This is a genomic window from Trichocoleus sp. FACHB-90, assembly GCF_014695505.1.
Lineage (GTDB): Bacteria > Cyanobacteriota > Cyanobacteriia > Cyanobacteriales > FACHB-T130 > Funiculus > Funiculus sociatus.
Map to the genome: position 1 here is coordinate 1 of NZ_JACJOK010000026.1, position 115,343 is coordinate 115,343.

General features: G+C 46.2%; 88 protein-coding genes, 1 tRNA gene and 1 other RNA gene (1 of these 90 running past the window's edge). 53 read left to right on the forward strand and 37 right to left on the reverse strand.

Going from position 1 to position 115,343, the window contains the following annotated elements; all coding sequences use genetic code 11:
* Positions 1 to 232 precede the first annotated feature (232 nt).
* The 3 genes from H6F74_RS07620 to H6F74_RS07630 all read left to right on the forward strand — a co-directional run bounded on the left by H6F74_RS07620 (position 233) and on the right by H6F74_RS07630 (position 8,909).
* A complete protein-coding gene (locus H6F74_RS07620; protein ID WP_347269489.1) occupies positions 233 to 3,472 on the forward strand; it encodes an NB-ARC domain-containing protein in 3,240 nt (1,079 codons plus the stop codon).
* 1,408 nt (positions 3,473 to 4,880) lie between these two features.
* Positions 4,881 to 8,063, forward strand: coding sequence for a DEAD/DEAH box helicase (locus H6F74_RS07625; protein WP_190438567.1), 3,183 nt, complete (start codon positions 4,881 to 4,883; stop codon positions 8,061 to 8,063).
* Positions 8,064 to 8,069: 6 nt separating this feature from the next.
* Positions 8,070 to 8,909: an SWIM zinc finger family protein gene (locus H6F74_RS07630; RefSeq protein WP_190438570.1), complete on the forward strand. Its 840-nt coding sequence runs from the start codon at positions 8,070 to 8,072 to the stop codon at positions 8,907 to 8,909.
* Positions 8,910 to 8,965: 56 nt separating this feature from the next.
* On the opposite strand, the gene aroF is transcribed toward H6F74_RS07630, so the two are convergent.
* A complete protein-coding gene (gene aroF, locus H6F74_RS07635) occupies positions 8,966 to 9,856 on the reverse strand; it encodes a 3-deoxy-7-phosphoheptulonate synthase (protein WP_190438571.1) in 891 nt (296 codons plus the stop codon).
* A 542-nt stretch (positions 9,857 to 10,398) separates the two neighbouring features.
* Between aroF and psb28 (H6F74_RS07640) the strand changes: the two genes are divergently transcribed.
* Both psb28 (H6F74_RS07640) and H6F74_RS07645 read left to right on the forward strand, forming a co-directional pair.
* Positions 10,399 to 10,734, forward strand: a complete 336-nt coding sequence (gene psb28 / locus H6F74_RS07640) for a photosystem II reaction center protein Psb28 (protein WP_190438574.1) — start codon at positions 10,399 to 10,401, stop codon at positions 10,732 to 10,734.
* 64 nt (positions 10,735 to 10,798) lie between these two features.
* Positions 10,799 to 11,302 (forward strand): MogA/MoaB family molybdenum cofactor biosynthesis protein, encoded by a 504-nt coding sequence (locus H6F74_RS07645; protein WP_190438577.1) that lies wholly within the window; start codon positions 10,799 to 10,801, stop codon positions 11,300 to 11,302.
* Between the two features lie 80 nt (positions 11,303 to 11,382).
* On the opposite strand, the gene ctpB is transcribed toward H6F74_RS07645, so the two are convergent.
* Positions 11,383 to 12,687: a carboxyl-terminal processing protease CtpB gene (gene ctpB, locus H6F74_RS07650; RefSeq protein ID WP_190438588.1), complete on the reverse strand. Its 1,305-nt coding sequence runs from the start codon at positions 12,685 to 12,687 to the stop codon at positions 11,383 to 11,385.
* 298 nt (positions 12,688 to 12,985) lie between these two features.
* On the opposite strand from ctpB, the gene H6F74_RS07655 reads away from it, so the two are divergent.
* A complete protein-coding gene (locus H6F74_RS07655) occupies positions 12,986 to 13,696 on the forward strand; it encodes a YdcF family protein (RefSeq protein WP_199300969.1) in 711 nt (236 codons plus the stop codon).
* Positions 13,697 to 13,793: 97 nt separating this feature from the next.
* Positions 13,794 to 15,215 (forward strand): DnaJ domain-containing protein, encoded by a 1,422-nt coding sequence (locus tag H6F74_RS07660; protein WP_190438604.1) that lies wholly within the window; start codon positions 13,794 to 13,796, stop codon positions 15,213 to 15,215.
* 133 nt (positions 15,216 to 15,348) lie between these two features.
* Here the strand turns inward: H6F74_RS07660 and gndA are convergent, their stop codons facing one another.
* On the reverse strand, positions 15,349 to 16,851 hold the full coding sequence (gene gndA, locus H6F74_RS07665; protein ID WP_190438607.1) for an NADP-dependent phosphogluconate dehydrogenase: 1,503 nt from the start codon (positions 16,849 to 16,851) through the stop codon (positions 15,349 to 15,351).
* A 230-nt stretch (positions 16,852 to 17,081) separates the two neighbouring features.
* Between gndA and H6F74_RS29240 the strand changes: the two genes are divergently transcribed.
* The 10 genes from H6F74_RS29240 (at position 17,082) to H6F74_RS07715 (ending at position 42,533) form a co-directional block, all read left to right on the forward strand.
* Complete coding sequence (locus tag H6F74_RS29240; protein WP_199300970.1) at positions 17,082 to 18,020, forward strand: Ycf66 family protein; 939 nt, start codon at positions 17,082 to 17,084, stop codon at positions 18,018 to 18,020.
* Positions 18,021 to 18,354: 334 nt separating this feature from the next.
* A complete protein-coding gene (gene ileS, locus H6F74_RS07675; RefSeq protein WP_190438611.1) occupies positions 18,355 to 21,240 on the forward strand; it encodes an isoleucine--tRNA ligase in 2,886 nt (961 codons plus the stop codon).
* 1,019 nt (positions 21,241 to 22,259) lie between these two features.
* Positions 22,260 to 23,177 carry a DUF11 domain-containing protein gene (locus H6F74_RS07680; protein ID WP_190438614.1) on the forward strand — a complete coding sequence of 306 codons (918 nt, stop codon included), beginning with the start codon at positions 22,260 to 22,262 and terminating at the stop codon, positions 23,175 to 23,177.
* Entirely contained in the window at positions 23,174 to 27,295 is a 4,122-nt protein-coding gene (locus tag H6F74_RS07685) for a hypothetical protein (RefSeq protein ID WP_190438617.1), read from the forward strand. The genes H6F74_RS07680 and H6F74_RS07685 overlap by 4 nt, the downstream gene beginning before the upstream one ends.
* A gap of 8 nt (positions 27,296 to 27,303) precedes the next feature.
* Positions 27,304 to 29,397, forward strand: coding sequence for an OmpA family protein (locus tag H6F74_RS07690; protein ID WP_190438619.1), 2,094 nt, complete (start codon positions 27,304 to 27,306; stop codon positions 29,395 to 29,397).
* A gap of 114 nt (positions 29,398 to 29,511) precedes the next feature.
* Entirely contained in the window at positions 29,512 to 32,556 is a 3,045-nt protein-coding gene (locus tag H6F74_RS07695) for a DUF11 domain-containing protein (RefSeq protein ID WP_190438623.1), read from the forward strand.
* A gap of 392 nt (positions 32,557 to 32,948) precedes the next feature.
* Positions 32,949 to 37,622 carry an isopeptide-forming domain-containing fimbrial protein gene (locus H6F74_RS07700; RefSeq protein ID WP_190438626.1) on the forward strand — a complete coding sequence of 1,558 codons (4,674 nt, stop codon included), beginning with the start codon at positions 32,949 to 32,951 and terminating at the stop codon, positions 37,620 to 37,622.
* Positions 37,623 to 37,843: 221 nt separating this feature from the next.
* Positions 37,844 to 38,458, forward strand: coding sequence for an rRNA large subunit pseudouridine synthase E (locus tag H6F74_RS07705; RefSeq protein WP_190438628.1), 615 nt, complete (start codon positions 37,844 to 37,846; stop codon positions 38,456 to 38,458).
* A 442-nt stretch (positions 38,459 to 38,900) separates the two neighbouring features.
* Positions 38,901 to 41,108 (forward strand): serine/threonine phosphatase, encoded by a 2,208-nt coding sequence (locus H6F74_RS07710; RefSeq protein WP_190438631.1) that lies wholly within the window; start codon positions 38,901 to 38,903, stop codon positions 41,106 to 41,108.
* Positions 41,109 to 41,213: 105 nt separating this feature from the next.
* Positions 41,214 to 42,533 carry an FHA domain-containing serine/threonine-protein kinase gene (locus H6F74_RS07715; RefSeq protein ID WP_190438910.1) on the forward strand — a complete coding sequence of 440 codons (1,320 nt, stop codon included), beginning with the start codon at positions 41,214 to 41,216 and terminating at the stop codon, positions 42,531 to 42,533.
* On the opposite strand, the gene H6F74_RS07720 is transcribed toward H6F74_RS07715, so the two are convergent.
* Positions 42,530 to 42,751: a DUF4327 family protein gene (locus H6F74_RS07720; protein WP_190438633.1), complete on the reverse strand. Its 222-nt coding sequence runs from the start codon at positions 42,749 to 42,751 to the stop codon at positions 42,530 to 42,532. The genes H6F74_RS07715 and H6F74_RS07720 overlap by 4 nt on opposite strands.
* Positions 42,752 to 43,160: 409 nt before the next feature.
* Here H6F74_RS07720 and H6F74_RS07725 point away from each other — a divergent pair, with 409 nt between their 5' ends.
* Positions 43,161 to 44,048: a lipid kinase gene (locus H6F74_RS07725; RefSeq protein WP_190438636.1), complete on the forward strand. Its 888-nt coding sequence runs from the start codon at positions 43,161 to 43,163 to the stop codon at positions 44,046 to 44,048.
* On the opposite strand, the gene H6F74_RS07730 is transcribed toward H6F74_RS07725, so the two are convergent.
* Together H6F74_RS07730 and H6F74_RS07735 are read right to left on the reverse strand one after the other, a co-directional pair.
* Positions 44,045 to 44,806, reverse strand: coding sequence for a Uma2 family endonuclease (locus H6F74_RS07730; RefSeq protein ID WP_190438639.1), 762 nt, complete (start codon positions 44,804 to 44,806; stop codon positions 44,045 to 44,047). The two genes, H6F74_RS07725 and H6F74_RS07730, sit on opposite strands and share 4 nt — an antisense overlap.
* Positions 44,807 to 44,848: 42 nt before the next feature.
* A complete protein-coding gene (locus H6F74_RS07735; protein ID WP_190438951.1) occupies positions 44,849 to 45,064 on the reverse strand; it encodes a hypothetical protein in 216 nt (71 codons plus the stop codon).
* A gap of 73 nt (positions 45,065 to 45,137) precedes the next feature.
* On the opposite strand from H6F74_RS07735, the gene H6F74_RS07740 reads away from it, so the two are divergent.
* Positions 45,138 to 45,386: a helix-turn-helix transcriptional regulator gene (locus tag H6F74_RS07740; RefSeq protein ID WP_190438642.1), complete on the forward strand. Its 249-nt coding sequence runs from the start codon at positions 45,138 to 45,140 to the stop codon at positions 45,384 to 45,386.
* 56 nt (positions 45,387 to 45,442) lie between these two features.
* Here H6F74_RS07740 and cimA read toward each other — a convergent pair whose 3' ends face one another.
* A complete protein-coding gene (gene cimA, locus H6F74_RS07745; RefSeq protein WP_190438646.1) occupies positions 45,443 to 47,086 on the reverse strand; it encodes a citramalate synthase in 1,644 nt (547 codons plus the stop codon).
* A gap of 102 nt (positions 47,087 to 47,188) precedes the next feature.
* Between cimA and H6F74_RS07750 the strand changes: the two genes are divergently transcribed.
* The 3 genes from H6F74_RS07750 (at position 47,189) to H6F74_RS07760 (ending at position 49,042) form a co-directional block, all read left to right on the forward strand.
* The gene (locus H6F74_RS07750; protein ID WP_190438649.1) at positions 47,189 to 47,518 is read left to right on the forward strand and encodes a 2Fe-2S iron-sulfur cluster-binding protein; all 330 of its coding nucleotides are present in this window, start codon (positions 47,189 to 47,191) and stop codon (positions 47,516 to 47,518) included.
* A 161-nt stretch (positions 47,519 to 47,679) separates the two neighbouring features.
* Positions 47,680 to 48,186, forward strand: a complete 507-nt coding sequence (locus H6F74_RS07755; RefSeq protein ID WP_199300981.1) for a hypothetical protein — start codon at positions 47,680 to 47,682, stop codon at positions 48,184 to 48,186.
* A 94-nt stretch (positions 48,187 to 48,280) separates the two neighbouring features.
* Complete coding sequence (locus H6F74_RS07760; RefSeq protein ID WP_190438668.1) at positions 48,281 to 49,042, forward strand: ATP-binding cassette domain-containing protein; 762 nt, start codon at positions 48,281 to 48,283, stop codon at positions 49,040 to 49,042.
* Here the strand turns inward: H6F74_RS07760 and H6F74_RS07765 are convergent.
* Positions 49,039 to 49,806, reverse strand: a complete 768-nt coding sequence (locus H6F74_RS07765) for a winged helix-turn-helix domain-containing protein (RefSeq protein ID WP_190438670.1) — start codon at positions 49,804 to 49,806, stop codon at positions 49,039 to 49,041. The genes H6F74_RS07760 and H6F74_RS07765 overlap by 4 nt on opposite strands.
* Positions 49,807 to 50,146: 340 nt before the next feature.
* Between H6F74_RS07765 and H6F74_RS07770 the strand changes: the two genes are divergently transcribed.
* Both H6F74_RS07770 and H6F74_RS07775 read left to right on the forward strand, forming a co-directional pair.
* Positions 50,147 to 50,503 carry a hypothetical protein gene (locus H6F74_RS07770; RefSeq protein WP_190438673.1) on the forward strand — a complete coding sequence of 119 codons (357 nt, stop codon included), beginning with the start codon at positions 50,147 to 50,149 and terminating at the stop codon, positions 50,501 to 50,503.
* A gap of 154 nt (positions 50,504 to 50,657) precedes the next feature.
* A complete protein-coding gene (locus H6F74_RS07775) occupies positions 50,658 to 50,912 on the forward strand; it encodes a DUF6761 family protein (protein WP_190422140.1) in 255 nt (84 codons plus the stop codon).
* Positions 50,913 to 51,386: 474 nt separating this feature from the next.
* Here the strand turns inward: H6F74_RS07775 and grxD are convergent, their stop codons facing one another.
* The 3 genes from grxD to H6F74_RS07790 form a co-directional block, all read right to left on the reverse strand.
* Complete coding sequence (gene grxD / locus H6F74_RS07780) at positions 51,387 to 51,710, reverse strand: Grx4 family monothiol glutaredoxin (RefSeq protein WP_190421978.1); 324 nt, start codon at positions 51,708 to 51,710, stop codon at positions 51,387 to 51,389.
* A 72-nt stretch (positions 51,711 to 51,782) separates the two neighbouring features.
* The gene (locus H6F74_RS07785; protein ID WP_190421980.1) at positions 51,783 to 52,040 is read right to left on the reverse strand and encodes a BolA family transcriptional regulator; all 258 of its coding nucleotides are present in this window, start codon (positions 52,038 to 52,040) and stop codon (positions 51,783 to 51,785) included.
* A gap of 44 nt (positions 52,041 to 52,084) precedes the next feature.
* Complete coding sequence (locus H6F74_RS07790; protein ID WP_190438914.1) at positions 52,085 to 52,717, reverse strand: hypothetical protein; 633 nt, start codon at positions 52,715 to 52,717, stop codon at positions 52,085 to 52,087.
* Between the two features lie 481 nt (positions 52,718 to 53,198).
* On the opposite strand from H6F74_RS07790, the gene H6F74_RS07795 reads away from it, so the two are divergent.
* From H6F74_RS07795 to H6F74_RS07805, 3 genes are all read left to right on the forward strand, one after another.
* Positions 53,199 to 55,838: a response regulator gene (locus tag H6F74_RS07795; protein ID WP_190438675.1), complete on the forward strand. Its 2,640-nt coding sequence runs from the start codon at positions 53,199 to 53,201 to the stop codon at positions 55,836 to 55,838.
* Complete coding sequence (locus H6F74_RS07800; protein WP_190438693.1) at positions 55,817 to 58,183, forward strand: GAF domain-containing protein; 2,367 nt, start codon at positions 55,817 to 55,819, stop codon at positions 58,181 to 58,183. Before H6F74_RS07795 ends, H6F74_RS07800 begins: the two co-directional genes overlap by 22 nt.
* 71 nt (positions 58,184 to 58,254) lie before the next feature.
* Positions 58,255 to 60,333 carry a S8 family serine peptidase gene (locus tag H6F74_RS07805; RefSeq protein WP_190438696.1) on the forward strand — a complete coding sequence of 693 codons (2,079 nt, stop codon included), beginning with the start codon at positions 58,255 to 58,257 and terminating at the stop codon, positions 60,331 to 60,333.
* A 45-nt stretch (positions 60,334 to 60,378) separates the two neighbouring features.
* Here H6F74_RS07805 and H6F74_RS07810 read toward each other — a convergent pair whose 3' ends face one another.
* The 4 genes from H6F74_RS07810 to H6F74_RS07825 all read right to left on the reverse strand — a co-directional run bounded on the left by H6F74_RS07810 (position 60,379) and on the right by H6F74_RS07825 (position 64,919).
* Positions 60,379 to 61,158, reverse strand: coding sequence for a lysophospholipid acyltransferase family protein (locus H6F74_RS07810; protein WP_190438698.1), 780 nt, complete (start codon positions 61,156 to 61,158; stop codon positions 60,379 to 60,381).
* Positions 61,159 to 61,322: 164 nt separating this feature from the next.
* Positions 61,323 to 61,811, reverse strand: a complete 489-nt coding sequence (gene tadA / locus H6F74_RS07815; RefSeq protein WP_190438701.1) for a tRNA adenosine(34) deaminase TadA — start codon at positions 61,809 to 61,811, stop codon at positions 61,323 to 61,325.
* Between the two features lie 87 nt (positions 61,812 to 61,898).
* Positions 61,899 to 62,213: a glutaredoxin 3 gene (gene grxC / locus H6F74_RS07820; protein WP_190438704.1), complete on the reverse strand. Its 315-nt coding sequence runs from the start codon at positions 62,211 to 62,213 to the stop codon at positions 61,899 to 61,901.
* Between the two features lie 42 nt (positions 62,214 to 62,255).
* Positions 62,256 to 64,919: an EAL domain-containing protein gene (locus tag H6F74_RS07825; RefSeq protein WP_199300971.1), complete on the reverse strand. Its 2,664-nt coding sequence runs from the start codon at positions 64,917 to 64,919 to the stop codon at positions 62,256 to 62,258.
* 200 nt (positions 64,920 to 65,119) lie between these two features.
* On the opposite strand from H6F74_RS07825, the gene H6F74_RS07830 reads away from it, so the two are divergent.
* The 5 genes from H6F74_RS07830 to H6F74_RS07850 all read left to right on the forward strand — a co-directional run bounded on the left by H6F74_RS07830 (position 65,120) and on the right by H6F74_RS07850 (position 69,852).
* A complete protein-coding gene (locus tag H6F74_RS07830; protein ID WP_190438707.1) occupies positions 65,120 to 66,412 on the forward strand; it encodes an FAD-binding oxidoreductase in 1,293 nt (430 codons plus the stop codon).
* Between the two features lie 65 nt (positions 66,413 to 66,477).
* Positions 66,478 to 67,803, forward strand: a complete 1,326-nt coding sequence (locus H6F74_RS07835) for a (Fe-S)-binding protein (RefSeq protein WP_190438710.1) — start codon at positions 66,478 to 66,480, stop codon at positions 67,801 to 67,803.
* A 52-nt stretch (positions 67,804 to 67,855) separates the two neighbouring features.
* Positions 67,856 to 68,422, forward strand: a complete 567-nt coding sequence (locus H6F74_RS07840) for a Uma2 family endonuclease (RefSeq protein ID WP_190438713.1) — start codon at positions 67,856 to 67,858, stop codon at positions 68,420 to 68,422.
* Positions 68,423 to 68,563: 141 nt separating this feature from the next.
* A complete protein-coding gene (gene psb28 / locus H6F74_RS07845) occupies positions 68,564 to 68,953 on the forward strand; it encodes a photosystem II reaction center protein Psb28 (protein ID WP_190438716.1) in 390 nt (129 codons plus the stop codon).
* The gene (locus tag H6F74_RS07850; RefSeq protein ID WP_190438719.1) at positions 68,950 to 69,852 is read left to right on the forward strand and encodes a TIGR01777 family oxidoreductase; all 903 of its coding nucleotides are present in this window, start codon (positions 68,950 to 68,952) and stop codon (positions 69,850 to 69,852) included. Before psb28 (H6F74_RS07845) ends, H6F74_RS07850 begins: the two co-directional genes overlap by 4 nt.
* 83 nt (positions 69,853 to 69,935) lie before the next feature.
* On the opposite strand, the gene murA is transcribed toward H6F74_RS07850, so the two are convergent.
* Positions 69,936 to 71,306 carry a UDP-N-acetylglucosamine 1-carboxyvinyltransferase gene (gene murA, locus H6F74_RS07855; protein ID WP_199300972.1) on the reverse strand — a complete coding sequence of 457 codons (1,371 nt, stop codon included), beginning with the start codon at positions 71,304 to 71,306 and terminating at the stop codon, positions 69,936 to 69,938.
* A 211-nt stretch (positions 71,307 to 71,517) separates the two neighbouring features.
* On the opposite strand from murA, the gene H6F74_RS07860 reads away from it, so the two are divergent.
* Positions 71,518 to 71,601 (forward strand) — tRNA-Leu (locus tag H6F74_RS07860).
* 101 nt (positions 71,602 to 71,702) lie between these two features.
* Positions 71,703 to 72,488, forward strand: a complete 786-nt coding sequence (locus H6F74_RS07865; protein WP_190438722.1) for an RNA methyltransferase — start codon at positions 71,703 to 71,705, stop codon at positions 72,486 to 72,488.
* Between the two features lie 68 nt (positions 72,489 to 72,556).
* Here the strand turns inward: H6F74_RS07865 and H6F74_RS07870 are convergent, their stop codons facing one another.
* A complete protein-coding gene (locus H6F74_RS07870; protein WP_190438725.1) occupies positions 72,557 to 72,781 on the reverse strand; it encodes a hypothetical protein in 225 nt (74 codons plus the stop codon).
* 222 nt (positions 72,782 to 73,003) lie between these two features.
* On the opposite strand from H6F74_RS07870, the gene lpdA reads away from it, so the two are divergent.
* Positions 73,004 to 74,437: a dihydrolipoyl dehydrogenase gene (gene lpdA / locus H6F74_RS07875; RefSeq protein WP_190438728.1), complete on the forward strand. Its 1,434-nt coding sequence runs from the start codon at positions 73,004 to 73,006 to the stop codon at positions 74,435 to 74,437.
* Between the two features lie 117 nt (positions 74,438 to 74,554).
* Positions 74,555 to 75,439 carry an indole-3-glycerol phosphate synthase TrpC gene (trpC, locus tag H6F74_RS07880; RefSeq protein WP_190438731.1) on the forward strand — a complete coding sequence of 295 codons (885 nt, stop codon included), beginning with the start codon at positions 74,555 to 74,557 and terminating at the stop codon, positions 75,437 to 75,439.
* 260 nt (positions 75,440 to 75,699) lie between these two features.
* Here trpC and H6F74_RS30440 read toward each other — a convergent pair whose 3' ends face one another.
* The gene (locus tag H6F74_RS30440) at positions 75,700 to 75,834 is read right to left on the reverse strand and encodes a hypothetical protein (protein WP_277875776.1); all 135 of its coding nucleotides are present in this window, start codon (positions 75,832 to 75,834) and stop codon (positions 75,700 to 75,702) included.
* Here H6F74_RS30440 and H6F74_RS07885 point away from each other — a divergent pair.
* From H6F74_RS07885 to H6F74_RS07895, 3 genes are all read left to right on the forward strand, one after another.
* Positions 75,833 to 76,114: a DUF5340 domain-containing protein gene (locus H6F74_RS07885; protein ID WP_190438733.1), complete on the forward strand. Its 282-nt coding sequence runs from the start codon at positions 75,833 to 75,835 to the stop codon at positions 76,112 to 76,114. The genes H6F74_RS30440 and H6F74_RS07885 overlap by 2 nt on opposite strands.
* Before the next feature lie 112 nt (positions 76,115 to 76,226).
* A complete protein-coding gene (locus H6F74_RS07890; RefSeq protein ID WP_190438734.1) occupies positions 76,227 to 77,549 on the forward strand; it encodes a hypothetical protein in 1,323 nt (440 codons plus the stop codon).
* A gap of 226 nt (positions 77,550 to 77,775) precedes the next feature.
* Entirely contained in the window at positions 77,776 to 78,930 is a 1,155-nt protein-coding gene (locus tag H6F74_RS07895; protein ID WP_190438735.1) for an alanine--glyoxylate aminotransferase family protein, read from the forward strand.
* A gap of 435 nt (positions 78,931 to 79,365) precedes the next feature.
* Here H6F74_RS07895 and H6F74_RS07900 read toward each other — a convergent pair whose 3' ends face one another.
* From H6F74_RS07900 to H6F74_RS07925, 5 genes are all read right to left on the reverse strand, one after another.
* The gene (locus tag H6F74_RS07900; protein ID WP_190438736.1) at positions 79,366 to 79,557 is read right to left on the reverse strand and encodes a DUF2949 domain-containing protein; all 192 of its coding nucleotides are present in this window, start codon (positions 79,555 to 79,557) and stop codon (positions 79,366 to 79,368) included.
* 612 nt (positions 79,558 to 80,169) lie between these two features.
* Complete coding sequence (locus H6F74_RS07905; protein ID WP_347269488.1) at positions 80,170 to 80,781, reverse strand: DUF192 domain-containing protein; 612 nt, start codon at positions 80,779 to 80,781, stop codon at positions 80,170 to 80,172.
* A gap of 24 nt (positions 80,782 to 80,805) precedes the next feature.
* Positions 80,806 to 81,501 carry a response regulator transcription factor NblR gene (gene nblR / locus H6F74_RS07910; protein WP_190438739.1) on the reverse strand — a complete coding sequence of 232 codons (696 nt, stop codon included), beginning with the start codon at positions 81,499 to 81,501 and terminating at the stop codon, positions 80,806 to 80,808.
* A gap of 243 nt (positions 81,502 to 81,744) precedes the next feature.
* The gene (locus H6F74_RS07915; RefSeq protein WP_190438742.1) at positions 81,745 to 82,443 is read right to left on the reverse strand and encodes a pirin family protein; all 699 of its coding nucleotides are present in this window, start codon (positions 82,441 to 82,443) and stop codon (positions 81,745 to 81,747) included.
* Positions 82,444 to 82,973: 530 nt separating this feature from the next.
* On the reverse strand, positions 82,974 to 83,636 hold the full coding sequence (locus H6F74_RS07925; protein ID WP_190438745.1) for a Uma2 family endonuclease: 663 nt from the start codon (positions 83,634 to 83,636) through the stop codon (positions 82,974 to 82,976).
* A 98-nt stretch (positions 83,637 to 83,734) separates the two neighbouring features.
* Between H6F74_RS07925 and metH the strand changes: the two genes are divergently transcribed.
* On the forward strand, positions 83,735 to 87,319 hold the full coding sequence (metH, locus tag H6F74_RS07930; RefSeq protein ID WP_190438746.1) for a methionine synthase: 3,585 nt from the start codon (positions 83,735 to 83,737) through the stop codon (positions 87,317 to 87,319).
* A gap of 208 nt (positions 87,320 to 87,527) precedes the next feature.
* On the opposite strand, the gene H6F74_RS07935 is transcribed toward metH, so the two are convergent.
* The 5 genes from H6F74_RS07935 to H6F74_RS07960 all read right to left on the reverse strand — a co-directional run bounded on the left by H6F74_RS07935 (position 87,528) and on the right by H6F74_RS07960 (position 91,977).
* Positions 87,528 to 87,767: a hypothetical protein gene (locus H6F74_RS07935; protein ID WP_190438749.1), complete on the reverse strand. Its 240-nt coding sequence runs from the start codon at positions 87,765 to 87,767 to the stop codon at positions 87,528 to 87,530.
* A gap of 452 nt (positions 87,768 to 88,219) precedes the next feature.
* Positions 88,220 to 89,107, reverse strand: coding sequence for a restriction endonuclease (locus H6F74_RS07945; protein WP_190438765.1), 888 nt, complete (start codon positions 89,105 to 89,107; stop codon positions 88,220 to 88,222).
* A 3-nt stretch (positions 89,108 to 89,110) separates the two neighbouring features.
* A complete protein-coding gene (locus H6F74_RS07950) occupies positions 89,111 to 90,217 on the reverse strand; it encodes a ParB N-terminal domain-containing protein (protein ID WP_190438767.1) in 1,107 nt (368 codons plus the stop codon).
* A gap of 153 nt (positions 90,218 to 90,370) precedes the next feature.
* The gene (locus tag H6F74_RS07955) at positions 90,371 to 90,523 is read right to left on the reverse strand and encodes a hypothetical protein (RefSeq protein ID WP_190438770.1); all 153 of its coding nucleotides are present in this window, start codon (positions 90,521 to 90,523) and stop codon (positions 90,371 to 90,373) included.
* A 56-nt stretch (positions 90,524 to 90,579) separates the two neighbouring features.
* On the reverse strand, positions 90,580 to 91,977 hold the full coding sequence (locus H6F74_RS07960) for a carotenoid oxygenase family protein (RefSeq protein ID WP_190438772.1): 1,398 nt from the start codon (positions 91,975 to 91,977) through the stop codon (positions 90,580 to 90,582).
* A gap of 101 nt (positions 91,978 to 92,078) precedes the next feature.
* Here H6F74_RS07960 and H6F74_RS30445 point away from each other — a divergent pair, with 101 nt between their 5' ends.
* The 3 genes from H6F74_RS30445 to H6F74_RS07970 all read left to right on the forward strand — a co-directional run bounded on the left by H6F74_RS30445 (position 92,079) and on the right by H6F74_RS07970 (position 94,954).
* Positions 92,079 to 92,210 (forward strand): hypothetical protein, encoded by a 132-nt coding sequence (locus H6F74_RS30445; protein WP_277875777.1) that lies wholly within the window; start codon positions 92,079 to 92,081, stop codon positions 92,208 to 92,210.
* A 230-nt stretch (positions 92,211 to 92,440) separates the two neighbouring features.
* Positions 92,441 to 94,195 (forward strand): DUF262 domain-containing protein, encoded by a 1,755-nt coding sequence (locus tag H6F74_RS07965; protein WP_190438776.1) that lies wholly within the window; start codon positions 92,441 to 92,443, stop codon positions 94,193 to 94,195.
* 300 nt (positions 94,196 to 94,495) lie between these two features.
* Complete coding sequence (locus H6F74_RS07970) at positions 94,496 to 94,954, forward strand: YbhB/YbcL family Raf kinase inhibitor-like protein (RefSeq protein WP_190438780.1); 459 nt, start codon at positions 94,496 to 94,498, stop codon at positions 94,952 to 94,954.
* 194 nt (positions 94,955 to 95,148) lie between these two features.
* Here the strand turns inward: H6F74_RS07970 and H6F74_RS07975 are convergent, their stop codons facing one another.
* Positions 95,149 to 95,778: a hypothetical protein gene (locus H6F74_RS07975; RefSeq protein WP_190438783.1), complete on the reverse strand. Its 630-nt coding sequence runs from the start codon at positions 95,776 to 95,778 to the stop codon at positions 95,149 to 95,151.
* 712 nt (positions 95,779 to 96,490) lie between these two features.
* Between H6F74_RS07975 and H6F74_RS07980 the strand changes: the two genes are divergently transcribed.
* The gene (locus tag H6F74_RS07980) at positions 96,491 to 97,597 is read left to right on the forward strand and encodes a tetratricopeptide repeat protein (protein ID WP_199300973.1); all 1,107 of its coding nucleotides are present in this window, start codon (positions 96,491 to 96,493) and stop codon (positions 97,595 to 97,597) included.
* Between the two features lie 224 nt (positions 97,598 to 97,821).
* On the opposite strand, the gene mnmH is transcribed toward H6F74_RS07980, so the two are convergent.
* Both mnmH and H6F74_RS07990 read right to left on the reverse strand, forming a co-directional pair.
* Complete coding sequence (gene mnmH / locus H6F74_RS07985) at positions 97,822 to 98,964, reverse strand: tRNA 2-selenouridine(34) synthase MnmH (RefSeq protein WP_190438943.1); 1,143 nt, start codon at positions 98,962 to 98,964, stop codon at positions 97,822 to 97,824.
* Between the two features lie 69 nt (positions 98,965 to 99,033).
* A complete protein-coding gene (locus H6F74_RS07990; protein WP_190438946.1) occupies positions 99,034 to 100,215 on the reverse strand; it encodes an aldo/keto reductase in 1,182 nt (393 codons plus the stop codon).
* A 143-nt stretch (positions 100,216 to 100,358) separates the two neighbouring features.
* Between H6F74_RS07990 and H6F74_RS07995 the strand changes: the two genes are divergently transcribed.
* The gene (locus H6F74_RS07995) at positions 100,359 to 100,556 is read left to right on the forward strand and encodes a hypothetical protein (RefSeq protein ID WP_190438790.1); all 198 of its coding nucleotides are present in this window, start codon (positions 100,359 to 100,361) and stop codon (positions 100,554 to 100,556) included.
* Positions 100,557 to 100,632: 76 nt separating this feature from the next.
* On the opposite strand, the gene rpiA is transcribed toward H6F74_RS07995, so the two are convergent.
* Positions 100,633 to 101,343, reverse strand: a complete 711-nt coding sequence (gene rpiA / locus H6F74_RS08000; protein ID WP_190438793.1) for a ribose-5-phosphate isomerase RpiA — start codon at positions 101,341 to 101,343, stop codon at positions 100,633 to 100,635.
* 297 nt (positions 101,344 to 101,640) lie between these two features.
* Between rpiA and H6F74_RS08005 the strand changes: the two genes are divergently transcribed.
* Positions 101,641 to 102,744 carry an EAL domain-containing protein gene (locus H6F74_RS08005; protein ID WP_190438795.1) on the forward strand — a complete coding sequence of 368 codons (1,104 nt, stop codon included), beginning with the start codon at positions 101,641 to 101,643 and terminating at the stop codon, positions 102,742 to 102,744.
* Positions 102,745 to 102,890: 146 nt separating this feature from the next.
* Positions 102,891 to 103,283, forward strand: a complete 393-nt coding sequence (locus H6F74_RS08010) for a hypothetical protein (protein ID WP_190438797.1) — start codon at positions 102,891 to 102,893, stop codon at positions 103,281 to 103,283.
* Positions 103,284 to 103,376: 93 nt separating this feature from the next.
* Here the strand turns inward: H6F74_RS08010 and H6F74_RS08015 are convergent, their stop codons facing one another.
* Together H6F74_RS08015 and H6F74_RS08020 are read right to left on the reverse strand one after the other, a co-directional pair.
* Positions 103,377 to 103,922, reverse strand: coding sequence for an RNA-binding protein (locus tag H6F74_RS08015; RefSeq protein ID WP_190438800.1), 546 nt, complete (start codon positions 103,920 to 103,922; stop codon positions 103,377 to 103,379).
* Positions 103,923 to 103,948: 26 nt separating this feature from the next.
* Positions 103,949 to 105,193: a helix-turn-helix domain-containing protein gene (locus tag H6F74_RS08020; protein ID WP_190438803.1), complete on the reverse strand. Its 1,245-nt coding sequence runs from the start codon at positions 105,191 to 105,193 to the stop codon at positions 103,949 to 103,951.
* Positions 105,194 to 105,557: 364 nt separating this feature from the next.
* Here H6F74_RS08020 and H6F74_RS08025 point away from each other — a divergent pair, with 364 nt between their 5' ends.
* Both H6F74_RS08025 and H6F74_RS08030 read left to right on the forward strand, forming a co-directional pair.
* Positions 105,558 to 106,049, forward strand: coding sequence for a thioesterase family protein (locus tag H6F74_RS08025; protein WP_190438807.1), 492 nt, complete (start codon positions 105,558 to 105,560; stop codon positions 106,047 to 106,049).
* A gap of 250 nt (positions 106,050 to 106,299) precedes the next feature.
* The gene (locus H6F74_RS08030; RefSeq protein ID WP_190438810.1) at positions 106,300 to 107,025 is read left to right on the forward strand and encodes a 2-phosphosulfolactate phosphatase family protein; all 726 of its coding nucleotides are present in this window, start codon (positions 106,300 to 106,302) and stop codon (positions 107,023 to 107,025) included.
* A 196-nt stretch (positions 107,026 to 107,221) separates the two neighbouring features.
* Here H6F74_RS08030 and H6F74_RS08035 read toward each other — a convergent pair whose 3' ends face one another.
* Entirely contained in the window at positions 107,222 to 107,629 is a 408-nt protein-coding gene (locus H6F74_RS08035; protein ID WP_190438811.1) for a hypothetical protein, read from the reverse strand.
* A gap of 222 nt (positions 107,630 to 107,851) precedes the next feature.
* A complete protein-coding gene (locus H6F74_RS08040; RefSeq protein WP_190438814.1) occupies positions 107,852 to 109,141 on the reverse strand; it encodes a lipid-A-disaccharide synthase-related protein in 1,290 nt (429 codons plus the stop codon).
* A gap of 282 nt (positions 109,142 to 109,423) precedes the next feature.
* Here H6F74_RS08040 and H6F74_RS08045 point away from each other — a divergent pair, with 282 nt between their 5' ends.
* The 4 genes from H6F74_RS08045 to H6F74_RS08060 all read left to right on the forward strand — a co-directional run bounded on the left by H6F74_RS08045 (position 109,424) and on the right by H6F74_RS08060 (position 114,995).
* Complete coding sequence (locus H6F74_RS08045) at positions 109,424 to 111,646, forward strand: BamA/TamA family outer membrane protein (protein WP_190438817.1); 2,223 nt, start codon at positions 109,424 to 109,426, stop codon at positions 111,644 to 111,646.
* A 119-nt stretch (positions 111,647 to 111,765) separates the two neighbouring features.
* Positions 111,766 to 113,469 (forward strand): serine/threonine protein kinase, encoded by a 1,704-nt coding sequence (locus tag H6F74_RS08050; protein WP_190438820.1) that lies wholly within the window; start codon positions 111,766 to 111,768, stop codon positions 113,467 to 113,469.
* Between the two features lie 120 nt (positions 113,470 to 113,589).
* Positions 113,590 to 113,982, forward strand: a transfer-messenger RNA (tmRNA) gene (ssrA, locus tag H6F74_RS08055).
* A 467-nt stretch (positions 113,983 to 114,449) separates the two neighbouring features.
* Positions 114,450 to 114,995 (forward strand): hypothetical protein, encoded by a 546-nt coding sequence (locus tag H6F74_RS08060; protein WP_190438822.1) that lies wholly within the window; start codon positions 114,450 to 114,452, stop codon positions 114,993 to 114,995.
* 100 nt (positions 114,996 to 115,095) lie between these two features.
* Here the strand turns inward: H6F74_RS08060 and H6F74_RS08065 are convergent, their stop codons facing one another.
* On the reverse strand, positions 115,096 to 115,343 hold the final stretch of the coding sequence (locus H6F74_RS08065; protein WP_190438826.1) for a serine/threonine protein kinase. It continues 1,570 nt past the right edge of the window; only the last 248 of its 1,818 coding nucleotides appear in the window; its start codon lies beyond the right edge, outside the window — the gene reads right to left on this strand; it ends in the stop codon at positions 115,096 to 115,098.

Genomic DNA, 115,343 nt, shown 5'->3' on the forward strand with positions numbered 1-115,343 from the left:
ATTTACGCCAACATCAACTCAATCGCATTGAACAACAACGATTTCGTCGAAATCCTGAAGTTTTCTTAGCAAATCTTGAGAAACTACTTCTCTAGCAAACTTTGCGGTTCTAGTTTTTTTTCGAGCCTTTAATCTGGCGCTAGATAAATGTGATTATTGCCGACCTAAACCAGATATTGAAGAATCAACGTCCAAAAATCTCCCTAAAACTCGCTCTTGTTGGGGAGAAGCGATTGATGTCTCGGTTTTTTACGGACGCGAGGATGAACTTGCAAAACTAGAATACTGGATTTTGAGCCAGCACTGCCGACTTGTCACCATCCTGGGAATGGGGGGAGTTGGTAAAACTGCGGTTTCGGTGAAATTAGCCGAACAAATTCAGGATAGTTTCGAGTATGTCATTTGGCGATCGCTTCGTAATGCTCCACCCCTCAAAGAAATTCTTTCCCACCTGATTGAGTTTTTCTCCAACCATCAAGAAACCCATTTACCAGAAAATATTAGCGCTTTAATTTCTCGCCTAATTGATGATTTACGTTCTTCACGTTGCTTGTTAGTTCTAGATAATGTGGAATCTCTTTTATGCAGCGGTAATTGTGCTGGATACTATCGAGAAGGATATGAAGATTACGGTGAATTATTCCGACGAGTAGGTGAAGCCGCTCATCAGAGTTGTTTAATTCTTACCAGCCGGGAAAAACCTAGAGAAGTTGCCGCCCTAGAAGGAGGATTATCCGTTCGCTCTTTGCAATTACCCGGTTTAAATGAAGTTGCCGGACGAGATATATTCAAAGCTAATAATTTCTTTATCGGCTCAGAATCTGAATGGCAAGAACTTATTAACCGCTACGCAGGCAATCCCTTAGCTTTAAAAATTATTGCCACCACAGTCCAAGAATTATTTAATAGCAATATATCACAATTTCTCGCTCAAGGCACAACCGTTTTTGGCGATATTCGAGATTTATTAGACCAACAGATTAACCGCCTGTCTGATTTAGAAAAGCAAATAATGTACTGGCTGGCAATCAATCGCGAACCCGTTTCACTTGCCGAGTTACGAGAGGATATTGTTGCGCCTTTATCCCCAGCAAAGTTACTAGAAGCGTTAGAATCGCTTTTCAGGCGATCGCTTGTCGAGAAAAGCAACTCCCTCTTCACTCTGCAACCAGTGGTAATGGAGTATCTGACTGAGCAATTCATCGAACAAGTTGTTGAGGAAATTGTTACTCAGGAACTTTTATTTTTTCAAACCCATGCTCTCATCAGAGCTACAGCAAAAGACTATGTAAGGGATACTCAAGTTCGCCTTATTCTGAAACCGATTAGCGATAAATTGCTTTATCTCATCGGCAGCAGCAACAATATTAAAAATCAACTCGTTAAAGTTTTATCAAACCTGCGCGGAAAATCTCCAAGAGAAACAGGCTATGCCGGAGGTAATGCCCTAAATTTAATGATTCAAATGCAGATTGATCTAAGCCAACTTGATTTTTCTCATCTAACAGTTTGGCAAGCTTATCTTACCAAAGTCAATTTGCATCAAGTCAATTTTGCCCACTGCGAATTATCCAAATCTGTTTTTGCTGAAACCTTAGATAGCATCATGTCGGTAGCATTTAGTTTGGATGGAATTTTGGCTACTGGGGATGCAAATGGTGATATTCGCCTGTGGCAAGTTGCGGATGGTCAACAACTTTTAGCTTGTCATGGGCATACTGGTTCTGTACAATCAGTTGCCTTCAGTCCTCATAAGATACTAGCCAGTGGCAGTCACGACCATACTGTAAGGTTATGGGATGTCGCTAGAGGTCAATGCCTGAAGGTTTTAGAGGGACATACCAGTTGGGTTTGGACAGTTGCTTTTAGTCCAGATGGGCAGATTTTAGCTAGTGCCAGTGTAGACAAAACAGTGAAACTTTGGGATGTCACCACAGGTTTAGAGTTAAGAACTTTGCAGGAAGATAGTGACGCGGTATTGTCAGTTGCTTTCAGTCCGGATGGCAAAATTTTGGCGAGTGGCAGCATAGACAAAAAGGTGCGTTGCTGGGATGTGGAAACAGGTCGCTGCGTCAGAATTTTGCAGGGACATACCTGGTGGATATGGTCAGTTGCTTTTAGTTCGGATGGTTGCACCTTAGCTAGTGGCAGTGAAGACTGTACAGTACGTTTGTGGGATGTTGCCACAGGTCGAGAGTTAAGAACTTTGGCAGGTCATGGGAACCGAGTATGGTCAGTTGCCTTTAGTCCATCTGATGCCACAGGGAAAATGCCTGTGTTAGTGGCTAGTGGCAGTTGCGATCGCACAGTGAAGTTCTGGGATATTAACACTGGCGAGTGTGTCCGAACTTTACAGGGACACACCAGTTGGGTATGGTCAGTCGCCTTTTCTCCACATGGTTACACCCTTGCCAGTGGTGGTTTAGACCAAACTGTAAAACTGTGGGATGTCTCCACAGGTCGCTGCATCAAAACTTTGCAAGGACGTATTAGTTGGATAAAGTCAATTAGCTTCAGTCGGGATGGTCAAATTTTGGCTAGTGGCGGTTATGACCAAAAGGTACGTCTTTGGGATGTCGCCACAGGTCGCTGCATCAAAACTTTGCTGGGACACAGTAATGGAATTTTGGCAGTTAGTTTCAGCCCTGATGGTCAAATTGTGGTCAGCGCTAGTTATGACCAAACGGTACGTTTCTGGGATGTAGCCACAGGTCGCTGCATCAGAGTTTCCCAAGGGCATATTGATGGAGTATGGTCTGTTGCTTTCAGTCCAGATGGAAAAACTTTGGCTGTTAGTTCGTACCGCGAGGTGAAGCTTTGGGATGTTGCGACAGGTGCCGAGTTAAAAACTTTGCAGGGGCATTCTGATGTAGTCTATGCAGTTAGCTTTAGCCCGGACGGTTCTATACTTGCCAGTGGTTCTCAAGATTTTACGGTAAGGCTATGGGATGTGAAAACAGGCAAATGTCTGCACGTATGCCAACAACATATCAGTTGGGTACACTCAGTTGCTTTCAGCCCGGATGGTAAGATTCTGGCTAGTAGCAGCAGTGACGAAACTATCAAGCTATGGGATGCGGTGACAGGTAGCTGCTTAAAAACTTTGCCAGAAGGTAGTCATGGAATATGGTCGCTGGCTTTCAGCCCTGATGGTGTTCTAGCCTGTGGTAGCACTGACCCCAAGGTGAAACTCTGGGATGTGGCAACAGGTAAGTGTGTCAAATCTTTGCCGGGACATAGTTTGGCGGTATATTCAGTTGCTTTCAGTCCCAATGGGCAGATTTTAGCCAGCGGCAGCAAAGATGAGACGATTAAGCTTTGGGATATGCAGACTGGTGAGTGTTTGCAGACGCTAAGAAGCGATCGCCCTTATGAAAAAATGAATATTACTGGTGTTAGGGGTTTAACTGAGGCGACTATTGCCACTTTGAAAGCTTTAGGGGCGGTTGAGTCTCCTGTATCCCCAGAATAATATTTCAATCCCTAATAGGAATTAAGACCTACGTCTCACCTATATCCTATAGGTAAGTGTAAACGTTACTCAGTCCAGCCCTAAATAAATGCCGGGGCTGGATTCAATTTGTTTGCTTGGAGAAAAAGGTCATAAATTATCGCTTTCTTACCTAAATTTGTTCTGATTTGGCAAGGAAAATCTCCTTGTGCTGGTTACAACCCACATTAGAAGCAAAAGCTGGAGTTGCCACGGTGAGAAGAGCAAACACACAACCAGACTAACAATCGCTGCTGATGCAGCAAGTTTGGCGATTTCGTCATGGGAGTTTTCCAAAACTAGGTAGGCTAAACCTAGCGAGATCACCAAGGGGATCAGAAAAAGTAAGGACATTACCTGTCACCTCTTGAACTAGAAGATACACGCTACTCCGTTTAAAAAGTACGCTTTTTTAGAGTCATTACTGACGGTTATTACTCATTTTTCTCTAGCCGCCTCCTGTTGTCATCACCCGATTGGATAAGGTTTATCAGTTAATGACTTAGATACACTGAGGAATCAGTATAGATCAGATTTTAAAATTATGCTTGATAGTGCTTGGCGAATAGGAATAGGCGTGAATGAGAACGATAATGACTGACCTGAACAGAAACAGAAAAAACTTCAGCCAAAGAATTAAACGCTCTTATAACGCAAAGATAGTAGTAGAGTTTGATTTTTTTTGCTTCTATCTAGCGTTTAAAAGCGATCGCGTTATCAGCGGAAATTTAGATAAAGGATGGTTTCCCTAGCCGCTAGATACCACAATGCCTATAGCGTTGCTATACCAGACGGAAATCTTACCATCGGCAGCCACTATCTGCGATATATTAAGTTTTGTTACAAATATAGTGGGGTGGGGGGTCACACCCCTCAGAGAGGTTATAGTTAATTTAGTAGATGCACCCTGATGATCGACGCCCTCAAGTTCTTGTTGGGCGTTTTTATTTTTGGGGGTACGCCACCTGGACTAGAGTGGCGAACAGATTTATATTTATAAGCAAGTTCAGCGAGGGAGGGGATAAGCGATCGCTATCCCCTCCCTCGCCTACACCTTAATTTTTGCCTTTTGCTGCCCCAACTCCCCGCCAGTGGCGGACAAATCGGGAAAAACTTTTATTGCTGCGGACATGAGGGGATTTTAAAGACAACTAGCCGCTAAAGCCTACCAGTATGACTGCTAAAGCACCTATCACCGCCAAGATAGTCAGTACAAATCCGGCATTTGGGCTACCTTTCCAAGAATAATCTTTGTCTTTCATTAGAACTCAGCTTTTTTAAACGACTTTTGCTTTAATTGTTACATTTTTTAATGATTAGAATAGCAATCTCGCTAGGAATTGCTCTGTTAACCCGCTAAAATTCCATCAAACTCACCCCGCATCTACCTATGAAAATCCTCCACGGCACATGGATTCCCAAGGCAGAAGCTAGCTTCATCCAAACTGGTGCATTTTACCTGTGGGTAGAAACTCCCGTTGTCACAAAACGTCGCAACGCCAAACACCCAATTCATCCCTATCATCTTCGCGAATCCGACTTGGAAGCCTTCCTCAGTAATGAACTAGGCATCACAGCAGCATCCAGACATAAGATTAGCGAAAATATTTCTCCCCAATATTTTGCCTTTCCCACCGCCAATAACCAACCTTTACCATCTCCTGAATTAACGAAATATTTAGAAGCTGACGTTGAAGAAGACTATGAAGGCTTTCTCTATTGGGAAGTTGATGCTTATGAAGTGAATACCATATTGAAAAATGGCACTTCTAGCTATGATAGGGTAAGTAATGTTATCAAAATAATAAATGATATTCACTTTTTAGCTTTACATAATTCTTCAGAAATCATTATCGGATCAGACCTGTTATTTTGGTATCACTACACCCAATCATTTAAAGAAATTATCCTCAAAGACCAATATATTCCCGCACTTAAATATCGTGAGCTGCCTGCCGCAACCAAAGGAAAGCGGAAACAAGCAAATACTTTTGAAATTTATTCAGGTTGGGAAATTATATCGGAAAAATACGAGTTATTAATCCAAAAATTTGTAGACTATATGCCTTTGGTCTGCGCTGCTGGTTCTGCCACCTTCAGCACAACAGTTGAATTTTATTCAAAAGAAACTTTCCTCCGCAACTTTTCCGAATGTCTGCTAAATGAAATTGTCACCCATACACCCTCCACTGCCAAATTCGATCAACAGATTACAGACACCATCCTCTACGGTTGCGTTTATCCAGACAGAAAAAACCCGCAAACTACCGACCAAGCACTAGAAGAATACAAACAATGGTACGCTTGGAAAGACAAATTAACCCGCAGCCAAAACCCAGGTAATTTTTACCTCTGCTTCCAGTTAAAAGAAGCCACTGCTGATAATGTAGATAACTGGCAAATTGAATTTTTGGCTACAGCTAAACAAGACCCCTCCTTAAAACTTTCCTTAGCTGAATATTGGCAACTGGGTCAGAAACAAAAAAAAGACCTACAAAAATATTTTGGCAAGGATTTTGAAAATAACCTGTTGTTGAATCTGGGATATGCAGCGCGGATGTATCCCAAACTTTGGCAGGGATTGGAAACTGACCAACCTATAGGTTTACCACTAAATTTAGTAGAAGCCTTTGAATTTCTCAAAGAAAGCGCCTGGGTATTAGAAGATTCCGGTTACAAAGTCATCGTTCCCGCTTGGTGGACACCAGAAGGCCGTCGCAAAGCTAAAATTCGCCTGAAAGCTTCCTCTCGTCCCAAAGGTCAAACTAAAGCTGCTAGTAAAGGATACTTCAGTTTAGACTCGATTGTGCAATATCAATACGAACTAGCAATCGGCGGTCAAACTGTTACAGAAAAAGAATGGCAGCAACTTGTAAACGCCAAAAGTCCCCTGGTGCAATTTCGCGGTCAGTGGATAGAGTTAGACCAAGAAAAAATGCAGCAAATGCTGGAATTCTGGCAAAATAATGCCAAAGATCAGCCAGAAATGACGCTGACAGATTTGATGAAACTAGCCGCAGAATCAGAAAATGAATTAGAAGTAGAACATGACCAGACTTTGGCGGAAATGATGGCAAAGTTGCAGGATAAAAGCAAACTGGAACCAATTGAAAATCCGCCGCAGTTGCAGGGAAATTTACGGGAATATCAAAAGCGAGGCGTGTCCTGGTTGCAATATCTGGAAAACCTGGGTTTAAATGGTTGTCTTGCAGATGATATGGGACTGGGAAAGTCGGTTCAGGTGATTGCTAGATTGGTGAATGAAAAAGAATCGACACCATCAATTTTACCAACTTTATTAATTGCGCCTACGTCAGTTGTCGGAAACTGGCAAAAAGAAATTGAAAAGTTTGCTCCGCATCTTCAAGCAATGGTGCATCATGGTAGTAGCCGTATTCAGCAAGTAGCGGAGTTTAAAGCCGCTTCTTTGAAGCACGATGTTGTCATAACTTCCTTTACTTTGGCTCGCAAAGATGAAAAACTTCTGGAAAGTGTGAAGTGGCATCGATTGGTGTTGGATGAGGCGCAAAATATTAAAAATCCTAAAGCTGCTCAAACTAAGGCAATTTTAAAGTTGCCAGCTACACATCGATTAGCTTTGACGGGAACGCCAGTAGAAAACCGATTGCTAGATTTGTGGTCGATTTTTAACTTTCTTAATCCTGGTTATTTGGGTAAAGAAGCACAGTTTCGCAAGTCTTTTGAAATTCCAATTCAAAAAGATAATAATAAGGTGAAGTCTACGACCTTGAAGAAGTTAGTAGAACCTTTTATTTTACGCCGGGTGAAGACTGACCAATCAATTATTAACGATTTGCCGGACAAAGTTGAACAAAAACTGTATTGCAATTTGACTAAAGAACAAGCTTCGCTGTACGAGGCGGTCGTTAAAGATGTAAGCGAAAAAATTAATGATTCTGAAGGAATTCAGCGCAAAGGGTTAATTTTGTCAACCTTACTGAGGCTGAAACAAATATGCAATCATCCGGCGCAATTTTTACAGGATGGAAGCGAGTTTTCAGTTGAGCGATCGCATAAACTCGGTCGTCTGGCAGAAATGGTCGAAGAAGCCATTTCTGAAGGCGAAAGTATGTTAATCTTTAGCCAATTTAAAGAAGTTTGCGACTCCTTAGAGAAATATCTGAAAAACACTTGTCACTACAACACCTATTACATTCATGGAGGAACAAACCGCAACAAGCGGGAGCAAATGATAGCTGAGTTTCAAAACCCAGAAACTGAACCTTCGGTATTTATTCTCTCCTTAAAAGCTGGTGGCGTTGGTATTACCCTCACCAAAGCTAATCACGTTTTTCATTTTGACCGTTGGTGGAACCCCGCAGTCGAAGACCAAGCCACAGATCGAGCTTTCCGTATTGGTCAAAAGAAAAATGTGTTTGTTCACAAATTCGTTGCTATCGGCACCTTAGAAGAACGCATCGACAAAATGATAGAAGATAAGAAAAAGTTGTCATCTGCTGTCGTTGGTGCTGATGAAGCTTGGCTTACAGAACTTGATAATGAAGCTTTTAAACAACTGATTTCACTCAATAAAGCCGCAATTTTGGAGTAAACTATCATGGCGCAATTTAGCCGTACCTGGTGGGGTAAACGCTTTATTCTAGCCTTAGAATCTTTCAGCGATTCAGCTAGATTAGGACGCGGACGTTCCTATGCGAGTAATGGAAAAGTTCTCAAATACAACATTGACCAAAACGAAATAACTGCTACTGTCAGAGGTTCAGTTAATCCCTATTTTGGAGTATATAAAGAGCCAAAATATAGCATTAATATCGAAATTAAACCAATTGATAAAACTAACTGGTCGAAAGCAATTAAATATATTTCATCAAAAGCCAGCTTTGTTTCTAAGCTGCTGATGAATGAGGTTCCTGATAATATTGAAGAGGCATTTGCTGATTTGGGGTTGAATCTCTTACCCCACAGCCAAAAAGACTTTAAAACCAGTTGTTCGTGTCCAGATTACGCCAATCCTTGTAAACACATTGCTGGGGTTTACTACGTGGTAGCGTCCCAATTAGACTACAATCCGTTTCTATTATTTGAACTCAGGGGTTTATCTAAAGAAGCCTTGCAAGCAGAACTGGCAAAATCTCCTTTAGGACAAGTTTTATCCACCGAACTTACGGCAAAAGAAATTCCTTTAGAATCCACAGCGTCTTACTATACTCCCCTAGAAAAAGTACAAATTACTGAAAAGATAAATCCCAGAGAGTTTTGGCTAGGAAGTAAGAGATTGCCGCAAACTGTTGAAGCAGTATCGCCAGCAAGTTTGCCAGCTATTTTGATTAAAAAACAGGGAGATTTCCCGCCTTTTTGGAAGAAAGATAGTTCTTTTATTGAAACGATGGAAGAGTTATATCAGCGAGTAAGAACCAAAAATAAGGAAGTTATGTAATCATCTCTAGCCTCGTTCCCAGGCTCAGTTTGGGAACAAGGCTAGAGATTATAATATTAAGCGATCGCTTCACAAGTCTTGACAGAAAAATGAACAGGGGCAGATTTTAAACCCGCCCCTATTTCAGATATATTACGCCCGACAGCCGCTGCTACAGGTCTTAAGCTGTGAACCAGACTCACCATATCTTCTAAGGAAAGCGCCTGACGGGCATCGGAAACCGATTTTTCGGGTTCTGGGTGACATTCAATAATTAACCCATCTGCACCACAGGCGATCGCAGCCTTCGCCAAAGGTGCCACCAATTCCCGCTTACCTACCGCATGAGAAGGATCTACAATTACTGGCAAGTGCGTTATCTGCTTCAAAGCCACTACTGCGCCTAAATCCAGCACATTGCGCGTATAGTTATCGAAACTGCGGATACCCCGTTCGCACAGCACTACATCCGGATTGCCGTGGCTTAAAATATATTCTGCCGCCATGACAAATTCTTCAATAGTAGAAGCTAACCCACGCTTGAGTAGTATTGGTTTACCAGCTTCTCCCAAAGCTTTCAGCAAATCGAAGTTTTGCATATTGCGACTACCAATTTGCAGCATATCAGCATGGGTTGCAACAGCTTCTATTTGCCCAATTGACATGACTTCTGTGACGACGGGGATCGAGTAACGCGATCGCACCGAAGCCAGAATCTGCAATCCTTCCACTCCCATTCCTTGAAAAGCATAGGGAGAGGTGCGGGGTTTGTAAACACCGCCACGCAAAGCCTGAACGGGTGCGGCGGCGAGATGACTAGCAACAGTTTCCATCTGATCCAAGCTTTCCACTGTACAGGGGCCGCCGATGATAACCACGTCTTCTCCACCAAAGCTGACTTTTTCGGAAAGTCTGACAATGGTTTGGTGATTAGAGTGAGATTGTGAGGCAAGTTTAGCGTTGATCATGGTTCGATTCTCCTTACAAAAAAATGTGACGTTGACAAAACAAAAAGCCCGGAACCTGATTGCAAGTTCCGGGCGCTGGACGATTTATCGACATGACGCTATTTACCCGGAATTTGCTCTGGGCCAAAAGTAAAAGCCATAAAACCAGCTACTGAAATAGGTCATCACGATTAAAATCCAATCCTTGAAAAAAACAAAAAAACCGCAGAGTTTGCTCTGCGGTTCACCAGGCGGTTCCAATGGGGACATTGGATTCACTCCCGGTGAACCGCCTTAAACCAATAAAAGTAAAAACTGCTGCTGAACATTTGTAAGAGCTATAAATCTGAAAATTTATTACATACCTTCAACCATTGACGTTAGCAGAGGGATCGGGCGGTGTCAAGAGGTTATGAGAGTAGGTTAGGTTTGCCCGATCCCACATTGACCCTACAACTACTTTTTGGAATCAGCCCAAGCCAGTAGAAGCTAGACAGTGCAGTTCTCTTCTAAATGATGAGATGATATTAAATTGACCATTATAAAAATTTAGTCGTACCATTATGGCGGAAATTCAGTTTGCCAGAGGACTCAAAGAAGAAGTCATACCGGATGTAAAGCTAACTCGTTCGCGGGATGGCAATCAAGGTACTGCCACGTTTTATTTTCAAACTCCCAACGCTTTCAACAGTGAAAACGCGGAAGAAATCACCGGGATGTACATGATTGACGAAGAAGGCGAAATAGTGACCAGAGAAGTCAAGGGCATATTTGTCAATGGTCAAGCTAAAGATTTACAAGCGGTTTACCTGATGAAGTCAGAAGATGAATGGAATCGCTTTATGCGCTTCATGCAGCGGTATGCCGAAGAGAATGGTTTAGAATTTAGCAAATCCTAAATAGATTTTGAGTTTTGAGTTAGGGTTAGAAATTAAAAACTCATAACTTAAAACTCTTGCTTGTATGACTAACCTGCCTCACCCTGATATAAAGGGGATGACAGTAACTTGCGCTGTCATTACCGTTAGCGATACGCGATCGCCCGAAACAGATACTAGCGGTCAGTTAATTAGGCAGTTACTCCAAAATGCAGGTCACGCGATTGGGGAGTACGCCATTCTCAAAGACGAACCTACGCAAATTCGGGCGCTGCTAGCAACGCTAGGTCAACGCCCTGATCTGGATGCTTTAATTTTCAATGGCGGCACTGGGATCGCACCGAGAGACACCACCTACGATGCTCTAGAGAAGGAACTCTCAAAAACTTTGCCTGGTTTTGGCGAGTTGTTTCGCTTTCTGAGTTATCAAGAAATTGGTTCGCGGGCGATCGCATCTCGCGCTGTTGCTGGCGTTTATAAAAGCAAGCTGGTCTTCTCTGTTCCCGGTTCCAGCAACGCCGTTAAACTTGCAATTGAGAAGCTTATTATACCAGAACTTGTCCATTTGGTCAAGCAAATTAAAAGCTAAAAAGCAAAATGTAGAGAGATTAAATTTAACCTCTCTACATTTTGCCTTTTAACATTTTGCCTTTTAGATGATTGCCTAATTTACCGGATGCTGAGCGATCGCGGTAATTGCGGTTTACCCGGCTGGGCGAGTTTAGTATTTTCCAACTCAGCGATCGCGCGGGCATATTGCGGATCTTCCTGAGTTCCAAGTAACGTCGGATTACTGCCAAGACGCTTGCGCTGGTCGTCGTTCAAGTCAATCTTGACATCAGGAGTAACCCCCTTCTGGCTGATATCCGTTCCCTTTGGCGTGTAGTAGTGAGCAATCGTCACAGCTAAACCAGAACCATCACTCAGAGAATGCACCGACTGAACTAGCGCCTTCCCAAAAGTTTGAGAGCCGATAATCTTCGCACGACCATTATCCTTCAGCGCCCCAGAGAGAATTTCGCTAGCCGATGCCGAATTGCCATCTACTAGCACCGCAAGAGGCAACTGAGTCAACGACTTGCCATTTGTCTTAAATTCTTCATTTGCTCCCTTGCGGTCTACTGTCCGGACGATGGCACCTTTATCCATCCACATCTGGGCAATTTCTACGCTGGAGTGCAATAACCCACCCGGATTACCCCGCAAATCCAATACAAAAGCATCCACCTTGTCGTTATTGAGAGTCTTAATCGAGCGACGCATTTGGTCTGCGGCGTGGGCGCTAAACTCATTCAAGCGGATATAGCCGACGCGGATTTTACCTTCCTGCTTGACCGAAGAACGGACAGCAGCCAGTTCAATCTGCGCCCTAGTCAATGCCACATCCTTATCCCTGCCTTCGCTGGATATCTTGAGGGTGACTTTCGTCCCAACTTCGCCCCGGATCAAGTTAGCGGCAGCTTCCACACTCATCCCCTTTGTGGTTTTGCCATTAATTGCCAAAATCTTATCTCCCGGCTTGATACCCGCTTTGAGAGCTGGGGAATTCTCAATCGGTTCCACAACGGTCAGATCCTTGGTTTTTTCGTCCAGTTCCAGCTTCAAACCTACGCCAGACAGTTCTCCGGAAGTTTGGCTAGTCAATGCTTGATACTGTTTGGGATCAAGAAAACGAGTGTAAGGATCCTCTAATTTTTCCAGCGCCACCCGGATAGCCTTGTAGGCTTCTTCGCGGGTAGTGTAGTTTTTGGAGAGCAGCTCTTGTCGGGTCGCTTGCCAATCCACCTGATTAAAGGTGCCATCAACATATTCCCGGTTGACAATTTGCCATGCTTCATCGACAACCGATTTTGGACTTTCTTGCAGGGCAGCTCGGACAGAGGGACCGAAGAAAGACAAAGCTGCCGTGGTTGCGATCGCTCCACCAAACAGAGCAACGTGGAGCCGAGAGAAGTTTTTTGGGGATGGATTCATGAAGAGTGGCTTGGGAGGGGTTTAATCTGTAGATACCGTGTGACGCCTGAAACGAACTATTTCCAAGATACTCAGGTTTATTATCTAGGCTGCATCAATTTTGTGCCAGTTCGCCCAGTGTCCTCATTATTCATATTAGTAGCCAGGATAACAGCCTTGTTTGACTCGACTTTCCTGCTAATTTTTTACTTACCTCAGTTTAATAGGCACCAGCCTAAAAGAACAACAAAATGGTCTTAATAGCTAAAGTAGTGTAAAGCATTACTAGATTTCATCCGAACAAATACTCAAATAAATTGTGAACCGCTCAGTTAGATTTACTTACCAGCCGCCCCACCGTGCCGCAGTTCATCAGTTTGCCTTCAGAAGCGCTCGACGGCTTTTAGTGTTCATTATCGCTATTCTAGGCGTTATCTTGGGCGGATGGCTATTAATCGTTATGCTTTCTTTGTACTCTGCCTCACAAGCTAAAGTGGATGCCTATTTTGTCTTAGGCGGAAGTATTACCAGGGAAATATACGTAGCCCAGCAAGTAAAAAAAGACCCAGAAATACGGGTTTTAATTTCTCAAGGCTCTAAAGACCCCTGCATCTGGCTAATTTTTCAAAGAGAAAATGCTTCTATTGAGCAAATTTGGCTAGAAAAGTGTGCAAAATCTACTTTTAGCAATTTCTATTTTGGGATACCAATTCTGCGCTCTTGGGGAGTTCGTAAAATTAAGTTAATCACGTCCGCCAGCCATCTGCCAAGGGCGCAGTGGCTCTCCCAAATTCTATGCGGCGCTCATGGGATTTGGGTAGAGACTGAAATCGTACCAGAACAGGGTATTCCTGCCAATCGAGAGTCGTTTCTCAAGACAGGATTAGACGTAACTCGTAGCTTAGTATGGGCGGTGTTGAGCCAGGTAATCCAACCAAAATGCAACCAAGTAACTCGGCTTGCGGATGTGGATATAGAACAGTGGCGGGAGCAGAGTTTTAAGTGCGAACATCAGGGAAATGTAAAGTGAGCGTGCGTTAGAAACTATGGAATTTTGGGAACACTGAATATAAACCCAATCAGCCGCTTTCTTGCTGTACACCAAGCTCACAGCACAAATAACTTAGATGAATAATATTAATCGGTCTTACGAAATTCTTGGGCTGAAACCCGGTGCATCGCACTCAGAGATTAAGCAGGCTTACCGACACCTGGCTAAGACTTCGCATCCAGATCGCTTTTCTCACGATACTCAGCTAAAACAAAAGGCAGAGGAGGAAATTAAAAAAATTAACCAAGCTTACGAACAGCTAAAGTTTTATTTAGAGAATTCGGTTGATAAAACTTCTACTACCGGGATTTATAAAAATAATTTATCTAATGCCGAAATATACTATAGCCAGGGATTGGAAAATATTAAAAAAGAAAAATATGAGGAAGCAATCGAAGACTTTACTCGCGCAATCCGGAGCAATTCATACTATATAGAAGCATATAAATCCAGAGGGTTTGCCTGCTCCCAAGTTGGATATAACAACAGAGCCAACTCAGATTTAAAGAAAGTGGCAGAGCTTGAGCTGAAACAAAAAGCGGCAAAGCCTTCACCCGCACCGCCGCCACCCTCGCCACCGCCACCGTCTGCATCTGTATTGCCACAATGGAAATGCGATCGCACCCTCACCAGCCATTCAGAATTAGTTGCTACTGTTGTCATCAGTTGGGATGGAAAAACCCTTATCAGTGGCAGCTTTGACAAAACTATCAAGCTATGGAATCTGGCTACAGGGAAGCTAATCCACACCCTCACAGGCCATTCAGACAGGGTGCGTTGCCTTGCCTTTAGTAAAGATAGAAGAACTTTTGCCACTGGCAGTGTTGACAAAACCATCAAGTTGTGGGATTTTGCTACAGGGAAAGTAATTCGCACCCTTGGCGGTTTTTTTTCTGGGCATTCAGACGAAGTTTCGGCTGTCACCTTCAACCTAGATGGGCAAATTATAGTTAGTGCTAGTAATGACAAAACTATCAAGTTTTGGCAGACAGCTACAGGAAAAGAACTCAACACTATTAAAGGACAGTCAGCCCAAGTTTTGTCTATTGCTATCAGTCGGGATGGAAAGATTCTTGCTAGTGGCGGTTTGGAAAAGCCGCTCAGAATTCGGCAAATGGGCGACGGTCAACTAATTCGTTCAATTGTCGGAAATTCTGGCTATGTTTTGTCTGTCGCCTTCAGCCCAGATGGACAGACTCTAGCCAGTGGGAGTTTTAAGCAAATCAAACTGTGGCAGACAGCTACAGGCAGAGAACTCTGTACTCTCACAGGGCATACAGGTGCGGTTTATTCTGTCACTTTCAGCCCAGATGGAAAGACTTTCGTGAGTGGCAGCGAGGACGGCACTATCAAGCTGTGGCAGATAGCTACAGGCAGAGAACTCTGTACTCTGGCGGGGCATTTAGGTGTAATTTATTCTGTTGCTATCAGTCCAGATGGAAAGACTATCGTGAGTGGGAGTCATGATAAGACTATCAAGATTTGGCGATTTAGTTGATGGTAATTAGCGCACTTTTGGCTCCCCTATAAAATATGAAGATGCTACAAAATATTTTGCTATTTCCACCTGCTTAAAGCTGGAAAACGAAAATAGGGTAAGTTTTTGCCTACCCTATTTTTTTTCTACTTTTCTATTCCGACTCGTCGGGAGTGGCTAAAACTACCGCAGGATCTTGAGCTTGAAGGGGTACAGGTGTCGAGGTTTGTAAAGTTTCCTCGTCAAGCGCCGTCCATTCGGTGTGGAAGAAGCCTTCTTTGTCAATACGCTCGTAGGTGTGAGCGCCGAAGTAATCGCGCTGAGCTTGGGTGAGGTTTTGTGGCAAGCGATCGCGTCGATAACTATCAAAATAATCCAGCGACGCACTGAACGCCGGAACCGGAATCCCCAGCTTCGCTGACTGCGACAAAACTTCCCGCCAAGCGTCCTGACGATCCAGAATTGTCTGCTTAAACTCAGGAGCCAAAAGCAAATTAGGCAACTCTGGATTTTCCTTGAAAGCAGATTTAATCTTATTCAAGAACCCAGCTCGAATAATACAACCACCCTTCCAAATCCGGGCAGTTTCGCTCAAATTCAGTTCATAGGAATAAGCCTTTGACGCTGCACTCAATAGCGCCATACCCTGAGCGTAAGAGCAAATCTTCGAGCAATAGAGAGCATCACGGATTTGGTTAATGAAGGTTTTGGTGTCCCCCTGATACTTCCCACTAGGGCCCGTTAAAATCTCCGAAGCAGCCACCCGCTCCTTCTTGAAGGAAGACATGATCCGGGCATTAACCGCCGCCGTCATCGTCGGAATACAGATCCCCAACTCTAGCGCACTCTGCACCGTCCAACGTCCCGTACCTTTTTGCCCAGCCGCATCGAGAATCTTATCAACCAGAGGCTGATAAATATCTGGATCGATGTAAGTAAAGATATCCGCCGTAATCTCAATTAGGTAGGAATTGAGTTCATCGGTGGTGTTCCATTCGGCAAAAATCTCGTGCAGTTGCTGGTGATCCAACCCCAAAGCATTCTTGAGCAAGTCGTATGCTTCTGCAATCAGCTGCATATCGCCATACTCAATGCCATTGTGTACCATCTTGACGTAGTGACCAGCACCACTAGGGCCAATATAGGTCACACAGGGGCCATCATCCACCTGAGCCGCAATCTTCGTCAAAATTGGCTCCAGATACTCGTAGGAGCTTTTCGTGCCTCCTGGCATCAAGCTAGGGCCATTCAGCGCCCCTTCTTCACCCCCACTGACACCCATCCCGATAAACCTGAAACCCTCCGGCTCTAATTCGCGAGTGCGACGAGCGGTATCGTCAAACAGGGAGTTTCCACCGTCGATAATAATATCGCCCTCATCCAGCAGGGGTTTGAGCTGGTTAATCACCGCATCCACTGGCGCTCCAGCTTTTACCATGATCAAGATTTTGCGGGGACGTTCCAGAGATTTAACAAAATCCTCAATTGAATAGGCGGCGTGGACATTTTTTCCCTGCGCCCGCTGGGCCATAAAGGCATCCGTTTTTTCTGGCGTGCGGTTATAGACGGAGATGGGGAACCCATTGCGCTCTACATTTAGCGCCAAGTTTTCGCCCATGACGGCTAAACCAATTACACCAAAGCTCTGCTGTGTCATAAGATTCAATGTTCAACTCTGCAATGCTTTTGAACAGTTGCGTTCCTTTCAGGGTATCCCGATATTTTATGGGTTTCCCGTAAAGAAGATATTAAGAGTCGCCAAAACTAGAGCGCCCTTAGTACAAAAGACATCAAATTGAAACAGCTAATTTAATTTCAATTTGTATCTAGGTCAACAGTTCTCTTGCAAAATTGGATCGTAGACACAAGTTTTGGAGCATCCATAAAATGCTGGCATATATCCTGGCGATCGCTGTTGCTGTTAGTAGCCTCGCCCTTTACTTAGCAGCTTTCTTTTTCCCTGAAGTCCATCGCAAGAATGACTTTATCTGGAGTGGTGTGGGATTATTCTACGCCTTGGTTTTGTGGGTGTGTGCAGGACGCATCACAGGCGGTGTACTGCTGGGACAATTAGCTAGCGTGGCGCTACTCGGTTGGTTGGGTTGGGAAACGCTGACATTACGGCGCTCCCTCACCCCAGCAGCACAGCAGACTGCGATACCTAGCCCAGAGGCGTTACAGGAACTGACAAAAATATCCCCACAGCAGCGAGTCACTAATCTGTTCGCAAATCTTAAAGAAACTGTGGGTAAAGTGACAGGGGGTAAAAGCAAATCAGACACCCAAACCACCCCACCCCCAGCACCCACTGACTCAGCCAAATCACCCGTTACGGTGGTGGACAACCGAGTAGCTGATAACAATCAACCGCCCGTACCACCAGCGCCCCCCCAGTCTCAACTGCTAGATTCCATCTCAGGGCAAGAAGTAGTTGATGAAGCCACTGTAGAAGAACTGGCTCAAGAAACTGCACCCCAAACCGATTTGGATGACTTGGAACCCCAAGCAGCTGTAGAAGCAACTGAATCAGCCACAACCGCATCAGAGGCTCCTGAACCCGTTCTTCCCAACCCACCCGCTCCTGTGGTGGAAACCGATTTGGATGATCTGGAACCCAAAGCAGCTGTAGAAGTGACTGAATCAGCCACAACCGAAGCTGAGACTCTTGAACCCGTTCGTCCGCACCCACCCGATCCTGAATTGGTGGAAGCGGCTCTAGAAGATGCCCAAGAGAAGCATATCCCCGCTTCACCTCCACCTACCTCAGAAGAAACTTCAGCGTCAGAAGCTAATCAACCCTTAGAAAATCCACCCAACCCAACTTAAAAATAGGGATTGGGGGCTGGGGACTGGGGACAAGGGAGATTTGCTTGCTTGTCCCCAGTCCCTCCTATCGTTAAGAGAGGCACGAAACCCAACATCCATAAGCATTCGTTGGGTTTCACTATCGTTCAACTCAACCTACTAGCGCTGTGTTAGTGAAGCGGCGCGTAAGTGCGGTGGTCGCCTCACTTGTGTAGTTTTATTAGCGATTGGCGGAGGCGGTCGCCTTTCTAAGCGCGTTCCCAGGATGAGACTGGGAACGAGAAAAAGTTGAAGACCTTGGGACTTGTAACCGATAATGAAGAAATATGACTCTACCATTCATCGGTATTGAACTGTGACAGCAACAGGGAACTATAAGGACACCGTTAATCTGCCCAAAACCCAGTTTGATATGCGGGCGAACGCCATCAAACGGGAACCCGAACTGCAAAAGTTTTGGGCAGAACAGCAAATTTACGAGCGCTTGTCGCAGAACAATCCCGGCGAGTTATTTATTCTGCACGACGGCCCGCCCTACGCTAATGGGTCGTTGCATATTGGTCATGCCCTAAATAAAATTCTCAAGGATATCATCAACAAATACCAACTGCTGCAAGGGCGCAAAGTTCGCTACGTCCCTGGTTGGGATTGTCACGGCTTGCCTATTGAGCTGAAAGTCCTTCAGAATATGAAACAAGCTGAGAGGCAAAATCTCACTACTCTGGAACTTCGCCACAAAGCCAGAGACTTTGCTCTCAAGACTGTGGATGAGCAGTCCCAAAGCTTCAAGCGCTACGGTATTTGGGGCGACTGGGAAAACCCTTATCTGACACTAAAGCCGGAATATGAAGCGGCTCAGATTGGCGTTTTCGGTCAGATGATGCTAAAAGGTTACATCTATCGAGGCTTGAAACCCGTTCACTGGAGTCCCAGTTCTAAAACGGCGTTGGCTGAGGCAGAGTTGGAATATCCGGAAGGTCACACTTCGCGCAGTCTATATGCGGCGTTCCGGATGACGAATCTTTCGGAGACAGTGAAACCTGCGCTGGGAGAGTTTTTGCCGGATTTAGGTGTAGCTATCTGGACGACGACACCTTGGACGATTCCCGCTAACTTGGCTGTCAGTTTAAACCCAGACTTAACTTATGCGGTGGTTGAAGTTGAGTCGCAATCTGCTATTGGCTGGAAATACTTGATCGTCGCTGCTGATTTGGTTGAGCGATTATCTGCTACGTTTGGTACTCAGCTGACCGTGAAAGCGACAGTGATGGGCAAGGATTTGGAGTATTCCACCTACCGCCATCCCCTATTTGACCGCGAAAGCCCGGTTGTAATTGGGGGGGATTACGTCACAACTGAGTCTGGAACTGGTTTGGTACACACTGCCCCTGGTCATGGTCAAGATGACTACCTGGTGGGTCAGCGTTATAATTTGCCCATTTTATCTCCGGTTGATGCCGATGGGAAATTTACCGAGGAGGCGGGACAGTTTGCGGGATTAAATGTGCTGGGTGATGCCAATCAAGCCGTCATTGATGCTCTAGTGGGAGTGGGTTCGTTGCTGAAGGAGGAACCCTATGTCCACAAGTATCCTTACGATTGGCGGACGCAAAAGCCGACGATTTTCCGGGCAACAGAACAGTGGTTTGCTTCTGTGGAGGGATTTCGGGAGGATGCGCTCAAAGCGATCGCATCCGTAAGATGGATTCCCGCTGTTGGTCAAAACCGCATCACGCCAATGGTTGCAGATCGTTCCGATTGGTGCATCTCCCGTCAGCGTAGCTGGGGTGTCCCAATTCCCGTCTTCTACGACGAGGAAACGGGCGAACCCCTGCTAAACGAAGAATCTATCGCCCACGTTCAGGCAATTATCGCTCAGAAGGGTTCTGATGCTTGGTGGGAAATGTCGGTAGAGGAGTTGTTGCCAGAAACATATCGCAATAATGGCAAGTCTTACCGCAAAGGCACCGATACAATGGATGTCTGGTTTGACTCCGGTTCTTCTTGGGCAGCTGTACTAAGTCAACGCCCGGAATTACCCTATCCAGCGGATATGTATTTGGAAGGTTCGGATCAGCATCGCGGTTGGTTCCAGTCCAGCCTCTTAACCAGTGTGGCAACTAACGGCATCGCACCCTACAAAACCGTATTAACCCACGGTTTTACTCTGGATGAAAAGGGTATGAAGATGAGCAAATCGCTGGGTAATGTTGTCGATCCAGCAATGGTCATCGAAGGCGGAAAAAATCAAAAAGATGATCCTCCCTATGGTGCTGATGTGTTACGTCTGTGGGTGTCGTCGGTAGACTACACCTCAGATGTCCCGATCAGTAAAAGCATCCTCAAGCAGTTGGGGGATGTGAGAAACAAGATTCGCAATACGGCGCGTTTCTTATTGGGGAATTTGCACGATTTCGACCCTGCGAAGGATGCGGTTCCTTACGAACAGTTGCCGGAACTCGACCGCTATATGCTGCACCGAATGACGGAAGTATTCGCGGAGGTGACGCAAGCGTTTGAGAGTTTCCAGTTTTTCCGCTTTTTCCAAACTGTGCAGAATTTCTGCGTAGTTGACTTGTCTAACTTCTATCTGGATATTGCCAAAGATAGGCTTTATATCAGCGCCCCGGATTCTTTCCGCCGTCGCAGCACTCAGACAGTGCTGGCTGTGGCTGTAGAGAATTTAGCACGCGCGATCGCGCCCGTTCTCTGTCACATGGCAGAAGATATCTGGCAATATATCCCCTATCCCACGCCTTACAATTCTGTGTTTGAAGCAGGTTGGGTAAAATTAGACGAGCAATGGAACAAGCCAGAAATGGCACCATTCTGGCTACAGTTGCGGCAAATTCGCACCGAAGTTAACAAGGTGATGGAACAAGCACGCGCCGAAAAGATGATTGGTTCTTCCTTGGAAGCCAAAGTTTTACTCTACATCCCGAATGCTGAATTTCGCTCTTTACTGCAAGATTTGAATCCTAACTCAGTCCCCAGCGCACACAATGGTGTGGATGAGTTGCGTTACCTGTTTATTACTTCTCAGGTAGAACTGCTGGATTCTCCAGACGCTTTGCAGGGTTTAAAGTACAGTTTGCAGTCAGATGGGATAGGAATTGGCGTGGTTAAAGCAGACGGGGAAAAATGCGATCGCTGTTGGAATTACTCCCTCCACGTCGGCGAATCAACTGAACATCCCCTACTTTGCGAACGGTGCATTCCAGCCTTAGCAGGTCAATTTTAACTGCTGCGACGATACATCTGTAGGGACATGGCAATGCCATGTCCCTACTAAGGTAGCCCGAAGGTCAGAACTGCGATATATTCCACTCAACTGAGAAAGGCTATATAGAGGAATGGCACTGACACAAACAGAGGCGGAAATTTATTTCTAGTTTAGGGAAATTAAATGGCATTCCCCGTATAGAGCGATATTTTAAGGGTATTGGTCAATATCGTTCACTTTCAGCCGCTTTTGTCCGTTTAGCTGCGCCTTTGAGGTTGAAAGAGAACTATTGAGATTACTCCAATTGGTTACTCAAAGATTACCAATTTTCCCCAAAATTGGTACTTTTTTGGCATTTAGTTGTAACATCCCATACCAAAGAACATAACAATTAATTCAGCCAAATTGCTGATAAAACATTGTACAAAATCAGCAATTTGGCTGAATTTTAGTAAATTAGGCTATTGTTATCTTGAGGCGCAAGTTACCTGAAAATAAATCTTAATTTTAAAATCCAATATCTAACTCTCTGGATAGATGATAATATTTTATCCCGTCTGTTTGGTTCTCAATCGCAGCGGTGGTTACTATTACAGTGGGTAAAAAGTTTGCCACCAATTGCAATTATGGTGTATTAGTACCTAAGTATGTACTTACCGGAGGTTGATGTCCGTCATGCTACGCTAAAAGCTTCATTGGTGTTATAGCCTTCCGTAGGGATAAAGCGATCGCTTTCTACCTTGTTATTGAATCTGCTGCCATCAAGACAGCCGAATGAAAACAAGGCACAGGTTCTTATAACTGTTGAAAGTACGAAATTTAACTCAAAGCAGAAGCAATAACTTTAGTGTAAAATTTTAAACGGCTCAGAAAATCCTCTTGCGGAGCAAATAAATTCCAGATATATTGTCGTAGCAACCTGGTCATGTTAAACTTTCACTTCATCGGGGTTCTATTGTTATAAATCATCAGGTAATCTACGCCTCAAATTCTTGAACAGTCCAGCAATGGGGTGTTTTATTTAGTTATATTTGCTGATGAAATACCTGTTAAATCTGTTAGAGCGTATTTACCTACCTCTAACAGTCATATTGACTTGTTCGGTTGCCTATCAGCCGTTACCTGTTAGCTCAGTTGAAATCTTAAATTCAGCTTCAGCTAATGGTGACAATCTGCCACCAGGCGGCGTGCAATCGAATCAAACAACGCTTACAGCAGGACAAGCTGTACTAGAGTTAATTAAAACAGGCGATCGCGCCGCAGCTGAACCGGGCGATACCGTTATCTACCGCCTCGCGCTGAAAAACACTGGTACAGCAGCCGCCAGCAACATCGTCATCACAGACAAACTGCCTGTCGGGTTGCAATATTTGCCTAAAGCTTTGCAAGGCTCTCTCTCCACTGGCACCTCAACTACTCCAGTAACATTACAGCCAGCTAGCACCTCTAACCGGACAATTACTTTTATTTATCCCAGATTGGCTCCCAATGAGACATTGAACATTGTCTATGCCGCCGTAGTAACACCAGACGCAGTGCGGGGTGACGGGAAAAATCAAGCTCAGGAAGCCAGGAGCAACATCGCCACGCATCAGCTACGCATTAGACCCGGAATTTTATCAGACTGCGGCACCCTAATTGGGCGGGTATTTGTCGATAAAAACTTTGACGGCGAACAGCAGCCAGGAGAGCCTGGAGTGCCAAATGCCGTAATTTTTATGGATGACGGCAACCGCATCACCACCGATCCGAATGGGCTGTTTTCTCTAGCCAATGTGCTATCCGGTTATCGTACAGGCACTCTGGACTTAACCAGTCTGCCGGGATACACGCTGGCTCCAAACAAACGCTTTATTGAGCGCAATAGTCAGTCTCGCTTGGTGCAACTGCAACCAGGAGGACTGGTAAGAATGAATTTCGGAGTGACACCCGCGTATGGCGAGGGGCAGCCATGAATAAGGCAAAAGGCAATCATGCCAAAGCAAAAGAAAAAATCTTTTCTTCCTTTTCTTTGTTTTTAGTTTTTACAGTTTATTTTCTGCTTCCCCGATCTGTTAAGGCTGATGAACTACCTGTACAATCTTCGGACGGAGCCAAGAAAGATTCAGAGTTTGAGATTCAGGATTCAGATATCTCTCCCATTGCTGAGGAGACGGCTACCGAAGAAACGACAACAGAGAATTTAGAAGTCTTACCAGCAGAGAATTTACCCCAAACGTTGCCTCTTTACGGACTTCAGCAAGCGATTGGGGAGGGGTCAGGCACAGCAGCGCTACCGCTAAACTTGCTATTGCAAAGTGAATCTCTACCTCAACAAACGCAGGCTGAAACACCAGCGGCTTTACCCGAATTTTTGCAGGAAGCGTCTTTATCTTCCCCGCGTTTTGAGGGGAAACAGGGAAATCAAACAGAAGTTAAAAAGTTAGCTCAATCCGAATCGCCCAGCAACCCAATACCCCAGAAAACACAGGATTCTACAAAGGAAGCGCCAGCTAATAGTGAACTGAGGGAATCTGTATCGCCAACTAATGCTCAAGCTGAAGAATCCGGTAATGAAAGCACTTTATCACCCACAGAAGTCCGGATTCTGGCTCCCAAGAGTAAAGAAATAGGAGCGCGTTCCACTAACCTTGTAGTTCAGTACAATTCCCAATCTCAAATACAAGTCACCGTCAATAACAAGCCTCTCGATCCTAAAATTCGCTCTAGTGTTGAGCGAAACGAGGCACAGAATATTACTACTCAGGTTTGGTATAACATTCCTTTGGAGAAAGGCGAGAACGCGATCGCAATCCAAGCTGCACAAGGCACGCCAGTTACTCTCCAATTAAATGTTAAAGACACAACCGAGCGCATAGAAATATCTCCAGTGGGAGATGCCCGCGTTCGCGCTGATGGTCGCTCCACAATTAAGCTGGAAGGCAAAATCACCGATGAAAACGGAGAATTAATCCGCCAAGATGCGGTAGTAACTTTAACTGCCAGTGCGGGTAAATTTATCGGTGCTGACGACGACAAAGACTTACCCGGATTTCAGGTCGTTGCCAAGGAAGGACAATTTGCCGCCGAACTGCAATCCAGTTTGGAAGCTCAAAAAGTCCGCATTCGTGCTGCCACAACTACCACAGAGAAACGAGAGCAGATCGAGGAAATCAATCGGACGCAAGAAAATAGCTCCACACCAACAGCATTGCCGCCTTTGACTGAAAATCGAGCCATCAGTCCTGAAGTTGGTGGATTACCTAGACAAAGCGATCGCCCAATCAATCCTCAAGTAGGATTACCTACCCAAAGCGACTACTTACTACCCACTAAACAGGCAAACTACACCAATGAATTAGAAACTTTTACCCAGGTAGAATTTATTACCAACCTGCGCCCCTCCATAGCTTCGGGCGTGATAAATTTACGGATTGGCTCAAGAGGTACAAATTACTGGGGTTCTCGTCGTGATTTCCTCGATCCCGACACCATCGACGAAGGCATGGGCATTGATTTGAGCGCCGCTGTCTTCGCCACAGGGAAAGTAGGGGAATGGCTATTTACAGGAGCATATAATAGCGCCCGCAACCTCAACGAAACCTGCGATGGCATCACTCGCCTATTCCGAGGCCCCCAATTCTGCGAACAACAATATCCCGTCTACGGCGATAGCTCCAGCGTCGATTATCTAACCCCCTCCACAGATAGCGTTTATCTGCGGATGGAACGTACTTCTCCAGTTCCGGGTTCCGAACCAGACTATGGGATGTGGGGCGACTACAACACCACAGAATTCGCCCGCGCCTCCCAACTATATAGCGCCACTAATCGTCAACTGCACGGTTTCAAGGGCAACTACAACCTGGGCAATTTACAAATTACTGCCCTGTATAGCCCGGATGTCGAAGGTTTCCAGCGAGACACCATTGCTCCTAGCGGCACCAGCGGCTATTACTTTCTCTCCCGCCGCCTGCTGATTCCTGGCAGCGAAAATGTTTTTGTAGAAACAGAGGAAATTAATCGCCCCGGAACCGTTACATCGCGCAAACAACTATTTCGCGGTGCAGACTACGAAATTGACTATGACCGGGGGACACTACTGTTCCGCCGTCCCGTCTTCGCTACAGAGTTTGACCCCTTTGGTGTCACTCAGGTGCGGCGAATTGTGGTGACTTACCAGCATGAAGCTACACCAGGCGACAGCACGAATATCTATGCTGGGCGGTTGCAATACAATTTCTCGCAAGAGTTTGGGCAACAAAGTTGGCTGGGGGCGAGTTATTGGCGACAAGACGAAGGGGCGCAAGATTTTGAACTGTATGGGGCAGATTTCCTAGTCCCCTTGGGGAAAGACGGGCAAATTGTCGGGGAATATGCCCACTCAAGAAACAACAATCCCTTTTTGGGAAATGTGACAGGGAATGCCTATCGATTGGAAGCATATGGCGCGATCGCTCGTACTATCTTAGCCCGTGGTTATTACCGTTCGGTGGAAGAAGGCTTTGCCAACAACGCCACCACCAGCTTCACCCCCGGACAAACTAGATACGGCGCTAGTGTCGCAACCCAAGTTACTACCACCACCCAAGTAAGTGCCAGCTACGACCACGAAATTAACTTTGGCATTGCTCCCGCCGAAAGGATCAACTTTTTCGACATCTTCGATCCCCAACCCCAACCCATACCAGGAGAACGAGTCGATAACTCCCTCACCACCATCCGCGCAGGCGTTTTGCAAAGATTTGGTGCTGCCGATCTCAGCCTAGAATACGTCAATCGCTCCCGCGACGATCGCCTTGGCGATACCTTCGACAGTGATGCCAGCCAAATCGTCTCCCGCGCCAACATTCCCCTGAGTCGCGCCCTCACCTTCCGCGCCCAAAACGAGCTAAACCTAGACGACAGCGACCCGCTTTATCCCAACCGCACTACTTTCGGACTCGACTACGAGGTAATGAAAGGCGTTAGCCTGCGACTCGCCCACCAATTTGTAAATACAAGAGTATTTGGGCGCGACTCGATCAGCAGCTTGGATACAATCGTAGAACAGAAAATAGGCGAAAACACCTCCATCACAGGTCGCTACTCGATTATTAGCGGCTTCAACAGCATCACTGGTCAGGGAGCCGTCGGTTTAAATCATACCTGGGCAATCGCCCCAGGTTTGCGAGTCCTGCTCGGTTACGAGCATATCTTCAGCGACCAGTTTGGGCGCACTGCTGCTGGACAACGATTTGCCCAACCCTATGCCACAGGTCAAAGTGCCTCTGCTTTAGGGATTGTCGGCGGCGATGCCTACAGTGTGGGACTCGAATACACTGATAACCCCAACTTCCAAGCCTCCGCCCGCGTCGAACATCGTACCGGATCTGGTGGTAACAATACTGTTATCGCTGCGGGTGCTGCTGGGAAACTTTCACCTTCTCTAACTGCTTTGTTCCGCTATCAACAAGCCAATGGCGCAAACCAATTATTACGGGCATTGGGAGACACGGTAGATATCAAGCTGGGCATGGCTTACCGTAACCCAGTCTCGGATAAATTTAACGCTTTACTCAGCTATGAATATCGCCGCAATCCTTCAACAATTCCTGAAACATTGCTGTTAGGAACTGGTACGGGATACACAGATCACGTTTTTGCTGCTGAAGCGATATATGCTCCTTCCTGGCGGTGGGAATTTTACGGTAAAGGGGCGGTGCGCCAAAGCGAAACTTATTTATCCAACAACTTCAGCAATTCTTCCACCGTGTTTTTAACACAAATGCGGGTGACTTATCGATTGGGCTACCGCTGGGATGTAGCGGGAGAAGGACGCTGGATTGGTCAGCCGGATGTGAATTTCAACGAAACAGGTTTTGCTGTAGAAGCGGGTTATTATGTAACGCCTGATTTACGAGCTTCGTTGGGATATAGCTTTGGTAGTGTGGACGATCGCGATTTTAGCGGCTATCGGTCGGATGGTGGGATTTATTTCGGTTTGACGCTGAAGGTAAACGAGCTATTTGGCGGCTTTGGACGACAAAAAGTTGCACCACCCCAGCAGCAAGAATCTTTGGTACAACCTGTAGCAACAGAAAGTCAAGAGTAAAAAGAAACATGAAAAAGAAAACTATTTTTACCTTCTTTCTTTTGCCGAGTTACTTTTGCTTTTTGCCTTTCACTGGAACTGCTCAAACAGCAAATTTTAGGATTGTTGTTAATAGTAATCAGGATGGAGCAGTCAATCCGGATAGCGCTCTTACTTTGCGCGAAGCTATTGAGATTGCTAATGGAACTTTGCCTTTAGAGCGTCTGAGTAGCACTGAACAAACGCTGGTTTCACCTGTTGGAAATAGTTCGCTAATTGCCTTTGATTTGCCAGCCTCAGAAACTACTATCCGGCTAGTTGATGTTTTGCCACCGCTATCCTCTCCGGGATTGGTTATAGATGGTACAACCCAACCGGGGTATGATGCCGAAAAATCTGCAACTGCGGAAATTGCAATTCCAATTCCTTCTGTTACAATAACTCCCGCAGCAGATCGAGAGGTATTTCGCGGCTTAACAATTGTTGCTGATGGGGTGACAATTCGCGGTTTGAGTCTTTACGGTTTCACGTCCCGTCTTGAGGCTACTGCCACTTTACCACCAGCGGATATTTTCATTGATAGCCCTCAGTCTGTTGCTGTTGTTGGCGACCAAGGAAAACAGACACCGGAAAATGCTCCAAAAAATGTAGTAATTGAGAACAACTGGTTAGGGATTCCACTAGAGCAAAAGGTGCCTCAAACTACTTCGGCATTTGGGGTATATGTGTTTAACAGCTTAGGGACAACAATCCGAAGAAACCGAATTTCTTACCACGACGGTAGCGGGATAATTAGCGCTGTAAAAGCCAACAATTTGCAAGTTACAGAAAACATCATTGTTGGTAATGGAATTGCTGGAATGCCGGATGCTATCCGATTGGAAGGAGAGATTGAAAAAGCTCAAATCAACTCAAATTTGATTTGCGGAAACGATGGTAGTGGGGTCTATTTGTTCAAGCCGGAAGGCTCAGCGCAGATTAACGATAACCAGATTACATATAATGGTCGCCGCTTTCGTCGGGCAGGAGTTTATCTGATGGGAGATGGCCACCAGGTGAATAATAATCAAATTAGCAATCAAACTGGCGCTGGTGTTGTAGTGGCGGCTTATCCTAAGAGCGATCGCAACATCATCCTAGGCAATCGTTTTAATAACTTAGAGGGACTAAGCATTGACTTAGTAGCACAGGAAAATGTGAACGTACAAGCCTACCAACGGGGAGACGGGCCCAACCCACTACGCAATTCCAAAAATCGCCGTCTTGATACAGGTAACTCTGCCATAAATCCCCCGCAATTTGTAAGTTCGGAATTTTATACGGTGGGTACTACAACTAATATTTTAGGCACCGCTGATCCGGGTTCAGAGGTGTCAATTTATCGGGTTCAGAAAGAAGCCGGGATATCCTATGGCCCTTTAAGCGAACCCCTGACTAGAGTTGTAGCGGATGAAGAGGGGAAATTTAGCGCCAGTGTGGAGATGCAACCAGGGGAATTAGTGAGCGCGATCGCTACTATCCCAAAATTCGGCACCTCTGAAGCCGCCGCCAATGCTGAAATTGTCTCACCAGGCGGCGACCGGATAAACCTCACTTCCACCACCAACTTCACCAGCAGGAATATCTTGCGAAGCAGACTGGGGACAATTCCTCAATGTACCACCGAGCCTGTCCCGCCTGTAGTACAGCAGCCGCCGGAAGAACCAGAACCAGAACCCACACCGCCAGAACCAATCAGAATTAGCGTCCCAACCAACGTACACTTTGCCCTCGATAAAGCCACCCTGAGTCCAGAGAGTGCCAGAATTCTCAACCGAATTGCCCAAGTTTTACGAGAAAATCCCCAAATCGTCATTGAACTTCGAGGACACACCGATCCCAGAGCCAGCGATGCTTATAATCTGAACTTATCAAATCGACGCGCGATCGCAGTGAGAAATTACTTACTGCGTCAGGGAATTCCCCCAGAACGAATGACAATTCGCGCCTTGGGCGAAAGTCAGCCGCGAGTAGTTGGAAGAAGCCGTCTAGATCATGCCCGTAACCGTCGCGTCGAATTTATCTTCAGGGATGCCAGAGGTATCGATCTGTTTGTTCAAGAACAAGATTTGCAGTTGGAGTAGGAAAAAGGCTCTCATGCCCTCATGCTCTCATGCAAAAGAAAAAAATAATTCTTTCTTTTGCCTTTTACTTTTTGATGATGTTGCCAGACCAAGTGTGAGGAAACTGTTAGTTTGATGTTGAAACTTTACCCGCATTCCCCAACAAATCAAACTCCCCTTACCCGCTGGAGTCGTCTTTGCGGTAGCCTTGCCCTTGCCATCTGTACTATTAGTGCTGCCAGTAAAGTTGCATATGCTGAAGGCAGCCGGGAACTGACCGATAACCCAGGCGATCGCCCTTACCTGGAATATTATGAAGCGGCTACATTTCTGGATACTCCAATACCGCGTCGAAGCAGAATTAGAGTTTTTGCTAATCCAGGAGAAACCATCTATCTTGGTTCCAGTGCCGTTGGTGTTGGAGTTGGCGAGATCAGATATAGGGCGCCCAATAGCATTACTTTCACTTCTTGTGATGCAGGTATCGGTAAGATTGTCAACCGAGCGCAAGAGGTTGCTGGTCCTGCGCCGCTCAATCCCGCAGGCTACACTCCCTGCATCATTACGCCGGCTCAGACTACCGCAGCCGGAGCAGGAATTTGGGAAATTGATTTTGTCAGCCCAAATCCTACTAATGCTGCTATTAGTAACAACCCACCTCCAGTCCCTGCTCAAGCTAACTGGACGCAGCCGAATACTGGTGTTGTGACAGCCTGGGATGTCACAGTTGCCAACGGAAATCAACCCATCCCCGGTCGAGCCTATGCCAATTATCTGTCACTCAACCTGGGAGCCAATGGGCGAAGTCTCCAATCCGAAGCCGTTATTCTCACCGATGAAGGCTATCTGTACCGAATCGATCTGAACCGTGTCGATCCCTTTGGATTTATCTTCTTTGCCAATAACAAAGGTTTCACACCAACTCCAACCGGGGGTCCGATTTACCAATCTGTTCCGCTTGCAGGAAGTAACGTATATAACCCGAATCAGCCAGATTTCGGGACGGATGTCACCTATAAAATCTTCTTTAATCAACCCAGTCCTACCCTGCCGCTGGAAGCACCCATAACTCCAGCTAGTGGCGGCCGCACATGGCTACTGACACCAGCCGTGGCACCCCCTACTCCCACTGATTTTACATTTACAGGCACAGAGGGGACTAACGGTCAAGCTGGTACTACTGACCCCTTGGGAGGTACTTTCAGCTTTAACACCCCCTCACAAGGCAGTTTCAGAATTGTTCTCGATCTCAACGGAGACAGTACATACGGCAACGCCAACGATCGCGTACTGGTTGGTGTAGCAGAGTCTGGGGTCAACACTGTAGCTTGGGATGGGTTAGATGCCAATGGAGTGAATGTTGCTGCTAGAGATATCCCTTACGGAGCGCAAATTGTACTCAGTGCGGGTGAAATTCATTTTCCGTTTCTAGACCCAGAAAACAACCCGGAAGGTCTGATTATCCAGCGACTCAATGAGCCAAATGTGGCAACGCTACCGACTCCGAACCCTTTTGAGGTCTACTATAACGACGCTCCTTTAACTAATAATCAACAAGTTGCCGGAGCGCCCATTCCTGTGAACGCTCTGGGAGGGGTTTCCAGTATTAATGGCGCTCATGGGTTTACTAACCTCTTTGGTGATAACAGAGGCATTGATACCTGGACATACTACCCGTCTACGGTGACTGCTCTTGAAACAGGCATCAGGATATCAGCAGCCGATTTGCAAATTCAAAAAACCCTTGTGACGAACCCAGTCGTTGCAGGTAGTCCCATTACCTACACTATTACTGTCACCAACAACGGCCCCTCTAACGTCACAGCAGCAACAGTGATAGACACTGTTCCCGCTCAAATCACCGGAGTAACATGGACTTGCGCCATCACCACGGGTACTGGTAGTTGCGCTCAAGCTAGCGGTACGGGGAATGCTATCAACACTACGGTAAATCTCAATAGCGGGGCTGTTGCCACCTATACCGTCACAGGTGCCATCTCTCCCACCACCCCATCTGGAGAATTAACCAACACGGCAACGGTCACGCGACCTAATGATGTCACCGACCCCAATCCTGACAACAACACGTCAACCAATACTACAACTATTCAACCCAACCCAGTTACGCCCACTGGCATCAAATCAGTTCGTCTATCCAACGACGCAGATGCTAGCGGTTCCGTGACGACTGGGGATATTGTTGAATACACCATTACCTACTTTAATGGCGCCCCTACTCCAGTCACCAACTTGCTAGTGACTGACCGCATCGACACCAGTAAGTTGCGTTTCGTTCCAGGGAGTTACAGCTTTACCGCCTCCGGTGCTGGAACAACGGTGACAGGAAATCCTAATTTCAACGGCACAACTGACCAGAACCTGACTAACCCAACATCTTTGGGAAATTTGGGGGGAAATGGCTCTCAGGTGGTTATGAAGTTCCAAGCAGTGATCACAGCGCCAGCTGGTACGCAGATTCTCAACCAAGCTACTGCCACATCTACAGGTGGAACCGTTGATTTATCTGTCAGCGATGCTGCACAAAATGAAGGCGACTTGCCTCAAGTCATAGATGACGGTAATAACCAAGGGAACCTCCCTAATCCTGCGGATGATGAACCAACTGTAGTCAACGTAGGTGGAAATGCTGGAAACCCGCGTCTGCGTTTGGTAAAGCGAATTACATCAATTAGTCGGGGTGGTGTGCCGCTTAGCGGAGTTAACTTTGCAAGCTTTGTGGATGACCCAACAGATGACAATGATAACGCTGCTGGCTGGTCGCAATTGTCGCCAGTAGGAGTTTCCCAGCTAGGCTCTGAGACATCGTTGCAAACCGGCGATGAGGTGGAATACACCATTTATTACCTTTCTGATGGTACTGCGATCGCTAACAATGTCAGACTATGCGATCCGGTTCCGGCTGCGACAACGTTTATCCCTGACAGTTTTGGAGCTGGTGCCGGAATTTCCGTGAATCAATCCGGGACTGTTGCTCCCCGAACTAATGTTTTAGATGCAGACGAAGGGACATTTTTCTCGCCTTTAACTCCTTTGCCTGCGGGTAATGCTTGCCCTAGCCAAACTAATTCTGATGGGGCGGCAATTGTTAATCTAGGTAATGTTTCTAATCAAAGTGGTAGCAATTTTGGTTTTGTACGCTTCCGCGTCAAAGTTAATTGAGTAAATTGTAAATCTCAGCTTCAATAACTGCGGATTGAACTAACCAATAAAGCAGGAATGTAAATATAGGCTTCAAATGATGGTAATTCTATCTCTACTTGGTTATAAATACTGAGTTTATAGTAATGATTCTTTTATAACTCAAAGTTAAAGAAATTTAACGATCTGGAGTTGCCAATTATTCTGCTTTCAGCACTTTTGAACCTTTGAAAGTGCTATTATTTCCTTTGTCCCATCTATCTAAAGAAAAACCCAAATGGGTAAATAAACTCAATAATTACAGTTAGCTGTTGCTAGCTGTTACTGAATATCTGGAATTTAAACACTCTAGCAAAATTTGTTATAAATACTGCGCTAGTTATGTATATTGTCGAATTTTTAAAAAGCTAGCTATGAACTTATTTTTTAAATCCATTTCAGGTGTTCCTAGAGTAGGAACTTCCTTGTACAGCGTCTCCAAGCAGCAAAAAGTTAATCTGATTGGCACTCTGGCATTTTTGATGGCGGCAGCGAGCAGCTGGACACAATCGGCTTATGGGGAAGGCAGTGTCAACTTGACTTCTAGTGGTGGTAACAGACCCTATTTGGAATACAGCACTAACGCTTCAGCATTTATTGCCGGAGTACCCCGCAGAACCACCATTAAAGTTTACGTCCAGTCAGGAGAAACTATCGATCTCGGCTCCAGTGCCGTCGGAATTGGTTCGGGTACGATTAACTATCGATCGCCCAACGGGACAGCTGGTAGTTGTGGTGGAGCAGGTTTTATCGCCAACCGGGCGCAAGAGGTTGCTGGCCCTAACCCTAATCCGGGTAGCGGCGGCTTCGTTCCCTGTACAGTTACTGGTGCTCAGAGTACAGCTGCTGGATCTGGAATTTGGGAAATTGATTTTGTCAGCCCCAGTCCTGGCAGTCTTCCTACGAACCCAACCCCTTCTGCTGCCAATGCTAACTGGTCAGCTCAGACCGCGGCTAATACGTTTGTCGCCGCTTGGGATGTCACCGTGCGAGATGCTGGGGGTGCAGTCGTTACCGGACGAGCCTATGCCAATTATTTAGCTCTAAACATGGGAGGTAACAGTCGCTCTTTCAGTTCTGCACTTGTAGTTCTTACTAGAGACGGCTATCAATATCGAGTCGATGGTAATGGACTCGATCCCTTTGGATTCACCTTTTTTGCAGATGAGCAAGGGTTTACAGACACTAGCGGCAACCCACTTTTTCAATCCATTCAACTGACGGGTGCTAATCCCGGCACGTTGCCTCCTGGCATTACCTTTCGCAACCCCAACCAGCCAGACACACCTATAGACAGAACCCATAAGCTTTTCTTTAACATTCCTAATAATGCAATGCCCCAAACGGCAACTTCACGAAGCGGCACAACGTGGCTCAATCCGACGACAGCACCCCCACCAACGGCTAGCAATTTTGCATTTACGGGAAATGAAGGAACGCCTAATGCAGCAGGAACATCGCCGTTAGGCGGTCAATTTTCCTTCAATGCTTCCGCACCCGGAAGCTACCAAATTAGGCTGGATCTCAATAACAACGGGATCTATGGCGATGCTGACGATCGCATCCTGGTTGGTTCGGCAGGTGCCGGACCAAATTCTGTTCCTTGGGATGGGAGGGACGCTAATGGAATTCCCGTCCCTGCTGGAGCGACCGCTTACGATGCCCAAATTAGCTTATTTGCTGGAGAAACCCATTTTCCCATCCTAGATCCAGAAAACAACCCTAACGGTCTGATAATCCAGCGCATTACTCCCGCCGGTCTTAATCCCAATGTTGTTTACTATAACGACAGATACAACTACAACGGCAGCAATACTTACGATTACAGTTTGTGTGCCGCAGCACCCCCACCGCCAGAGCCACCACCACCACCGCCGCCAGATGCTGGTGCTGCTGGATGTTATGGCACTCCCCCAACTCCCCGCAGTGGCTTAGCTGGCGTTGACAGTTCGGGAGGCGCTCACAAATGGAGTAGTAATTTCGGCGATAGAAGGGGAATGGATACCTGGGCGTATTTCCCCTCGTCAGCAACAAGCCTTCAAAATCGAATTTTAATTCGCCAAGCTGACCTGGCAATTACTAAAACTCGCACTCCAACTACCGTCATTTCTGGCAGTGCTATTACTTACACCATTACAGTTACAAATAACGGCCCCAGCAATGTGACGGGAGCTTCGGTCATTGACGACCTTCCAGATACGATCGCCAACCCGACTTGGAGTTGTGCAATTACCTCTGGTATTGGTAGCTGCGTTGCTGCTAGTGGTTCTGGGGATATTAACACGACCGTGAATCTCAACAATGGAGCGATCGCGACTTACACGGTGACGGGTACGATTTCTCCCACTGCTTCGGGAACGCTAAGCAACACCGCCACTGTGTTGCGACCCAATGATGTCACCGACCCCAACGATCCCACTCGCCAAGGAGCGAACAACAACAGAGCTACTGACACCACCACTATTGGTGCTGCTGCTGCTGTTGCTGGGACAAAATCTGTAGCACTAGCAGCAGATGTAGATGGAACGGGTTCCCTTACTCCGGGCGATCGCGTTCGCTATACAATTACCTACACCAACACAGGCTCAGCTGCGGCTACTAATTTCCAAATAGTTGATCCTCTCCCTGCTGGTTTAACCATATTTGGCACACTCACCGTCACCCCGACGGGAGTTGGTACCAATGCCGCCGTAAATCCAGCTTACAACGGTGCTGGGACAAATACTCTACTCGACATTGGGGCAGTGCTGGCAACAAATGGCACCATCACCGTTACCGTAGAGGCTACTGTTGGTAGTGGTGCTACTGGCAACCTATTCAATCAAGCTACTGCCACCTCAGATGCCCCCGGATTCCCGCCTGGTGGAGTGCTTACCGATGCCACCACGCCACCAGGCAACATCGACCAAACCCCATACCCCAATAATGGTGCTACCGATCCCACGGGTATTACAGTTGGTGCCGTCCCCGTACCCCTGGCAAATAAATCAGTCCGCTTTGTCACCGACAACGACGGCACCCAAACACTTACAATTGGCGATGACCTGCAATATACCATCACTGTTAGAAATACTACATCAAGCCCTATCAATAACTTAGTCATCAGTGATGTGATTCCGGTTCAGTTGCGGGTACTGCGGAATACTATCAATGTTTCTGGAGGTTTTACAGTCGCCTCCAGCCTGCCTAACGATGATTTCGATGGCACAGGGAATTCAGTCGCCTTAACCAATCCCGGAACCCTGCCAGCAGGTGCCACGGCGACTCTTACCTTCAACGCCCGCCTCAAACCAGGATCTGCTAGTCCTATTACTAACCAAGGCAGAGTAAACTACGCAGGCGATGGTGGTAATCCTGTACTTACAGATGCCAGTGACAGCAATAATCCGACGGCACCCGGTACTAACAACGATCCGGGCGATCCTGGTGTTGGCACAGGCAACAATGTCAGCCAGCCCAACAGCAGTCCTAGCGACCCGACTATCATCAATTTTGTCAGTCCGTTTGAACCCAACGGAACTAAATCTGTACGTATATTCACGGATACCGATAACAATGGCGTTTTGACCAAAAACGATGTGGTGGAATACACCGTTACCTATACGAACTCTAATCCGACCACCGTTATTACTGACTTTCTAGCAACTGACTCTCTGCCCAATAGTTTGAGCATTGTTCCTAACAGTTACAGCTTTACTTTCTCTGGAACTGGAACAACGGTGACAGGAAACCCCAATTACAACGGCACAACCGACACGAACCTCACCAAGGCTGAACCCAGAGGGGCGTTAGGTTCAGGCGGCGGTCAGGTGGTCATCAAGTTCCGTGCTACGGTGACGGCGGCGGCAAATACAACGATTGCTAACCAAGCTAGTGCAACATCAGTGGGAGGATTGAGTCCTTCGATTACAGATGCGGTAGCAGGGCCTAGCGATTTGCCGCAAGGATTGGATGATGGAACTAATCAAGGCAACCAGGGCAATACTGGGGATGACGATCCGACGTTGTTAACGGTGGTGGCAACGCCTGTGGTTTCAGGGACGAAAGCTGTCGCTATAGCTACCGATGCAGATGGTACGGGTTCGGTGACGACCGGCGATCGCGTCCGCTATACAATTACTTACACCAATACTGGTGCCGGGGCTGCCAATAGTTTCCAAATTAACGATGTCTTACCTACCGGATTGACTCTCGCGGCAACGCCCACTGTAACCCCTTCTGGAAGCGGCACAGTGGCAGCGGTAAACCCAAGTTATAACGGGACGAACGCGCCTACTTTACTCGCGACTGGGGCTATTCTAGCGCCCAATGGCACGATTACCGTCACTGTAGATGCCATCGTTAATAGTGGAGTTACCGGAAATTTATTTAACCAAGCGATCGCGTCTTCTCCTGCACCCGGATTCCCAGCTGCCGGAGTACCCACCGATGCAATCACTCCACCAGGTAGCATTAATCAATCTCCCTACGGAGATACGGGGCCTGCCGATAAAACCGGCTTGACTATCACTGCTTCTGGAGTACCGCGTCTGCGTTTGGTGAAGCGAATTACCAATGCAATGAGAAATGGCGTTCCGATTAGCGAAATTAATTTCGGTAGCTTTATAAATGACCCAAATGACTCGAATGATGATGCTCCCGGCTTTTCTCAACTGTCGCCCATCGGAGTAAGTAAGTTGGGACAAGAAACACCTTTGACAAGCGGTGATGAGGTGGACTACACCATCTATTTCCTCTCTGATGGTACTGGCTCAGTAAACAATGTTAGATTCTGCGACCTGATTCCATCAGGGACAACGTTTGTCCCTGATAGTTTTGGAGTTGGTGCCGGAATTTCGCTAAATCGAGCCGGGACAACGGGTTCGGTGACTAATGCGGCGGATACAGATGCAGGGACATTTTTCTCACCGCTTGCTCCTTTACCTTCGGGTAATGCTTGTCCTAGCCAAAATAATCCTGACGGTGCAGTTATTTTGAATTTGGGTAATGTTTCTAACACCTCTGGCAATAACTTTGGTTTTATCCGCTTCCGAGTCAAAATTAATTAAATTGTCAGTTGTCAGAAATTGAGTAGCACAGTTATAAACTTATCCGCGAATTAATTTAGAAGCCTTATAAATCAAAGGTTGAAACCTAATTTTCGGATATGTTTAATGCCTCAGTTGTCAGAAATTGGGTAGGCTTCTTTTGAGGAACGAAACCGATTACGCTTGTTGGGTTTCTCCCAATTCCCAATTCCCAATCCCCCATCCCCAATTCCCAATTCCCAATGGCAGACTACCGATATTTGCTTTTTTACAAGCCTTATGGTGTCTTGACGCAGTTTACCGACAATAGCGTCGGAGAAGCTAACCGTAGTACGCTAAAGGATTATATCCCGGTGCCGGATGTTTACCCGGTGGGTCGTCTTGACCATGATAGTGAAGGATTGCTGCTGTTGACTAATGATGGACAGTTGCAGCATCGTTTGAGTAATCCTCGATTTGGGCATCCTCGGACGTACTGGGTGCAGGTGGAAAGGATTCCGGATGAAGATGCTCTGGAGCGTTTGCGTCAAGGTGTGGTAATTCAAGATTACCGGACGCGACGGGCAAAGGTGAAATTGTTGCCAGCAGAACCATCGCTACCACCGAGAGAGCCGCCGATTCGATTTCGGAAAAATGTGCCGACAGCTTGGTTAGAGATGACTTTGTTTGAGGGAAAGAATCGCCAAGTGCGGCGGATGACGGCGGCGGTGGGGTTTCCGACGTTGCGACTGGTGAGGGTAGCGATCGCTCATCTGAGTATTGTTAGTCTAGACCCCGGACAGTGGCGGGATTTAAGCTTAGTTGAGCTAGAACTATTAAAGAAGCTATGTCAGACTAATGGTAGTCGCATTAAGTAGTTGTTAGTTGTCAGCGATCGGTGAACAACTGTCAAGCACACCTCTAGGTAGTAGCTAGACTGCAAAGCCGTTGCTAGATTCTATCTAGCGCGATCGCGCAAAAGCAAAACTTATAGTCTAGGCATATCTCATAGGGTGCTATGCTTGCCTATTGCGTCAAAGTCGAATGGCATGCCCTAAAATAAAGGACTCTTCGAGAAGCCACTGGGCATGACAACCCGTTTCAAGGGGTTGAAAGTTTAGCCTACTTTAGCTTTAAGCCGGAAATTTATTTTTTCCTTTCAACCAGCCAATGCCATTCCATCAAAGTCTATTGACGCATACTAGAAACTTCTGCCTAACGAGGTTGGAAGCTTCGAGTGCGACATGGCAAACTAGAAAAACACTTAGTTTGTCTTTATTTCGATTCAGCACACCACAAGGGAATTGAGGAAGTTCCGCCATGCTTGTTTGTCCCCAGTGTCAATTTGAAAACCCCAATACCAACAAGTTTTGTCAAAAATGTGGAACTTCCCTAACCCACAAAGTTTGTCCTCAATGCACTACTCATGTGCCTTTTAATCTAGAAAATTGCCCCAATTGTGGTGAGGAGACGGGAACTGTCAGGTGGGCGATTCTTTCTATCGAGCCACAATTATCAGTTGTCCCACAAGCAACCTCAGAAGCATCCGAGGATTCTGCCGACAAGGTTGTAGAAATTGTTTCTACAACTGAAACAATACAGCCGTCGTCTGATGTCGCAGTCGTCCAGACAATACCAGCAGAAATTATTGTAGAACAGGAAGACATTACTACAGTCCCGCTACTGGATACCCCCAAGGTAGAGGTATCACCTGCATCTGTAGAGGCCGCAGAAGACACCCTCGATTTGACTTCAACTACATCTCCACTGTCACCAGCGGTTTCTGTTTCATCAGCTGATGACCAGACACAACCGTTGGGAGCAAATGAAGCAATTGACCTAAGTCCGGCTGAGGAAAGTTCTGATGATCAACAGAGCGTTGATAGCAGTATTACAGAAGACAAAGAAACAAAGCCACCAGAACAAACATATTTAGACCAGCAAAAGCGTTATCAATTGCTGGATAGTCCGCCTCAAAATTCCGGAGTCACTGAGGTGATGGTGAGAGTTTTGGATACTCAACCGTTTCAACAGTCTTTGCTGGAAGCTGTGGTTGATAGTGCAAAGTCAGAATCAACAACAGCTTCAGAAGACACTCTCTCCGCCAAAAGCATTCCCGGCATAGTTAGAGCATATTTGGATTTACACAATAAGTTTTACCCAACAGTGCCAGCAATTCACGATGCGTGGCAGGAAAATGAAACTTCGGTGGTGCTACTAGAAGACCGCTCCGAATTGCCTCTGCTCATCGAGCTTTGGAAGAATGCCCAAATGCCAATGTTGCAGATTTTGTACTGGCTAGATGAGATGGCAAAATTGTGGGCATCACTGGAACCCTGGCAGATGCGTCGGAGTTTGCTGGAATTGTCGAATCTGCGGGTGGATGAAGACCAAACACTGTGTCTGCAAAGGTTGTATGCAGAATCAGAAGATACGCCAATAACATTACACGATCTGGGGCAAATGTGGCAGGGGTTATTCTACCAGTCCCAGCGAACGCAATTTAATTCTTTGGATCAATTGTTTCGGGATTTGCGCGGGAGTAAGATTTCCACGGCTTCAGAAGTGCGATCGCGTCTAGAAGCGATCGCTAGTGAAATCGAATCCAACCAACAACAAAAAGTAAGTCGTCAGGATTTGCCCACATCAGCAGACAGCAGCGAGGGCGATGATATGCCCACCATCATTCTACCGATGCAGTTGCTCAGTCTCGATGATGCTGGTTACACCGATATTGGGCGACAACGGGAACACAATGAGGACAACTTCGGCATCCAGACACACGTCAAGAAGCAGGAAACTCCATTAGGTCGCACTGTGCAGGCGCGTGGTTTATACATTCTCTGCGATGGCATGGGGGGTCACGCTGGCGGGGAAGTAGCGTCATTGATGGCTGTGGACACGCTGAGGCGATATTTCAAAGCTAATTGGCAAGACCATCTGCCATCGGAAGAAAGTATCCGCGAAGCGATACATTTAGCCAACAAAGCAATTTACGATACTAACCAACAAAACGCCCGCTCTGGCAGCGGCCGCATGGGTACTACTCTGGTGTTGGTGTTGGTGGAGGATACTAAGGTAGCGATCGCTCACGTCGGCGATAGTCGTCTCTATCGCCTCAGTCGCAAACTCGGCTTAGAGCAAGTCACCGTAGATCACGAAGTCGGTCAACGGGAAATCCAGCGAGGAGTAGAACCCACGCTCGCCTACTCTCGCCCCGATGCCTACCAGCTTACTCAAGCCTTGGGGCCGCGAGATGAACAGTTTGTTCGTCCTGATGTCCAGTTTATGGAACTTAATGAAGATACTTTGCTAATTCTATGTTCCGACGGTCTATCAGATAATGACCTGCTTGAAACCCATTGGCAAACTCACCTGTTGCCTCTCCTTAGTTCCAGAGCTAACCTGGATCAGGGGCTGATGCAATTGATTGATCTCGCCAATCAGCACAACGGTCACGATAACATTACAGCAGTGGTAATCCGGGCGAAAGTGCGACCCGACCTGGAGCATCAGCAGCTTTTCTAAAAGTTGGGGGTTTTGGGTTTTGAGTTTTGAATTAAAGACTTAAAGCACAAAACTCAAAACTCCGGAGCAACGGAAATCTACGGCTCCGCAAAACTCAAAATGATTATGGTTACGCTGACCCTTCTAGATTCACAGTCATCCGCCCCCCAAGAGCATTGGGAATTCCAGCACGACACCATTAGGATTGGTCGCGCTCCTGATAATGACGTGGTTCTCAATGATGGCATGGTTTCCCGGCATCACCTGGAACTCCGGAGAATTGGCAATTCTGAAGCAAACAGTGATGGGACTCCTACGTCCGGGCAATGGCTGCTAGTTAATCAGGGTACGAATGGCACCTTTGTTAATGGCATCTTGATGTCCCACGGAATTGTATCTGATGATTGCCTGATCCAGTTGGCGCGAGGGGGGCCAGTGCTGAAATTTCAAATCAGCGCTCAGTCCTATGCGATCGCTCCCAGCTCTCTCCCAGCCCCAGTCCCCCTCATTCCCCCCTACAACCAAGGGGGGGACAAAGGAATTCTGCTAGGTGGCGGGCGTAAGCCCCTCCTATCCCCAATCTTCAACCCTTGCACCCACGAGGGAAATCCACCTGGTAATTTGTTCTGCATTCACTGCGGTCAACCTGTGGTTCAGGTGCAGCGGTTCATTCATCATTACCAAGTTTTGCGGACGCTGGGACAAGGCGGAATGGGAACTACCTATCAAGCTTTGGACTCTCAACGTCCGCGTGGCGCATCTTTAGTGGTGCTAAAGGAAATGAACGCCGACATGGCTCAAAATTCCAAAGCTAAAGAACTCTTTGAACGCGAAGCCCGCACTCTAAAGACCCTGAATCATCCCGGAATTCCTCAGTATTATGACTTCTTTGTAGAAGAAGGCAAGAAATACCTGGCGATGGAACTAATCCAGGGTGAAGATTTAGAAAAGCGCATATATAAAAAAGGGCCAGTCGTACTCAATCAGGCGATTGAGTGGATGATTCAAACCTGCGACATTTTGGGCTATATCCATAGCCAAAGCCCGCCCCTAATCCACCGCGACATTAAACCCGCTAATCTGATGGTGCGGTGGCGCGACAATCAAATAGTCGTCTTAGATTTTGGAGCGGTAAAAGAAATTGGTACGCCACCAGGGACGCGCATTGGTGCGCCAGATTACAGTGCGCCAGAACAAGACCGGGGCCAGCCAGTCACCCAATCAGATTTATATGCCATTGGCCCGACACTGATTTTCCTTTTAAGCGGCGAAAGCCCCCAAAAGTATTATCAACGGCGGGGTATGGGATACCGATTTAATGTAGAAGGGGTGCCGACAATTACACCCCAACTGCGGCAGCTGATTGAAAAGGTGACAGAACCCAGACCAAGCGATCGCTATCAGACAGCAAAAGAATTGTCTGAAGCTTTAACTGCCTGCCTTTAGTCCTCGTCGTCCCAGCCTTCCACCTCTAACAAGGCGCTGACTGGATCTTGCATCGTAAAGTCAAATTCAAGTAGTTCTTTTTTCCAGTGAGGCCACTCATCGCCGTAAAGGAAAGCAATTTTCCAGAGGCTATCAGTAGGCTTGAGGATATTGGATTCTACAAGTGAATGCACCTGACGCTGCATTTTCACCATTGGGTGAATAACTTGCTGTCTCATATAGTAGAAATCAGTTTTGCAAATACTAAAGTGAAAAAGCTTCCCGCTTCTTTTTATTGCGTGGAGTTCGGTGCGCTCGCGGAAGCAATCCTTATCTCTTGTAGCGTAAAATGGTGCATTCTGGCAAGTCTTTTTGGGACTAATGTACGGTAATTACTACCACCCGCCAATCGATTTTGGATTTTGAGTTTTGGATTTTGGATTGTTAAATCTCAATTTTGGATTGGAAAATCCTTGTCCCTAGCCTGTTTGAGAAATTTAACCGGGAAAAATCTAACCTTGCTTGAGCGATTTGCAGCTTCCCCACATAATAAATATTACCTGATGCTGCAACCCTAAGCATATACTTGAGGCTTGGAGGATGGTGGTAATTTCTTTCTCCTACGACTGATTGCCTTAAAAAATGCAGATGAGTCAGCGGGCATTGCTATTAATTAATCCTAAGTCTCGACGCGGTTACAACGCTCGGCAGCAAGCAATGCAACAATTGCAACAGCTGGGTTTTGAACTGGTGGAGCCACACAGTGAAAACCCCAAACAGTATTCAGACTTGATCCGGCAATACCGCCAACAGGTTGATATGGTCATTGTTGGAGGTGGAGATGGCAGTGTCAATGCCTCTGTGGAGGGATTGTTAGATACAGATTTACCTTTAGGAATTCTACCTTTAGGTACAGCCAATAATCTTGCCAGAACCCTCGGCATTCCCCAGTCATTGCCAGAAGCTTGTAAAATTATTGCCAGTGGTCAAGTTCACCAAATTGACTTGGGCTGGGTGAATGGGCAGTATTTTTTTAATATTGCAAGTCTTGGGCTGAGTGCGGAAGTAAATCGCAGAGTTTCCAAAAAATTAAAGCGGCATTGGGGAGTTTTAGCCTATATTGTCACTGCGTTACAGGTAATCTGGACAGTGCGACCGTTTTGGGTAGATGTCCTGTCGGATGGACAATCTATCGAGTTTAAAACCTTGCAGATTACTGTGGCTAATGGTCGGTATTACGGCAGTGGCTTGGTGATTGCCGATGATGCCACCATTGACGACCAAAGGCTGGATCTGCATAGCTTGGAAATTCAGCACTGGTGGGAAATGCTGCCGCTAATACCACTTGCATTATCGGGTAAATCTGTCAAGGGTAAGGGAGTGAGAACTATTAGCGGCAAAGACATTGAGTTACATACTCGCAAGCCTTACCCAATCAACACTGATGGCGAACGCACAACCGAAACGCCAGCACGATTCCGAGTTATCCCGAAAGCATTGTCAGTTATTGTGCCGTCATCTTTCCAGAGATATTAATCTGGATCTAGACCAAGCGATCGCAATCGTTCAGCCAGCAGTTGAGCGCGAAGGCGTTCTTGTTCTAGTTCCGCTTGAGCTTGTTGAGCTTGGGCTTGAGCTTGTTCTAGTTCCGCTTGAGCTTGTTGAGCTTGGGCTTGAGCTTGTTGAGCGTTTTGGATTGCTTGTTGAGCTGCTTCCTCTGGTGTCGGTACGAGATCGCCTTCTGGAGTAAAATAACGTAGCTGCCCCTGTTCCACACCCAGATACAAGCCTAGCTCCTCACTCCAACGCCAGCCCATGTCGTTAAGGGCAATTTCCTGATACCGATTCCCCATCAGCCTCCAGCCCTCAAATTCCAGCGTATCTGGGGAAAACCAAAAGTATTCCGGTGTACGAAAGCGGTCTTGATACAAATCTTTCTTTAAAGTCCGGTCTGTCGTAGCGGTAGAAGTTGATAGCAACTCGATAATCAAATTGGGATACTTGCCATCTTCTTCCCAAACAACCCAAGCATTGCGAGGACGCTTTTGGGTTTGCTTGACTAAGAAAAAGTCCGGGCCACGAAAATCGCGATTTCGCAGTTGTTGGCGACTAAAATATATTGTGAGATTGGCACCGATGAAAAAATCTTCTCTGTCACGGCACAGCCATTCTAGACAGCTGACAAGCAACAGCAGTTGCATATAGTGTAAGGAACTTTCCATTTCTGGCTCATCGCTATACAGCTGGGTAGCATCAGGCATCATCTCTTCTAGTTCCTGGGCAGATAGAACCATTTGCCTATACCTCGCAGTGACTTATGTTTTATTGTCGCTGATTCAATTAATCCGAATCCGCCGCGTCAAGATACTCATCACCTCGCCAGGATTTGAAGCAGGTGACAGGGGACTCCACTCGCTAACCTCAGCAAAACCCAAGCGGTACAGCGTGAGAATCGTACTGGTGACACCTTTTTTAGAACCAATCACCAACACCTTCGCTAGGTGTTTCGCTTGCTTGGGAAAGAAGGAAAAAATGTTAACGAGTAAGTTCACATTTTAATCATACATTACGTGAACAAATAAATCCACATTTACTAGGTCATGCTCCTCTGACACGATTAGAGGCATGGGAAGAGCAGGTCAAGCCCTCAAGCAGGCGTTAGAAACCTACAGTATCAGCCAGAACAAGTTAGCGGTGGCTTTAGGCATCGAGAGAACGATTGTAAATCGTTGGTTTCACGAACGAGCCGATCCCACCGCTGAGACGGTTGCAGATATTGTTAAAGCTTTGAAGGGAATTGAGCCAGCTGCTGCTAAGAAGTTTGTAGAACTGTATCTAGGTGAGCTGGTTGAGGATGAGGATGAGGATGAGTAGCCATCCTGTTCTTTTTAGGACATCGCGCAGGCTAGATGCCTGCGCGACGGGATTGGTCATATCTTTGTAGGCGACGGGTTTCGCCTGTCATTTCGCCTTGCTCCCAACAGCAAACCGTATTCAATCCCTTCGACAACTGCTTGATAAGAAGCTTCCAGAATATTGCTGGAAACGCCTACAGTAGCCCAGCGCTGATGCCCATTACTTGATTCCACCAGCACGCGAGTTTTCGCCGCAGTACCCGCGCCACTGTCTAAGATTCGCACTTTGTAGTCTGTCAAGTAAAAGGCGGCAATTTCTGGGTAGAAGTTCACCAACGCTTTGCGTAATGCTTCATCCAGCGCCGAAACTGGGCCATTTCCTTCCGCAGCTTCTAAAATGTCTTTGCCATTGACGGCGACTTTCACAGTAGCGAGGGCATTGGCATTTTGCACGATATCGCAGTGAACTTGAAAGCCTTTGAGTTCAAACATTTGCTCTCGCTGTCCCAAAGCTTCGCGCATCAGCAAGTCAAAACTCGCCTCAGCTGCCTCAAATTGAAAGCCTTCATTCTCCAGTTCCTTGAGTCGGCGCAGGATGTCGCGACAGGCGGGATCTCCCTTATCTAGGTCTATGCCAAAGCTACGAGCTTTTGCTAAAACATTACTTAATCCGGCTTGGTCGGAAACAACGATTCGGCGGAGGTTGCCTACTTGTTGTGGCTGAATGTGTTCGTAAGTAAAGGGGTTGCGTTCGACGGCGGAAACGTGAATGCCGCCTTTGTGAGCAAAGGCAGAACGTCCGACAAAGGGGGCGTATTCGTCGGGGGCGAGATTGACGATTTCGCTGATCAGGCGAGAAGCTTCTGTAAGTTGAGCTAGTTGTTCGTCTTGGATACAGCTATATTCCAGTTTTAGCTGCAAGTTGGGAATTACTGAGCAAAGGTTAGCGTTGCCGCAGCGTTCGCCGTAGCCGTTGATGGTGCCTTGAACCATTCTGGCTCCTTCCATGACGGCTGCGATCGCATTCGCTACCGCTGCATCAGAATCGTTGTGAGTGTGAATCCCTATCTGGGGAGTTGGGAATTGGGAATTGGGAATTGAAAATTGCGAAATTGCTGTGACGACATTTTTCACAATTTGACTAATTTCGTGGGGAAGGGTGCCGCCGTTGGTGTCGCACAGTATCACCCATTCTGCACCAGCAGCGATCGCACTCTCTAACGTCTGCATCGCATAATCTGGATTCTGCTTGTAACCATCAAACCAGTGTTCCGCGTCGTAAAACACTCGCCGTCCCTGACTTCGCAGATACTCAATCGTATCTCGGATCATTTCTATATTTTCTTCTAGGCTGGTCTTCAGCCCCTCTGTAACGTGCAAATCCCAGGATTTGCCGAAAATTGTCACCGAACGAGTACCAGCCGCCAGAATCGCTTGCAACATCGGATCTTCAGCCGCACTTATGTTGGGGCGGCGAGTCGAACAAAACGCCACTACTTCCGCTTGGGTGAGTGGTTCTTCTTTCAGTTGCCAGAAAAATTGCACATCCTTGGGATTCGCCCCAGGCCAACCGCCCTCAATGAAGGGAATGCCCATTTTGTCTAACTTTCGGGCAATCCGCAATTTATCTTCCAGCGACAGCGATAGTCCTTCGCGTTGTGCGCCGTCCCGCAGTGTCGTGTCGTATATCCAAATCTGGTTTGTTTTATCTGAGTTCATGGACAAGTTAGATGGGGAGATAATTTAGAAACTTTTTGTAAATAAATGTAAAAATATACTTAACAAAAGTAACCAGTTAGCAGAGCCATTGAATTAATCATTATGCCAAAGGTGACAGCTCAAGGGAAAACATTTGAGTGCGATAAGGGTGCGAATCTTCGCCAAGTTTTACTCTTAAATGACATCGACCTGTACAACGGCAACGCGAAAATTATAAATTGTATGGGAATTGGCACCTGCGGCACTTGTGCAGTCGAGGTAGAAGGGGAAGTTTCCCAACCGAACTGGAAGGATAAAACCAGGCGATCGCTTCCTCCTCATTCTCCCACTTCAAATCTCCGATTAGCCTGCCAAACTCAGGTTTTAGGCGATATCAAAGTCTCTAAATATGACGGCTTCTGGGGACAAGGTTCGTCTCTCGTGTGGAGTTAATTTCTCGTTCCCAGGCGTAATCCCGCAGAATGTCAGTAGCAAGGCAAAAGCGTCGTTTGAGGAGCTTGCTTCATCTATATCAGTTTAAAGCCGTGTCAACAAACCTTGAATTAGAATCACAATCTATTTTCCGCATTTCACCCCTGATTCGGATCACGCTAATGGCGCTATACTTGGCGCTAACGATTCCCTTACCGTTTTTGGCGCAAGTGTCAGATACTCCCATCTCGCCTAAGTTACTTTGGGTGGGAATTGGCTTAGGGTTTATGGCGCTTTATGCTGCGTTAAGCGAACGGGTAATTCTGGATGAGGAAAAAATCCAGGTGACTTATCCTAAATGGGTTCCCCGTTTTTTCCGCAAGGGTTGGTCGTTACCTTGGGCAGATGTAAAGGAATTAAAACTTCGTACTACTGGGCAAGGTGGAATAGTTTACTATTTTGTCAGCAAGTCGGAACAAAAAGCTTATTTGCTGCCGATGCGGGTAGTTGGTTTTGCGCGGTTGGTTAAGTTGGTGGAAGCGAAGACGGGAATTGATACAACCGATGTGCGTCCTTTGGCGCAACCCTGGATGTATCTAATTTTGTTGGGGTTTACGCTGTTGCTGTTATTGATAGACAGTTGGACAGTGTGGACAGCGACGACTCAAGGAATCTTAGGAGGTGCCTAAGCACCACCTCACCCCCTAACCCCCTCTCCGCTGCCTAGAGGAGAAGAAGAAAAATAATCTCAAGTTGTTTTATACGCCTTTTTAAGCTAATTTTTTGAACTACGAAGACACTAAGACAAAAAGAGAAGTGTTGCGGCTAGAACAGGTGAGTTTAGCGGCTTCGGTGGGTTCGCAGTATTTGCTTAAGGATATTTCTTTTGAGGTATTCTCAGGCGATCGCATTACTATCATCGGCCCTTCTGGTGCCGGGAAAACTTCGCTGTTGCGCCTATTAAATCGCCTGAATGAACCAACATCTGGCAAGATTTATCTGGAAAATCAAGAATACGGTCAAATTCCCGTTATTCAGTTGCGACGGCAAGTGATGCTGGTTCCTCAAGAACCAAAACTCTTGGGCATGACTGTCAGAGATGCTTTAGCTTACCCTTTGGTTTTGAAAGGCAGCACAAAGCAGGAAATTAGTCAACAATTGCTACAGGTAAGCGAACAACTGCACATCCCCGAAGATTGGTTAGGCCGCACGGAGGTGCAATTATCGGTAGGACAACGGCAACTGGTAGCGATCGCGCGTGCGTTAGTCATCCAACCGAAAATATTATTACTCGATGAGCCGACATCTGCTCTAGATGCTGGTCGTAGCGATCGCGTTCTGCAAGTTTTGACCCAGTGCCTAGAGGGATGTGCGGTGGTGATGGTCAATCACCAGTTAGATTTAGCCCAGATGTTTTGCGATCGCGTTTTATATTTGCAGGATGGTCGTCTGCTTACCGATAAAACAGCACATCAGGTAAACTGGGCTAATCTACGCGAAACCCTGATTCAGGCAGAAGCTCAGGCAGCTGAAGAATGGAGTTAATAACTGGTAAGCGCCGAACGCTGACCGTTTCCATTTCTGGTGCGAGTCTCTCTACCATTTGTCTTGGGTTCCAGCGCATTGAGAATCTCCGGATTGAACCGATAGCCAACGTTGCGGACAGTTTGGATTAAACTGGGTTGTCGCGGCACATTCTCAATTTTCTTCCGTAGGGACAAAACGTGAGTGTCAATAGTGCGCGGGTTATCAATGGCATCAGGCCAAGCACGGCGCAGCAGTTCCGAACGGCTTAAGGGCAATCCCCCAGCCTGAGCCAGTACATAAAGTAAACTGAACTCCTGGGGCGTTAAGTCAATAAACTCCTCTTTGAAACGGACTCGACGCTGTACTAAGTCTATTTTCAGGTCGCCATAATCTAAATACATGGGCGCTGCTGTGACTCGCACGCGGCGAACCAAAGCCTCAACCCGTGCCATAAATTCTTGCATCCCAAATGGCTTAGTTAGATAGTCGTCGGCTCCCGCTTTTAAACCATTAACGATATCTGCTTCTGTGTTGCGGGCAGACAGCATCAAGATGAGTGATTGTCCCTGTTCCTGGAGCCATCGGCAAAACTCGATACCATCACCATCCGGTAAGTCGGAATCAAGGATAACGACTGTAGGTTGGCGAGTGAGATATATCTCTCTAGCGTGATGAATTCCAGCGGATTGACACACCCAGTAGCTTGCTTGCTGTAAATGCCAGCCCAGTAGCGATCGCAGGTGCGGGTTTCCCTCGATGATCTGAATACAAATCGATCCCACGGCAGCAGGCTTCCTTCAAGCTGGTGTGTTTCACATTAACAAAGCTAATGTCATGATTCTGTAACTACTGCTACGGAGGCGCGTTATGCCAGCCCATTTTTGATTTTGGCCCTTCGATCGAAACTCAAAAGTGGGATCGCCGCCCGCATCTAGTTACAATAAAGTTAACGAAGCTTAACGTTTAGTAATCATCCCCTGAACGATGCTATGCCCGAACCCTAGAGTTAGTAAAAAATTTTCCCAGCTTACCTAAAGAGTGTCTCCCACTCTGGAAAATAGCTTAAAAAATCCACGAGCAGATAGTAGAGAAGCGATCGCTCTCTAAAGCAGGTTGTAGCAGATGAATCCAAAATGGGTAGGTTGGTGTAAACAGAACATTGTAGAAATCGCCCAAGGGATGTATGCCGCTGATGCTCTAGTTTTCTACGATAGAAGTAATCAAGGAAGCGATCGCTTTTGGTGTAAGCGCCCTAAAAAGCACCTCGCCTCTATCGTTCGCCCCAGAGATATGAGTTTTGATGTTTCTCTGAGGTACAAAATCAAGGAAGTCCCGCAGCGGCAATGCTGGATGTCTCCCGACGCTTGCCACAAAAGCACTGACACCTTTTTAAAGGCAATTACTCAAGGAACACAATCGAGATTTCCATCATCACAAAATTTGTATATAACAGAAGAGTGTTTTGGGCTATTCGGCTGAAAAAAGACCTGTAGTTCTGGCTATGGAATTTTCAGATAAAGTACGCGATCGCTATAGCCCACGGCCCAAACTGGCACACAACCCGCAGAACCAAACTTTCCTTGTTCCTGCTTCACCCTTTATACTTCATAATTCACACTTCTTACTTCCGACCATGCTACAGGATACACAAACCATCCGCTACTACCAAAAACTCACCGACGCCCTCGTCGAAATGTGGAACCGGGGTTATCGCTTCGATGATTTGCGGCTGTATTTAGATGGCTATCTCGCCGCCCTGCGTCAAACTAGCGCCCTCGAACCGTTTCATATACACCGCTTAGAAGAAGAAGTCAGCAGATACATTTACGATCCGTCCAACTTTGAAATGACACAGACACAGACACAACCAAAATCGGACTACTATTAGCTATTTTGGATTGCGTTGGTCAAAAGAAACATCTTTCAAATCGTTGCCTGTGGATAATTAATAATTTTGTTACCGATTTGTCCACAGGTAGCCGATTTTGGGTTAATAGAATCCATTTTTTCAAGCATCAGAAATATCCTACTTTGAGTACGATTGCCCTCCTATCAAATTGAATTAATAAAAAATACCCTCAGATAAATCTTTATTTTAAAGAACTTTCTGAGGGTATTTTTTTGTTAGTTACATACAGTTCACTTAAGAATAATCGTAGAACGAAACCTAACGAATGCTGATTCGCGTTGGCTTTCATTCCTCAACCCAACCTAAGTAGGTTTTGGATTTTGAGCTTCTAAGTGAACCGTATTGAGGTTCGATGGAGTGGTAAAGAAACCCAATGAGCATACTGGGTTTCCTTCCAAGGGTTCAGCCTACAAAATTTTTCAAAACTGATGAACAGCGATGCAAAATATGAGTTTAAGAAGCCAGAGCAACTTCAACCATTTCCTGCAATTCACCCTTCTGGTACAGCTCAATCAAAATATCCGAGCCGCCAACAAACTCGCCATTAATGTAAACTTGGGGAATTGTAGGCCAGCTGGAATACTCCTTAATTCCCTGCCGAATTTCCCAATCATCCAGAATGTCAACCGTCTGGTAGGGAACACCCAAAGTATTTAAAATCTGCACCACATTGTTAGAAAAACCACATTGGGGCATCAGCTTGTTGCCCTTCATAAAGACCACAATTTTGTTTTCTTTGAGCAAGCTATCAATCCGCTCTTTTAGTTCTGGGGTCATAATTTTGCTTGAAATGCCTCTATTGTCTAGTTTACTTCTAGTGCGCTTGCATAGCACCGTCCTCAGGTAGGCTTAAACAACCCTAACTGCCTCCCAATCCTGGGGAGTATAAGTTTTCAAGGCTAGAGCGTGAATAGCTTCAGTTGCCATAGCTTGCTGCACAGCACCATAAACAATCTGGTGCTGTTGCACGAGCCGTTTACCTTCAAACTGAGACGAAACCACAGTCACCTGATAATGGTCGCCACCGCCAGTCAAATCTTGAACCTGTACCTGAGCATCCGGCAACTTTGCCTTAATCATTTCCTCTACTTGAGCTGGGCTAACCATTTCTACTCCCGTTTACACTTCACAATTCAATCTTTAACTCTAATTTAGCGTTGGGGGGCAGAAGAAGATGAGGCGGGGGGATTATTGCTGGCGGGAGTGGTGCTGGGTGTATCGATAAAGCCTAGTTCCACTAGCTGCTGATAAGCCTTCTTCCCTAAGTCACGAGTTGGCTGCTGAGAGCGCACAATCTGAATCAACAAAGGTACTGCCAAATCTGGCTGATTTTGCGCTCGATGTACAAGTGCCAACTGATAAGTCGCCTCATCCCGAAGTTGGGCGGCTTGTACTGCCTTTTGACGCTGACTTTCGTAAACTCGGTTATCAATTCCCGAAAAACTAGAACCTAGTTGTTGATAAAAATTAGATAGCTGATTGAAAACTTGACGAGCGTCTTGGAGTTTCTTGGCAGCGATCGCGTAGTTTTGTGACGAAATCGCACTATTGGCTTCCGATAGCAAACGCTGCCCTCCCGGCATACTCAGGAGGCTACTATCTTGACTCAAGGGACGGATATTGTTCGGATCGGTAAAATCCGGCTGTGACTGACTGGCGTCTTCTGGTAGAGCAGGAACCTGGGTCTGAGCCTGCACGGGTTGTAGCAGGGTCAAAGTCACACTCAAGGGTAAAAAAGCAAGGCAGGTAAAGCCGAGGCGGCAAGCAGTTCCAGAAGATACCATAAAGTAACTTAAGAGTGAGAGGGATGAAAACACGACGATGATAAACTTTGGGTATATTAACATTGCCTGGTTCTACTGCGAAAAGGAACAGCAGCAGTAAAAGCCCCAAAGCCTTGCATGGTCGGACTCACAGAACGCTCAAAAAGTTCCTGAATTTCTAAGGACGCAAGCCGGACATATCCATCCCCCTTGCACCTCTAATCGCTAAATTTTTTTTTTAAAATCGGCGGAACTGACCCAACACCAGCAAACACGCTACCAGCGTGTTTGTGAAAGTCTCAGTTTTATTTTAACTACAGAAAATAAAGGGAAATTAATTTACCCCTCTAGCCTTGATGAACCTTGTACCCTTAATATTGGTAATATATAATATAAGATTTTAATTAGTGGCACTTCCGAAATATTTTTGATTATTTAATCTTAGTTTTAGCTACCCTATTTTAGCTACCCTATTAATTAAACCTTAGATAAAAATCCTTTGATGATTCCTACTAATGAACCAGAGCGACTAGCAGCCGTTCGTCGATACAATATCCTTGACACTCCCCCCGATGGAGCCTTTGACCGCATTACAGCCTTAGCTGCCCGTTCCTTCAACGTCCCCATCTCAATTGTCACCATCGTTGATCATGACCGGATTTGGTTTAAATCCCATCACGGATTAGAAGTACAGCAGATTGGGCGGGAACCTGGACTTTGTGCTAGTGCGATTTTGCAAGACGAAGTTTACACCGTCTTAGATGCCAAAGTAGACCCGCGCACCTTAGCTAATCCATTGGTAGCTGGAGAGTTTGGACTGCAATTTTATGCAGCAGCTCCCTTGCTGACCCGCGATGGTTTTAGGTTGGGAACGTTATGCGTCATCGACTACGAACCTCGTGAGGTGACAGAAGCAGAAATGCAAACTCTCAGGGAACTAGCGGCGATTGTTATTGATGAACTAGATTTGCGACTTGCTGCTCAAAGAACTGTGCAGGCTGAAGTTGCCTTACGAATGGCAGCAATGCAAGCTAGCCGTGCCAAAAGTGAGTTTTTGGCAATGATGAGCCATGAAATCCGCACTCCCATGAATGGCGTAATTGGCATGGCAGAGTTGTTATTGCTGACCGACTTAACGCCTCAACAAAAAAACTTTGCCGAAACAATTCGTACCAGTGGCGATGTATTGCTGACAATAATTAACGATATACTTGATTTCTCAAAAATAGAATCAAAAAAGCTGGAATTAGAAGAACAACCCTTTAGCTTAATAAGTTGCCTTGAGGGAGTATTAGATTTATTAGCGCCTAAAGCAGCTGAAAAAGGTTTAGAGTTAGCATATTTGATCGAACCAGGAACGCCTAACACAATTGTGGGCGATGTTACCAGAGTGCGGCAAATTTTGCTGAACTTAGTAAGTAATGCTGTTAAATTTACCGCCCAAGGAGAAGTGACGGTATTAGTATCAGCAAAAAAACTCATTGATAATCGAGAATCGGTAATAGGCAACGACGGTAAACCCCAATTATCAATTACCGATGGTACGGAAGTCAGTCATTATGAAATTCAATTTATTGTTAAAGATACAGGCGTTGGCATTCCTTTAGACCGCAAAAATCGCCTGTTTCAACCATTTAGTCAGGTTGATTCTTCCACTACTCGTCAATATGGTGGTACCGGGTTGGGATTGGCGATTAGCAAGCAGTTGAGCGAAATGATGAGCGGGCGAATGTGGTTTGAAAGTGAATTAGGACACGGTTCTAGCTTCTATTTCACGATGCTTACCCAGGGTTCTGCTGACAGCCTGGAAGATGATGATTTTAAGTCGCAATTAATTGGAAAGCGACTGCTAATTGTCAATAACAATGCCACTAATCGTCAAAGTTTAATTTTAAAAGCCCAATCCTGGGGAATGGCTAGCCAAACAGTTGTATCGGGAGGTGAAGCTTTAAGCTATTTGCGTTCAGGAAGCGGCATTGATGTTGCAATTCTAGATATGCAAATGCCAGAAATGGAGCATTTGAGGTTAGCGAGAGAGATTCGCTCATTACCGGGTGGTAAGACACTACCTTTAGTAATATTGACCCCGTTGGGTAGGCAAGAAAAAGAGAAACAGGTAGAAGAACTAAATGCTACTTTGTTATACAAGCCGATTAAACAAACCCAACTTTACGATGTTTTAGTAGGGATTTTAGCACCAGAACAATTGAAACTAAGGGAACGTGATAAAACTCCCCAGCGATCGCTTTCTACTTCTACTTTATCTCAAGCTGACTTTTTAGTAGAGCAAAAGCTACCTTTGCGGATTCTCTTAGCTGAAGACAATCAGATAAATCAGCAAGTGGCGTTACATCTACTAAAAAAAGTGGGGTATGAAGCTGATGTAGCTAATAACGGGTTAAAAGTGTTAGAAGCTTTGCGCCGCAAATCTTATGATGTGGTGCTGATGGACGTGCAGATGCCAGAAATGGATGGATTTGAAACAACCAGGCACATTTGTCAAGACTGGCAGTTATTTGGAAGTCAGCAGAATGCGCGGTTACAAAGACCTCGAATTATTGCCATGACAGCTAATGCTATGGAAGGCGATCGCTTAGCTTGTCTTGAAGCTGGTATGGACGATTATATCAGTAAGCCGATTCGATTTGAAGAGTTGATTTCCACTTTGAGTAAGTGTCAACCTTTAAACAGGAGTGAGGCTAAAAAGCTGATGGCTGAGCAAGAAGAACCGCTAAAAATGTCAATAAAAGAATCGTCATCCTCTTCTATACCCTTAGACTTCAGGGATGCCATTAATACCCAAGTGCTGCAATCATTTTTGGAACAAATGGGTGGAATCAACTCGGATTTAGTAGAAGACTTGGTTGAGTGCTACCTAGAAGATTCCCCCAAATTACTGCAAAAAATGAAAAAAGCTATTAGCAATGGAGATGCGATCGCTCTTGAGGGAGCAGCCCACACTTGGAAGGCAAACAGCGCTACTTTTGGGGCTATACAACTAGCCGAACTTTGTAGACAGATGGAACTCATGAGTCATGAGAAAAAATTTTCCGCTGCATCCGCTTTAATTTCTGCTATGGAATTAGAGTATGGCAAAGTTAAAGCTGCTTTACAGGTGGAATGTCAGCCCAGTCAGGTATGAATATAAATTCCTCGTCAACGCTGAATACCGCCGCAACTGGAAAACAACCTTACCTAGTCTTGATTGTCGAAGACGACAGGTTAACCCGGCTTCAGCTGCGCGCCATGATGGAAAAAGAGGGATATCGGGTAGCAGAGGCGAATGATGGTGACAAAGGTATAGCTGAGTATATTCGACTGCGCCCAGATATTGTCTTACTAGATGCCTTGATGCCGACAATCGATGGCTTCAATTGTTGTACCCTGCTGCGAAAACTTCCTCAAGGCGATCGCATTCCTGTTTTAATTATCACTGCTCTTGAAGATTCTCATTCAGTGGATCGGGCGTTTGCTTCCGGTGCTACCGATTACATTACCAAGCCTATCCATTGGGCAGTCTTGCGTCAAAGGGTGCGCCGCCTTCTTGATGCTAGTCGAGCTACAGCAGAATTGCAACAGCAAAACGATCGGTTGCGGTTGATGGGAAATATTACCCAGCAAATCCGTCAGTCTTTAGATTTAAGAGAAATTCTTCAGACTACAGTAGCTCAAGTAAGAGAATTTTTGCAAACGGATCGCGTCGTTATTTATCGTTTCCTATCCAACTGGAATGGATTTATAGAAGTGGAATCTGTAGATGAACGCTACAGAGCTATTTTAGGCGCAAAAATTACAGACCCCTGTTTTAATGGAAAATATATTAACCTCTACAAACAAGGTCGGATCAAAGCAACAACGGATGTTAACAATGGTGGATTAAGCCAGTGTCACCTTGATTTACTAACCAGTTTTCAAGTTAGAGCTAATTTGGTAGTACCAATTCTGCAATCAGAAGCAATCGAAGATGAGCTAAATGATGCAGCCAATGATGAAGGAAAAATAATAAACTATGAACAAGTTTCAGAGCTTCATTCCTCATCCCCAAAGCCTAATCTCACCAAGTTATGGGGATTGCTAGTTGCTCATCATTGTTCCTCAACAAGACTATGGAATCAGTTAGAGATTGATTGTCTTTCTTCATTGGCAAACCAAGCAGCGATCGCTATTCAACAATCTGAACTTTACCAACAAGTGCAGCAGCTTAACAGCAACCTCGAACGTCAGGTACAGGAACGTACAGCTCAGTTGCAGCAATCTCTCAAATTTGAAGGGATGCTAAAACGGATTACTGACAAAGTGCGTGACAGCCTCGACGAAAGCCAGATTTTACAAACAGCCGTACAAGAATTAGCCATTGGACTTGGAATAGGTTACTGCGGTACAGCTTTGTACAACCTTGAAGAAGGAACTTCCACTATTTGCCAAGAATATACAACTTCTCTGCCTTCATATCAGAATTCTGTGGTGCAAATGGCTGCTTTTACTGAGATTTATTCTAACCTTTTGCAAGGTCAGTATCTGCAATTTTGCCAATTAGATTCTAAACTTACAGATCCTATCCCTAGTCATTTTACAGCACTCGCTTGTCCTATTTTTGATAACCAAGGAGTTTTAGGGAACTTGTGGTTACTTCATCACCAAGAATATCTGTTTAATGAATTAGAAATTCGATTGGTGCAGCAAGTGGCGAATCAATGCGCGATCGCAATTCGACAAGCCCGCCTTTACCAAGCGACTCGTGTTCAAGTCAAGGAACTAGAGAAAGTTAACCAGCTAAAGGATGACTTTCTCAGTACAGTTTCTCACGAATTACGCACGCCTATATCCAACATGAAGATGGCGGTTGAAATGTTGGAAGATATAATACTTCAACCAAATAATTCCTTCGGTAACGCAACACAAGAAAATCCAGATAATAGCCAATCTCTTATCTACTTCGAGATGTTGAATGAGGAATGCGAACGAGAAATAAATTTGATAAACGATTTACTTCAATTGCAGCAAGTAAATGCAGGTTTGTACCCTTTAGAAAGAATAGATATTGAACTCCAACACTGGATTCCTTATGTAATTGAGCCTTTTGAACAGCGAACCAAAAACCAACAGCAAATTTTACAAGTAGAAATACCAGAAGAATTGCCTATTTTATATTCCGACTCATTCAGTTTGGAGCGGATAATTACAGAGTTAGTAAATAATGCTTGTAAGTACACTCCGCCAGGCGAAAAAATAACGGTGGCTGTCCGTGAAGTGGCAGGAATGATTCAGATAAGCGTGAGCAATTCTGGTATTGAGATTCCAGAAAGCGAATTACCCCGCGTTTTTGACCAATTTTACCGCATTCCCAGTAACGATCGGTGGAAACATGGTGGAACTGGTCTAGGACTGGCGCTAGTGCAGAAATTGATAACCTATTTAGGAGGTTCAGTTCAGGTAGAAAGTAAATCGGGGAATACCTGCTTTTTGGTTGAGTTACCGATTAGATAAATGACGGCTGGGGACTGGGGACTGGGTAAGATAATTAGCAATCTTTCAATCCTTCAATTAGCAATACTTCAATGACCAATTACCAATCCGCTAGTGGTGTACCAGAAGAGAGCGTAGGCAATATTTTACAACGGGGAGGAGAAGAATTGGCGCTGGAAAAAGTGAGTGATCGCTTTACAGTCCGCCCAACTTCACAAGCAGCTGACGTAACCCAAAGTGTCCCCGCCAAACCAACTCTAGAAATTCCCAAAGCCGACTTACAAGAATTTATAGTAGACCCATCCGGGCGAGACAAAGCAATGCAAGCGGCACGAGCATCAGAAGATGTTGCCTTTGCCAGCCACGTCTACCAGCTCAAAGAGAATCCGCAAACGCTAGTTTACCTCACAGATCAGGTGACAATACAATTTGCGCCCTCTGTGGAGGAAGAAACGAGGAATGCGATCGCATCCGAACATGGTTTACAACTACTCAAACCAGTCAACGGCATTCCCAACACCTTCGTCTTTCACCTTACCCCACAAGCCACAGAAAACCCCGTCAAAATAGCCAACCGACTCATGGGGCGAAAAGAGGTACTAACCGCCGAACCTAATATCGTCGTGCGACAAGAGCAACACTACCGCCCCAAAGATTCCCTCTATCCCCAGCAATGGTATCTCAATAACACAGGCGCTAATCAAGTAACAGCTAGTTCCCATATTTCAGTTGAGAAAGCCTGGGATATCACTCGCGGCGTGCGTTCCGTAGTCGTCGCCGTAACCGATGATGGCTTTGACCTCAACCACCCAGACTTTCAAGGTGCCGGAAAAATCGTCGCCCCCAAAGACTTCAAAGACCAAGACTTCTTGCCCCTACCGGGAGAGCAAGACGAAAACCACGGTACCGCCTGCGCTGGAGTTGCAGTTGCCGAAGAAACTGGCAGTGGCATTGTGGGAGTTGCGCCTGGTTGTGCCTTAATGCCCCTCCGCACCACAGGATTCTTAGATGACGAAAGCATCGAACAACTATTTGAGTGGGCAATCCAAAACGGTGCCAGCGTCATCTCCTGTAGCTGGGGGCCAGCAGCCGTATACTTTCCTCTTTCCCTACGACAACGCGCCGCCCTCACCCGTGCTGCTACAATAGGACGCGATCGCAAAGGCTGCGTCATCGTCTTTGCTGCTGGTAACGCCAATCGCCCCATCAGCGGCACCATCAACGAACAAGGCTGGCCGAATAACCTCCTAAAAGGCCCCACCCAGTGGTTAGGCGGTTTCACCGTTCATCCAGACGTAATCACCGTTTCCGCCTGTACCAGCCTGAGTAAAAAATCCGCCTACAGTAACTGGGGGAACGTAACCATCTCTGCCCCCAGCAACAACGCCCCACCGGGGATGTGGTTTGAACAAACCGGATATATCAGCACCGCCCCCGAAGTCCGAACCGCCCTGCCCGGACTAGGAGTCTTAACCGCTGACCGACTAGACGCAGCTGGATACTCCTCCAACAACTTTACCAACGATTTCGGCGGCACCTCCAGCGCTTGTCCCGTCGTCGCAGGTGTCGCCGCCCTAGTTTTGTCAGCCAACCCCGATTTAACTGCACAAGAAGTCAGGCGAATTCTGCAACGAACCGCCGACAAAATTGTAGACCCCGACCCTGACCCCCAGCTTGCTTTTCGGCTAGGCACTTACGATGTCAACGGTTACTCCCAATGGTTCGGCTATGGCAAAGTCAATGCTTTTAAAGCCGTTCAAGCTGCCAAAGAACAGCGAGTTCAACAGTCCAAACCCTCCCAAGTCTTGAATGGACGCAACAACAACAGCCTAGCCATTCCCGACGACAACCCTCAAGGCATCAGCAGTCCCATTCAAGTTCCCCAAACCGGAAGCGTTCGGGATATTCAGATTGGTGTCAATATTGAACACAGTTTCCTGGGGGATATTGAGGTGAGTTTAATCCCACCCACAGGACAAACTGTACTGTTGCAAGGTCGCACCTTGGGTTCTGCAACCCAGCTGCAAGGCACCTACACGCTGCAAAACACACCCGCACTCAAGCAACTGCTCGATTCACCCGCAGCAGGAGTTTGGCGGCTGTTAGTAGTGGATTATGCTCAGTTAGACACAGGTACTGTAAAAAGCTGGGAATTAACCTTGGGCATCTGATATTTTCCTCGTCCCTCGTTCCCAGTCGGAGGCTGGAAGGAGAATCTATCCTTGAGCGCTCGATACCTTCTCTAATGGAGTTGGCACACAGACCGTATCCACCGCCACCGCTTCGCTGTCATCCAACTGTATCAGCGCAGCTTCTAAATCAGCAGTCAATTTTTTCGCACTTGTTTTCGGCTTACCAGTACAAGAATAATTCGCCACTGAGATCGGAGTACCGATGTTAACCTTGACACCGCAACCCCAGTGTGGTAGTCTGCTGCCGTAACGAATGCTGATTGGGACAATTTTAACACCCAATCCTGGATTTTCCGATTCTACTTGCACCGCGATCCGCGCCAAGCCCGGTTTCAAGGGATGAAGTCGCCCGTCCTGGAAGATGTTACCCTCTGGGAAAATGACCATCACTTCCCCCCTTTCGAGAAGTTCGACACCATGACGAAAACTGCCTAAGCCCGGATTTCTCGTATCTACCGGGAAACCTCCCATGCGACTGATAAACCAGCCTTGTAACCCTGTCATTTCATCCGCTGATACCATAATCCGCAAGTCACGACCCGTGACTGGTTTCCCAACTGCGTAAGGTACGACAAAGGCATCCCAGCGAGAGCGATGGGTAGGAGCTAGGATAACAGGGCCAGTAGCGGGGAGATTTTCCTGTCCAGTTATTTCGCTGCTGCCAATGTAAAACGGCATAACAACGCAGCTTGTCAGCTTGTAGCCTGCGGACGCTAGCCAGGGTAAGACGCGGGAATTAACTGAAACTCCTTTGGCAGGGGTTGCAGTTGCTATGGTTGTTTCAGAGGGGTCGAGCTGAGTCATCGCGGATAAAATTTCTCACGGCATCCATAATTACACCTTAAGTATTCTTAAGGCATCTGTCTTCTATAAGATGGACAGTTTTCCGGCTGTCATTGATAAGACAAAATAAAGGCAAAATTAAAAACCCAAAAGAAAAGAATTTGTCTTTTTTTCGGTTCTAATTTTTAGTTTGTACTTTTTGAGCGCCGTTGGGCAAACCAGGATTGCAGTTGTTGGCGACAGACAGATTCTAAGATACCACCCAATACAGGCAAGTGGTGATTAGAGCAGGCACTATCTGGGATATTAGCAACTGTACGAATGGCACCAGTTTTTGCGTCGTCGGCTCCGTAAACTAGAAGCCGCAGACGTGCTAGGACAATTGCACCAGCGCACATTGGGCAAGGCTCCAAGGTAACGTAGAGGGTGCATTGATTGAGGTGCCAGTTTTGCCTCGCTTGCCCCGCGGTTCTAATAGCGATAATTTCGGCGTGGGCTGTGGGGTCTTTGTCGCGCTCTTTGCGATTTTCACCTTCTGCTATTAAGTTACCATCCACGTCAACTATCACTGCTCCGACTGGCACTTCCCCAGCTTCACCAGCATTTTGAGCGAGTTCTATCGCCCGGCTCATCCATTGTCGATGAATTAGATATGCCGGATTGTCAATTGTCATAGTCGCTCCTTGCCCTCAGCCGTCTATGCTACGGCTACGCCCCTTTCACTCCGCCGTAAACGGGAGACAGAGGCAGGTTTCGCCTGTCTAAACAGCTGCTTGAACCAGTAGGGGGTCTAGTTTCCCTTCTTTATCCATCAGATACATATCATCACATCCACCAATGTGCTGCTCGTTGATGAAAATCTGGGGGACGCTGCGCCGCCCGTTGGCACGTTGGGCCATTTTCGCTCTGGCTGCTTCATCACCATCAATTTTATATTCTTTGTAGTTGACTCCTTTCCACCAGAGGAGCATTTTGGCGCGGATGCAGTAGGGGCAAGTTTGCCAGGTGTAGATTTCGACGTCGGCTTTGATGCGCTCTGGATCACGCCCTAACAGAGGATTAAGAAAGTTTAGCATTTTCATTTTCCCAAGTTGTGAATCTTTTGTGTGCTATGACATCTAGTTTTTCATATTTAATTTTCCATTTTTAATAATTTCCGTTGCTGCTTGGGCGGCTACAGGCGGACTAAATAAATAACCTTGCAAACCATCACACTCAACCGAGCGCAAAAACTCCAATTGTTCTGGTGTTTCCACTCCCTCAGCAATCACTTTTAAATTCAGTCCATGACCCAGCGCCATGATTGCCTTGACAATAGCCGCATCATGGGGATTCCTCATCAAGTCACGAATAAAAGAGCGGTCGATTTTCAGCGTATCTAGAGGAAAATGTTTCAGATAACTGAGCGAAGAATAACCAGTTCCAAAATCATCCATTGAAATTTGGATTCCTATGTTTTGCAACTTTCGCAACACAGAAATGGTCAAATCCACATCCTGCATAGCAATACTTTCAGTAATTTCCAGCTCCAAAAAATAAGGTTCTAGACCCGTTTCAGCGAGAATCTGATCGATAATTTTTAGCAGGTTATTTTGCTGAAACTGACGCGCTGAAAGATTTACTGCAATGCGGAATTGCGGCAATCCTTGAGACTGCCAGAGGTGATTTTGAGCGCAAGCTGTCCGCAAAACCCATTCCCCAATTGGGCAAATAAGGCCAGTTTCTTCTGCCAGTGGAATAAATTGATAAGGCGAAATAAATCCCAAATCGCTAGAGTTCCAACGAATCAGCGCTTCCATCCCCACAATCTGACCCGTGATTAAATTCACTTGCGGCTGGTAGTGCAACAGAAATTCCTCGCGTTCCAACGCTTTGTAAAGTCTGTTTTCTAACACCAATCGCTCTAGCGCTCTTGCCCCCAGTGCTGGCGTATATAGCTGATAGTTATTTCGACCTTGCTGCTTGGCTCTATACATAGCAGCATCGGCGTTTTTCAAGAGGGTTTCTGCATCTTCTCCATCGTAAGGAGCCAGAGCGATTCCCAAACTTGCTTTAATGTAAAGTTCCTGTTCCTCAAAACGAAAAGGAACATTTAGTCCGCCTAAAATTCGCTGGGCAATTTTAGTGGCATCATCGGCACAGGTGACGGGGGAAAGCATAATAGTGAATTCATCTCCACCCCAACGAGCAACAATGTCAGTGTCCCGCAGACAGTCCTTTAAGCGTCGCGCCGCAGCTTGCAGTAGCTGGTCGCCTACGGCATGACCCAGAGTATCGTTGATCCGCTTGAAGCCATCCAGGTCGAGAAACACCACCGCCAGCATTTCATCGCGGCTTAAATGGGCGTTTGCCAGCGCTAAAGAAAGTCTGTCATTAAATAGCAACCGATTCGGCAACCCCGTCAGGAGGTCGTGAGATGCTTGATGCCGGATTGTATCCTCCACGCGCCTTTGCATCACAGCCATGTAGAGGTGAGTTCCGATAGCTTGAGCTAGTTTGAGTTCTTCGGGACTCCATTCTTTGGCTTGTGCTTGCTTGATTTCTCGCCATGCTTCAAAAGATAGGCGGGGGCGCAGGTTGCGGTCGTCGAGATTCTGTTTTCCCGCCCATAAGGTTTCGGTACTGATCTCATTGCGGAAGATGGTGAGGCACCCGACGCACTGCTGATGATACCTCAGAGGCACGATGAGAATAGACCGAATGGTAGTTAGTCCGAAACTAGAGGCTAAAGACTTTAGTTGCGGTTCTCGGTAGAGATCCTTAATGGTGTAAGGGGAGGATGAAGGATGAAGGATGAAGGATGAATTTATACTTCTGCCTTCGGAATTGTGAAGATTGTGAGGCTGGATATCTTGATTGTTTTCTCTATAAGATTGACTAGCGACACCTTTTTCCCCATTGAGGATACTTTGCCACAAGGAAGTTTCTTCTAGCCAGGGCAAACTGGGCTGATCGCCATAGGTATAAATTTGAGCAGGTCTTCCTGTGGTATCTGCGGTAATAAACAGTCTGCCACCATTACCCTGTAAGGCTTCGACGGTTTCTTCTAGAACGGCCTGCCGGATTTCTGTCAGTTTAAGTGGGGAGTGGAGCAGACTGCTAATGTGGTTGATCGCTGCTTCATGGTGAGCCTGTTGTCTGGCTGTGTGGAGAAGATGGGATTGAGCGATCGCAATCGACATCTGATCCACCAACAGCTGCACAACTTGCAACTCTTGTTCGCTAAATCGTCGCTGTATCGCGTTGTGGCACGCCAACAGCCCCCACAAGCTGTTTTGATGCAAAATCGGAATTGTTAGAGAAGATTTCACCCCCATCGCCATCAGATATTCGATATGGCAAGGATCGACTGGGGAATAGCGGATGTCTTCGCTGGCAAAAGTTTTACCAGTTGAGGGGCAATCTAACTGCTCTTGAGTCTTGTGTCCAGTGGTTACATCTATAATCACTCGCTGACGAGCTTTGACAAACATTTTGCGGGCTTGGGGAGGAATGTCCTCGGCTGGAAACCACAGCCCCAGTAGGGAAGGCAGGCGATGTTCCCGGATCGACTCGGCAATGACTTCGCCACTCCCATCCAGAGCAAATCGGTAAATTTTCACCCGATCCATGCCCAAAAAAGTACGGATTTCTCGCGCCGTTGTCGTCAAAATCTCTTGCAATTCCAAAGACTGGCGAATTCGGGTAGTAATCCGATTCAGCAAACTTTCCCGATCGTAGGAGCCAGCTGGCATTGTCCGTACTTTTTGCTGTATGGCTTGTGTCTTTTTTCGTCGAACCATTCAGTTAAACCTACCCCTGGAGAGTGTCATTTACCCCTACTACAAGTATGAAACCTTGGACTCTATCTTAAGAAATAAAAGACAAATTTATTATTAATATTACAAAGGATTAAGTGTTACTTATGTGTAAAGCTCGTGCAATGCTCGTATTTAGCTCCACTCTAAATAAATGTGTTTTAGCCTAGCTGTCTTTATAAGCCATGAATAGCGTAGCCCAAAAATTGAAAAGCATCCTCAGCAGCTCAACCATTATTCCGTGGGAAGATGCAAAAGTCGCCCGGAAATCAGAAATATCCCAAGCCGTTACACCCGCAACCACCGTTGATTGCCTAGTCTATCCCGATACCCTGGAAGAACTCGCCTTAGTTATGACTTTTGCCCACCAGCAGCGATCGCGCGTCCTGCCCTGCGGCAGTGGTAGCAAAATTGGTTGGGGTGGATTAGTAGATGGGGTTAATTTAGTTGTCAGTACCGAACGCCTCAACCGTTTGATAGATCATGCCGTCGGCGATTTAACCGTCACAGTCGAGGCAGGCATGAAGTTTGCCGAATTGCAAAAAATTTTAGCGCAACAAGGTCAATTTCTCCCCCTAGATCCAGCTTATCCTGAAACCGCTACTATTGGTGGCATTGTCGCCACGGCTTCGGCTGGGTCTTGGCGACAACGTTATGGGGGGGTTCGGGATATGCTTTTGGGGCTTTCTTTTGTCCGAAGCGATGGTCAAATTGCTAAAGCCGGGGGGCGGGTGGTAAAAAATGTTGCTGGTTATGACTTGATGAAGTTATTTACTGGCTCTTTTGGAACGCTAGGAATTATCTCTCAAGTGACATTTCGAGTTTATCCGTTGCTAGAGGTGTCTGGAACTGTGCTGCTTATTGGCACAGCCGAAGGAATTGCGGCGGCAACTAAAACTTTGCTGGCTTCTGCTTTGACTCCCACTGCGGTTGATTTGCTATCGCCGACTCTAGTGGCAAAGGCAAATTTAGGTGAGGGTATGGGTTTAATTGTTCGCTTCCAAAGTGTGGCGGCGAGTGTTAAGGAACAGTCGGCTAGACTTCTGGAAGTAGGGCAACATCTGGGTTTACAGGGGACAATATATTCTGATGCCGATGAATCTAAACTATGGTTGTTACAAGAACAAATGTGGATATCCTCCCAAGATGCTGCTGTTACTTGCAAAATAGGAGTAGTACCCTCATCGTCAGCGGCAATCCTCGCTGAAATGCCGTCTTTATTGTGTTTGATTCACGCTGGTAGTGGGTTAGGGATGGTGCGGTTTGATAGTACAGATGTTAAGCCAATTTTGGAGATGCGATCGCGTCTATCTTCCCAAGGCGGTTTTTTGACTATTCTGGAAGCACCTATCGCTTTGAAGCAAGAAATAGATGTCTGGGGTTATACGGGTAATGCTCTTGATTTAATGCGGAAAATTAAAACACAGTTTGATCCAGAAAATATTTTGAGTCCAGGCCGGTTTGTAGGAGGAATTTAAACGAACCGCTGAGGCGCAGAAGACGCTGAGTTAAGAGAAGAAAGAAGAGAGAGAATAGAGAGAAGATGCAAAGTTTATCTGAAGAGTCTAGTTTTGATGCTAAACATCCACCAGATCCGAAGTTAATTGATAGTTGCGTTCATTGCGGTTTTTGTCTTTCTACTTGTCCGAGTTATCGGGTAATTGGTAAGGAAACTGATTCGCCAAGAGGTCGTATCTATTTGATGGATGCGATTAATGAGGGGAAAATTCCTCTTAATACTGCTACTGTGCAGCATTTTGATTCTTGCTTGGGTTGTCTTGCTTGTGTAACAACTTGTCCTTCTGGCGTTCAGTATGACAAATTGTTATCTGCTACTCGTCCTCAAATTGAACGAAATTATCCGCGCAGTTTGCCAGAAAAGTTATATAGGCAACTCATTTTTTCCCTATTTCCTTACCCTAATCGGCTGCGAGTAATGCTTGCTCCTCTGATGGTTTATCAGAAGTTGGGTTTGCAAAAAATTGTGCGTTCCACTGGCTTACTTAAGCGGATATCTCCTCATTTGGCGGCGATGGAATCTAATCTGCCAGAACTTTCTTTAAAAGCATTTCAAGATACTTTACCAGAACTTATTCCGGCTGAAGGAGAGAAACGCTATCGGGTAGGTATAATTTTAGGTTGCGTTCAGCGTCTTTTCTTCTCCAAGGTGAATGAAGCGACGGTGCGCGTCTTAACTGCGAATGGTTGTGAGGTGGTGATTCCCAAGAGCCAGGGATGTTGTGCGGCGCTACCACATCACCAAGGACAGGAAGAACAAGCGAAAGCGATCGCTAAGTCTATGATTGATAGTTTTGCCGACACAAATGTAGACTACATCATCATCAATGCTGCTGGTTGTGGTCATACTTTAAAAGAGTACGGACACATCCTACAAGATAACCCAGAATATAAAGAAAAAGCTGCAAATTTTGCCTCTAAAGTTAAAGATGCACAAGAGTTTCTTTATGAAGCAGGCGTGACAGCAAAACTTTCACCGCTTTCTGATAAACCCCTAACCTTAGTTTATCAAGATGCCTGTCATTTATTGCACGGGCAAAAGATTAGTTTGCAACCCCGCCAACTTTTGCGACAAATCCCAGGCGTACAACTTCGAGAACCAATTGATGCTGCTTTGTGCTGTGGTAGTGCGGGTGTTTACAATATGCTTCAGCCAGAAGTTGCTGAAGAATTAGGTAAGCAAAAAGTAGAAAATTTGCTCAATACTGGTGCTAAATTAATTGCTTCTTCTAATCCCGGTTGTACTTTGCAAATTACTAAGCATTTACCGGATCAAGGTAAAGACATTTCCATTTTGCACCCGGTGGAGTTACTAGATTACTCAATTCGCGGGGTAAAGCTGCAAAAGTAGAGTAATTTTTGTTTAGCGCTAAGTTGATGGTAGAAGAAGCAGGCGATCGCTAATGGTACAAGCACCTACAAAAACACTGGCTTTGGAGGAGTTTCTGAAACTACCAGAAACTAAGCCTGCTAGTGAATACATAAATGGTCAAATTATCCAAAAGCCGATGCCACAAGGTAAGCATAGCAAGTTACAGGGAAGGCTAGTCACTGCTATTAACGAAGTAGTTGAAGCTAAGAAAATTGCTCTAGCCTTTCCAGAATTGCGGTGTACTTTTGGCGGACGGTCAATCGTGCCAGATGTGGTAGTGTTTGCTTGGGAAAGGATACCTCTTGATGAAAATGGTGATGTTGCTAATGTATTTGAGGCTGCTCCCGACTGGACGATTGAAATTCTCTCTCCCGAACAAAGGCAAACCAAAGTAACCGGAAATATCTTGCACTGCCTTCAACACGGTAGCAAATTAGGCTGGCTACTCGATCCAGATGAACGCTCCGTGCTAGTATACCCACGCGGACAGCAACCAGGATTATTGCAAGAAACAGGTGATGTGCTACCCGTTCCAGACTTGGTAGCAGAACTACGGCTAACGGTTGGGGATTTGTTTGGATGGTTAAAGTTGGGATGATAAACAGGAAAGACAAAAGATTGAGCAAGTAGAAATAAAGGTGAATGGCGAATACCGGAAGTAAACCGTAGGACACCAGGAGAGCCTTTCGCTCTCGTGATGCCTGCGGTACAATGCTTAGGAATTTCGTTTAATTTTTTCATGACTTCCGATACACCATTAATTCAATTTTTTGAAGGTATTCCTGAAGAAATCAGTAATGTCAGCTTACGCCGGAACAAGAGTTCCGGAGTTCGTACCGTATTGATGACGTTTAAAGAGTTGAAATCCATAGAAAGATTCAACAGCTTTAGAAAAAGATTTTCTAATTCGCTGCGGTTAAGTGATGAAGAAGGTGTGATTAGTGTCGAGCCTTCCTCGGTTAAATTTATTTTCTCAGGGCCAGAAGGGGATGATTTCGAGCGGCTGGACTGCGAATTTGAAATCCCGCGAGACGACCACTGGGAAAGATTTATGCGGTTTATGAATCGCTATGCCCAAGCGAATGACATGGCTTACAGCGAAACCCAAAAAACAGCAGGTGCATCATGAAAGTAGCGATCGCAGGAGGAACCGGATTTGTCGGCTCTCGTTTGGTAGAGCGACTACTAGCGGAAGGTCATCAGGTGCTAATTTTAACTCGCAACCCCGCTTCTGTGAAACCCGCTCCAAATGTAGAGGTTGTTGCCTATAATCTCAAAGAATCGGGAGCTTGGCAACAGTCGATTTCTGGATGCGATGCGGTGGTGAATTTGGCGGGGGAACCCATCGCCGAAAAGCGCTGGACACCAGAACACAAGCAGGAAATTATCAATAGTCGCAAAATTGGCACTCAAAAAATTGTAGAAGCCATTTCTAAAGCCAACCCGAAACCATCAGTTTTGGTGAGTGCTTCCGCAATTGGTTACTATGGCACCAGCGAAACCGCCACCTTTGAAGAAGGCAGTCCTTCAGGTAATGATTTTTTGGCACAAGTTTGTCAAGAATGGGAAGCAGAAGCCCAAAAAGTAAAAGACACGGGGACGCGGCTGGTGATTGTGCGAATTGGGATAGTTCTGGCTATGGGAGGAGCAATTGGTAAAATGATTCCTCCCTTTAAAATGTTTGCTGGCGGCCCCATCGGCACAGGGAAGCAGTGGTTCTCTTGGATACACCGAGACGATCTAGTTGACCTAATTTTATTCGCGCTAAAACAAAAAGAAGTTGAAGGTGTTCTCAATGCCACAGCCCCGAACCCAGTTCGCATGAACGAAGTATCGCAAACTTTGGGGGAAGTTTTAAATCGTCCCTCTTGGTTGCCAGTTCCCGCCTTTGCTTTAGAAGTTCTTTTGGGAGATGGGGCCCAAGTCGTTTTGGAAGGACAACAAGTTCTACCAAAACGCACCATTACCCAAGGCTTTGACTATCAATATCCCACCCTCAAACAGGCGTTGGAGGAATTCTTGGACTAATGCTAATCGCTAATTGCTAATTGTGTTACTGGGTACTGGGGCAGTATTTTTCCTAGTCCCTATTAGCCATTAGCCATTAGCCATTAGCCAACCTTTACAGTTTCAACTGGCAAAGTATCCTCATCCTGTACCCGCTGTAATTTAGCTCCCAATTGCCGCAGTTTCTCCTCCAGCTTTTCATAGCCTCGGTCTAGATGCTGCAATCCTTGAATCGTCGTTTTTCCTTCTGCCGCTAGCGCCGCCAGCACCAGTGCCGCCGAAGCGCGTAAATCTGTTGCCAATACTGGCGCGCCCGATAGCATCGGCACACCCCGCACCAGCGCATGGTTGCCTTTGACGCGAATATCTGCACCCATGCGATTTAATTCGGCAACGTGACGCAAACGATTTTCAAACACGGTTTCACTGATGGCGCTATCGCCATCGGCAAGGGTCAGCAACGCCATAAACTGCGCCTGCATATCTGTCGGGAAACCGGGATAAGGCAAGGTTTCGATATCAGTACCTACGTATTTGTGTCCGCCGATAATCCGCAGACAGTCCGGTGCATCTTCAATCACCTTAGCGCCAATTTCTCGCAGCTTTGCGATCGCTGCCGTCAAATGATCTGGAACCACAGGCGAGATACTGATTTCTGAGTGCGTAATTGCCCCTGCTACTAGCAACGTCCCCGCCTCAATCCGGTCGGGAATAATGTTGTAGTCGGTAGAATGCAATTTGGGAACACCGGAAATTACAATTGTGTTGGTGCCTGCACCGCGAATTCTCGCGCCCATTGAATTGCAGAAATTAGCCAGATCCGAGACTTCAGGCTCTTGTGCGGCGTTTTCTATAATTGTTTCGCCTTCCGCCAAGGTCGCTGCCATCATCAGCGTCTCTGTAGCACCGACGCTGGGATAATCTAAATAAATTTTTGCCCCTTTTAACTTTCGGCTGCTTCCATTGACATAAGCATGGACAATTCCATGCTCAATTTGCACATCTGCCCCCATGTCCCGCAAACCCCGGACGTGGAGATCAACTGGTCTGGCACCAATAGCGCAACCGCCTGGTAAAGGCACCCTTGCCACTCCTAGACGCGCCAGCATCGGGCCTATGAGAAAGAAGCTTGCTCGCAGTTGCGAAACCAACTCATAGGGCGCTTTTGATTCTCCGATGTGGCTGGCGTTGATGTCGAGAATGTCGCCATTTCGTTCTAGCTTTACACCCAAGGACGACAAAATTTGACCCATTCGTTCCACATCGACAAGCGAGGGAACATTACGCAGGCGAAAATCTTCCGGACAAAGCAATGCTCCCGCCATGATCGCCAGGGCTGAGTTCTTGGCACCGCTAATTTTGGCGTGTCCTTTGAGAGAGTTTTTGCCCCAAATCTGTAGGACGGATTTGTCTTCTTCAGGCAGAGAGTAGGGATTGGTCAGGTTGAGAGAGGGGTTAATAGGTCTATCCTCCAAATTTCCGGAAATAGTGTTGCATTTTTTTAAATTTGGTTTTGATTCTACAGTAAAGATTTTAAATGTCTACATTATTGGCACTCCAGATATCATTTTCAGCCGAGTTAAGCATTTTACCTTGTCCTGGTTCCAATTTCCGGAGCAAACAAATTAGTTGACTAATGCCAAAACTTGCGGCAATATGATAATTTGGAAATGTAGTCAAGGCTACGCGGAACTGGCGGAATTGGCAGACGCGCTAGATTCAGGTTCTAGAGTCCGCAAGGATGTCCGGGTTCAAGTCCCGGGTTCCGCATCTCAATTTTGGATTTTTGTGGGATTACTAGGCTAGTAATCCCAAATTTTTTTGTACTAAGCAAGTCATCCCCAATCCAAAATCTAAAAATCCAAAATCGAATGTTGACCAGTCTCCAGAATCCTCTGGTAAAGCAAATCCGCAAGTTGCATACTGCTAAAGAGCGGCGAGAGCAGCAGATGTTTTTGTTGGAAGGGACGCACTTGCTGGAGGAAGCGATCGCAGTTGATTATCCTCTGGTGACAGTTTGCTGTACGCTGGAATGGCAGGAGCGTCACCCGCAACTGTGGAACAGCATTTGCGAACGTTCCCCGCGCACCGAATTGGTGAGTCCGGAAGTCCTGAAGGCTCTTGCTACCACAATTCAACCAGATGGTGTCGTTGCTACAGCACCGCGATCCAATCAGGCGCAAAGTCTATCCGTCACTGGTTTGGGGCTGGTATTGGAAACAATACAAGATCCCGGCAACTTGGGGACAATGATTCGCACCGCCGCCGCATCTGGTATAGATTGGCTTTGTGTGAGTGCAGATAGTGTAGATTTAGATAATCCGAAGGTGCTGCGAGCCTCAGCCGGACAGTGGTTTCGGCTACCGATGAGCGTCAGTTCCGATTTAATAGCTGACATTTCCCAGTGTCGGAAACAAGGGATGCAGGTAGTAGCCACTGTTCCCACAGCAACTTTAACTTATTGGGAAGTTGACTTGCGCCGTCCGACGCTGATTTTGATGGGCAATGAAGGCGCGGGGTTGTCAGATAATTTAAGTGTAATGGCGGATGTGCAGGTGAAAATTCCCCTGAGTCCGGGGGTAGAGTCTTTGAACGTAGCTGTAGCAGCTGCCTTGATGTTATACGAAGCGCAGCGTCAGAAAAGTTTTAGCGATTAGCTATTGGTGTTAGGTAAGAAGCGTCGCCTACAAAATCAGACTTTGAGAGGAAAATGCCCAAAGTCTGATTATAAATTCCCGATTTCTTGGAAATATTGCTCAATGTCAGCAACGGCATCCTCTAAATCATCTACGGCAATCGGATATGGTTGATGATTATTCCCCTTAACGGCCTGCAACTTTGAACTATCTCTCTGAATTTCCTGAGATAGCAACAATTCCTGCAATTCGTCGAGGGACTTGCTGAAAGAATCATCGGTATCGCGTTCGTTCTCTTGGTGACTGTAATTCATGCGTCTGATTCCTAAAACACTGCTCATCCTAGCAGCGCACTCTGATAGTTATGAGACGATCGCCAAAACTCGACAATCGCGATTATGTTAGCTTCTACAATACAACAGAGACTTTAAAGATGTCCCCCGTCAAATTACTGACTAATAACAGATCGTTTGGGACTTGCGCTCACTGTTGGTCAAGTTCAAAATAAGTAGGGCATCGCGCACTGGGAGAGTAACGTGACTGAGGGATTTGATTACGATTTAGTGATTATTGGGGCGGGTGTAGGCGGACATGGTGCTGCATTACACGCCGTCAGCTGCGGACTGAAAACCGCTATTGTCGAAGCAGCAGATATGGGCGGTACTTGTGTTAACCGGGGCTGCATTCCTTCAAAAGCACTGCTTGCGGCATCTGGTCGGGTACGGGAGTTACATAACGCCCATCACCTGAAATCGCTGGGTATTCAAGTATCTGGCGTTGAGTTTAACAAAGAAGCGATCGCGTCCCACGCCAACAACCTTGTTTCCAAGATTCGCGGTGATTTGACAAATAGCCTACAACGATTGGGTGTAGATATTATCCGCGGTAGGGGTAAAGTAGCTGGACAGCAAAAAGTATCTGTTACCACAGAATCGGGCGAAAAAACTGTCACCGGAAAAGACATTATCATTTCCAGTGGATCAATTCCTTGGGTTCCTCCAGGGATTGAAATTGACCACAAAACCGTCTTTACCAGCGACGAAGGCGTAAAATTGGAATCCCTACCACCCTGGATCGCAATTGTAGGCAGCGGTTACATCGGTCTGGAGTTTTCGGATATTTACACAGCGTTAGGCTGTGAAGTGACGATGATTGAAGCTTTAGACCAGCTGATGCCTGGTTTTGACCGCGACATTGCAACTATAGCTGAAAGGATACTGATTAAGCCCCGCGACATCGAAACCAAAGTCGGCATTTTGGCAAAGAGTGTCACCCCTGGAACGCCAGTAGTTATTGAGCTAGCCGATGCTAAAACTAAAGAAGTGGTGGACGTACTGGAAGTAGATGCTTGTCTGGTTGCTACCGGACGCATTCCAGATACTAAAGACCTGGGATTAGAATCGGTGGGCGTAGAGACAGATAGAAAGGGCTTTATCACCGTCGATGACCGGATGGCAGTTTTGTCAGGCGGCGAAGTAGTACCCCACCTGTGGGCGATTGGAGATGCCACTGGTAAGATGATGCTGGCTCATGCTGCGTCTGCTCAAGGTGTCGTGGCAGTAGAAAATATCTGCGATCGCCATCGATTGGTAGACTATCACAGTATCCCAGCCGCAGCATTTACCCACCCAGAAATCAGCTTTGTCGGCTACACAGAAACAGCAGCAAAGGATGTGGGCACAGAACAGGGATTTGAAGTAGGGGTAGCGAAGAGTTACTTCAAAGGTAACTCGAAAGCGATCGCTGAAGGTGAAGCGGACGGCATGGCAAAGGTCGTCTACCGCAAAGACACCGGGGAAGTGCTGGGCGTTCATATTATCGGAATGCACGCAGCAGATTTGATCCACGAAGCCGCAAATGCGATCGCTTCTCGTAACACTGTCAACACCCTAGCCTACTATGTCCACGCTCACCCCACCCTCTCGGAAGTGCTGGATGAAGCCTATAAACGGGCTGTAGGAAGTCACTAGCCAATGCAAGGATTTTAGATTTTGGATTTTGTTTTCAATCCAAAATCTAAAATCATCGGAGGCGGAGAAACTCCGACCTCCGCAAAATCCAAAATCGAATTGTGCCAAACTATATCTATGCAAATTCGCCGTCGTCCACCAAACCCATCCGTTTCCATCAGCAATTTCGGTTATCGAGTTGTCGTACCTGGTAATGAACCAAGTCACATTTTGGAGGAAATTGTCTGGAATAAAGAGACGGAAGTTGACCGGATGCGAGAACGTCTCCCCTTGAACGAGTTGCAGCGTCAAGTACAGACAGCACCAGCAGTGCGTGACTTTGTTGGGGCATTACGACAAGGTAAGACAAAACCTGCCTTAATTGCGGAAGTAAAAAAAGCCAGTCCCAGTAAGGGAATCATTCGGGAAGATTTCGATGCGGTAGCGATCGCTACTGCATACCAGCAGGGACAAGCGAGTTGTTTATCGGTACTCACTGATAAAAAATTCTTCTCTGGTAGCTTTGAAAACTTGACTGCTGTTCGCGCTGCCGTAGACTTGCCCGTATTGTGTAAGGATTTTGTAATATATCCTTATCAAATCTATCTCGCCCGACGACACGGAGCTGATGCCGTCCTGCTAATTGCGGCAATTCTTAACGACAAAGACCTGCAATACTTTGTCAAAATTATCAACGCTTTGAGGATGACACCCCTAATTGAAGTGCATACTCTAGCAGAACTAGACCGCGTATTATCCCTGAAAGACGTTACCCTAGTTGGTATAAATAATCGCAACTTGGAAGATTTTTCTGTGGATCTGCAAACAACCTGTCAGATTCTGGCAGCGCGAAGCAGCGAGTTGCAACAGCGCGGCATTCTTGTCGTTAGTGAGTCCGGGCTGCACACCCCATCTGACCTTAGCACGGTTCAGGCTGCTGGTGCAGATGCAGTGCTAATTGGTGAATCTTTGGTAAAACAGCCTGACCCAGCTGCGGGTATCGCCAAGCTGTTTTCCAATTGACACGCTTTTGAATCAGGAAGAAGGATGAAAGAGGAAATATGAATAAATTAAATCTGGCTAATTGCCCATAATTAAATAGTTCATGGTTCATAGTTCATCAATAGACTTGTTGCATTGATTCAGCCCCAAACTGAACAGGGCATCATAGCTAAAATCATCACCGCGATCCTTAGTAAATGTTTCAACCAGTTACAACGGGTTGAACTTTTAAACCAGAAATTTATTTTCAAGGCGATGAATGCAAGAAGTCTAATGAACAATCAACCATCAACAACCTGAAAAATAATATGGGCAATAAGACGGATTTGAGCTATAAAATTTCTTCCTTCAGCCCCCATCCTTGCGCCTTTATCCTTAATTAGATATTTGTCCCCTTGAGGTAAATCAGGTTTCATGGAGCCAATTCCCCTTCCGTCTCACATTCACTACGAACTACTACTGCAACTGTTAGAACGCCAAACCTCCTTTGCTGCAAGACAACAACCAGCAGTGCGGGAGCAAGTTCACCAGCTTATAAGTACCCTACGCAAAGCGATGGCTCAACAAAAGCAAATTGAGCAAACCTGCGCCAGAGCAAATTTACCAATTGATTACCGTTGGTCTGTGAATAATATCGCTTTTGAGGATACACCGCCGCCTGACGTCGTTACCGGACAACGGGAACCGAAGGGTTAGAAAGTTAAAAGTTATGAGTTTTGAATACACTGAGAGATGTAACTCATAACTTGTAACCACGAAATGGCTGCTGGATGCACCAAAACTATTATTGATTTCTGGGAGGTTAGGAGTGACTGAACCAGATTCAAGTAATCGTTTCTGGTGGGATTCCCAGGAGGCGTTAGCAGAAGCAGAACAAACGAATGCTGATGCTACCCAACAACCTCACGAACCAGACCAGGGACAATCTTGGGAGCAGGAACGTCAAGCTTTACTCAAAGAGTTGGAACAATGGCGAGAAGCAGCTAAGGCGGCGGATGCTCGTGTAACTCATGACCAACAGCAATTAGAGCGCATTAATCAGTTAGAGCAGGCTTTGCAAGAGTCCCAAGCTTGTGTAAATGAACTAAGACTCGAACTTGGCGAACGAAACCTTTTGAAAGCCCAGCTAGCCTCAACAGAGGAAGTAGCTAACCTTCAACAGCAGGCTCTTTCTCAACTAAAACAAGAATTAGCCGAGCAGCAAAAGGCTCTAGAAGCGCAAGAAACACAAGCGCTACTCAAAGACCAAACTGTTCAAGAATTGTTGGCGACTATTGAAAAAAACGCTTTATCGCAGCAAGGAGAACTAGGACAGCTGCGAAAAGAGTTGGCTCAAAGCCGTCGGGCTGTTCAAGCTGGTCAAAAGTTGTTGCAGCAGGAGATAGAGACGAGACAAACATCTCTGGAAGCTCAAGTCTTACGAGTACAGGAGCTAGAAGCAGAAATTCTAGAGGCTCGAAGCTTGAGGAGAAGTGTGGAGGTGCAGCTAGCCGAGTCTCATCAACAAATTGAGGCGCTGTATCGTCGGTTAAGCGATCGCGCTGCTACTCTAAATCAGCTAGAAGATCATCTCCAGCAAGCCCACGAAGCCCTGGAAGATCAACAACAACTAACGGTGACACTCCATCAGACTGAAACCCTCGTCTCGGAACAAAACGCCACCATTGACACCCTTTACCGCCAAATTGAAGCCTTAGAAAGTCAGCTGGAGCAACAGCTGAAGATTCAGGCTCGACTTCAACAAGCTTGTCATGAACTGGCAGAATCACGCGATCGCCATTCCTCCCGCACCGCCGAACTTGAGTTACAAATAGGCACCCTGCAAGAGCAAATTCTTAAATCTGCCCAGCAAGCAGGCGAATATGAAGCAGCTATCCAGTATTGGAAAGATCGCTACGGTACAGCCAACGCCTTTGCTCAACAACTCAAGGAGGTAATGGAAAAAGTCATCGCAGACTGTCCAGATGAACTCTTGGAACTGCTGATGACAACCCAATCCGCCGCCGCTTCTCAACTCTCTAAGCCAGTTTCTCCAACACCTATAGCATCTCCTCCACCAAACAAAAATTTGCAGGTAGATTTGCCAGCTTTCTTAAGAAAGACTCCGCCAGCGAACCCAGAAGTTAGTTAGTATTTATTTGCTAATGGCTAATGTAGCAATTCTAAGTTACTCGTTAAATCTTCCTAAGCGCGATCGCTTACGCCAACGCTCCGCCAAAGCGGTTCATGAATTTTGACAACTCATTTATTAATTGCTAATAGCTGATGGTAATTGACAACGTGGTAATTAGCCATTAGCAATCAGCTATAGATGTGCGATCCTAAATAATGCGCTCTTCAACTTTAAGGACAGATCAATGGATGACAAGCTAATGCTGATGATTCCCGGCCCTACCCCAGTGCCGGAACAGGTACTCCTAGCCTTAGCCAAGCACCCCTTCGGACACCGCAGCGGCGAATTTGGCAAGTTGATGGCAGAGGTGACAGAAAACCTAAAGTGGTTGCACCAGACACAGAATGATGTACTGTGTTTAACTGCCAGCGGTACGGGGGCGATGGAAGCTGGCATTATTAACTTTTTGAGTCCAGGCGATCGCGTGTTGGTTGGCTGTAACGGCAAATTTGGCGATCGCTGGGCAGAATTACCCGAAGCTTTCGGTTTAAATGTTGACAAAGTTACAGCCGAATGGGGTCAACCTCTAGATCCAGACCAAATTCGCGCCAAACTTGAAGCCGACACTGACAAACAAATCAAAGCGGTTATTATCACCCATAGCGAAACTTCTACGGGTGTTCTCAACGATCTGGAAACCATTAACCGTCATGTCAAAGCCCACGGCGAAGCTTTAATAATCGTTGATGCTGTGACCAGCTTGGGGGCTGTGAATTTGCCTATTGACGAATGGGGGCTGGATGTGGTGGCTTCCGGTTCCCAGAAAGCCTACATGATTCCCCCTGGTTTAGGCTTTGTATCCGTCGGGCCGAAAGCCTGGGAAGCTTACAAAACGGCTAAGTTGCCCCGCTTCTACCTGGATTTAGGCAAGTATCGCAAAGATGCTGCTAAAAATACTACCCCCTTCACTCCGCCAGTTAACCTGATGGTAGCGTTGCATACCGCCTTGCGGATGATGAAGGCTGAGGGGTTGGAATCTATCTATGGGCGGCACCAGCGCTTGATGAATGCTACCCGCGAAGCGATGAAAGGGCTGTCCTTACCTTTATTTGCCCCTGATGGTTTTGGTAGTCCGGCAATTACTGCTGTGGCACCAACTGGGGTGGATTCCGAAAAAATCCGGTCGGTGATGAAAAAGCGGTTTGACATTGTTCTGGCTGGCGGACAAGACCATCTCAAAGGCAAAATCTTCCGTATTGGTCACTTGGGATTTGTGAGCGATCGCGATATTCTCGCAGCTGTTGCCTCCCTGGAAGCCACCCTGCGCGAAGTAGGATATGAAGGCTTTACTCCCGGTGCTGGTGTTGCGGCTGCTGCCAGAGTGTTTGCCCAATCTTAAGCGATTAGTAATTAGTTTAATAGGGTGGGCAATGCCCACCCTACAATTATCAAATCTTTGTGACCTACTTCCACTTAGCTTTTGGAAGTTCCGTGTACTTTGCTTTTAACGTTGGCAGATGTTTTAGCACCAGTTTCACGCCTGCCCAGCCCGGACGACCAACGGGTGTTATCACTATATATTTTATCAAATTTTGCACTTTCAGCTAAGTTGTATTGATGTTAATTAAGTGAAAGCTGCAATTAAAGACTTCCATTACTGAGAGGCGAAACCCTTGTCCTAATAACAAAAAAGAGCGGGTCTTTTATCGACCTGCTCTCTTTGTTTGGATAAATTGTAACAGATTGAACCTCCTAGGTCTTCTTCTGTGGGACAGGATCATACCAAAGCCCAATATTGACATGACTTTTTTGCTCCTCGCCGAGTCATGAATTGTTATGCAGTTTCCAGCCAATCATAAATTTGATCTAACTGTTCTAGCGTTACTAAACCGTACTGCCATAAAATCATCGGCAAAGGCCCTGGATCGTTTTCCCGATGCCGCAAAGCGATCGAAATTGAAGCTTTGGATATTGCCAAATCTTCTTGTAAAAACCGAAGAAACCGAGTATAGCTTGCAGGTGCCATATTAGCTTTCACCTCCTTTTGTCAAAGTCTGTTTTGTTATTTTGTAATTAAAACGCTGCTTGTTTAAAGTATCAATAGACAGAATCATATCTGTCCACCGTTATCTAAGCTGCTTCCCTACTATTTTCCTTTTACCTGACCGAATTCAGGTGTCACAGATCACCAGCTTCTTGTGACAATTGGGCAGATGGTTCTACCATTAACGAACATAGGCATATAACTGGCTTAGTTTCCAGTTACCTTTGAGCGGGGTTGTTTGGTGACAAAGACATCGGAAACCAAAGTGTGGTTCCACTGTTTCCGCCAACCCCCAACCAATTGTCAAAAATTAAACTTTGCTTAATGTTTTTTTACTTCACCATTTAAATTTCATCCCTCTGTAAAAGGAGAGATTTACTTCCTAAGAGCGCTTCTTTTACACCCACCCCACACCTACACACCTACACACTCTCTCATCCTTAGAGGAACCAACTCTCTTGAAGCGAGAAGAGGTTTAAGCGTTAACTTTAAATTAAAACTTCAGCCTCAAACTCTATCTTGGGAAAGATTACCTTACTTTGGTAACAAATGCGCGAATAGTATGAGTTAAATTTTAAATTGGATTGATAAGAATTACAAAGCTGGGCGTGTAGGGGTATCCGTATTTCTATCCAGCTGCTCAATGGTAACGCGATCGCCTACTTTTAGACCCAGTTCGGCGGCTCGTCCTCCCCGGAGTTCAATCACCTGATCGGTAGGTGTATCGGGGCCATAGGTAGGACAGATACTGGTAGTGCAGGGAGGGACATTTGCCGCAATAAATTTCACCACACCATCCCGCATAAAAATCATATCTAGAGGAATGAGCGTATTCTTCATCCAAAACCCAATTGGTCGCGGTGTCCCGAACTCAAACAGCATCCCCCGGTCATCCGCCAAAGACGTGCGGTACATCAAACCCATAGCCTGTTGCTCTGGGGTCCGCGCCACTTCCAACGCGATCGCTTTACCTGCGATGATAGCTTTAGCAGAAATTGGCAAAGTTTGACCCAAATTATCCTTGATTCCCGAAGCCTGCGCCTCACCAGAAAGCGTTTTAGATTCTAATGGCACTGATAAAGAAGTTGGTGCTTGTTCCAACTGCACCTCACCAGAAGGCGTTTTTAGTTCTGATGATACTGGTGGCGAACATCCCATCAGCAACACACAAAGCATTATCCAGAGCAAACTAACCCGACTACTCACAAATTCATCCCTCATCCTTAATACTTACGCTTCCCGCAAAACGTACCCCACACCCCGCACCGTCTGAATCAAACGCTTCTCCCCCTCTTCCTCAATTTTGAGACGTAAATATCGAATATACACCTCAATGACATTCGACTCACCCATAAACTCATAACCCCAAACATTTTCTAGAATCTGTTCGCGGGTCAAAACCTCACGGGGATGGGACATCATATACTTCAACAGTTCAAATTCCTTCATTGTCAGATCAATCGTTCGCCCGTTACGCATCGCTCGGCGAGTAGCTAAGTCTAACACCAGATCGCTAAATCGTAACTGTTCATTAGCACCAGCTTCCGGCTGTAAATAGAGGCGTACCAGCTGCAAAAAGGCATCAGTGCGATAAGGTTTGAGAAAATAATCATCGGCACCAGACTCCAGACAAGCAACCCTATCCTCAACCGTATCCCGTGCCATTAACAGAAGCACAGGTACACGAGAGCCTGCATTTCTGAGCTGAGTACACAACTTTAGCCCGGAATCTCCTGTCAAAACTCGATCTACAACAACCAAAGCTGGCTGGAGTTCGCACGCTTGATGGAAAGCGCTAGCGGAGTCGGGCGCAACAACAGTAGTATATCCCGCTTCTCTTAAGTCCAGACTCACACGCTGAACAAGAACTTCGTCTGTTTCCACAAGTAAAACACACGGGCTGCGGTCAAATGCAACATTAGACATAAACAAAAGTGGCGCAACGCTGCTTTTTTATTTCAGTCTAGCTGAAACCACTGCATCCCTATTTGGAAAGAGTTTTATTTTCTATACCAGTCCTAAATGATTCGTGAAGGCGAGATGCCCGACTTCTCTAAGAAGCCGGGCATCTGAAGGGCTGGCTCACAACTCTGTCGAGGATTGCTATAGCACTTCCCTCATCCCCTAACTCGACAACCAAAGGAGAGAAATTAGGGTGTAATTTGCCGATTATGCCATGTCGAAGAGTAGCACTTCTGCCATTTCCTTACCGACTAGCTTTAGTGACTCCTCATTACTCACAGCCGCACCATCGCCTGCTTCTAGCAAGTTGTCGTTCAGCATTACACTACCTCGCGCTACCTGCACCCAAGCATGACGGTTGGGTTTAAGTTGGTGGATAACTTGCTCACCAGTATCAAGTAAGGTGGTATAGGTATCGACATCTTGATGAATAGTCACCGAGTTACTGCGCCCATCTCCAGATAAAATTAGGCGAAGATTACCCCGCTTTTCCTCATCAGAATAAGTCTTCTGCTCGTAAGTTGGTTTTACCCCTTTTTTATTCGGCAAAATCCAAATTTGCAGAAAATGCACTCCTTCAGTTTGAGAATGATTGTACTCGCTGTGAGCAATACCTGTACCAGCGCTCATTCTCTGCACATCACCAGGGCGAATTATCGAACCAGTACCCAAGCTATCTTTATGTTCTAAAGCACCTTCTAGCACATAGGTGACAATCTCCATATCATTGTGGGAATGTGTCGGAAAACCCTTACCTGAATGTACCCGATCCTCATTAATCACGCGCAGACTTCTAAATCCCATCTGAGCAGGATCGTAATAGTTAGCGAAGGAAAATGTATGGTAACTGTTTAGCCAACCGTGATTAGCGTGTCCTCGATTTTCTGATTTCCGAAGCGTAATCATTTTCTACTCCTATTTACCTCAAAGATGTAGCAGCAGGAATTACAGCTTAAAGTTTGCTATGGCTACCGTCACAATATGGGGGATTGCCTGTGTATTTGCAGTTGCAAATTGCTTTTGGTTGTTTTTCCGTAATCTCAAAAGCCCCAAAAGCAAATTCTGTTTCTTTGTGAGCGTCACAAAAAAGCTGATTTTCAGATTGTCCGCCACTACACCAGTAATAAGTGCCTGTTTCCAGTTCTAAAACAATTGGATTTCTATCAGCGATAACTGGTTATTTCATTGTTGCAGAGTTACTTTTAGATTCAATAATTAAAATATAATGTATATTGACTAAAGATGTAAAGTATGCACTTTAAAGTAAGATAGTACCCAAAAGGATACTGTATCCAAAAGGGTAAAACAACCAAAAGATAGGTCAGTTTTAATATTCCATAGGAATAACGTTATTTAGTGGATGAAAACGGTAATTGTGCTGGATTCATGGGGGATGTCGCAGATGAGCCATACTTTCGATACCAACCCGCGTTCCCTTAATCCGGATGTAAAATTTCTTGGATTCGCGCCCGAAACAAACGCACAACAGCTCTTTGTCCGATAGTTTTAGTTTGTTTAATAAATTCAGGCAATTCTGCTATTGGCAAAAATGGAAAAGCCAGGCTATTTGCCGATGGCTCATATTGTCCGTTTACCAAATGATAAACCTCTAGTGTTTGCCTTCTATATCTCCACAATTCAGGAACACCGAGGGAGGCATAAATTGTAAATTTATCGAGAGAAGAACTTGTATAGTCAGACTCTATTGCCAAGTCTGGTGGTGGATCAGTCTGCAAGTCAACTATTTTGCTTCTGACTAGAGATTCATTCTGGATGTAAAAACAGGTATCTGGCTCAATAGCACGGCGTAAATCTTCCCTTTCAAGGAGCAGCGCACCCAGTTCCATAGTCTCGATTTCCAGCAAATCTGCTATGGTTGTAACGAAATACGCCAACATTATTTTAGGTTGTTCATGTTCTTGTAATGGCATCCTGATTTCTAAAACTCCTTGGTCATAAGCAATTCTCCAAGCGCGACTATCTCCGACATCTGCCATCAATGCCTTAAAAGTTTGCCATTTAACGCCATTTAAAATAATTGCTTGTGTGGTAACTTGCTCTTGTGGGAGAGTAGATGTATTCACTGTCTGCACGTTCATCGCTTTGATTACTCCAGAAATCTATTAAATATTGCAAAATATATTAAGCTGATCCTTCAAAGCCTAACTCAATTCATATTTTAAAGCCGTCGCCATCTATGACTAGCCCCTTCCTGACTCGCCTCCACAGTCCCGAACGCCCTGTCATCGTCTTCGATGGCGCAATGGGAACCAACCTGCAAACGCAAAACCTCACCGCGGAAGACTTTGGTGGGGCGCAATACGAAGGTTGTAACGAGTATCTGATATACACAAAGCCGGAAGCCGTAGAGAAGGTACATCGCGACTTTCTGGCGGTTGGTGCGGATGTGATTGAGACGGATACCTTTGGCGCTGCGTCTATTGTGCTGGCTGAGTATGACTTGGCGGATGAAGCGTATAGTTTGAATAAAAAGGCGGCGGAACTAGCGAAACGGGTGGCGGCAGAATTTTCTACGCCGGAGAAACCCCGATTTGTTGCTGGTTCGATGGGGCCAACGACAAAGTTACCGACGCTGGGACATATTGACTTTGACACGATGCAAGCTTCTTTTGCAGAACAAGCAGAAGGACTGTTTGATGGCGGCGTAGATTTGTTTATTGTTGAGACTTGTCAGGATGTGCTGCAAATTAAGGCGGCGCTGAATGCAGTTGAGTCAGTATTTCAGAAGAAAGGCGAAAGACGAGCGCTGATGGTGTCGGTGACGATGGAAACCACTGGGACGATGCTGGTGGGTTCTGATATCAGCGCAGTTTTGACGATTCTGCAACCTTACCCGATTGATATTTTGGGGTTAAATTGTGCCACTGGCCCCGACCGGATGGCGGAGCATGTTAAGTATCTTTCAGCACATTCGCCTTTTGTAGTTTCTTGTATTCCGAATGCGGGACTTCCGGAAAATGTCGGCGGTCATGCACATTATCGCCTGACTCCGATGGAATTGCGGATGGCGCTGATGCACTTTGTAGAAGATTTGGGCGTGCAGGTGATTGGCGGTTGTTGCGGTACGCGCCCTGCCCATATTGAACAGTTGGCAGAAATTGGCAAGACTTTGCAACCGAAGGAGCGACAGCCTAGCTATGAGCCTGCGGGTGCCTCGATTTACAGCGCTCAGCCTTATGACCAGGATAATTCATTCTTGATTGTGGGTGAACGCTTAAATGCTAGTGGTTCTAAGAAGTGCCGCGATTTGCTGAATGCTGAAGACTGGGATGGTCTGGTGTCTTTGGCTAAGTCGCAGGTGCGTGAAGGAGCGCACGTCCTCGATGTCAACGTGGATTATGTGGGACGCGATGGTGTGCGTGATATGCACGAGTTGGCATCGAGGTTAGTAACAAACGTTACTTTGCCGCTGATGCTGGACTCGACGGAATGGGAAAAGATGGAGGCGGGGTTAAAGGTTTCTGGTGGTAAGTGTTTGCTCAATTCGACTAACTATGAAGATGGTGAGCCGCGCTTTTTGAAGGTGTTGGAGTTGGCGAAGAAGTACGGGGCTGGCGTAGTAATTGGCACTATCGATGAGGATGGGATGGCGCGGACGGCTGATAAGAAGTTTGCGATCGCGCACCGGGCATATCATCAAGCTGTTGAATTCGGTATCCCAGCTCACGAGATATTTTTTGATACGCTGGCTCTACCTATTTCTACGGGCATTGAAGAAGACCGCGCTAACGCTAAAGCCACAATTGAATCTATCCGTCGCATCCGGGAAGAATTGCCTGGATGTCACGTTATGCTGGGCGTTTCTAATGTCTCCTTCGGCTTGAATCCAGCAGCGCGAGTGGTGCTGAATTCCATGTTTCTGCACGAGGCGATGGCGGTGGGAATGGATGCGGCAATTGTTAGCGCCAGCAAGATTCTACCATTGGCAAAAATTGAGCCAGAACATCAAGAAGTCTGCCGCAAGCTAATTTACGATGAGCGCAAATTTGAAGGCGATGTTTGCGTTTATGACCCCTTGGGAGAGCTTACCACACTGTTTGAAGGGAAAACCACAAAACGCGATCGCTCTGGGGATGAAAATCTACCAGTCGAAGAACGTCTCAAGCGTCACATCATCGACGGGGAACGCATCGGGTTAGAAGAACAACTTACCAAAGCTTTAGAAAAATATCCGCCTCTCCATATTATTAATACTTTCCTGCTTGATGGCATGAAAGTTGTTGGTGAGTTGTTTGGTTCCGGACAAATGCAGTTACCTTTCGTGTTGCAATCAGCAGAAACAATGAAAGCGGCTGTTGCTTATCTAGAACCATTGATGGAAAAGAAAGATGCTGGCAACAATGCCAAAGGAACTGTAGTAATTGCCACCGTTAAAGGAGATGTCCACGACATCGGTAAGAATTTGGTGGATATTATTCTTTCAAATAATGGTTACAAGGTGGTTAATATTGGTATCAAGCAGCCAGTTGATAACATCGTTGATGCTTTTGAACAGCACCAGGCTGATTGTATTGCGATGAGCGGGTTGTTGGTGAAATCCACCGCTTTTATGAAAGAGAATTTGGAGGTTTTTAACCAAAAAGGAATTACAGTTCCAGTAATTTTAGGCGGTGCGGCACTAACCCCAAAATTTGTCTATGAAGATTGCCAAAACACTTACAAAGGTAAGGTAATTTACGGCAAAGATGCTTTTTCTGACTTGCATTTCATGGATAAATTGATGCCTGCAAAATCTGCGGGGAATTGGGATAATTTGCAGGGATTTTTGGATGAAGTTGCAATATCTGACTCCCTCTCCAACCCTCCCGCGTCAACGGTGGAAGGAGAAGAAAATAACACCCTTCCCGCAGGCGGAGAGGGCAAGGATGAGGTGGTGTCCCAACCTGAAGATACACGACGTTCTGAGGCGGTAGCAACCGATATTGAGCGTCCAATTCCGCCTTTCTGGGGTAGTAAGTTATTGCAGCCTGAAGATATCCCGTTGGCGGAGGTTTTTGAGTATCTGGATTTACAAGCTTTGATTGCTGGACAGTGGCAATTCCGCAAGCCGAAAGAGCAGTCTCGTGAGGACTACAATCAGTTTTTAGAGGAGACGGTTTATCCGATTTTGAAGGAGTGGAAGCAGCGAGTTTTAGAGGAGAATTTGCTGCGTCCGCAAGTTGTTTATGGGTATTTCCCGTGTCAGTCTGAAGGGAATTCGTTGTATTTGTACGCTCCGGAGGGGATGAACCGCAAAGATGCGAAGGACACCCAGAGTTTAAACTCTATGGCGACGTTTAATTTCCCTCGACAGAGGTCTATGAGGCGGCTGTGTATTGCTGATTTCTTTGCGCCTGTTGAGTCGGGACAAATTGATGTGTTTGCGATGCAGGCGGTGACTGTGGGGGATATTGCGACGGAGTTCGCGCAGAAGCTTTTTGCGAATAATCAATACAGCGATTATCTGTATTTTCACGGTTTGGCGGTGCAGACGGCTGAGGCTGTGGCGGAGTGGCTTCACGCCCGAATTCGGCGGGAATTGGGCTTGGCTGCATCAGAACCGAATAATATTCGGGATATTTTGGCGCAGCGTTATCAGGGGAGTCGGTATAGTTTTGGGTATCCGGCTTGTCCGAATATTCAGGATCAGTATAAGTTGTTAGAGTTGTTGGGAAGCGATCGCATCAATCTCCACATGGATGAAAGCGAACAACTTTATCCGGAACAATCTACAACTGCGATTATTGCCTATCACCCAGCAGCTAAATACTTCAGCGCGTAAGCGGGTGGCGTATCGGTTAACCTCTCCCCAACCCTCTCCTGCTAGGAGAGGGGAGTCATAATTCTGACGGGGTTGTCACCCCGTCAGTGGTTAAAATCAACAATATAAATTAGCTTAAAAAAGCCTTCCTACACGAGTTGTAGCGTTTCTGGAGATGTCTATTAACTGATAGATTATTTCTACTGTGCAGCACAGTAGCATAATTTTTTCAGGGATTAGGCTCTGTAGCGCGATCGCAGTCTGGGACGATATTTTCTACATCGCGCAACGTAGGGAAAGGCATACCCGCCCAAGCCGATGAGCAAACCACACAAGGAGAAAAGAGTATATTGAAGTGCCATTCCAGATCAGCCGGGGATACTTTCAATGCTTGTGTCAGAGATGTAGCTGACTTCTCGGCGATCGCGGGTGTGATTGATCGTAAATTGCAGGCGTTGATTTTCATCAAAGTTCAAACCAACCTTACCCAAGATGCCATAGGTAGTGGTGTCGTCTAGAGTCCCATTATCAGTGGGAATGCGATCGCCTTCTGCATCATAAAAGCCACCTGTCCAATTTCCTGAGACGGAAAGTAGATAATCAAAAATCCCTTCTGTCCCAACCTTGGGTTTAAGCGGCGAACGAGCCTTACTGCTTTACCCACCAGGTTTGGATTATATTGCTGCGTTTTTAGGTTGTTTGTAAGCGGGAGTAATTGCTGCTCCCGCTTACCCACGGCGAAACCAACGCAACACCCCCAGAATTTTGTCGGTGTTGACAGATGCTCAAGCCGCGATCGCTCTTTACAACTGTTTGGGGTTAATCTCTCATTCTCGCGGCAGCGTTCCTCATTTGATAGCTGGCGCGGTATCGGTTGCTAGTTTTTGTACCATACTGCTGTGTTGAAAGCTTGGGATTGTTTTAATTGTAGCGATCGCATTCAGCAGTATCGTCACAACGGTATGATGCGATAAGTGGGGCAATGTTCCGACTTAAATCCCGCACTAAAGTTGCACCCACTTTCTCTCGTAGTTGAATTAAACTATCTAAGCTAAAGCTTTTACATAGCCAAAAAGCTATTTGCCGACGCGATCGCAACAATACTCCTTCACGCGATGCATACTCGCGTGCTGCTGCCTGGAATTCAGCACTCCCAATCATGGCATAGCACGCAGCTCGACCATCTGCTGAGTTGCCTTTCCCTAATGCGGCTAAATATTCGATAAACTGTCCAGTTCTTTGCAAATCTCGGAATTTCGCATATTCCAACTGTACAGACTCTTTCGTGATATTGGTTGAACTCGTCCGTGCCTGTATAAAAATGCAAATTGAGCGCATAGAACCTGCTGTAATTTGACCTATGCAGTCAACACCGCCATCGCCACTGCCATCGGTGATAATGATTGGATCGCAACCAGCAAGCTGTAGTAAACAAGCAGGAACAAGTAAAAATTCACGCGGTGCAAGGGATGCCACAAAATCATATACGCTGGGAAAGTCTATTGGAATACCTTGTATTCCGACTGCTGAGTGATAGTTACGATGTCGAAACGTAATAAATGTCGATGGTGAACTGGCTTGTACAAGAGGGCGTGGAATTCCTAGCAAATCCCATTCTGTTAGTTGCTCTTCCAGTTCTTGATGTAAGCGTTGAAGCCAGTCTTCAGCAAACTCAGTCGATTTTAGCGCTGAAAAGCCTTCTTGCTGTAGACGATCCCTTAAAAAGCGCTGTAAGTTCACTACGTCTCTATCAACTGAAGCATCTGCCAGAGTGGATGCCACTTCCCGGACGATTTGAGCAACCTTCATACTCTAAACGGATCTCTCCAGTAATTTCAGCATTTTATCAACACACTCACGCAGTTCCAAAAGTTCATGTTTTAACTCATCTGGCTTTTCTGTGATCACTTCTCCTGGCACCTTCCTCACTGCCTTTTTCGCATTATCGAGCTGCGCCAACCAATCGTAGCTGTCATTACCTAATGTTGCATCAAGATTGCCCTTAGCTTGCTCTATGGTCATCTCGTGCCGCTCAATCGCGCCGACAAAGTCAGTACGCTTCTTCTCTAGCAATTGTGCTAAAACTCTTACATGATCTGGATTATGAATACGTCGTTTGTCTTCGTGTTCTTCATCCGGAAGAATCCAGCGATAGAACTGCTTTAAGTTGTCAGTGTTATCAAACCTGTGGTGTTCTTCATTCCATTCAAGCCAATTACGCACTGCCGAATTCTTGTAGGCTTCGTCGAATAGGGTAAACTGGTTGTCTTGTGCCTTCTCACCATACTCATCATCATCCCGCATCTGTTCGAGAGCTTTGTAAACCCGATAAAGACGCCCAATTGCTTTCCCACTAAGCCCAAATTGCTGACCTACCATAGTAAAAGAATTGCCCTCTTCTACCAGCCGTGCTACTAGAACCGCTTGTTGCGCTGGTGACCACTCTCGAATTCCAGAGATATGCCGGATGCCTTGGAGACGCCAAGAGATGTCGTTGGTAGTACCTTTGTAGAGTAATACCTCGATAATTTGGGTTGCATTTTTGAGTCGGCTGGGGTAATCCTCATCAATATCATCTTCGTCTACATTCCCCGCCTCTATCTGAATATGAAGGCTTTTGAGCGCTGCTAAACGGCGGTTTCCCTCGACAACAACATATTTTTCTCCCTGATTTTCAATAGGACGGACAACAATACGATCCATCGGTAGAAAACCATTGCGAAGGATGCTATCACGAAGCTCCTTCACACCAAATTCTTCAATTCTCCTCAGCGTATTTTTCTGGATGGTTTCATCGGAAATCTTGGCATCGGGACACTTCTTCTTCCTATCACGTTCATTCCAGAAGCGGGGGTTATTAGGATCGAGGAACAGTTGATCTAGAGATAATTCACGTCGTTCGAGTTCATCACTGTACATGGCTTTACTTTTTAATGGGGTTCAATACAGCCAAGTACGATGCTTACACATTAGAGAAGTAATAAACATCAGTGGCTACACCTAGATAGAGCCTTAGAGTAAATGGTTCGCTTCTCCACCAACGTAAAATTGCAATCGCTTTCTCTCCTCGTATCACTCTGCCTCAGCATCTAAATTGGGTTTAACACCAAGGGTGCGTAGTTGTTCTGCCAATCTCTCTACTCGTGTCCTTTCTCTCTCAATCAGTTGACGTTCTCGATCTTGCGGAATAGGAATCCAATGAGCATCGGCATCATACCAGCGCAAGCAAATGCGATCGCATCTTTTACCATTTCAAGAATGCGATCGCGTCTCACCAAACTTTAGACAGAAGCGTCTAACTGTTCTTCAGAAATCCATGCACCGTGGAAGCCGTAAGGCACGCGCTGAGGGATGAGAACCCGCGCCACTGGTTGAGATGTCACGTCTTGGGCATTCACTACCACCAGTTCTGAAGTGTCTGTTTCCCGCTCGTGAACGAAGGTGACGAGCCAACCGTCATCTTCAGCAGTAGCATTAGGACGGGGAACAAATACCGCCTCACCGCCATAACGTCCCCGTCCAAATTTGTGAGTTTCAGACTTACCGCTGCTGAAGTCATACTTGATAACACCTTCAAACAAAGGCATAGGATTATTTGCCATCTTTCCGGTATAACCGTATTGCATCGGTCGTCCCATTAGCTGTTCGTTCAGACGGGGGAAATCTGATGGCGCATCATCCAGCATTTCCTCTTTTACCGTACCCGTCTTGAGGTTAAACCGCCAACGGTACAGACGCGCAGCGTCTCCGTCATTTTCACCGAGTGTCATATCAGTCGTTAAGACAGTCGTGGAACTCATGCGACAAGCGATAAGCACCACTTCATCCTCTTCTTCGTAGGCGTTCAGGGTATGGAAGACGTAGCAGGGAGAACTTTCAAACCAACGGATGTTGCGGTTATCGCCATGACGGGGGAGAATTCCGAAACGACTAGGGCGATCGCGTTCAAACATCAACCCTGGTTTACCCTGCTGCATTCGTACCATGCTGAAGGTTAGCGGCAGATCCATAAAAATGGTGTAGTGTTCGGTGATGGCAAAATCGTGCATCATCACCCCCATCGGTAAGTCGATGGGAACTGTTCGCAATAACTCACCACCTGCTGAAACGACGCTGTATTTTAGGTAAGGTGGAGCAAACGAGTAGCCAAAGAACATCATCTCGCCAGTTTCAGCATCTACCTTGGGATGGGCGGTGAAACCAGAAGCCAGTTTGCCGTCGTAAGTGTAAGCGCCTGATGTCTCTAAGCTGGGAACCTTAATAGCGTGAGGTTCACCCCCTTCCCAAAGCGCCAGCAGTCGCCCATCGTGCCACACTAGAGCGGTGTTAGCAGTATTTTTAGGAAAATTGTAGGGATTGTTGCCCCGCGACGGTTCCATCATCCCCGTCCAAATTGCCTTACCAGCTTCGCGCTCAATATTAAATCCCCGCGTCCGGATGTAACGGTTGCGATATTCAGCTTTACCGTTGTTGATTCGCACTCCGTGCAACATCCCATCCCCATCAAACCAGTGATAGTTACCGATAGGTGGAAACTGCGGATTGGGGCCATTTCGCACGAACATCCCGGATAAATCGGGGGGTAGTTCGCCGATTACTTTCAGGTTATCTGCTGCTATTTCTTCCCGTACTGGCGCAAAGTTACCTTCTAGATAGAGATTGACTGCTGTTGTGGTCATGCGTTGTGCTGAGTCAGTTGTCTTTTCTATATTTTGATTGTGCCAAGGCGATCGCGTCTCGCACTATGGTTGTGGAAACACACTGCTGAAGTGGTTGGGGTGTGTTAGCACTTAGAGGTAAATGCGATCGCATCCATCTCTACATGGATGAAAGCAAATCACTGTGTCCCAAACAAGCTGCGCTGCGATTATTGCCTATCATCCAGTTGCGAAATATTCTCCTATCGGGGTAGATGATAGCTGCTGCGGTATCGTTTGGTAGTTGTTGTACCATACTGCTGCGTTTAAAGCTTGAGGCTTAGTCTATTAATTGTAGCGATCGCACACTTTGCTAATGCCAATCCATCAACCTCTATCTGAGTGCTTTGTTAACTTTTTGTCACTGTTAGCTGGAGCTTGCTCTTGGGAATACTTTAAATAGAGCTTTCTGATTAGCTCTGCTGCAATCACTACTAGAAACGATATGCCACCAGTTAAAAACTTTGATAGCAAGAGTATCCCATTACTTGACCTGTTGCGAAGCACTAAAGATGGAAAAACTCAACTGCCAGACTTTCAGCGTAGCTGGGTTTGGAACGATGACCAGATATGCAGCTTGTTAGCCAGCATTTCACTTTCTTACCCAATTGGAGCAGTGATGATGCTGGAAACAGGTAATCCTGATGTGCGATTCCAACCTCGCCCAATTGAAGGAGTGACACTCGATAATCCCACAGAACCAGGAAAACTAATTCTAGATGGGCAGCAGCGCTTGACCTCGCTTTTTCAGACATTGCTATCAGGGAAACCAGTCAAAACAAAAGATACACGAGGCAAAGAAATTTACCGATGGTATTACATTGATATCGCCAAAGCGCTCGATCCAAATATTGACCGTGAGGAAGCTATCATCAGCGTCCCAGAGGATAAGATAATCCGTAATTTTGGTAAAGAAATTGTGGCAGACTACTCGACACCTGAAAAAGAGTACCAAAATGAAATGTTCCCGGTTTCACAAATTTTTGACTCCTCCGACTGGATGACAAGTCATAACGAATACTGGGATTACGAAAAAGAAAAAGTCAAGTTTTTTAATAAATTTAATAATGACATTGTAAAGCAGTTTGAGCATTACGATGTACCCGTTATTGTGCTGCATAAGGAAACACCTAGAGAGGCAGTATGTCAAGTTTTTGAGAAAATGAATACAGGTGGTGTATCTCTTACTGTTTTTGAGCTAGTCACAGCAACTTTTGCAGCCGATATGTTCAACCTCCGAGAAGATTGGGCAACACGAGAGGAGGCACTGAAGAAGTATCAGGTACTAAGAAATATTGAAAACACTGATTTTTTACAGGCGGTGACGTTACTTGCTACCCTTGAAAAATCCTCAGTAAGCTGTAAACGAAAAGATATTTTGAACCTGAAGGTGGAGGAATACAAGAAAGGGGCTGATTTAGTTACTCAAGGGTTTGAACAAGCGGCAAAATTCCTCCACACGCAAAAGATATTTAGCGATCGCGATCTGCCTTATCGAACTCAGCTTACAGCCCTTGCAGCTATTTTTGCAGCACTTGGCGATCGCACTATTGGCGCGGGAGCAATTGCAAAATTAGCTAATTGGTATTGGTGTGGAGTTTTTGGCGAACTCTACAATAGTGCCATTGAAAGTCGTTTAGCGAAAGATGTACCACAAGTAAGAGACTGGATTAATGGTTGTGGTGCTGAACCTGACACAATCAGAGATGCTAACTTTGCTCCTGACCGTCTTTTGAGTCTCTATACTCGCAAAAGTGCTGCTTATAAAGGTTTATCTGCTTTGTTGTTGAGGGATGGTGGTTGCGACTTCTTTACAAGTTATCCCATCGACACTCTGATGGAGTTTAATGAATCTATTGATATCCATCACATTTTTCCGCGATACTGGTGCCACAACAACGGCATTGCAGCCGAGGTTTACGACTGCGCGATCAACAAAACCCCACTTTCAGCCAAAACTAATAAGATGATTGGAGGTAAAGCACCAAGCATTTACTTAACCGATATTCACAAGAAATCAGACATATTAGAAGAAAATCTGAATGAGATTTTGCGATCGCACGTTATAGATCCAGCTAGTTTACGCACAGATAATTTTGATGCCTTCTTCCAAGCTAGAAAAAATGCACTTTTAGATCGGATTGAGAAGGCAATGGGTAAGCCGATTCTGCGCGAGGCGGCAAAAGAGGTAGAAAATTAGAATTTGAGTGCGAACAGGACAATGGGCGATCGCGTCTGACGCTATGGTTGTGGAAAACAGCCAGCTAAAGTTGTTGGGGGATGAAAGCCGTAGCCTGAACAATCTCTGAGTGCGATTATTGTTCTTCGCACAACGGCAAAATATTAAGCGTGCTTAATCCCAAAGGACGACGAATTTTTCAGCGACAAAGCGCTAATCTACTGGGATTAGCAGGGTTGACGAACAGCAAGTTGCAATTTTACCAATTTAAGCAATTCGCCAGTTACCCCTACCAATCGTCAAAAACTCGCAGTAGAGACGATGAAACTTAAAAGTACAGCTTTTTCTGCCGATGGTTTAATACCGTCTAAATATACCTGCGACGGCGCAGACATTTCTCCTCCTCTGAGTTGGACTAACCCACCAACAGGTACTGAAAGTCTTGCTTTAATTGTTGATGACCCGGATGCGCCAGCAGGAATTTTTGTTCACTGGGTTCTCTACGATTTGCCAGCGGAAATTCTCCAGCTACCCGAAGCTGTCCCCACTGAAGCCAACGTGAAATATGGCGGCTCTCAAGGAAAAAATGATTTTGGTAATTTAGGTTATGGTGGCCCTTGTCCTCCCAGTGGTACGCATCGGTACTTCTTCAGACTCTATGCTTTAAATCGCGTTTTAGATTTGGCATCGGGTTTAACTAAAAGCCAGTTGGAAGCGGCAATGGATGGTCATATTCTCGCCGCCGCCGAACTAATGGGACGCTATAGCCGCAAGCAATAACTAACTGAAAACAAGCTCAAAGTTTTAGATAAGGCGATTAGTATAAAAAAGCATTTTATGTCCTCTCCCTGCTCCAGGGAGAGGTCGCTTTGCAGGTAATTAACCGGAAATTATATACAAAAAAAAGCACCTTTTCAAAGTGCTTTCAAAAGTGCCAAAAACAAGCTTAAGGATTTGATTTTTTACTCAAATTCCTATGTATAAGTGCGGGGGGTACGCGCACCAATAGAAGAACCAATCAATGATGCTGCTAAACCTAATAGAGAACCAATTGTAAACGACCAACCTGCTTTGGCTGTGTTGCCAGCAATGTTACGAGCTTGCTGAGCAGTTACGCCCACATTAGGTGCACTGTTAGGTATATCAACGCCGCCTGGTTGTTGTACTTGATTAACAATTTCTCCAGCGTTTGACCCCAGGATGCCGAACGCACCTGTTACTCCACTAGCCAATAACCATGAACTTAATGCCAAAGTAGTAGCCCAAAGAATAGCTCCATTAAGCATAGCTGTGTTGCGGTTCATCGGGCCGCTGGCACGGGCTGCTACCCAACTACCAATCAACAATGAAAGGAATAAAGATATAATCGACCAGATTCCGACTGCTTGACCAACATCAGGTGCATTAGTTCTAGGTGCGCCTGAACCTGCAATGCTAGTGGCACCAATTGCAATTCCTATGCCGCTTAAGATTAGTTGGGTAGCCAAAGCTGTGACAATACCCGCAATGATAGGGCCCCATCTTACACGGTCATGGTACTCAACAATTTGATTGCCTACAGGAGGCTGGACAGCAACCCGATCTTCCCGATTTGCGTATGACATAACTGATTTATCTCCCTTGCCCTTTCAAAGTTACTTCTTCTTGCTCTTCACCCGTTGAATTTAATTTAAGGCGTTATTTTATTTGCTGCATCTGCCAGTCGGAAGAAGTATCGGGTCTATCGTTAGAAATAACAATTTTATAGACTATATCTATCGTTAGAAACAAGGTTTATTAAATGTCTATATATCTTGAGAAATAACTTTTTTATTGAGGGGGAAATTTGTTAACTATAGATAATAAAATTGCCTGAGCTTTACAGCACTTCCTATGGCGGGAATGAGCAACAAATTACCGGATTGTTAATAAATGTATCCGGACGGGGTAAAATGTAAACCGGGCAGGGGCCTAAATCCCGTAGCGGGTAAGCGCTACGATTGTGTGCGGCGGGATTGAAATCAATTGCAATACGGCATCGGCTCCCCTTTTTAAAAGAGGTGTAGGACGAATTACCAGGAGAAGCGATCGCTTCAAAGCTCTCCCAGTTCAAACACACAGGGAATAACCAAGAGTGCGATCGCGCTCTTGTCTCTCGAATACCAGCAAAAAATCACAGATGCTTGAATGACATCAGTTATTGTTACAATCATTTACTGTCCTCAAAAAACCTTCTTTGGTAAATTTGGGACATAGATCCAGATTTTGCCATTATGGGTTCAATGCGATCGCATTCGTAGCACTGAGCAATAGTAGAAACTTAAAATAAGATTGACCGTGCAAAAACAGACCATCATAGCAGCCAGTTCCTTGTTGTTGGCAGGAATCGCCACTGTACACCCCCCAGTGGTTCACGCTTCTGAAGGGATGGACTCACTTCGTGTAAAAAGCAACCAACAGGTGAATAACCTGCTGCGCCAAGGGCGTAAGTTGGTGGATGCAAGAGAGATTGCCAAAGCATTGAAAGTTTATCAACAAGCCGCCGAACTGGATAAGAAAAATCCCCGGATTTTTTCTGCTATCGGCTATTTAGAGGCGCTTCAGGGAAATTATCGCCAAGCAGCTAACGCTTATCTACAGGCTGTCACTCTTGAACCTAAGAATGCTGATTTCCAGTATGCACTTGGTTACAGTCTAGGGCAGTTAGGAGACAATGCTGGTGCTGCTGCTGCTTACGCGCGTGCTACTGGGCTAGACAGTAAAAATCTCAATGCTTATCTGGGGCTGGGAGTGGTGCTACAGCGTTTAGGAGATTATAACCGGGCGATGCAAGCCTATCAAGGCGCGATCGCGCTCGATCCGCAAAATCTGGAAGCACACAAGTTTATTGGCTCCACCCTGATGAAGCAAGGGCGTTCTAGAGAAGCTGTTCAGGCTTTCCAGCAAGCTGTGGCGCTGGCTCCCAAGGATACCAGCTTGCAGTTAAATTTGGCAACCGCTTACTTGAAGCAAGGCAACACTGCGGCTGGAGTTGCGGCCTTACAACGAATAGCGCAGATGGAACCGCGTAATCCTCAAATAAATCTCCAGATTGGCAAACTTTTACAAGAACAGAATAATCTTAATGGTGCTTTAGAAGCTTATCAACGAGCGGCTTCTTTGCAGCCTGATTTAGTGGAAGCACAGGCTGGAGTGGCTGATGTTTTAATGAAACAGCAGGATTTTCTGATGGCGATTGTCGCCTATCGGCGGCTGATTGAAATCTCGCCGCAGAATGCACAAGCTTACTATAATCTGGGAACGGCACTCAAAAAGCGCGATCGCATTCAAGACGCGATCGCTGCCTTTGAGCAAGCCCGCGATCTCTTCCGTCGTCAGGGACACAAGGAAGACTCTCAGAGAGCGGATTCTGCCCTCCGAGAACTGAAAAAAGAGCGAAGCTGAGGTTATATAATTAACGTTTTCTGACCAATGGCTAACTAACAATTAAGAACTTGTTAAAAGTCTGCACTGATTGACATTTCATCGGATAACTTAGACTGCAAGATACCTCCTAAGTGCTTCCTCAGCTCCACTGGTGTCACAAAGTAGAACATCAGCTGGGGCTTCTATATTTTGGAATTTGGGCTACCAGTTGAAGGGGTTGGTTACTGCACAAAATTCAAACCTCAAAACTCTTTCAGCAATGCGGTAACACTAGCATCGGACAACTCTGGCAGAGAAAGCACCCGCTCTATTTTGGGGAAACAGCGGTGAATAGCATGGTTATAGCTGGGGTCGTAGTGACACGCTAACAAGTCTCCTACCAAATTTTCCCACTCCTGGGCATCAATGAGCCTGTACCACTCCTTAATTTTTTCCCCTCCATAGCGGGATTTCAGCTTTTCTAGTTTCCCCTTCAAAACTTCTGGGTGAGCAATCAATTGGGGATATTCCTGCAATAGCCACTGAATTCTGGCATTTAATGGTAGTTCAATTTCCACACCACTAGATTGTTGCATCTGTTGCCACACAGATTTGGGCAAATAAACACGCCCAATTTTGTTACTTTCCGCTTCCACCCATACTGGCAAGTTGGGGTCAAAGCTTTGCAATTCGTGCAGCAGCAGCGATTCAAAGTGTTTTTGCGAGGGCTGGGATTGGGGGCTGGGGGTTGGGGATTGGGGATTGGGGACTGGGGACTGGGGACTGGGGACTGGGGATTGGGGATTGGGGGACAACACTTTTTTTTCCTTGTCTTCGCCTCTCCTACTCTCCCACTCTTCACCCAGCAGGGAACCGCGATGGTTAGCCAAACCTTCTAAATCCAGCACCTGAACGCCAAGAGCCGCCAAGTGGCGCAGGATGTGGGTTTTGCCGCTCCCAGTCATTCCCGCTAACACCCGGTAGGTAAATTTTTCTGGTAGATGTTCTAGTTGTTCGCGCACATAGGCGCGGTAGGTTTTGTAGCCACCTTCAATGATGGTGACTTGCCAACCTATTTGGCTCACGACCATCGCTAAACTGTTAGAACGCTGTCCGCCACGCCAGCAGTAGATGAGGGGATGGTAGTCTTTTTCTTTATCTGCAAAGTAAGTGGTGAGGTGCTGGGCGATGTTCTGGGCGACTAGGGCGGCTCCCAATTTCCGGGCGGTGAAAGGGCATTGTTTGTAGAGCGTTCCTACTTTGGCGCGTTCTTCGTCATTCAAGACGGGCAGGTTAATGGCACCTATAATACGATCTTCGGTGAATTCGCTTTGTGAGCGGACATCGATAATGTCGCTATAGGTTTCTGTAAAAGGCAGCTTAGTATAATTAGGCGATCGCAACATTGAAATTTGGGAATGGGGAATGGGGAATATTGAGGAGTTATAATTCATAACTCATAACTCCTCACTCTCTTATTGTTGCGAAAGCCTTTTAACAGTTTGACCGCCGAGTAGCCGATGCGCGTCTTCAAGTAAGGCGGGAATCTGGTCAGCGTGGGGACTGTGTGCCAGATATTGCCGCAAATCTAGTTCTCTCACTCGGTCTGCCTTTGCGCCTGGAAACCAGTGACCACCGTTACCTAGCAGGTTGTAGCGCATTTTGGCGTAGTCAATCATATCGTAGGCGATCGCAAGATTTCTCAGCCACAGAATCACCTGGATATTCAACCCTCCGGGAGTTTCTTCGGGTGCGGGTAAGCCAACGTGCCAGGTTTTCACCCAGTCTTCGCCGAAAGTAGCGATCGCTTGCTTCTCCAAACGCTCTAAAATCGGCAACAAAACTGACTCCGCTTTCTCCAACAGCGGCAAAGTCTTCAAATGTTCCTCAAAATCCTCCGGTTTTGATGCCCCAATACTGAGAGTATGCACCTGCGGATGGCTCAAACAAAACAAATCATTAAACACGATTGGGCTGAGGGGATAGCACAAATCCACCAATTTTTGCGGCGGTTTAAATAGCATTCCTCCTTTCTCCGAAGGACTGATAATAAAAACGCCCATATCGTGCCGAGAAGCCGCCTCAACTGCTGCCCAATTAAACTGATTAATGTAGTACCAATGCAGGTTGACATAATCAAACTGATCGGTCTCAATCGTCTTGACAATAACATCGGTCGGCCCGTGAGTTGAGAAGCCGATAAACCTAACCTTCCCCTGATCTTGTAGCTGCCGTGCCACAGAAAGACAGCCACCCGGTTTAATACTATCGTGCAGCGATTCGGCGGTATTAATACCATGCAGCCCCAATAAATCAACGTAATCTAACTTCAGGTAAGAGAGCGACTTTTCAAAGTCCCGCCGAAATTCCTTAGCGTCTGACTTAGGGCTGATTTTTGTCTGCACAATTAACTTTTCTCTGGGGAAAGTTGGCAGAATGCGCCCCAACTGCATCTCGGAGGTGCCATATCCACGAGCAGTTTCAATATGATTAATTCCAACTTCTAACGAGCGGCAAATCGTTTCCTCTAGATTCTTTTGATGTTCGCCCGGAATTTGCCACGCCGGGACATCTTGCCACTTAAACTGGTAGCGCATTCCCCCACAGGAAAACACTGGCATCTGTAAATTTGTCCGCCCAAAGCGACGATATTGCATCATAAACACGAGCTAATCAGGAAGCAGCATGAGTGCGCTTGTAGTTTAACAAAATTGATAGCTTTCACACGATTCAATAAAGGCAGAGGCTTCTGATAAAGAATTGTGCTTATCAGCCAACAAAATCATTTTTAAGGTAAATAATGACTAAAAAAAGTCTCCGTGCCGCCGCTCTCTCTGTTTTACCAATTACTCTAATTCTGACATCTAATTCTACTATTCTGGCTCATACTAGCTCCCGACCTCAAGCTTCGGTGAGTTGGGTTGCACTATCTAACGGACAAGTGCCACCAGGAGCAGTTGTAGGTGGCAAAATGAGGTATATCCCGGAAAAGTTGTAGCGAATAATTGTAATTTTGGTTGGGGGGGAAAAGAAATCCTCAGCCCCAACTATGAAGTAGCTGTGCTACGCGATCGCTAAAGTTCGCGAATTACAGGTTTACCATCTACCACTTCACCAACCAGCACTAAATCTGTAACCCCTACGAACAAGCCATTTTCCAAAACGCCGGGGATGTTATTCAAGGTTTTTTCTAATTCGCCTGGGTTGTCGATGCTGTCAAATTTCACATCAATAACCATGTTGCCTTGATCTGTAATCACTGGCCCCGCTTTTTTCACACCCATTCGCAGTTCTGGTTTACCACCTAATTTTTCGATGGCACGCATGACTGGGGTCATCGCTAGGGGTATCACTTCCACTGGGACAGGGAAGGTGGAACCCAGTCTGTCAACTATCTTAGAGCTATCTACGACGACGATAAACTGCTCTGCCAGGGCATCTACTATTTTTTCGCGGGTGTGAGCAGCACCCCCACCTTTAATCAAGTTGTGCTGCGGATCGACTTCATCGGCTCCGTCAATAGCAATATCAATGTGGTCAACTTCATCCAGGGTGGTTAAGGGTATCCCGTACTGTTTTGCCAGCACTGAGGCTTGAAATGAGGTGGGGATGCCTTTGATGTCTTTTAGTTCGCCTTTTTTGATGCGATCGCCTAAAAATTCGATCGCATACGCCGTGGTCGAGCCTGTACCCAGCCCCACAATCGTACCAGACTGGACGCGGGCGGCGGCTGCCCTCCCTACTTCCTGTTTCATTAACTTAACCGGATCTTGTTCTGCGCTCATTGTGAAAACTCCCTAGAATTTATGCCCCCGGTCAATACCCAGGCTGTGGCTGCTTGCAGTCAGTCTACTATCTAGGTGCGCTTTTTATTACTCTGATACTGAGAAATTTGCCATAAGAGGCAACGCTATTTCTCATAAGCTACTGCAATCTAACGATTTGGGCTGCACTCTTCCCATTTTTAAAAAATCAACTTATAGTACCTTTGGTAATACCTTTTACACCCTCAGATAGAAGATACTTTGAGGTTTCGTAATGTATTTTTTAGTTTTGTATATCTTGTTACATAAGTTAAATAAATGGTTGTATCCGCTATAATGCCAAAAATTAACCCGCTTTATTTAATTATTCAACCAGATGACTGGGAAACAAGTCGTTGTCTTTGTAAAGTTGGTTTTCAGGAGCTTCCCGTCCTTCCTCAACTTTTCTATAGAAGTATAGATAGTCGGAATGAGGTAGCCAGTATTTTCTTAAATATCAGTCAGGCACTTTCTGAAATTAGCCAAGCTGGATCGCGCTTTTTTATTGCGCGATCGCTCTGCGATTTGCCAAGTTTACTGGTAGACTTTTTAAAAGCTCAACCGATAGTGACAATTACCAAGGCTGTTAAATACAGTTGGTTTTTTCATGTTTTATCAAAGCAGCGTATATTTTTCAAATATCAGCCAATTTTTGACCTTTCATCCGGCGAAGCGATCGCTTATGAATGTCTGGCACGCGCCAAAGACGATGGGGAAGCAGACTTCAACGGTTATCAATTGATTGAAGCCGCTATGTCAACTCAGTTGGCTTGTGAGTTTGATGAATTAGCTCGAACAATTTGTTTGGACTCAATTGCTGCTACTAAAAGTAATCAAAAATTTTTTATTAATATATTACCTAATGCGATTATTCGCGATGTAAATTCTCTAGATCAAAACTTAAAGCAAATTTTAGATTTGGGGCTACAACCAGAACAAATTGTATTTGAATTAACCGAAGTGGAAGCTCTGCTGAGGTGTCCAAGACTGTTGCAGAATATCAACCGCTTGCGCGAGTGGGGATTTGGCATTGCGGTAGATGATTTGTGCGCTTGCGCCTCTACTGATAACTACTTTATGGAATTTTGTCCAGATGTAATTAAAATCGACAAGCGACTGGTGCATGGTTGCAGTCAGCATGCTCTCAAGCAGGTTATGCTCACAAGTTTGGTGGATTCTGCTCACAATTTTGGCATTAAAGTGGTGACAGAGGGGCTTGAGGATATTGAAGATATTGAATTCTGCCGGGAACTGGGTGCAGATTATGGACAGGGATTTGGTTTGGCAATGCCTGAGATAACTTTACAGCAGCAACGTTTGGATTTAGTTAATTTACCGCTAAGTCTTTTGTCTTACACCGACTCTTACAATTACAACCATTAGTTTTGACACTCTCCGGCGTAAACATCAGGGGATTCTAGACTCAAACACCAATTGCAGCTCTTAACTCGTCGAACGTCCCTAAAGGTGCGGCGCTTTAAACCCAGTTTTTCGGTAAGATGCAAACGGTTACAACCGATATTGTGTGTATGCAGCTTGAATTTGTTCCTGTTGAAGAATTTTATTTTGCTCTGACCTTAGCAGTAAAAACTCTCTTAGATTTAGAGAAACCAGACCTAACAGAGCAAGTGCGATCGCGTCTTGCTCAAAAATGCGGTCAGCCTTCCACGGTTGCAGCCGCCAGCCAAAATACCTTTAACTACGTGTTTCGGGTTCAAGGAATAGACAATAGCCCTGCCAGTGCGCTAATTGTCTCAGTTTCTGACTGGCAGGGCAAATTGCGCTTAAGCAGCGATTACGGCTGGACTTTGGATAGCGATCGCAAGCCCGTTCGCACCGAACATTTTAACCAGCGACCAGAATTTGCATTGAAGTTACAACACCATCTGCAAGACTGGTTGCAAGTTCCTATTACTCAGTAGTCTGTTGGCGTTTGCAGGTTTAAAAATTGAAAGGTGGGCAATTTGTTAGGTTTTAACAAATTGCCCACCTTAAAAGTTTTCGGTGACTAATGACTAATTGCTTTGTGCAGCCAAAAGCTCCTTCAGCTTTGCCAATTCCCCAGCCCAGCGGGGATCTGGTTGAAAAGCGTCTGAATCAGAATTAACATTAACAGCAGCATTATCGGAGCGTCGAGACTTCTTGCCGCCGCCACGACGACCGCCGCCGCCGCCGCCGCTTGGGCGATCGCTGCTGCGCTCAGTACGCTCGCCACCACCGCTACGTTCGCCACCACCACTGGCTTTGTTGCTGTCTTTAATGGGAGCTGGAGCTGGGGGACGGGGAGCCTCCTCTTCCCCTTCACCTTTAGCTCTCGGCAATGCCTTTTCTATTTTCAAAGGGCTTTCTTTGAACATCTGACCGTTGAACTTTTCAATAATTTCATCAGCCAGTTCATCCGTTTTCACGGTTACAAACGCAAACCCTCGGCATTTACCAGTTTTACGGTCTTTAATCACTTTGGTGGAAACGGAATCACTCATTTCCCCAAACATCGTTTGTAACTCTTGACGGTCTACTTCTTCTTTGGGCAGATTGCCTACATATAGACGAATTGACATGGAAAGATACCTCCAGACTCTGATTTTTAAACAAAATTGCTTAGCGGACGACTTAACCCGATTTTCGGTGACGTATCCCCCTGCTGAACCTTACGGGTTATTTTGGGGTTTTTCGTTTCAATAAGAGCTGCATCCCAATTTTGCATACATACCCACAGGCTTTTTTGCCTTGATGCTCTCGCGTCTAAGCCTGCCGACCCAGGCTTACCTAAAGCCCGCAAAAGCAGGCTTGGACGCGAGAGCCGCGACTTTAAGATACTGTTAGCGTCAGACAACCCCATCCCCCAGCCCCCTCCGTATAAGAGAGGGAAGAATTTTTGTTCTCGGAAGGGGGAGCCTGTAACCCCCTCCCTGTTTCGGGGAAGGGTCTGCCCTTTCGGGAATTGACCAACAGTATCCTTTAGTCGTGGGGCGTTTTTCCAAAACAGGGATGCTCCCTCAACGGGAGATTTTTTTTCTCTCCCGATCCGACCTCCAGACAAGATGCCCACCGCTTTTTTTTCCACGTTCCTAACTGCGCTTTCATCTCGTTCGAGATCCAGTCTGCAATTAGGACAGAAATACCATCTGTCAGCCTGCGGCTTGAAAACCGCATCGCCGCCAAAATCTTTTTGATTTATGGCCGATAGGCAATTCTCCCCTGCCGCATTCAAGCATCCAAATGGTAAGTTGCTCTCCACCGCAGTTGCGATCGCTACGATAGATAAGAATTGCTCCTCTACCGCACCAGTAACAAATGTCAATTTGCTTGGGGCGAGTTTTTTGGTATTCAAGTCTTTATCAACAACCATCAATTGCTTTAACAGCCACTTAGCAGTTTGGGAGCGAAAATTTTGACGTTGGGAAGCCAGCTTTACAGGTGCCAATTCAAGTTGTTTGATTTTAACTTGATGCTTACTACCCTGATGGCGATACAACTGAGGCTGTAATCGCTCAAGTTGCTTCTGGGCTTTCCGATTGTATCGAGGGATTGCCACCTGCTCAACGCAGTTTTGTAACCAATGAAAAAAAATGTTTTTATAGAATGGGAATAACTCGTTGGTTTTTTTAAAGTGGCGCTTTTGGATGTAGTAGTTTGGACTGTTTTTTAGCGGTGCGATCGCACAACTGCTTGTGTCATCGCCGCCAATTTTACAACGGTTTTGCTTCCACCACTTAAAGCCTTCAGCTAACCGATAATTGCACTGCCATCTGAGCGCTCCTATCCACTCCTTCATTGTAACTAACTGGTGTTGAGTTGGGCGCACTCGATACTGGCGGACGATTGTCATTATAGGATTGTATCCTAAATATCTATAATCTTTACACTCGGCTTTTAGAAGATGTCGAGTTTCCGCCAGGGGGTTTCTTTTCGTCCTGTGTTACAGGACGCTCGCACCATTTTTAAAGGTATCACGGTCTTCGGTATGGGGCTAGTTCACAAAGCAGATTTCCGTCTTTAGCTGGATATTGCTATTGTGTGTTGTCAAATATTCCACTTTTGCTAAGGTATCAACCCTACACATTTCTCACCCCTCTCCCACCCCCTTACTAAAAAAGCCAACGAATCATCCCCACTTGTACTACCAATTCTTCAAGTAGGAACTTCCCGACGATGTTAAAATCCAGATCGTGTATTGAGTGAAGATTGGCAAAGTGTCAAAAGAACCACAAACACCATCACTGCCACCCACGGGGGCTATCGAAAACCTGTCTCTGACAGCAACAACTGAGAACTGGTTTGAATATCCAGTAAGGGCGCAACCTCACCACACTGATTATGGTGGCATTGTCTGGCATGGTTCCTATATTGCTTGGTTGGAAGAAGCGCGGGTGGAATGCTTGGGCTCAATTGGCATCAACTTTTCCGAACTGGTAGCCTTGGGATGCGATATGCCAGTTGTCGATCTTTCTTTGCGCTATCACCGACCGATTCAGATGGGAATGACGGCGGTGGTGAGGGCGCGGATGGCAGAAATCGAGGGCGTGCGAATTAATTGGGATTACAAAATTCAATCTACCGATGGACAAACTCTATTTGCTACGGCGCGAGTTACTTTGGTAGTGGTTGACCGGGACAAGGGTAAGATTATGCGCCAGTTACCACCGGCGATGAAGGAAGCTTTGGCGAGACTTTCGGCTACCTAAATTGAGAAGACAAAATATTTAAAGCTAGATCTGCAAAATTAAAAGGAATAGGGTTTAAGAATAATATTAAATAATCCAAATAGCCGGAAAAACAAGCATGACAACCGAGGATTAATAAGTAATAAGTAAATAAGAATGCTAGATGTTGCCAAAGGATACGTGCAACGCCTTAGCATGAGCGTTGCTATTGAGTGACACTGATAAAGGTAAGATGTTACTCGGCAGCTTTCGTTGTAGGTGTAGTTAGCTTGTGAGATTATTTGTTTACCATACCCCTGAACTCACGCCCCCGGATAGTGTTCCCGACTGCGCGATCGCTATCGATGTGCTGCGTGCCACCACTACCATTGCTACAGCGCTAGACGCTGGTGCCGAGGCTGTCCAAGTCTTCAGCGATATGGAAAAATTGATGCTCTTCAGCGAAGAGTGGGAGCCGGATCTGCGGCTGCGTGCTGGGGAACGAGGTGGCGCTAAGGTGACTGGCTGCGATTTGGGCAACTCTCCGCTTGATTGCACTCCAGAACGGGTACAGGGACGGCGGTTATTTATCAGTACCACGAATGGCACCCGCGCCCTGCAACGAGTGCAAGAATCTCCTGTTGTTCTGGCGGCTGCCTTGATTAATCGTCAAGCAGCAGTGCAGTATCTTCTGGATCGGCAACCAGAGAATGTATGGTTGTTGGGTTCTGGTTGGGAAGGCAGTTTTTCCCTAGAGGATACGGTGTGTGCTGGCGCGATCGCTTCTGCCCTTGCAGACAAAGCAAATGTAGACATGGGAAATGATGAAGTGTTTGGCGCGATCGCTCTTTATCGCCAGTGGCAGGAAAATTTACTAGAATTGTTCCACCACGCCAGCCACGGTCAACGACTTCTACGTTTGGACTGCCTCGAAGACCTTAAATATTGCGCCCAAACTGATATTCTAGATGTTCTCCCGATCCAGCGAGAAGCTGGGGTATTGGTCAAGAACACCTAAGCAGCGCTTTCACGTCTTTAAATTGCAATATCAATTGCTCGTTTTTTTATCCGTTGTCCGCCAAGAGTTGTCAAGTTAGAAAGTTGGAAAGTTGAAACGTTGACTAGAGGTAATCTAATAACTTTCCAACCTTCAAACCTTCAAACGCTGACGGACAACAAGAATTATTTAGCCTCTACCCAAGCGGGCGGGTGGCTCATCCTGCTAGAGGGTTATTTTCTTTTTCTTTAGAAGCAAGAAGGCGTTTGATTTCTTTTAAAATTTCATCTATTCCGGCATCCTTGGCGATAAAAGCATCGGCTTCCGGACAAATTTCTCGACCCACTTCTAAGTTAGTAGCGCTTAGAAATCCTGTTACTAAAACTAATAAAGGAGGGTTAGGAAGAGTTTTTTTAACGTGCATGATTATTTCGCAACCATCCATCCCTTTTTCATATTGGGCAGGAGGGATAGAAAAATCCACTATTACTAAATCATATTGATTTACTTCTTGTAAAAAAGTAAATACTCTTTTATAGGTAAAAACTTCAAATTCTTTACTTAAAAAGCGCTCGATTATCAAACACCAGGTTTCATCATCATCCAATACACCAATTTTATACATGGATTTTGATACCTCAAGAATCAACTGCTTAGTTGAACCAAAACAATCTGTTTATTGGCAAAGGTGGGCAATTAATTCTAAAATTACCTCTTAGGGGATAAGTCATAAGCCTGAGAGGGGTTCAGAGAATTTCCCACGGTTTGAAAGCGAAAACAAGTTGCCTCTATAAAGATGGTAATACCTACAGCTACTCTCTTGCATAATAAAATACAAAATGCCCGATCATCTTCTTCCCAAACGCTCTAGCAGACAGGAGGCAATGCGGCGCGCAGCACCTGATTCTCCCATGCGGCGAAGACCATTTTCAGCAATTAGTTGCAGTCGGTCGGGGTCGCGTAGTACCTGCTGTACGACATGGGCAACTTTAGCTGGCTGGTCAACTAGAATTAACGATGGCCCTAAAAGACGAGATTGAGCTTCGGCAAAGGCTGGGGTAAATTGTGGGCCATTACCGGGAAGGGCGATCGCAGGTTTCCCCAAACCGACAAACTGTTCTGTAGCTGTACCAGCCATAGCGATCGCTAAATCTCCCTGATGTAAGCAATCGTTATAAGCATCCTGGGTAAGAATTACAGTGCCATTTTCTTTTTTAAATACCACTTCAGAGGGATGAACAGTAAACGATGAAGCATCTAATTTACCGCTTTCATCATTTTGCTCGTGCCAACCTTGTAATTCCAAACTTTGACGCAGCGGTTCTAAATTTAATCCTGGTGATATTGCGCCTAAAAACATCACCGGACGAGGTAAAAACGCCTTCATTAAGCTAAGGCAAGACTGAAGAATTTGCTGCCAATTCGCGTAAGCTTCTGGTGGTCTAGAACCTGGGAGAAGAGTAATAATAAGCGATCGCTTAGTTTCTTGCAGTTCAATATCTGAGGCATAAAATACCGATGGTCGTCTAGAAGGTTCCAAACCGTCCATCATCGGGTTCCCCAAATCCAAAGCAGGGATAGAGAACTTTTGCAAAGTCTCGGTTGTCAGTCCATCTCTGGGAAAAACTGCCTTGCAGCGCCGACGACTCATTAGCCAACGCTCCCAAGGCAAGTATACAGAACCCGACCAACCTTCCCAACGTTCTCGCCGCGACTGACGTGGCAATGGCCCAGCTTCATCTCGCAAATAGTATTCTGACTTAGCGGTGCCGACAAAAGCGTAAGGAACGCCACTCAACCAGGCAAAAAGCAGGGGTACAATGTCTCCTACCGCCAAGATTGCTCCACCGCGTTTGCAAGAACGGCGAATTGCTTGGTACTGGGCGAGAGTAAGTTGCAGCAAACCGCCTTTAACATCTCGCGCCAATTGCCGCCCATCCATGTATATAAAGCCACCGGAGGGCATCGTTTGCACCTTGCCAATGATGGGGATATCCAACTGGGCGTAGGCGCGTCCATCGCCCACTAACGGTAAAGCAGCTAATTCTAGAGAATCAGACTGTTGCTGGAGTTGTTGCAAAATCGCACAAGCGATCGCATCCTCCCCATGACCATTACTCAGGCATAATATCCTCATCAAATACCTCTTCCACGGATGTTATATTTTAAACTTTTGATGTTTCTTAGCCCCATCTGTCGATTGTGGGGAGGGCTTGGGGGTGGGGTTCTAAAAACCTAGTGCAAGATGTCCCACCCAAATTCTTGCATCCCAAATCAGCACCTTGGAACCTGAGAGCAAAAGCAAGGGTCTTTCTTCAACAAAGCCACTTAAGCGATAAACCATTATCCTGTCTTAGCAGAAAATATTCCTTGTCAGGTATTTTCGGCAATGCCTCTACAAAATTCAATTTTTTAGAATATGCGCGTACCATCCCTTGCCATTTATACCTTTGCTCTCCTGGCTGCCGCAGATTTAGGTTCCAACGCTTTAGCCAGCACCACCCCATCACCAACTCAAACACCAGAAGCGGAAGCCACTAACCTTGTTGTCCCGGTTAATAGTGCCACACCAGTAGCAACAACTTCAACCCAAAAACTGGCAAATGCCAACCCAGTTGTCCCGGTTAATACTGCCACACCAGAACTGGCAGATGCCAAGGTAGTTGTCCCGGTTAATAGTGCCACACCAGTAGCAACAACTTCAACCCAAAAACTGGCAGATGCCAAGGTAGTTGTCCCGGTTAACACTGCCAGACCAGTATCAACAACTTCAACTTCAAAACCAGCAGATGGTAACAGAGTTGTTGTCCCAGTTAATAGTGCCACGACACCACCAGTTAGAGCAATTGCGGCACCAGAAACTATAAACACGCCTCAGTTTACACCAACAGCTCAGACTCCAAGAACTACCCCAACTCGTGTCAATTCCTCAGATTTGGTAGTCACAGCAACTGATGTTCAAGTGGTGGGAGTCACGGGGGAATTGCAGCAAGTTGCCCAAAATGCGATTAGCACCCGTCCCGGCGGAGATACCAGTCAAAGTCAGCTGCAAAAAGATGTTGCAGCGATTTTGGAAACCGGACTATTTGCCGATGCAAATGTGACTACTTATGCTGAGAAAAATGGCTTGAGAGCAGTCTTCCAGGTTTCACCAGTGGTAGTGCGAAGCGTTCAACTTTCCGGCGCGCAAGTCCTCACGCCAGCAGTTGCCAACGACATCTTCAAATCCCAGATAGGGACAAACATCAGCCCAGCGGCAATAACCCAAGGTGTCCAACAAATCAAACAATGGTATGAGAAAAATGGTTACACACTAGCGCAGGTAATAGCTGTGCAACCGGGTCGCGATGGAGTGCTAGCAATTCAAGTTGCCGAGGGTATTGTCGGTGATGTCAAAATCCGCTTTGTAGACAAAGAAGGTAATCCAACTCAAGGACGTACTAAAGAGGATTTCCTGCTGCGCGAGATCAAGCTAAAGTCAGGTCAACCGTTCCGCGTGGATGTGGCAAGAGGCGACTTGCAACAACTGTATCAGCTGGGACTATTTGAGAACGCCGATGTTTCTCTCAACGGCGACCCCCGAAAAGTGGATGTCACTTACGAACTAACCGAGGGTAAATCTCGTTCTGTCAACGTTGGCGGCGGCTACAGCGACAATAGCGGTCTTTACGGTACGCTTAGCTACAACGATCGCAATTTGGGCGGCACCAACCAACAACTAGGCGGTAATCTCCAGGTAAGCCCCAGAGACGTACAGTTTGACGGTAAGTTTAGCAGTCCCTATCGCGCCAGCAACCCCGACCGCCTGGGATATTCCGTCGATGCTTTTCGACAGCGGGAGCTTTCCGCCACCTTTAATGAAGATGTGAAGCTGCCAAACGGAGATCAAGTTAGGGAAGGACGGTTCGGCGGCGGCGTAACAGTGACACGACCAGTGGGTGATTTTCAGGGTTCGGTGGGATTGAACTACACCCGCACCAGCATACGCGATCGCGATGGCAATCTCTCCCCAGTCGATGAATTAGGCAATCGTCTTTCCTACAGCGGAAATGGCATTGATGACAAAGTGGCGCTGAGTGCTGGAGTCGTTCAAGACCGCCGAGACAACCCGGTTAACCCCTCTAAAGGTTCGCTACTCAGTCTCAGTACGGAACAGTCAATTCCAGTCGGTAACGGCAATATTTTGATGAACCGTCTGCAAGCAAACTACAGCCAGTACGTCCCAGTCAATCTCATCGGCAACAAAAACGCAGAAGTGCTTGCCTTTAACGTACAGGGAGGCACAACAATTGGCAACCTGCCGCCCTACGAAGCATTTAATCTTGGCGGTATCAATTCTGTACGCGGTTACGGCAGTGGTGATGTCGCCAGCGGTCGCAGTTTTGTCTTAGCCTCTGCTGAGTATCGCTTCCCAATTTACCAGCCAGTCGGGGGAGTTTTATTCGCTGACTTTGGCTCAGACTTAGGTTCTGGCGACACAGTACCAGGAGAACCCGGAACGGTGCGCGATAAGCCAGGGGCTGGCTTTGGCTACGGAGCAGGTCTGCGTCTAAGTTCACCCATTGGCTTGATTCGGGCTGACTTCGGCATCAATAACCAAGGCGACAGTAGGCTGCAATTTGGTATCGGGCAACGATTCTAATCTAATTCTAGAGTTTTCTCATTACCCAGCTCACGCCTGGGAACGCATTCCGTGAGGGCGTAAACTGGGTAACGAGCATTACCTTTAGAATTAATTAGTCCTTCATCCTTTGCGATCGCATGGATACGTTAGTAGGCAAAACTTTGCAGGGTGGCAAATACACTCTCTTAGAAGAACTGGGACGGGGTGGGTTTGGTGTCACCTTTAAAGCTACCCATCACTACTTGGGTCAGTTTGTGGTGATTAAAACCCTCAACGATTCTCTGCGTCAACATCCTGACTTTGCCCGGTTCCAGCGCCAGTTTCAGGATGAAGCAAGACGCTTGGCGTTGTGCGTCCATCCGAATATTGTTCGGGTGAATGACTTCTTCATGGATGGTGGGTTGCCTTACCTGGTGATGGACTACATCGCTGGTCAAACTCTGCAAGCTGTGGTGTTTCCAGACAATCCTCTGCCAGAGACAACTGCTATCCACTTTATCCGGCAGATTGCAGCAGCTGTTAAGGTGGTGCATCAAAATAATCTGCTGCATCGGGATATCAAGCCGCAAAATATCATTCTGCGCGGGGGAACTCAAGAGGTAGTGCTGATTGATTTTGGCATTGCGCGAGAGTTTACGCCCGACTTGACTCAAGCTCATACAAATATTGTTTCTGAAGGGTATGCTCCAATTGAGCAATACTTACCCCAAGCAAAGCGGACTCCAGCAACAGATGTTTATGGTTTAGCGGCAACGCTTTACGCTTTGTTGACGGCACGAGTCCCAACTCCGGCAACGATCCGAAACAGACAACCGATGCCAGCACCCCGCGATTTGCGATCGCATCTGAGTCCGGCTGTCAATCAGGCGGTGATGCGCGGGATGGCTGTTGATGTTCAATACCGACCTGGAAGTGTGGATGAGTGGCTATCTCTATTGCCATCTCAGTTTGAGGGCCCCAGCAGTATGTCAATTACGGCGATGCCAACAAACACAGCCCCTACGGTTGCTTTTGTGCCTCAGCTTGCACCAGAAGCCAAAAAAAATCAACCCCTCCCTAATCCTCCCCGCAAGGAGGAGGGAATTAAATTCTCCTCATTACTGAAATGGCGCAGTGTTTTGATTGCTTCAGGAATTGCGATCGCTTCGGGAATTGCGATCGCTTTTAGTTCCAATTGGTTCGCGCCTCCACAAACCAAATCGCCAAACGCTGAACAACCATCAATTGAAAAACCACCAACTCAGGATGCTAGCAGCACTGCTAAACCTGTAAAAATTAAGACCACTGCTACTCAACAGCAACCAGTCCAAAATCAAAGATCGTCCCGCAGAAGAAGATCCCAGCAACAACGCGATCGCTCTGGCGTACAAACGCCGCCACCTGAAGTTACAATTCCCGCCACGGGTAATCCTGTGCCGAATACTTCCACTGCTGGAAGTGACTCGAATCAGGAAGCAACTTCAAAACAGGATGATAACGACTCGCGGATTGAGAAACTAAAAGAAGACATCCGCAAGCAAAGAGAGCAGTATCGCCAACAGCAGGATGGCACGGCAAACTCACCAAAAGTTCCTGATGTTAGCGTGGAAGTTGTTCCTGCTCCCGCACCTGTGCCGCCGCCATTTTCTCGTAGCGATCGCAAGCCCTCAGATTCTGCACCCGCTTCCTCATCTGGGGATAATACTGCACAACCACCTTCAATCACCGTCCCGGTTATCAAACCAGAACCTCCACCCGCACCCGTAGCCGAAAAGAAGCAAAAATTTGAGCGAGAAAAGCCAGAGAAGCCAGAAAAGTCAGAGAAGTCAGAGAAGCCAGAGAAGGATAAGGATAAAGAGTAGGCGATCGCATTCTCACCGATCCATGTAGTTCGGATATTACACCCTAATAATTTATCTGGAAACCTCCCGAAACTCTCCCCACCCCTTCAACAAATATATATAATGGGAAGTGTACGACATGGGGCCTTAATGGTTTCGACAGGTTGGCGAACGCTGCCCCGTGATTCAGGTCGAGAGTGAGTCTTCTCTCGGAAATACCGGGCTCAAAAAAAAAGTAAATGCGAACAACATCGTTCCTATTGCTCGTCGTCAGGCAGTTGCTATTGCCTAATTTCCTCTAACGAGGCATCGAGCGTCTGTAGTCCGACTCCGTTAAAGACCGCAGACACCAACCCCAACGGATGCTCTAGTAAGCCTTCACTGGTAGACTTGCTAGCTAAGATAAACCGGTGCATCCTGTCATCCGGGATAATGGATGGTTCCCGCCTTGAGGGTCAGATAGGCTAAACCTGTGAATGAGCGGTAGGTTAATACCCAATTTGGACACGGGTTCGATCCCCGTAGGCTCCACTTAAATTAAAACTTCAAAAATCACCTTATCAAGCATAAGGTGATTTTTATTTTGGCTGAATTTTACAAGAAAAAAAATGCTCCCTCAACTTAAGTTGAGGGAGCATGGTCTTTACTGATGGGTGTGAGAAGCTTTTAGTTCACCTATGCTTCTAAACAAAAGTCTAACGAGCAAATGTGACATGAATGTGACATTCAGATAGCGATGCTGTGACTATTTTTATAAGCTTTAAGCGAGGCGCGAAAAGATGTAAAATCGCGGGTTGGCAAAAAACCGGGTTCTTCAATAAAACAAGTTTCTAGCTGTTGGAACTATTTTAAATATATTAGGTCAAAAACCGCGTGAAGCTTTCTTTAAAAGCGATCGCTTCTACCGAATCCCATCCTTATTAAAAAAATACTGCTAAATTAGGCGCTGGCAATTCGGTATCATTAGTAAGGATTTTTACCTCTTAACTTGGCGTTTCTCTATGCAAAAAACCAAGTTGATCCATCAAGTCATCGTTGGTTCAATGTTTTCCTTTGCCCTAGCGACTCTGGGAACCCAGATGGTACAGGCACGGCGGATTATTTCCCTCCCGGAAACTAGATGTGTAAGTAGCGGCCCTGGCCGTTGGCGACCGGATAAGTCTGAGGTGGCTATAGGCAGAGCAGTCTATAAAAATGTTTTGCACATGGGGCCTGGTAATACCTATGTGGCAATGACCTGTAAAATCATGCCGGATGGCTATGAAACTTACTTTCAGACACTAAATCTGGAGTATGGAATGCAGGACAATGACAGAGGTAGCCCTGGTAACACGATCAATATTTACTTAGATGGACAGCGGAAAGATTCTCGCACTGTTACGCCTGGACAGAAAGAGTCTGTTTCACTTGATGTTACCAATGTCAAGAATGTGGCGATAGAAACCATCTGTTCCGACCAACCGAACCGAGGGCAATATTGCGGTCGAGTTTATTTCTTTAAAGCTGCACTGGTGCCTTATCCGCCGCCTCCAGAACCGAAAAGATAGCAAAAGTGCGCTCACCTTAAAGGGTGGCGCTACGTAAACTAAGCCTGCCTCGGCAGGCTTTATATAAAGTCCGCGCACCAAGGACTTTAGTCGTGGGGCATCACAAAGATGGTTCAGTTGTTGGGCTTGGTGTGGGGCTAGGACTCTCGGTAGGACTGGGACTTTCAGTGGGAATTGGGGTGGGACTGGGACTCTCGGTGGGACTGGGACTTTCGGTGGGGGGCGGTTGTTCGTTCAGCTTTTGTTTAGCTGCGGCAACTACTTCCTGTAACTTGTCTTGCCAGTAGCGAATTTGGGGGAAATCGGGGTCTTGGGCGATCGCGATCGCATCTTCCCATCTACCCTCAT

Bases quoted from the DNA above. Each gene is read 5' to 3' on its own strand.
- H6F74_RS07625 (WP_190438567.1), top strand. From the start codon at position 4,881: ATGAAAATCCTCCACGGCACATGGATTCCCAAGGCAGAAGCTAGCTTC.
- H6F74_RS07630 (WP_190438570.1), top strand. From the start codon at position 8,070: ATGGCGCAATTTAGCCGTACCTGGTGGGGTAAACGCTTTATTCTAGCC.
- aroF (WP_190438571.1), bottom strand. From the start codon at position 9,856: ATGATCAACGCTAAACTTGCCTCACAATCTCACTCTAATCACCAAACC.
- psb28 (WP_190438574.1), top strand. From the start codon at position 10,399: ATGGCGGAAATTCAGTTTGCCAGAGGACTCAAAGAAGAAGTCATACCG.
- H6F74_RS07645 (WP_190438577.1), top strand. From the start codon at position 10,799: ATGACTAACCTGCCTCACCCTGATATAAAGGGGATGACAGTAACTTGC.
- ctpB (WP_190438588.1), bottom strand. From the start codon at position 12,687: ATGAATCCATCCCCAAAAAACTTCTCTCGGCTCCACGTTGCTCTGTTT.
- H6F74_RS07660 (WP_190438604.1), top strand. From the start codon at position 13,794: ATGAATAATATTAATCGGTCTTACGAAATTCTTGGGCTGAAACCCGGT.
- gndA (WP_190438607.1), bottom strand. From the start codon at position 16,851: ATGACACAGCAGAGCTTTGGTGTAATTGGTTTAGCCGTCATGGGCGAA.
- H6F74_RS29240 (WP_199300970.1), top strand. From the start codon at position 17,082: ATGCTGGCATATATCCTGGCGATCGCTGTTGCTGTTAGTAGCCTCGCC.
- H6F74_RS07680 (WP_190438614.1), top strand. From the start codon at position 22,260: ATGAAATACCTGTTAAATCTGTTAGAGCGTATTTACCTACCTCTAACA.
- H6F74_RS07685 (WP_190438617.1), top strand. From the start codon at position 23,174: ATGAATAAGGCAAAAGGCAATCATGCCAAAGCAAAAGAAAAAATCTTT.
- H6F74_RS07690 (WP_190438619.1), top strand. From the start codon at position 27,304: ATGAAAAAGAAAACTATTTTTACCTTCTTTCTTTTGCCGAGTTACTTT.
- H6F74_RS07695 (WP_190438623.1), top strand. From the start codon at position 29,512: ATGTTGAAACTTTACCCGCATTCCCCAACAAATCAAACTCCCCTTACC.
- H6F74_RS07700 (WP_190438626.1), top strand. From the start codon at position 32,949: ATGAACTTATTTTTTAAATCCATTTCAGGTGTTCCTAGAGTAGGAACT.
- H6F74_RS07705 (WP_190438628.1), top strand. From the start codon at position 37,844: ATGGCAGACTACCGATATTTGCTTTTTTACAAGCCTTATGGTGTCTTG.
- H6F74_RS07710 (WP_190438631.1), top strand. From the start codon at position 38,901: ATGCTTGTTTGTCCCCAGTGTCAATTTGAAAACCCCAATACCAACAAG.
- H6F74_RS07715 (WP_190438910.1), top strand. From the start codon at position 41,214: ATGGTTACGCTGACCCTTCTAGATTCACAGTCATCCGCCCCCCAAGAG.
- H6F74_RS07720 (WP_190438633.1), bottom strand. From the start codon at position 42,751: ATGAGACAGCAAGTTATTCACCCAATGGTGAAAATGCAGCGTCAGGTG.
- H6F74_RS07725 (WP_190438636.1), top strand. From the start codon at position 43,161: ATGAGTCAGCGGGCATTGCTATTAATTAATCCTAAGTCTCGACGCGGT.
- H6F74_RS07730 (WP_190438639.1), bottom strand. From the start codon at position 44,806: ATGGTTCTATCTGCCCAGGAACTAGAAGAGATGATGCCTGATGCTACC.
- H6F74_RS07740 (WP_190438642.1), top strand. From the start codon at position 45,138: ATGGGAAGAGCAGGTCAAGCCCTCAAGCAGGCGTTAGAAACCTACAGT.
- cimA (WP_190438646.1), bottom strand. From the start codon at position 47,086: ATGAACTCAGATAAAACAAACCAGATTTGGATATACGACACGACACTG.
- H6F74_RS07750 (WP_190438649.1), top strand. From the start codon at position 47,189: ATGCCAAAGGTGACAGCTCAAGGGAAAACATTTGAGTGCGATAAGGGT.
- H6F74_RS07755 (WP_199300981.1), top strand. From the start codon at position 47,680: ATGGCGCTATACTTGGCGCTAACGATTCCCTTACCGTTTTTGGCGCAA.
- H6F74_RS07770 (WP_190438673.1), top strand. From the start codon at position 50,147: ATGAATCCAAAATGGGTAGGTTGGTGTAAACAGAACATTGTAGAAATC.
- H6F74_RS07775 (WP_190422140.1), top strand. From the start codon at position 50,658: ATGCTACAGGATACACAAACCATCCGCTACTACCAAAAACTCACCGAC.
- grxD (WP_190421978.1), bottom strand. From the start codon at position 51,710: ATGACCCCAGAACTAAAAGAGCGGATTGATAGCTTGCTCAAAGAAAAC.
- H6F74_RS07785 (WP_190421980.1), bottom strand. From the start codon at position 52,040: ATGGTTAGCCCAGCTCAAGTAGAGGAAATGATTAAGGCAAAGTTGCCG.
- H6F74_RS07790 (WP_190438914.1), bottom strand. From the start codon at position 52,717: ATGGTATCTTCTGGAACTGCTTGCCGCCTCGGCTTTACCTGCCTTGCT.
- H6F74_RS07795 (WP_190438675.1), top strand. From the start codon at position 53,199: ATGATTCCTACTAATGAACCAGAGCGACTAGCAGCCGTTCGTCGATAC.
- H6F74_RS07800 (WP_190438693.1), top strand. From the start codon at position 55,817: ATGTCAGCCCAGTCAGGTATGAATATAAATTCCTCGTCAACGCTGAAT.
- H6F74_RS07805 (WP_190438696.1), top strand. From the start codon at position 58,255: ATGACCAATTACCAATCCGCTAGTGGTGTACCAGAAGAGAGCGTAGGC.
- H6F74_RS07810 (WP_190438698.1), bottom strand. From the start codon at position 61,158: ATGACTCAGCTCGACCCCTCTGAAACAACCATAGCAACTGCAACCCCT.
- tadA (WP_190438701.1), bottom strand. From the start codon at position 61,811: ATGACAATTGACAATCCGGCATATCTAATTCATCGACAATGGATGAGC.
- grxC (WP_190438704.1), bottom strand. From the start codon at position 62,213: ATGCTAAACTTTCTTAATCCTCTGTTAGGGCGTGATCCAGAGCGCATC.
- H6F74_RS07825 (WP_199300971.1), bottom strand. From the start codon at position 64,919: ATGGTTCGACGAAAAAAGACACAAGCCATACAGCAAAAAGTACGGACA.
- H6F74_RS07830 (WP_190438707.1), top strand. From the start codon at position 65,120: ATGAATAGCGTAGCCCAAAAATTGAAAAGCATCCTCAGCAGCTCAACC.
- H6F74_RS07835 (WP_190438710.1), top strand. From the start codon at position 66,478: ATGCAAAGTTTATCTGAAGAGTCTAGTTTTGATGCTAAACATCCACCA.
- H6F74_RS07840 (WP_190438713.1), top strand. From the start codon at position 67,856: ATGGTACAAGCACCTACAAAAACACTGGCTTTGGAGGAGTTTCTGAAA.
- psb28 (WP_190438716.1), top strand. From the start codon at position 68,564: ATGACTTCCGATACACCATTAATTCAATTTTTTGAAGGTATTCCTGAA.
- H6F74_RS07850 (WP_190438719.1), top strand. From the start codon at position 68,950: ATGAAAGTAGCGATCGCAGGAGGAACCGGATTTGTCGGCTCTCGTTTG.
- H6F74_RS07865 (WP_190438722.1), top strand. From the start codon at position 71,703: ATGTTGACCAGTCTCCAGAATCCTCTGGTAAAGCAAATCCGCAAGTTG.
- H6F74_RS07870 (WP_190438725.1), bottom strand. From the start codon at position 72,781: ATGAATTACAGTCACCAAGAGAACGAACGCGATACCGATGATTCTTTC.
- trpC (WP_190438731.1), top strand. From the start codon at position 74,555: ATGCAAATTCGCCGTCGTCCACCAAACCCATCCGTTTCCATCAGCAAT.
- H6F74_RS07885 (WP_190438733.1), top strand. From the start codon at position 75,833: ATGGAGCCAATTCCCCTTCCGTCTCACATTCACTACGAACTACTACTG.
- H6F74_RS30440 (WP_277875776.1), bottom strand. From the start codon at position 75,834: ATGAAACCTGATTTACCTCAAGGGGACAAATATCTAATTAAGGATAAA.
- H6F74_RS07895 (WP_190438735.1), top strand. From the start codon at position 77,776: ATGGATGACAAGCTAATGCTGATGATTCCCGGCCCTACCCCAGTGCCG.
- H6F74_RS07900 (WP_190438736.1), bottom strand. From the start codon at position 79,557: ATGGCACCTGCAAGCTATACTCGGTTTCTTCGGTTTTTACAAGAAGAT.
- nblR (WP_190438739.1), bottom strand. From the start codon at position 81,501: ATGTCTAATGTTGCATTTGACCGCAGCCCGTGTGTTTTACTTGTGGAA.
- H6F74_RS07915 (WP_190438742.1), bottom strand. From the start codon at position 82,443: ATGATTACGCTTCGGAAATCAGAAAATCGAGGACACGCTAATCACGGT.
- H6F74_RS07925 (WP_190438745.1), bottom strand. From the start codon at position 83,636: ATGAACGTGCAGACAGTGAATACATCTACTCTCCCACAAGAGCAAGTT.
- metH (WP_190438746.1), top strand. From the start codon at position 83,735: ATGACTAGCCCCTTCCTGACTCGCCTCCACAGTCCCGAACGCCCTGTC.
- H6F74_RS07945 (WP_190438765.1), bottom strand. From the start codon at position 89,107: ATGAAGGTTGCTCAAATCGTCCGGGAAGTGGCATCCACTCTGGCAGAT.
- H6F74_RS07950 (WP_190438767.1), bottom strand. From the start codon at position 90,217: ATGTACAGTGATGAACTCGAACGACGTGAATTATCTCTAGATCAACTG.
- H6F74_RS07960 (WP_190438772.1), bottom strand. From the start codon at position 91,977: ATGACCACAACAGCAGTCAATCTCTATCTAGAAGGTAACTTTGCGCCA.
- H6F74_RS07965 (WP_190438776.1), top strand. From the start codon at position 92,441: ATGCCACCAGTTAAAAACTTTGATAGCAAGAGTATCCCATTACTTGAC.
- H6F74_RS07970 (WP_190438780.1), top strand. From the start codon at position 94,496: ATGAAACTTAAAAGTACAGCTTTTTCTGCCGATGGTTTAATACCGTCT.
- H6F74_RS07975 (WP_190438783.1), bottom strand. From the start codon at position 95,778: ATGTCATACGCAAATCGGGAAGATCGGGTTGCTGTCCAGCCTCCTGTA.
- mnmH (WP_190438943.1), bottom strand. From the start codon at position 98,964: ATGTTGCGATCGCCTAATTATACTAAGCTGCCTTTTACAGAAACCTAT.
- H6F74_RS07990 (WP_190438946.1), bottom strand. From the start codon at position 100,215: ATGCAATATCGTCGCTTTGGGCGGACAAATTTACAGATGCCAGTGTTT.
- H6F74_RS07995 (WP_190438790.1), top strand. From the start codon at position 100,359: ATGACTAAAAAAAGTCTCCGTGCCGCCGCTCTCTCTGTTTTACCAATT.
- rpiA (WP_190438793.1), bottom strand. From the start codon at position 101,343: ATGAGCGCAGAACAAGATCCGGTTAAGTTAATGAAACAGGAAGTAGGG.
- H6F74_RS08005 (WP_190438795.1), top strand. From the start codon at position 101,641: ATGGTTGTATCCGCTATAATGCCAAAAATTAACCCGCTTTATTTAATT.
- H6F74_RS08010 (WP_190438797.1), top strand. From the start codon at position 102,891: ATGCAGCTTGAATTTGTTCCTGTTGAAGAATTTTATTTTGCTCTGACC.
- H6F74_RS08015 (WP_190438800.1), bottom strand. From the start codon at position 103,922: ATGTCAATTCGTCTATATGTAGGCAATCTGCCCAAAGAAGAAGTAGAC.
- H6F74_RS08020 (WP_190438803.1), bottom strand. From the start codon at position 105,193: ATGACAATCGTCCGCCAGTATCGAGTGCGCCCAACTCAACACCAGTTA.
- H6F74_RS08035 (WP_190438811.1), bottom strand. From the start codon at position 107,629: ATGTATAAAATTGGTGTATTGGATGATGATGAAACCTGGTGTTTGATA.
- H6F74_RS08040 (WP_190438814.1), bottom strand. From the start codon at position 109,141: ATGAGGATATTATGCCTGAGTAATGGTCATGGGGAGGATGCGATCGCT.
- H6F74_RS08045 (WP_190438817.1), top strand. From the start codon at position 109,424: ATGCGCGTACCATCCCTTGCCATTTATACCTTTGCTCTCCTGGCTGCC.
- H6F74_RS08050 (WP_190438820.1), top strand. From the start codon at position 111,766: ATGGATACGTTAGTAGGCAAAACTTTGCAGGGTGGCAAATACACTCTC.
- H6F74_RS08060 (WP_190438822.1), top strand. From the start codon at position 114,450: ATGCAAAAAACCAAGTTGATCCATCAAGTCATCGTTGGTTCAATGTTT.